The following is a 115,343-nucleotide window of genomic DNA, read 5'->3' as shown; positions in this document are numbered from 1 at the left end:
TCACTTGTATTTACATTTCCACCTATATTATCATTTAAATAATTAACGCTTAATTCTATTTTTTCATTCAACGGAATATTAGCAAAAACATTAGTTGTTTTTGGAGCCCCATCAATACCGACCCATTGTGTTCGATGCAAAGCACCAACTTCTACAAGGCTTGGCTCGTTTATCATATAAGCAGGATTCACCATGCTCATATTGTACATATATTGTGTGTACTGTGGTTCTTGTTGTGCAAAAACCGACAGATTACAAACTATAAATAGTATAAATAATTTTATCTTCATCAACTTATTTGCTTAAATAAAAATTCCCCTGAAAAGGTTTAGTCATCCCGTCTTTCGGATCGAAAACATAAAAATAAACTCCAGAAGACAATTGCTTCCCAAGTGTTCCTGAAACATTCGATTTACCAGAAAACAAAGGTGTACTTTTTGTACCTTTATATACGGTAACTCCATATCTATTGTGAATATTTAATTCGAAATTTGGATAGGTTTCTGGTAAATTACATAAATCGAAAACATCGTTTACATTGTCACCATTAACCGATATACCATCTTTAATACAACTTTCACAATTATCATCTCCAAAAGGTAGGATAGTAACCGTCATGACTATTTTGGGAGATTCGCAACCATTTTCATCTAAAGCAGCAACAAAATAGTCTTCGCCGTTTATCAAAACAGTTCCTAATGGCAACGGAGTTGTATCAATGGCTGTATCATACCAATTAAAATCATATCCATTATTCGCGACTAAGCTATTAACAGTTTCACCATCTACAGCACAAAAAGTTTGATTAGATGTTGTTGGCACCTCAACCTCAGAAATAGTAATTTCTATTAAGGCTGTATCTAAAAGACATGACGCATGCCCTTGAATTTCGTATCGAAAATTATAAACTCCTGCCACTAATTGAGAAACATCTAATAAACTCCCTATAGGTGAATTACCATTATCTACATCTATAAAAACACCTCCGCTATTCGCTGTATCATCTAGGTAATCTATTAAATCGATTTCCAAGTCAGATCGGCACACATCATAAGCAACATCCTCTCCTGCACTTGGGCTTTTATAAAGGGTTACCGTAATAGTTGCTTCACTACCAGAGCACATTGTTGTTCCTGCAGGTGTTACATTATCCGGAACGGTATAAGTATAAACTCCACCATCTGCCGTTGTTGGATCAAATTCAGCTTTATAATCGGTTGTAACAAATCCGTTTGGCCCTGTCCAAGTTCCTGTTCCGCTAGGGTTTCCTTCTAATTCATCAAACAAATCAAAAACACCATTGTTATCACAAACATCTAATAGTGTATCAACACCAGCAGTATATTCTTCATAAACTGTAAACGATAAATTTGCACTAGCCACACAACCTTTATCTGTTAAGGTTGAATATGTAAAATCGAACAACTGGCTACCCTTTACTTCTGGCAACTCGTAGGTTGTTGGATTTGTAATAGTTTCTCCAGAAATATTATCAACCCATGTTCCTAAAGGTCCTTGGTAAATTGGATCGTCAATACTATTAGTGTTCAAACGAGAAAATAGATTTAAAGGACTTGCTATTAACGGATCGTTTTCGCAAAACTCCATCCCCACAGTATCTTCACCTGCATAATTTTTCGGTAATAAAATAATAGTAACATTAGCGAATTGTGGATCGCATGGCGATGTACCACTAGTTCCACAAGCATTGCACAAACTAGAAACATAGTACCTAAAAACGTAGGTACCGGCATTAGCTTGAGTAAGTGTATTTAAATCGATATATCCAGAATCGGTATCTATTCTAATATCTGAAGGTCCCGAAACAAAACTCCAAGAACTACAGCTGGATGCTTCCGCATAATCATACAATATCCCGTTTTCGGTTGTAAAAATTAATTCATTGTATAAACTTATACCTGCCGGCTTATTATCATCTAAGCACACTTCTAGAGGCTCAACTTGATAAAAAGGTTTTATAGGTTCGTAAATTCTAAATACTACTTCCGATTCTTTACTTGGGCAATCGGTTAAAGAAGATCTTGCTTCTACCGAATACGTATACGTAAATTCTCTACAACCAAAATTAGAAGTACTACTTTTTAAATTATCATAAACCTCTCTAATATTGATATTAGAATCTGCTGGGTTTGAAATTTGGTTTGTAGGATCAAAAGCAGATTTCCATGTACCTTCTACATCTTCACCTACAAGGAATCTATCATCGGTTAAATCAATATCTGCATCCCATATTCCAGATAATATATCACTTTCACAAATATCATAAGTTGAAGGTTCCCCAGAAAGTACATCACGAATAACTTCTACTTTAAAATAAGATACTTTTTCAGAATCGCATGGCGACACACCATAAACGGTATATTTAAATTCGAAAACATCAAACTCTACTAGATCTCCGTAAGGCTCATAAGGAATTTCGGCATTAAACTTACCTTCAACACTTAAGCCTTTAAAATTACTTGGGTCTCCCATATTCCCTACAAACTCCCAAACACCATTTTTGTGAGGTGATGGTTGCGACTCGAAAACTTGAAATAAATCGAAACCAGCTAATACTGCTTGACATACCGTAACATTAGCATCGTTAACTCCTGCGGGCGGCAAAGGTTTACCTTCAAAAGGGCCGAGAACAATATTTAATCGTGTTTTTATTCCATCGGGACACGCACTAGACGTATCGATTAATTGAAACTGGTACGAATCGACATCAATCGAAGCATCTTTTAAATCCCATAAATATAAATCACCAGTAGATACATCTAGGGAGAAATTATAATTTGGATCGAACCAAGTACCCGAAGCCGATGTTATTGGCGTTGAAACTCCAGGAAGAGCATTATAAACGTCGTATAAATTAATTATTCCGTCGGGCGTTCCGTCAGCATCCTTATCAACGATTGTCATGTCACAAACATTATAAGTTACTACTTCATCGCATTGCGCATGTACTTTTGCAAAACAAGATATTAGAAGAGCAAAAGCCAAAAAGAGGACTTTTTTCAATTGAGTTAATTTAGGTTTTAAGCAAAGTATTATTTCCAATGCATGAGCAAAGGTGTAGAAAATAAAAACCTACAACTAAAAAATGAAGGAAAAAGTTAAAATTTAACGCATAATATCTATGATTTATGCATTTTAACGATTAAATTTTACAAAATCGTCTGAAAATTTAACATAAATATCTAAAAAAAATCACTTTTTAAACACAAAACAGATTATCGGATTTTCCATTTTCTTTCCTAAACCATCTTTAACCTATCTAAATTTACTCACTTAAACCTCCTAAACAGTTTAACGCATTGAATAGATTTATTAGAATTACACTACCTGAAAGACTTTCCTTCCACCAAAACATTTTAACATAATTCACAATTTAATAAAAACAAACTCTAAAGCGTATTTACATTACGGCGTAGAATTAGAAACCTGTAACATTTTACCGTTATAATACTTATTTCCGTTAAGTGAGAAATCGAAAATATATTGAGCCATTTCTAAAGCTGTAGTTGGTGCTTGATAACCAGGAAAAGCTTCTTCCAGCATTTCGGTTTGCACAGCTCCTAATGCCAATACATTAAAAGCAATACCAGATTCTTTATATTCTTCTGCTAAGAGCTCTGTAAGCGTAATTACGGCTGCTTTACTAGAACTATAAGCTGCTAAGCCAGGAAACTTCATACTACCTTGCACACCTCCCATAGAGCTAATAGTAACCACGTGGCTTGAAGCCTGCATAAACGGAAGTACTTTTCTAGTTATTTCAGCAACACCAAAAACATTTGTTTTATAAACCGCTTCAAAATCTGCCATTGTTATTTCTGAAAATGGTTTGTTTAGTAAAGCTCCAGCGTTATTAATTAACACATCAACTTGTTTCCAATTTTCAGAAATAAAAGTTTCAACTTTCACATAAGCCTTTTCGTCATTTAAATCGAAAGAAAAACAAGTAACGTTTTCTAAATTCAAATTACTAATAGTTTTTTCATTCCGCGAAAGCGCCAATACATTATGCCCTTCGTTTGCAAAAAGCTGTACCAACTCAAAACCAATACCTCTACTTGTTCCTGTAACAATTATATTTTTACTCATTGGTAAGTTTTATTTCTTTAGTTGAAGCATTTATCATCCCCTCTAGAGCAGGAATCATTTTATTTATAAAGTTCGTCATGTGTTTAAAATCCATGTTTTCAGTTTCGTCATCCACATGATGATAAAAATCAAAATTTGTAAAATCGAAGGTTGAAATGGCTTGCGCCGGAATTTGAAAAGATTTGTAGAATGGATAGTTATCTGAACGTTTAAACAAATTAAATTCTTTGGCCTTTGGCAGAAACCCTATAATTTCAGCATTAGCGTAACTGTTTAATTTTTCAGCCATATTCGATTCTTTAAAACCGGTAACATAAGCCATCATTTCTCCTTCCGCTCTAGGAACTCCAATCATCTCGAAATTAATCATGGTATATACATTTAAACTATCGCTTTTTAAACGCTCAGCTAAATGCCCAGAACCTTTTAAGCCCATTTCTTCTGCAGCATAAAGCGTAAACAAAACACTACGCTTATTAGTTTTAGTTTCAGAAAAATATTTTGCCCATTCCATAACAGCTACCGTACCCGAAGCATCATCGTTAGCTCCATTTGCAATAAAATCGCCATTAACTTCTTTTGCCGTACCAATATGATCGTAATGCGCACCTAAAATCACAAATTCATCTTTTAAAACAGGATCATTACCTTCAATATAACCTACCACATTATAACCTATGATATCTTTTACATTAAAGGTATCTCTATAAGTTTCAAAATAAGGTTTTATATTATTTTCACTAAAGAAGTTCTCTATAAAAACTGCCGCTTTTTCTATACCAATACTTCCTGTACTCCGGCCTTCCAAAACATCGGATGCTAAATACTCTAAACTTGTTTTAATAGATTTTTCTTCTATTTTATTTTGAGCAGCACAGCTAAAAACAAACATTACTAAACTAAGACTTAATATATTTTTCATATTTCGATTTAAAAATTAAAGATAAAAAAAACCTGCTTCAATAATATGAAACAGGTCTTTATATTTAGATTTTTAAAAATCTGGTTACACTAACATAGTTACCGGGTTTTCAATATATCCTTTTAATGTTTGAAGGAATAAAGCACCTGTAGCACCATCAACCGTTCTATGATCGCATGCTAATGATAACTTCATGGTATGTCCAACAACAATTTGTCCGTTTTTAACCACTGGCTTTTCAACAATATTTCCAACAGAAAGAATTGCAGAGTTTGGCTGATTGATAATCGATGTAAATGTATCGATACCAAACATACCCAAGTTAGATACAGTGAATGTACTACCTTGCATTTCATCTGGAGTTAATTTTTTGTTTTTAGCCTTACCTGCAAGCTCTCTAACCGCAGCACCAATTTGTGGTAACGACTGCTCGTTTGCAAACTTAACAACCGGTACAACTAAACCATCTGGAACTGCTACTGCAACACCAATATGTACGTGATTATTCAATCTCATTTTATCTGCAAACCATTGAGAGTTTACTTGAGGATGTTGTTTTAACGCTAAAGCACAAGCTTTAACGACAATATCGTTATAAGATATTTTAGTATCAGGAATTGAGTTAAACTGCGTTCGGAAAGACATAGCGTTTTCCATATCGAACTCCACACTTAAATAATAATGTGGTGCAGAAAACTTAGAGTTTGTTAACGCTTTAGCAATTGCTTTACGCATTTGAGAATTATCAACCTCATCAAAATCTTCTTGACCAGAAGGTACAAATTTACCCGCTGCCGCCGCAGAAGTTGCTGGCTCGTAATTTTCTATATCACGTTTTACAATGCGTCCGTTTTCTCCAGACCCTTGTATTTTTGTTAAGTTAATACCTTTATCTTCAGCTAACTTTTTTGCTAATGGAGATACATGTACACGCCCATCTGCCGTTACTGGCGTTGGAGCAGGTGCACTTGTTTTAGGTTTAGAAGGAGTAGCTGGTGCAGGAGCACTCTTTGGTGCTTCTTTTTTAGCTTCAGTTTTTGGAGCGTCTACTTTAGCAGCCGGTACAGCCGTACTAAAACTAGAAGCAACTCCAGAAACATCTGTTCCTGCAGGGCCAATAATAGCTAAAAGCTCATCTACTTTTGCAGAATCGCCTTCTTGTAGACCTACATATAATAAAGTACCAGATTGGAATGATTCAAATTCCATTGTTGCTTTATCCGTTTCAATTTCAGCTAAAATATCGCCTTCTTCAACGCTATCACCTACTTTTTTCAACCAAGTTGCAACAGTACCTTCTTCCATGGTATCACTTAAACGTGGCATGGTAACAACTATAACACCTTCTGGCAATTCTGCCGATGCTGGCGCTTCGTCTTTAGTTTCTTCTACTGCTGGAGCAGCTTCCTCTGTTTTTTCTTCAGTCGCTTCCGCTGAAGCATCACCACCGCTTAAAAGCGCCGAAATATCTTCACCTTCGTCACCAATAATAGCTAAAAGCTCATCTACTTTAGTAGTTTCACCTTCTTGAACACCAATATGAAGTAAAGTACCTTCATTGAAAGACTCAAACTCCATTGTGGCTTTATCAGTTTCAATTTCGGCTAAAATATCGCCTTCTTCAATTTTATCTCCTACTTTTTTCAACCAAGCTGCAACGGTACCTTCTTCCATGGTATCGCTTAAACGAGGCATATTTACTACTATTGCCATAGCTTATATTTTGTGTTGTATAAATGGATAATCTTCTTGTTCGTATACCATATCGTAAAGCTGTTGCTTTTCTGGATATGGAGATTCGTCTGCAAATTTTTCACATTCTGCAACACGATCTTTAACACGCTTATCGATTATTTTAATATCGTCTTCCGTAGCATATTTGTTTTCAAGAATAACATCTTTTACTTGCGTAATTGGATCTATTTTCTTGTACTCCTTTACTTCGTCTTTTGTTCTGTAATGTTGCGCATCACTCATTGAGTGCCCTCTGTAACGGTAAGTTTTCAACTCTAAGAAAGTTGGACCATCACCACGACGACCTCTTTGAATAGCTTCATCAAAAGCTTCAGCAACTTTAATTGGGTTCATACCATCTACAGGCCCGCAAGGCATGTCATAACCTAAACCTAATTTCCAGATATCAGTATGATTCGCTGTTCTTTCTACTGAAGTTCCCATAGCATAACCGTTGTTTTCACAAACAAATACCACTGGTAATTTCCAAAGCATTGCTAAGTTGAATGCTTCGTGAAGAGAACCTTGTCTTGCAGCACCATCACCAAAACAACATAAAGTTACAGCATCGCTACCATGATACTTATCGCCAAATGCAATACCTGCTCCTAAAGGAATTTGACCACCAACAATACCGTGACCACCATAAAAACGAAATTCTTTAGAAAAAATATGCATAGAACCTCCCATACCTTGAGACGTTCCCGTTACTTTTCCATATAATTCTGCCATAACACGTTTAGGATCTACTCCCATACCAATAGGTTGAACGTGATTACGATAAGCAGTTATCATTTTATCTTTAGTCAAATCCATAGCGTGCAAAGCACCTGCTAAAACAGCTTCTTGACCATTGTATAAGTGAAGAAATCCTCTTACTTTTTGTTGAATGTAAACGGCAGCTAGCTTGTCTTCAAACTTTCTCCAGAATAACATGTCTTCATACCATTTGAGGTAAACCTCTTTTGTGATTTTTTGCATCGACTAGTATTAATGTTTTTATTTCGCGAAAGACAAAAGTAACACATTGCAAGTAATTGTAAAAACCCATTGCCCTTAAAGTGAAAAAAATATTAAAAAAACTTAATTTGAGAACGCCTTTAAATTATCTTCAAATAATTTGAACGAATACTGATTTTTTAAAAATCTAAAGTGCTGATTTATCAAAACCTAAAGGCAATAAATTAGCCAATGAATTCGACTTAGCCACTTTACCTGTTTCGCCCATAAAATAAATCTCTATTGGGCTATCTTGTTTTACCTCATATTCGGCAATAGATTGACGACAAGCTCCACATGGCGGAATTGGTGATAACGTTGTTTTTACTTTTGAACCCGCCGTTATAGCCATACGTACAATTTTTGCTTCTGGATATTTTGCTCCTGCATAATATATTGCTGTACGCTCAGCACACAAACCTGACGGATATGATGCGTTTTCCTGATTACTACCTGTAATTATTTCATTATTATCCAAAAGTATGGCAGTGCCCACATGAAATTTAGAATATGGCGCATAAGCTTTATCTCGAGCTTCTATAGCTTTTGCCATTAATGCAACAACATCATCAGGTGTTTCATTTAAATCATCATAAACGTATAAGGTGGATTCTATCTTTACTTCTTTCATATGTTTTTTTATTAGTATAACTAGCTTTTCAATTTTAGAAGCTTTAAAAAGTTGTTTTAAATTTCATCTTAAATATTGAAAAATCTAAAGTTTTGAACGCAACAATGTAAGCTAAAAGTTGATATCTACAACTAAAGCCGTTATTTTTTTTCAATTTACACCGCTACTTTGTGACGTAAAAAGAAATTAAAAATTTCGAATATGCGTGAAAAACTATTTTTTAATCTCTAATTTCTCAGCAAAATAATCACAGAAATCCTTCATGGTTGCTGTCATTTTTTCATCTTGCGTAGCACGATTAAATGTGTTACTCATAGCCACAAGTGTTTGATGAAAAAAGACTTTCATCTCATCTACAGGCATATCTTTTGTCCAAAGGTCAATACGTAAACTTTCTTGGGTTTTAGAATCCCAAACCGATAGCATCATGGCTTTAGCTTCAGCATTTGAAATACCTCCATCTTGGGCTGTCCAATGTAATTTTTCTGGAACTCGATTTTCATCTAACTCCACATTTAATTCAATTTTAGATTTTATATTAGCCATTACTTTTTTTTTGGTTTAAATTTTGATTTATTAAAGAGTTCTTCGGCATTCATAATCAACATATCTTTAAAAGATGTGTCGTTGTTATCCATGTATGCTCTCACTATTTGCCAACCTATGTACTGCCCGATCTTCCCGGGAGATTCGCCATCTATGCCTTCTAAATAAAATTTAGAAAATGGAGCTGGGTTTATAAAACGGTTAGGTAATTTAGAATTTGTACTGTATAATAATTCACGTTCTACAAAATATTGCCAAACAGAACTTTCGTTATTTTTAACCCAAGTTAACTCGTCTTGAGTGTAGCTTATTCGTTCGTTTTCTAACTTAAAAGGAATAACCTGATCTTTAAAATATAGAATTTTACCAAAATAGATCATTTCATCTAAAAGTGTTTTTCTTTCCGGTTGAAAAACATGTTTCTTAGCATATTCTTCAGCAACATCTACAACAATCTGTTCTTTCCTTAAATCTTCCGAAATGTATTTTGGAATACTTTGATAAAAATAATGATCTTTCCCTAAGTAGGCATCTAGAGCCACCAAAACAATAGTATCGGTAACAATTACTCGGTTTCTATAATCTACATTACTAGTTGTAGTTATAACTCGTGGCGTATTAAATTCAGGAAAATAATAATGAATATAACTTAGCAATTCCTCTAGATCTTCTTCCGTGTTTTGATAATTGACAAACACCTTATCAACCTCACCACTTAACTCCTGTTGCAAAGTATCGTTCACTTTTTCTATCCAAATAGAATCTGGTATAGCTGCCGGAAACATGAACGGATAAGCCTTTTTTAATTTAGGCAATTCTTCGAGATTAGTTTGTGCAAAAAACTGATCGAAGCGTTCTACAGAAATATCTATCTTGTTGTTCTCCAATGCCAATTCTACATCACTTTTCTTTTTACAAGAAAAAACACAAATAGCAACAAGGATTATTAATGACAGTTGTTTCATACTAAAACTTAAACGTTTTAAATTTTTATTAATTGAGTGATTACAGTATTTTTGTTGGCAAAGGTAGTATTCTTATATCAAAACTCTTCTAAAATGCAAACAGAAAAAGTAGTAGATTATATTGTAAATTGGTTAAAAGATTATGCAACAAAAGCTGGAGTAAACGGTTTTGTAATAGGTGTTTCTGGCGGAATAGACTCGGCAGTTGCCTCGACATTATGCGCCAAAACTGGATTAAACGTTTTATGTATTGAAATGCCAATACACCAAGCCGAAAGCCACGTTACTCGTGCACAAGAACATATTGCACAACTTTCTAAACGCTTTGATAATGTTAGCGATACAAGAACCGATTTAACGCCAGTATTTGAGTCTTTTAAATCTGAATTGTTTTTCGACGGAGATAAAGCTACAGTCGATATGGCACTAGCCAATACGAGAGCACGTTTACGCATGACCACTTTATACTATTATGCCGGACTTTATAAACTATTAGTTGCAGGAACAGGTAATAAAGTTGAAGATTTTGGTGTTGGTTTTTACACAAAATACGGCGATGGAGGTGTAGATTTAAGTCCAATCGCAGATTTATTAAAATCTCAAGTTTACGAAATTGGTGAGTTTTTAGAAGTTCCAGAATCTATTATGAAAGCTGCTCCTAGCGACGGGCTTTTTGGAGATACAAGAAGTGATGAAGATCAAATTGGAGCCTCGTATCCCGAGTTAGAATGGGCAATGTCCATGGATGAAGCTGGCAAAACAGCTGCAGAATTTTCTGGACGCGAGCTTGAAGTTTTTAAAATTTACAAAAGATTTAATTCTAGTAATAAACACAAAATGATTGCCATCCCAATCTGTGATATTCCTGATAATTTGATGTAATTTTTGTAAAATACGTAAAAAACTCATACTTTAGCCCCCGAGCTTTTTTCTTTCAAGTAGTATATTCTCTCAACCCTTTACAATGAAAGCTCGGAAAATTATGATAAAATTATTAATAGCAGACAACCATCCTATTACTAGGAAGGGACTAGAGGTGCTTTTTTCTGCCTCACCAAACATCGAAATTGTTGGAAGTTTACAAGATGGAAATGACATCTTAGATTTCATTAGAAAAAACGAAGTGGACATTATTTTAACTGAAGCTGATTTCCCTAAGCTTAATGGTTTAACCCTTTTACGTTATTTAAAAAATGATTTCCCCGACATTAAAACCGTGATTTTTAGCGGTGAACCTGAAGAAGTTTATGCTATAAATGCTATTAAAGCAGGAGCTTCTGGATTTATCCATAAATCTGTAAATGTGATTACTATCAACGAAGCTATTTTAAAAGTTTACGATGGTGGTATTTATTTAAGTAATGACCTAACCCAACAACTAGCGTTTGGGAACAGAGTGAATAAAGGCTCTGGAACGTTTTACAAAAAGTTATCCACTAGAGAAGCTGAAGTTTTAAAGCTTTTAACTATCGGTAGAAAAAACAAAGAAATCTCTAAAGAATTAGACATTAACGAAAAAACAGTAAGTACTTACAAAGCGCGTTTAATGCGTAAGCTTAAAGTAACAAACCTTATTGATTTAGTTAACCAAGCGAAACTAGCAGAACACCTATAGTACGCGGTTTAATTTTCGAGATAACAACATTTTAAGACCCGAATAGTCTCTTACTTCTTCTAGTATGTTTCTATTCGAGTCTTTTTTATTTTGCAACGTTTCTTGTTGAAACTCTTTTACTTTTTGATCTATTAAAAAGCAACGCAAATTAAGTATGGTCTCGCTTACTAGTTGTGCTATACTCATTTTTTTCTCCTTCGGAAAAATATTCATTCTATTCCAATCGTCTAGCGCATAGCGATCATCATCCATTAAAATAGTAGTAATTTCGCTAGACATATCTGTACTTACGGTATTGATGAAGGTCTTTAACTCAAACTTCGTATCCTGATTTAATCTATCAATAATGGTGTAATAAAGCTCCTTAAATTGTGTATTTGTAAACTCCATTTCATCATCCTGCAAATCTAAAAACACCTTTTCGAATACTTTTGCCTCATGCACAACAGGTTCTAAAACCAAATCGCCTTTTTCATTTTCTTTCAAAACTAAATCTTCAAACTCCTCTACCTCATTACCATAAAGCAGAAGCACTTCAATAATCTTTCGTTCTAAAAGATACTGAACATCTACTTTTTTTACAGGCTCTTTATTTGTAATCACCTCAAACGGATAATTATCCGGAGGACCTTCTCTTGGGTCTTGATTTGGATCCATATTCGGATCCATGTTATAATTCTGTTTATTAGTTGCTGGCTTCGAGCTATTATCTTTGGCTGTTTTACTATTAATTTGCGCAAGTGTGCTGAATAATACAGATTCACTCATATCCATGATACGCGCACATTCTTGAATGTAAATTTCCTTCTTTATCTGGTCTGGAATTTTAGAAATACTATTTACAATATCTCTAACCGTATCTGCTTTTTTAATCGGATCGTTTTTAGATTCTTCGAATAAAATAGATGCTTTAAATTGAATAAAATCTTTAGCATTTTCAGTTAAATATGTAGAAACTTCCTCTAATGTATTTTGTTTTGCAAAACTATCAGGATCTTCACCTTCTGGGAAGGTACACACCTTAACGTTCATGCCTTGCTCTAAAATTAAATCGATACCACGTAGCGACGCTCGCATACCTGCTGCATCCCCATCAAAAAGGACCGTAATATTTTTGGTAAGCCTATTTATTAATCTAATTTGATCTGGTGTTAATGCCGTACCAGAAGATGCCACAACATTTGTTATACCTGTTTGATGAAACTGAATCACATCGGTATAACCCTCAACCAAATAACAGTTATCTTCTTTTGCAATACTTTGCTTAGCATGATAAATACCATACAACACCTTACTTTTATGGTAGATATCACTTTCTGGCGAATTCATATACTTCGCTGCTTTTTTATCAAGCACCAAAATACGACCACCAAAACCTAACACACGGCCACTCATACTTTTTATAGGAAACAACACACGACCTTTAAAACGATCGAAACGCTTATCTCCTTTAACAATGGTTAACCCTGTTTTTGCTAAATAATCGATATTATAGCCTTGTTTCAAAGCCTCATCGGTAAAACCTTGCCATTCGTTTAGCGAATATCCTAAATCGAATTTTTTAATAGTTTCTTCTGTAAAACCGCGCTCTTTAAAATAACTTAAACCAATAGATTTTCCTTGGTCTGTTTTATGAAGAATTTTCTGAAAGTAGGTGTTTGCGAATTCACTAACCAAATACAAACTTTCACGCTCATTAGCCTGCTCTTTTTGTTCATTAGATTGCTCGGTTTCTTCTATTTCGATATTATATTTTTTTGCTAAATATTTTATCGCTTCCGGATAAGTAAAATGCTCATGCTCCATTAAAAAAGACACAGATGTACCGCCTTTTCCTGTTGAAAAATCTTTCCAGATTTGCTTCACTGGCGATACCACAAAACTTGGCGAGCGCTCGTCACTAAAAGGGCTTAACCCTTTAAAATTACTTCCTGCTTTTTTTAAGTTTACAAAATCGCCAATAACCTCCTCTACTCGGGCGGTTTCAAATACTAAATCTATGGATGCTGGTGATATCAAATTTAATTTTTTAAAGTAAAAACAATTTATTATTTAAATAATCGCGATTCTTTTTAAACAAATTCAGCTTCAAAAAGAGCTTTAAAATGTTTTAGTAATTTCTCTTTTAACTCAACCTCATCAACTGTTTTTTGAGCCAACTCTACATTAAGTGATGTCACTGCTTTACCGCGAATACCGCATGGTATAATATTATCAAAATATCCCAAATTAGCATTTACATTTAATGCAAATCCATGCATAGTAACCCAACGACTTGCGCGCACACCCATAGCGCATATTTTTCGAGCAAAAGGTGTTCCAACATCAAGCCAAACTCCTGTTTCACCTGGGCTTCTTTCTGCCTTTAAACCATATTCTGCTAAAGTTAAAATAATCATTTCTTCTAAAAAGCGTAAATATTTATGAATATCGGTGAAAAAATTCTCCAAATCTAAAATAGGATAACCAACAATTTGCCCTGGACCATGATAAGTAATATCTCCTCCTCTATTTATTTTATAAAAGCTCGCGCCTTTTTCGGCTAACTGTGCTTCATTTAAAAGCAAGTTCGACAAATCGCCACTTTTACCCAAAGTATATACATGCGGATGCGTAACAAACAAAAAATAGTTTTTGGTTTTTAGAGCGGTTTCCTCTCTCCTATTCTTTATTTTTGCATCAACAATACCCTTAAACAAAGCCTCTTGGTAATCCCAAGTATCTTTATAATCTTTATAGCCTAAATCCTGCAGTTCAATTTGCTTATTCATAGGCTGCAAAATTACAATATTTTAAGGAGAAAGATTAACGTAAAACAGCAATAAGACAAAAGTAAAATTAAAGATATGTCTAAAAAAAAATATACCATTCAAGCCAATCCCTTTATTGTACCAACAACCGATGGCAAAATCATTAAAGAGCATTTTGGAAACACAACCGATGGCAATAAAGACATCAGCATTGCACACATGAAAGCCCCTGCAGGTTGGAGTGAGCCTTTTCAAACTCCAGAATTCGATGAATTTACCTTTATTATTAGTGGTAAAAAACAATTTATTATCGATAGCGAAACTATTGTTTTAGAAGCGGGACAATCTATAAAAATTGAACGCAATACTAGAGTACAATACTCTAATCCATTTACCGAAGTTTGCGAATATATTGCTATTTGCACCCCAGCTTTTTCAATAGATTTAGTAAACCGAGAAGCGTAAACAAAAATGAAAAAATATATCCCTAAAATTATTGGCAACGGCATAAATGCTATTGGTTTTTTAACTCCAAAATACGCTGCACACCTATCAATCGTTTTATTTTCTTCTCCTAAAAAAGGTAAAACTAACGAAAAGCAAGCCGCTTACTTAAAAAGTGCACAACAAGACGAACTTATTTGCAACGATATTAAAATAAAAACTTACCAGTGGCCCGGTAAAAAAGACACTATTTTGTTGGCACATGGATGGGAAAGCAACACCTACCGCTGGAAAGATTTAATTGAACTTCTAAAAGCTGAAGATTATAACGTGATTGCACTAGATGCTCCTGCACACGGAAGTTCTGGCGGAAAAATTTTTAACGCTTTAATTTATTCTGAATGTATACTCGCTGTGGCCAAAAAATTTAAAGCAACAACTATTATCGGGCATTCAGTTGGTGGTATGGCTACTGCTTTTGGTAATTATAATTTACCAATAGACCATGTAGAAAAACTTGTACTTCTAGGAGCTCCTGCAGATTTTACAGGTGTTTTCTCCAGATATATAGATATGATGGGCTACAACAAACGCGTTTCTAAAGCAATGAATACCTATGTTTTAAAACGCTTTAATAATTTACCTGAATATTTTAACGCAGCACAATTTACTCAAGAGTTTAAAGCCAAAGGACTTATTGTTCACGATAAAAAAGATAGAATTATTCCTTATAAAGATGGGTTGAAATTTAAACAGAACTACACAAATGGTGAGTTTGTTTCTACTAAAGGTTTTGGACATGGTTTAAAATCAGATTTAGTTTACAATCATATTTTAGACTTTTTAAACACTTAATTAACCTATTTTTGCAAGATGGAAGTACAATTAAAACGTATTAATAAATTTTTAAGTGAAGTTGGTTATTGCTCGCGCAGAGAAGCCGATAAGCTAATCGATGCCGGACGCGTAACAATTAATGGCAGCATACCAGAAATGGGGACTAAAATCGCGCCTAACGATGTAGTATGCGTTGATGGCAAAGAAATTACAAATACTAAAACATCGTTTGTTTATTTAGCATTCAATAAACCCGTAGGTATTGTTTGTACTACAGACACTTCCGTGGAAAAAGATAATATCATTGATTTTATAAATTACCCGAAACGTATTTTCCCTATTGGACGATTAGATAAGCCAAGTGAAGGCCTAATTCTTTTAACCGATGATGGAGATATTGTAAACAAGATTCTACGTGCTAGTAACAATCACGAAAAGGAATATATAGTTACGGTTGACAAACCAATTTCTCAAACATTTATTGAACGCATGGCAGGCGGTATTCCTCTAGAAGAACTAAACAAAACCACAAAGAAATGTGATGTTCAAAAAATAAACACTTATACCTTCAAAATTATTTTAACACAAGGTTTAAACCGTCAAATCCGTCGTATGTGCGATTACCTAAACTACGAGGTAGAGACTTTAAAACGTGTTAGAATTATGAATATTAAACTCGATATGCCTATTGGCGAATATCGCGAGTTAAGCAAAGAAGAATTTATTGATTTAAATAAGCTTTTGGAAGATTCCACAAAAACTTATGAAGACAATAAAAAACGCAAAGCATAAAAAAAAGCCTCAAATTTAAATTTGAGGCTTTTTTTTATTTCTTATTTCTATGTTTTAACTTTCAGTTTCCGCGGTATTCAAATCTTTAGTTTCCTTTGGCTTCTTCCAAAACAACAAGCATACACCTGCCCAAACTAAAGCGATAACAACCATTCCTATAAAAAATGGTGTTTCTCCCTGATCCATAGAGCTATCTTCTATTCCAAAAATATAAAACGCTAACAAACCAAAAAATATTATTTGTCCCGCGAAATAGGCTATTACACCTTTTTTTGTTAAATATCTTAATATTAATGCATCTAGCATATTCTATCTATTTTATTAATGTTTAAGCGTTTATTGCAAATTTCTTTCTCGAGCCAATAACGTATTTTTAAGCAACATTGCAATCGTCATTGGGCCAACACCTCCCGGTACTGGTGTAATATAACTTGCTTTTTTACTTACACTTTCGAACTCTACATCTCCAGCTAATCTATACCCAGTTTTTTTAGTAGCATCTGGCACACGTGTAATTCCAACATCGATAATTACAACATCTTCCTTAACCATATCTCCTGTTAAAAACTCCGAAATACCTATAGCAGCGACAACAATATCAGCTTCTAAAGTAATTTCTTTTAAGTTTTTAGAACGACTGTGCACTACAGTTACGGTAGCATCACCAGCTTTTCTTTTCTGACTCATTAAAATACTCATTGGGCGACCAACGATATGACTACGTCCTAAAACAACAACGTTCTTACCAGAGGTTTCAATTTGATAACGCTCTAACAACTCCATAATACCATAAGGTGTTGCAGGTAGAAAAGTTGGCAGATCTAAAGCCATTTTACCTACATTTGTTGGATGGAAACCATCAACATCTTTATCTGGGTTTACAGCCATTAAAACCTTTTGCTCATCGATGTGTTTTGGCAATGGTAATTGCACTATGAAACCATCAATATCGTTATCGGTATTTAATTGATCAATTTTTTGAAGTAATTCTTCTTCAGTAGTATAATCTGGTAAATCTATTAAAGTAGAATTAAAACCAATACGTTCACAAGCTTTTACTTTTGCATTTACATAAGTCATACTTGCACCGTCTGTACCAACTAAAATAGCAGCAAGATGTGGCACTTTTTCTCCTTTAGAAACCATAGCTTTTACATGCTCGGCGATTTCATCTTTAATGTCGTTACTTACTTTTTTTCCGTCTAAAATTGTCATATAAAATATAGTTTTCAGTGGCAGTCGCGGTCACAGTGCTCACTCTTATATGCATACTCAAAATTTCAAGCATGCGTTATTTTTATTTTAACCTTCTATTTTTACTCCGAATTTCCCCGGATTATTTATCATGTAATTTATTAGTCTACCAATCTCTTTTCCTTGTTCCGAAAAATGCATATAATCTTCCGATGATATATAATTACAAGCCAAAGCAAAATCTATCCACGTATTCGTTTCAGAATTCTCTCCGTCTGCATCTGTTAATTTACTAATGAAATGTTTAGGATATCGCCTTTTACGATATGCCTCTGCAATATTTGCGCAAACAGAGCGAGAACTTCTCCTAATTTGATCGGTTAAAGAATAAGTCTCCTCCTTTGGAAAACCTTTTGACACATTAAAAATATGCATTGACAAATCGAATGCTTTTTTATAGGCCAATAATTCTTTAAAATCCATACTTCAACTGTAAACTGAGACTGAGACTGAGACTGAGACTGAGACTGAGACTGAGACTGAGACTGTAAACTAAATAATTATTTCATATTCTGCATCATCTGCATCATCTTTTTGCCACCACCACCTTGCATCATCTTCATCATTTTGCTCATTTGGTTGAATTGCTTTAAAAGTTGATTTACTTGTTGTACAGAAGTACCAGAACCTTTACCTATTCTTATTTTTCTACTTGCGTTTATAATAGCTGGGTTTGTTCTTTCGCTTGGCGTCATAGAATGAATAATAGCTTCAATACCTTTAAAAGCGTCATCATCTATATCGACATCTTTAAGCATTTTACCAGCACCAGGAATCATACCCATAAGGTCTTTCATGTTTCCCATTTTCTTTATTTGCTGAATTTGCTTTAAGAAATCGTCGAAACCGAATTGATTTTTAGCAATTTTCTTTTGAAGTTTTCTTGCTTCAACCTCATCAAATTGCTCTTGTGCACGTTCTACTAAAGACACCACATCTCCCATACCTAAAATACGGTCGGCCATACGTGATGGATAAAACACATCGATAGCTTCCATTTTCTCACCAGTACCAATAAACTTAATTGGTTTATTCACTACCGATTTAATAGAAATTGCTGCTCCACCTCGCGTATCACCATCTAATTTAGTAAGGATAACACCATCGAAGTTTAAGACATCGTTAAAAGATTTTGCAGTATTTACAGCATCCTGCCCCGTCATAGAATCTACTACAAACAATGTTTCTTGTGGACTTATAGCTTTATGAATATTCGATATTTCGGTCATCATCGCCTCATCTACAGCTAAACGACCAGCGGTATCAATAATAACCACGTTATGTCCGTTTGCTTTTGCATGAGCAATACCTGCTTGCGAAATTGCAACAGGATCTGTATTACCTCTATCACTAAAAACCTCTACACCAATTTGATCACCAACAACGTGTAACTGATCGATTGCCGCCGGACGATAAACATCACAGGCTACCAATAAAGGCTTTTTTGTTTTCTTGTTTTTTAAATAATTTGCAAGTTTACCAGAAAAGGTTGTTTTACCAGACCCTTGTAAACCCGACATTAAAATAATACTTGGCGTACCAGATAAATTAATACCTTCTACATCGCCACCCATAAGTTCGGTAAGCTCATCTTTTACAATTTTAACCATTAATTGCCCTGGTTGCAGAGTGGTTAAAACGTCTTGCCCTAGCGCTTTTTCTTTTACTCGGTTAGTAAAATCTTTGGCTATTTTAAAGTTAACATCGGCATCTAAAAGTGCACGACGAACTTCTTTTAACGTTTCGGCTACGTTTACTTCGGTTATGCTTCCGTGACCTTTTAATACGTGTAAGGCTTTATCTAATTTATCGCTTAAATTATTGAACATGGTTTTTAAGTATTGAGTTGGCAATCCGCACTTGACAGTCCATGGTTGGCTATCCAAGAGTTAACGGCATGCTATCTTATTAAAAATGAAGTGCAAAAATAATGAAATATTTTGTTTTTTTCGATGAATTCACCCGTTTTTGTTCCGCAAGGATTCAGGCAAAAAAAAGAACAAACCATTCTCAAAACCAACCCATTAGCCCCACACTCCAAACCTACAGAATAGAATTTATAAGCTGAAATATTACAGACAAACAAGACTAACCATCAATTTAGGGTGATTAGAAAAACTGATTATTTAATAAATGAAAGAATTTTATTATATCAAATATTATCATTAACCTTGCTGTTCACAAAAAACAAAACCCATGAAAACCTACTTTAAAATTTCATTAACATTATTAATTTCTCTAATGATAAGTTGTTCGGACGACGACAATTCAGGAGATAACATTTCTAATCAAATATTACAAGGACAAGTATTTGGAAATGATTTTACAGCTTTAGGAGGTAAAGCATTCGATTCTGGTGAAGATATTTCTGTAAACATAACAAATATAGTAGCTGACTGCGAATCTTCTGTTCTTGATTATGACCTAGAAATATCTACTTACGTTACACCTGAAGTAGGTGTTTATGAAGGGATAAATGTTGTTTTCAATAAAGAAGGAGAAGCGCCATACAACTATTTAGATGCCACTGTTGAAGTAACATCACTTACTGAGACTGAAATTACTGTAAAAATTAAAGCCGATTCTAGTTCTGATAAAACTGTTGAAGGTACATTTACAGTGCCTTATTGTCAATAAGACATATCTAATCTTATTTTAAAGGGGCGTTGCAACTAATAGTTGCAACGACCCTTTTTTTATTCTAATAAACTAAAACTTAGTTTTTAGGGTTATTTAAAATAATTAACGCTGCAATGACGCCTGGTACCCAGCCACAAAGCCATAGCAAGAAAACGATTATTATAGATCCGCAGCCTTTATCTAAAACAGCTAATGGCGGACAAATGATTGAAAGTAAAACTCTCCAGAAACTCATAATGATTTGATTTTGATTGATGATTTTAATTATTTGACGTTTTATTAAACGTTTTGTTACAGCTTTTTTTTAAAGTTTAAGAGTTTCAGATATTGAATTTACCTAATTACAAAAACACATTGCTATTAAAAAAATAACTTAGCTAAATGGCCCGCGCTAGGGATAGCAGTGAAAAGCCCACAGCAGGGCCAATGGTAATTGGACCTACGAGGACTTGTAGCGTATAGCCCGACCCTTGTGGTAGCGCCCAAAAAAAAATGAGGAATTGTTAATGGAAAATGGACAACCAAATGTTTATCTTTGTGCCTTTAAAATTTTTAGAGCATTTTAGACTATGTCGCAATTATCAGAACAAGAACTTGTAAGAAGAGAGAAATTAGTAAAATTACGCGCTATGGGCATTAACCCATATCCGGCGGATTTATACCCTGTAACCCACACATCGAAATCGATAAAACAGGATTTTACAGAAGAAAAACAGGTGGTTGTTGCTGGTAGATTGATGGCAATAAACATACAAGGTAAAGCATCGTTCGCGCAGTTGCAAGACGGCGAAGGACGTATACAGCTATATTTTAACCGTGACGAAATTTGCGCTGGTGAAGATAAAACCAAATACAATGATGTTTTTAAGAAATTACTAGATTTAGGTGATTTTGTTGGTATTGAAGGCAATTTGTTTACAACTAAGGTTGGCGAAAAAACTATTCGTGTTAAAGATTTTACTTTATTAAGTAAGGCTTTAAAACCATTACCATTACCAAAAGAAAAAGACGGAAAAGTATTTGATGCTTTTACCGATCCTGAATTACGTTACCGCCAACGTTATGCCGATTTAGTGGTTAACCCCCACGTAAAAGAGGTATTTGTTAAGCGTACTAAATTATTTAATGCCATGCGTTCGTTTTTTAACGATGCTGGATATTTTGAGGTTGAAACTCCGGTTTTACAACCTATTCCTGGTGGTGCTGCGGCTCGCCCATTTATTACACACCATAACAGTTTGGATATTCCGTTGTATATGCGAATTGCCAACGAGTTGTATTTAAAACGACTTATTGTTGGTGGCTTTGATGGGGTTTACGAATTCTCGAAAAACTTTAGAAATGAAGGGATGGACAGAACACACAACCCTGAATTTACAGCTATGGAAATCTACGTATCATACAAAGATTATAACTGGATGATGGATTTCTGCGAGCAACTTTTAGAGCATTGTGCTATTGCCGTAAACGGAACTAGCGAAGCTACTTTTGGCGAACATAAAATTGATTTTAAAGCACCTTACGCTCGTGTTACCATGGCAGACTCTATTAAACACTTTACAGGGTTTGATATTACTGGTAAAACCGAAGATGAAATTAGAGCTGCTGCAAAAGGCATGCATATTGAGGTGAATGATACCATGGGTAAAGGAAAATTAATTGATGAAATTTTTGGGGAAAAGTGTGAAGGCAACTACATACAACCAACTTTTATTACAGATTACCCAAAGGAAATGAGCCCACTATGTAAAGAGCATAGAGATAACCCAGAACTTACTGAGCGTTTTGAGTTAATGGTTTGTGGTAAAGAAATTGCAAATGCATATTCTGAATTAAACGACCCTATTGACCAACGTGAGCGTTTTGAGCATCAATTAAAGCTTGCTAAAAAAGGGGATGATGAAGCTACGGAATTTATTGATGAAGATTTTTTACGAGCTCTAGAATACGGTATGCCTCCAACGTCTGGTATGGGTATTGGGATGGATCGTTTAATTATGTTTTTAACAAACAACCAGTCTATACAAGAGGTTTTATTCTTTCCGCAAATGCGACCTGAAAAGAAAGCGTCTTCGATTGAATTGAACGACGATGAGAAAGCTTTACTTGCATTAATTGAAAAGGTTGAAAAAATAGATTTAAATGCTTTAAAAACACAAAGTGGTTTATCTAATAAAAAATGGGATAAAACTATTAAAGGTTTAACAAAAAATAATTTGGCAAAGGTTACAAAAACCGATGATGGCTTATTTGTAGAAGCTGTATAATCACTAAAATATTTTACAACATAAAAAGGCCCGTAATTTAACTAAAATTACGGGCCTTTTAATAACTAACTAACTTATCAACTTTTATGAAATTGAGATTTAAGGTTAACTACTCCTTAAATTCTATACAAAGAAACAGCCTAAATTTGAAAACATAATACTTGTTTAGATTTGTTTAACACACTTTTGATGTATTTTATAATTTCTTTAAGACTAAACTCGACGAGTTGTTAATTTTTTAAGAAAAACAAGAAGCAAACATTGGTTTATAAGCACAAAAAAGCCCGTGATTCTTATTCAAATCACGGGCTTCTTTTAACTAACTAATTAACTAATCAACTTTTATGAAAATTAAATTTTAAGGTTAACTACTCCTTAAATTCTATACAAAGAAACAGCCTAAATTTGAAAACATAATACTTATTTAGATTTGTTTAACATGCTTAGCCAGAGTTTTATCTTTTCTTTAAGAGTAAAGGGCATCACTTGTTAATTTTTTAAGAAAAACATGCTTTTATTTTGAAGGTTTTAGAGTGTTTCTAAAAACTTGAAGCTCCTCTTATTTTTTATCAATCTATTTTAATTAGTTTATTTACATTTGTATAATGAATAAAGCTATTATACTAATAATCTGTTTCTTAGGATCTTCTATTCTTAAAGCTCAACAAAATGATAGTATCGTTTTTAAAAACGGCATAGATAGCCCAAATCAATTAGCGACACATCATTTTGGTATGTTTAGCTCAAGAATTTCTACTAACTTTAAATTTCACGCTCCTAAGCGTAATACTTTTAGTTTCAATATATCTAACGGAAATACCTTTCACCCATTTGTAGAGGCTTATTTACCTAAAGACCCGGAAACAAGAACACAACTTAACCAAGTAAAATGGCACGATCGCCCTTTTTATTTTATTGATCAAGAAACCACACCTGCCGATTACGTGAACATTGTTGTAGATGCAGTAATTAAAGAATTTCGAGCTAGTTTAAGCCTAGCATTATCTAAACATCATGAATTAAGTATATCGCTTCGCTCTCACCTTATAACAAAAGGCAAATATCCCTTTTCACCTTTCACAAGTGACGAAAGTATAGAGTGGTTCCATAGTAATATTGCTGGTGGTGAAGATCCCTACGGAAGGCGTTACTACGGCTTAAATAAAGTAGACTTTAAGTACACCGATAGAAACGGAAAAGTTTTAGAATTTGAGAATAACGATTTTTTTATTGGTGGTATTGAACTTAACCACTATTACTATCCAGAGTTTTTAATAAATAAAAGTCGCAACATCTTTATAAACTTCGGAAGTCATTTAGGTTTAAATACTTCAAAATATAATTCTGCTATAGACCTCGGAGTTTCAGCAAACGCAGTAAAACATATTAAATTAAAAAACCAATACGAACTTAATATTGCATTAGGTGCAAATTTATTACGCAAAAACATTATAGATTTTAAAGACAATGTAGATTTGGGTAATAACCCTTTTTTAGCAACTACAGAAAGCACTGTTGAAATTACAAAATACACTAAAAAAGGAAACTATAATGCCTTTAGCATTAATTACCAACTACAATCGCGTTACAACAAAAAAGATGAAGCTGGCTACTATAAACTTATTGGTAAATGGCAAGAAATAAATGGAGGTTGGCAACATGGTGTAAGCACGCTTTATAAAACATTAACCAATTGGAATTTCACCTATACTTACGGCATACCAGATATGCAATTGGCTTTTTACGTAAAAGAAGATTTTCTGGTTAATAATGCACCAGATTTCCAAACCGGATTCAACATAAAAATACCAGTACTTAATTAATAAAAAATCAGGTTTTTGTTAATTTTAATTAAAATTTCGTTAATTTTTACCACTATAGGTTATAATTTTATATAAAATAAATATTTTCACGTTATTAACTAACCCAATAATAATTTGAAAAAAACTACCAAACTATTATTGTTGTCTCTAACAACAATAATACTGTCTTGTAATTCTGCTAAAAAGACAGCAGAAGCCGATGCGGCTAGAAAAGTTATGCTCGCAAAAAAAGCGAAGGCTGACAAACTGAAAAAGCAACAAATTCAGCCGTACAGTAAAATCGTTACTAAAGATGCAAAAACGGATATAGGTTTATTTAAAATCCATACCATAGACGATAAATATTTGTATGAAATTCCAGATTCTCTTTTCGATAGAGAAATGCTTATGGTTACCCGAATTGCAAAAACAGCGAGCGGACTTGGCTTTGGCGGCGGAAAAGAAAACACACAAGTGCTACGCTGGCAAGTAAAGGATAAAAAAGTATTGCTACGCGTGGTATCAAACAACGTAGTAGCCGATAAATCTTTACCAATCCACGAGGCTGTTGTAAACTCTAATTTCGAACCTATTTTATATGCTTTTCCGATAAAAGCTTTTAGTAAAGACTCTACTGCAACAGTTATCGACGTTACCGATTTATACAAAAAAGATGTAAACTCGCTAGGCTTAAGCGTTCGAAACAAAAAGAACTATAAAGTATCTCGATTAGACGAGAGCAAATCTTACATAGAATCTGTAAAAAGTTACCCTTTAAACATTGAAGCGCGCCATGTAAAAACATACTACGCATCAAACCCTCCATCAAACTCTAGCACAGGGACTATTAGTATTGAAATCAATAACTCCATGATTTTACTACCTAAAACACCAATGAAGCGTCGTTATTTTGATAAACGTGTTGGTTGGTTTACAAGTAGCCAAACCGATTATGGTTTAGAAGCTCAAAAAAGTAAAAGACTAACGTATTTAGACCGCTGGAGATTAGAAGTAAAAGATGAAGATCTAGAAAAATTTAAAAATGGTGAACTGGTTGAGCCTAAAAAGCAAATTGTTTATTACATAGATAGAGCAACTCCTGTAAAATGGAGAAAATATATTAAACAAGGTATTGAAGATTGGCAAACTGCTTTTGAAGCCGCAGGTTTTAAAAACGCCATTATCGCTAAAGATCCGCCAAGTGTAGAAGAAGATCCAGAATGGACACCAGAAGACGCACGTTATTCTGTTGTGCGTTACTTAGCATCACCAATACCAAATGCAAATGGCCCGCACGTTAGCGACCCAAGATCTGGTGAAATACTAGAATCAGATATTAACTGGTACCACAACGTAATGAGCTTAGTAAACGGTTGGTTCTTTACTCAAACTGCCGCTGCAAACAAAGCCGCTCAAAACTCAGAATTTAGTGATGAGGTTATGGGAGAACTTATTCGTTTTGTATCATCTCACGAAGTTGGACACACTTTAGGTTTACCACATAACATGGGAAGTAGCTCTGCTTATAAAGTAGAAGATTTACGTGATCCTGAATTCACTAAAAAATACGGAACTGCTCCTTCTATTATGGATTATGCTCGTTTTAATTACATCGCGCAACCCGAAGATGTTGGCGTTTCTTTATTCCCAAATATTGGTATTTATGATAAATATTCAATTGCTTGGGGTTATAAACCTATTTTAGATAAAACTGCTGAAGAAGAAAAAGAAACTCTAGACAGTTGGATTATGGCACATGACGGAGATCCACTTTATAGATTTGGTAAACAACAAAGAGAAACTATAGATCCTAGCTCGCAAACTGAAGATTTAGGAGACGATGCTGTTTTAGCAAGTACTTATGGTATAAAAAACCTAAAACGCGTAGTGCCCAACTTAATTGAATGGACTACTAAAAACAACTCTGATTATGAAGATTTAAAAACCATGTATGGCCATGTGTTTTCACAATTTAACCGCTATATGGGGCATGTTGCCAACAACGTTGGTGGTGTTTACGAAAACTATAAAACAGCCGATCAAGAAGGTGCTGTTTACAGCCATGTAGATAAAAAACATCAAAAAGATTGTTTACTATTTATAAACGATCAATTATTTGAAACACCAGAATGGTTAATTTCTCCAGAGATTAATGATAAAATTAAGGCTTCAGGAATAATAGAACGTATTAATGCCGTGCAAACACGAACGTTAAACAACCTTTTAAGCACCTCTAGAATGCAACGAATGATAGAGAACGAATCGCTTAACGGAAACGACGCATACGCACTTACAAGCATGATGCGTGACTTAAGAAACGGCGTTTGGAAAGAATTAAACACCGGAAAGAATATAGACACCTACAAACGTAATTTACAACGTGCACACGTTAACAGGTTAGCTTATTTAATGACGAGCACAAGCAACTCAGATATTAAAGCTATTTCTCGTGCCGAACTTACTACTTTAAAAAACCTAGTACGCTCACGTATTGGATCTAGAAACGCTATTACAAACATTCACCTTAGAGATATGGCAGAACAAATTAATGCTATTTTAGACCCTAAATAAAAGCAAGTTACATAATTAGTACACCTAAAAAAGGCTTCCATAACGGGAGCCTTTTTTGTTAAAAGCTAGTTAAATTTCAAAACCTTTTTAAACCTTTTTGAAATGCGAAAGTCCTAATAGCAAATAAACATTAAAACTTAAATAAGATGAAAAAATTAATAATTATTGCATTAGCTTTTATTGGATTACAAGCAACTGCTCAAAGAAAAGAAGGCGGACCAAGAAATCATGACAGAGGAGAAAAAATGATGAATCTTACTGCAAATGAAATGGCAACACTTCAAACTAAAAAAATGACTTTAGCATTAGATTTAGATGAAGGACAACAAAATAAAATTTACACCATAAATTTAGACAACGCCACAAAACGTAAAGCAATGATGGAAGAACGCAAAGCTAAAAAAGAAGCTGGAACTGCGGAAAAACCAACTAAAGAAGAGCGTTTAAAAATGATGAATGATATGCTTGATCACAAAATTGCTGAAAAAGCTAAAATGAAAAAGATTTTAAACGATGAGCAATATACTAAATGGGTAGAATCTTTAGAAAAAAGAGACATGAATAAACGTGGTAACAAAGGCGATAATAAAAAAGGCAAGAACCACAAAAGAGACTAAGAATTTTGTTAGATTGATTGATAGTTAATGAGAAAGCGCATTTCAGATTATTGAAATGCGCTTTTGTTTTATATAAAAACTACTAGCCTAAAATCTTCCCGATAAACATATCGACCACTTCAATAACAATTAGAATGATAATAATCCATTCTAGCCTGCTACTCTCCTTATGGTCCATAATATCCTTAAACAGCTCTAGGTTATCTTTAATAATTTCAATTCGATCATGAATTAATCGGTATCGATCTTGTAAATCAAAAGTCCGTTTCAAGTCCTGATTAAGCCTATTAAGCTGTTCATTTTCCCAGGTAATTTCAGGAGAATCAAAAATATATAAGTTCTCCGAAATTTTATTTTTGATATTTAAAATCTTCCCAATAAATCGTTTTAATTTATTTCCCGAAATATCAAGCGTTCCCTTTTCTTCTAAAAACAAGGTATGCTTATTTGTTTCTATAAGAAGCTCCTCTGTTATTTCCGCATAACGATCTAAAGCCACAGATTGCGATGTATTAAGCATTACTAAACGTATCATTTCTTGATCCAGTTCAGGAAGCACAACATCATCGAAGGTAACTCGTAACGTCTCTGGTTTTACAATTACAGAAACAGATTCAGAAAGTTTTTCAGTAAAATAATTAGAACAAAAAGGATTTATTTGCTTTAATGCCTGTTCAATTTCATCGTGAGATAAATTGAAAAAAGACACCATCCCGTATTGAAAGATGTAAATAAATTTTTGATTTGAACTTTTATAATAAAGTTCATCGCTATCCTGAAACACCAATTGCCACGGCAACTCTTGTTTACTAGCTTTTATTTGGATAGCACTAGCTACTTGGTAAGCAACTACGCGGTACATTATATTCTATAAGTATTCTGTTATTTTTAGAGTAGGGAATTTTATACCCGACAGATTTTGAAAACCCATCAGGTCTAAAATATTTTATTAAATGAATTAATCTATCGGTTTTAAACTCTGAACGCGATAGATGGCATCGTCACCATCAGCATCTTCAACAAATGTGATTCTGAATTCTTTATCAACCAAAGACTCATCGTTTTTTAAATCGAATTGCTTTAAAACACGTGGATGCACTTCCTCAAAAGCAAGCTCCTCGCCGTTTTCAAACCAAAAATTAAAATAACCGTTTTCGAAAGATTTAAAAACAGCTGTTCTCATAATATTAAATTGTGTTAATCGTTATCGTCGTCTTCTAAGCTCGGGTCTTGTACAGCTTCCGGATCATTATCATCAAAATCTTCATAATCATCTTCATCATAATTCTCCATGGTTACTGCTAATTTAGAACTTACTTTTACTAAATATTTAGTATCCTCGGTGGTTACTTCTACCGCTTCTATAATTTCGTTATGCTGATTTTTAAATGAAATAATTTGATCATCATCATATCCATCAGGATAGCGTTCTACTAATAAGGCTAATATCTCAGGTGTCAATTTTTTAAAATCAACAATGACACGTTTTAAATTTTCATTTCTATTTTTCATGTGTTGGTTCTTATTTTATTATTAGGTTTCACATGTACTCTATTTAACGACATATTACTCTCATTAAACAGGGTTAATTGTTTTTTAGATTTGGGCATTATTTAGCCACAAGATAAATATAATTATTTATGATTACTTTACACGAATTACATCGTAAAAATCTTTTCGTCTATCCTTCAGGTTTTTAACAGCTCCAAAAGAATGTAGTTCTCGCAATAAGCTTAAATCTACATCGGCAACTAAAATCATTTCTGTATTTGTTGTCGCTTCAGCTTTTATTCCATTACTTGGAAACGAAAAATCGCATGGTGTAAACACAGCGGACTGCGCATATTGAATATCCATGTTATTTACGTTTGGTAAATTACCGACACTTCCAGCAATAGCAACATAACATTCGTTCTCTACAGCACGTGCTTGCGCACATAAACGCACTCGAGAATATCCGTTTTGCGTATCGGTTAAAAATGGTACAAATAGAATATCCATGCCTTCATCAGACAATAAACGTGATAATTCAGGAAACTCCGAATCGTAACAAATTAATATACCAATTTTACCACAATCCGTTTCAAAGGTTTTTAATTTATCACCACGTTGCATACCCCAAACCTTAGCTTCATCTGGTGTTACATGTATTTTTTCGTAACGCTCAAAACTACCATCTCTTCGGCATAAATACCCAACATTATACAGTTTATCACCAACCAATTCTGGCATACTTCCTGAAATAATATTAATATTATATGAAATAGATAACTGTTTCATTCTATTAACAATAGTTTCAGTAAATTTTGCCAATTCTCTAATAGCATCTGGTTCATGCATATGGTTAAACTCAGCCATTAAAGGCGCATTAAAAAACTCTGGAAATACTGCAAAGTCAGAGCGATATGCCGAAACACTATCAATAAAATACTCTACTTGCTGCATTAAATCGTCCAAGCCTTTATAGGGGCGCATTTGCCACTGTATTAAACCTAAACGCACCACCGTTTTTATGCTACTTGCTTTTTTATTAGGTTTGGTATAATTTATATTATCCCACTCCATTAAAACTGCGTATTCACTTGATGCTGTATCGCCTTCTAAATAATTTTTTAAAACCCTTACCGGATGAAAATCATTAGATATTTGAAAGTTTAAAACCGGATCATGAATTTCCTTACGCTTAACTTTTTCAATATATTCTTTAGGCGTTAAATCTCTATGTTTATGATAATTTGGCATACGCCCACCAAATACAATACTCTTTAAGTTTAACGTTTCGCAAACTTCTTTTCTGTAATCGTAGAGTCTTCTACCTAAACGCAACCCTCTATATTCTGGCTTTATAAACACATCGATACCATAAAGCACATCGCCTTCTGGATCATGATTTTTAAAAGATTCTCCAGAAATAATATCGCTATAAGTATGGTTATCATCTATTTTATCATAATCGACAATAAGAGACAACGCACAGCCCGCTAAATTTCCATCAATTTTAATAACCACCTGTCCTTCTGGAAACATGGTGGTTAATTTTTGAATGTGATTTTTTTTCCAATAAGAATCTAGCACACCGCCATAAGACTCTAACGTTGCTGCTTTTAACTCCTCAAAATCATCAACAGTTAGATACTTTAATTCTATATTTTCAATATTGTTTATGTCCATTGCTATTGACCTAGTAGGTATGCAAAAATTAATGGCGCAACAATAGTAGCATCACTTTCGATGATAAATTTAGGTGTATTAATATCTAATTTACCCCAAGTAATTTTCTCGTTTGGTACAGCTCCAGAATACGAACCATAACTGGTTGTAGAGTCGCTAATTTGACAAAAATAACTCCAGAATGGTGTATCTGTACGTTCCATATCTTGATACAACATTGGCACCACGCATATCGGAAAATCGCCAGCAATACCACCTCCTATTTGAAAAAAGCCAATACCTTTAGATGAATTATCAGTATACCAATCTGCTAAAAACGTCATGTATTCAATACCAGATTTTACAGTACTTGCTTTTAATTCTCCTTTTAAAACGTAGCTTGCAAATATATTCCCCATAGTACTATCTTCCCAACCTGGGCAAACAATAGGCAAGTTTTTTTCCGCTGCAGCGTACATCCAAGAATCTTTTAAATCAATTTCGTAATACTCTTCTAAAACTCCAGAAAGTAACATTTTGTACATATACTCATGAGGTAAAAAACGTTCACCATTAGCTTCGGCATCTTTCCAAATTTTAACGATATGTTCTTGTAATCGTCTAAAAGCTTCCTCTTCAGGAATACAAGTATCAGTTACACGGTTTAAGCCTTTTTCTAATAAATCCCACTCATCTTCAGGAGTTAAATCACGATAATTAGGCACACGTTTGTAATGCGAATGCGCTACTAAATTCATGATATCTTCTTCTAAATTCGCACCTGTACAAGAAATAATTTGCACCTTATCTTGACGAATCATTTCAGCAAAACTCTTGCCTAATTCAGCAGTACTCATAGCTCCTGCCAAAGACACTAACATTTTAGCCCCAGAGTTTAACTGTGCCTCGTACCCTTTTGCAGCGTCCACCAAAGCAGCAGCGTTAAAGTGTAAATAATGTTTTTCTATAAATTGCGAAATTGGTCCTTTAGTACTCATCGTTGTCACTGAATTTAGAAGCGTTAGTTTTTTGTTTTGTATTATCGTATGCGTTATCGTAATCGTCGTTTACCGACTCATCCATAAATTTATAGCTTAGCATTTTGTAATATAATTTTGCGGCTAAAAAATCGGATGATTTTTCTTTTTTATTTGGGCAAAGTTCCACAATATCGAAACCTACCACATTTTTCTCTTTAAAAACTTGTTTTAAAAAGTCTAAGGTTTCGTACCATAATAATCCACCCGGTTCTGGTGTACCTGTGCTTGGCATAATTGAAGGATCGAAAGCATCCAGATCAAAAGTAATAAACACATTGTCCGTCATTTGATCGATTGCCGAATCCATCCAAGTATCATCCACAGCCATATCGTGTGCAAAATAAGTTTTCTCTTCGTCCATAACGGTTTTCTCCATAACGTCCATAGAACGAATTCCTACTTGAATTAAATTGGTTGTTTGGCTTGCCTCGTAAACAGCACAAGCATGGTTACACGTAGAACCATCGTACTCTTTACGTAAATCTGCATGTGCATCAATATGCAAAACCGTTAAGCTTGGGTACATTTCGTTAAAAGCACGAATAGTACCTATAGAAATAGAATGTTCTCCACCAAAAATGGTTACAAACTTATTTCTCTTAATATATTTTTTAGTCGCTTTATGCACAGCTTCCACCATAGCTTCTGGCGATGCATTCTCGGTTACAGCATCGGCTAAATACACCCCTTGGCGGTACACTTCCGTTCCGGTTTCAATATCGTAAAGCTCCATGTTTTCCGAAGCATTTAAAAACGCCTTAGGCCCCTTATCTGCACCTTTTTGCCATGTACTTGTACCATCATAAGGCACAGGAATTAAAACAATCTTTGCAGTTTCCTTTTTTGCAAACTCTTCTGCAATTCCAGCGTAGGTATTATTGCTCATAACCTAAAATTTTAAGTAAGTCTTCACTTTTTTGTTGTTCACTAAATATTTTTTTTGTGATGTTTCCATCTTCATCTCTATCTATTAAAATATGCTTTGGCGATGGAATTAAACAGTGCTGTAAACCTCCAAAACCACCAATAGTTTCTTGGTAAGCACCTGTATTAAAGAAGCCAATATATAAAGGTTTATCTTTATCATACTTTGGTAAATAAATGGCATTCATGTGTTGCTCACTGTTGTAATAATCATCACTATCGCAAGTTAAGCCGCCAAGTAAAACACGCTCGTAACTATCGTTCCAACGGTTTAAAGGCAACATTACAAAACGTTTATTAATAGCCCAAGTATCTGGTAATGTTGTAATGAAAGATGAGTTAATCATGTTCCATTTTTCACGGTCGTTTTGTTGTTTTTGATACAAAACTTCGTAAACCGCACCACCACTTTCACCTACAGTAAAACTACCGAATTCCGTAAAAATATTTGGCACATCTACACCTTCCTCTTCGCAAACAATTTTAATTTGATTTACAATTTCTTCAACCATGTAAGCATAATCGTAATCAAAAACTAAAGAGTTCTTAATAGGGAAACCACCACCAATATTTAAACTATCTAAACTCGGACAAATCTTTTTCAAGTTTGTGTAAACCTTCAAACATTTAGTAAGCTCATTCCAATAGTACGCATTATCACGAATACCAGTATTAATAAAAAAGTGAAGCATTTTTAAATTCACCTTCTCGTTATTCTGAATTTGAGATTTATAAAACGGCACAATGTTTTTATAGCCAATACCTAAACGTGAGGTATAAAATTCAAATTTTGGTTCTTCTTCCGAAGCAATTCTAATACCAACATTAAAGTCGCCATCGATCTCGTTAGAAAGCAATTCAATTTCCTCGTAATTATCAATAATAGGAATAGCATTTCTATGTCCGTTATTAATTAATCGAGCAATATTAGTTACATATTGTGCACGCTTAAAACCATTGCTAATTACAAAGGTATCATCTGTAATTTTACCTTCTTTTTTAAGGTTTTCAACAATATCAATATCAAAAGCCGATGAGGTTTCAATATGTATATCATTCTTTAAAGCCTCGTTTAAAACATGTTTAAAATGCGAGCTCTTTGTACAATAGCAGTAATTATATTTACCCTTGTAATCGTTCTTTTCGATAGCATCGGCAAACCATTTTTTTGCACGATTAATATTGTTAGAAATTTGAGGTAAATATGTAAATTTTAATGGTGCACCATAAGTTTCTACCAACTCCATTAGGTCTACTCCGTGAAATTGTAATGTTTTGTTTTCTAATGCAAATTCCTCTTGCGGAAAATCATAAGTCTGATTGATTAAATCAATATATTTTGTATTCAATGTATTTATTTTAAGATATTTAAAGATATAAATTGTAGATTAACTACATGTTAATTCCGTAAAAAAATTAAAATCAAATTTGAATTTCAGGTTGAGTAGTAGGTACGAAGCCGTACTTATACTGGATAGCATATATGGCAGATACGGAAGTTAGCTTTAAAATTCGGTCGCTTAATCGGTAAGCTGCTTTTGAAAATGACTTCCTAATGTCCAAAAGCCCGAACACAGAAACAGAGTTCAATTCGTTCAGCTAATAATAGTGCAAATGAAATACAAAAAATTGAATTACAAACTTTTTTTGTATTTATTTTTAAAATATTTTTTAGGGTGCGTTACCACAAGGGTCAGGCTATCACTACTCGCTTTTTTGTGTTGCTTAGGTGCAACCACACAAAAAGAGCTCAAACAGGCCGTTCTATCCCTAACGCGGGTGTATTACCAAATTACATTCTAAACAATTAGCGACATTATTTACCCTCAAAATACAGATAAAAAACAATACTGCAAGAGCTTATTGTTCCGATGAAAAGGAAAATTTCATAATAAAAAAAGAAAATTTCTTTATAAAACAGTATGCGATGTCTCCTAGCGTCGACATAACACAAAAAAACGCATACAACACACTATAAACCAAATCGAGTGTTACACCTTCTCATGAAGACGTAACACTCGATTAAAATATTTGGCCAAACTTAAAAGTTTTATAACATCTTTAAAGTATTCAACTCTTGTTCAGTTAAATGTTTCCAGCTTCCGCGAGGAATATCTTTTTTAGTTAAGTGCCCAATAGCAACACAATCTAAACTAACAATCTCGTATTTTATGTAATCAAAAATACTACGGATAATTGTGTTTCCAGTATTTTTAATTTTAAGTCCAATTTCTTTTTTAGACGCATTATCGATATAGCTAATCTCTTCTACCTCAATAAGTTTTCCTTCAATTTTAAAACCAGCTTGTATCTTTTTAAGATCTTCTAATTTTAAATTCTTATCCAATTCAATATGAAATAAACGTGGCACACCATGTTTAGAATTGGTAAACTTAGCTGCTATAGCATCATCGTTTGTAAATAATATTAACCCCTTAGAATTTCTACCTAAACGCCCAATAGGCTTAATACGTGAACTTGTTGAATTTGCAACCAAATCCATTACTGTTCTCCCTTTACCTTCGCTAGTTGTTGTAGCAAAACCTTTAGGTTTATTTAATAAAACGTAAGCTTTTTTCTCTGGGTTTATACGGGCGCCATCATAACGAACTTCATCTGCAACCTTTACTTTATATCCCATTTCGGTAATTACTTTACCGTTAACGGTTACTAAACCAATAGCAATATGATCATCAGCCTCACGACGAGAGCAAATACCAGAATTTGCTATGTATTTGTTTAGTCTAATTTCATCAGGATTACTCGCTTTTTTAGGTGTAGGGTTACCCTTTTTAATAGGTGCATTACCTCTAGAAAAACTTTTACTTTTTCCACCTTCACCTCCTCTAGCAACGCCTTTTTTAGCTTCACCTTGATTACCTCTTCCTGAAGGTTTCCCTTTTCCGCTTGTTCCTTGATTTCTGTTCATGACTAATAATTTTCTGCAAAGATATATTTAAAATTATGATTGACGATTTAAGTTTTACTTTTTGTTTTCTTTAAATATCACGAACGCCCTTAATAGCAATGTTTTATTAAGAAATCTTGATACTTGCTTATATGCTGAAGAAAGCCTCCGTTACTAAATTCTATTTAAAACCACACTAATCTTTATAAGCGCGATACTAAAGGCACCAACAACAATTATAAATTTTAAAATATTATGAAGTATTAAGTAATGTGTTTTTGTTTTAGACATCCATAATATTAATAAAAAGGCCAATAATAACGGTATACATAAGTAAAAATACAGATCCATATAACCAACATCGTAACGAGAAAGTAACAAGCTCATAGGCACCCAGGTTAAAACTGCCAAAATAGTCAGCATTACTTTAGATGCTTTTTCGCCGTAAACTATCGGTATAGTTTTATAATTCTGAGCCAAATCGCCTTTAATATTTTCTAAGTCTTTAGTGAGTTCGCGCATAGACATCATTAAAAACAAGAAAATAGCATGTACAAAAACCACATGTTCAAAGTTTTTATAATACATAAAAATGGCAAAAAACGGTGTAATTGTTAATGTCGCTGAAGTTAAATTACCAATAAATGGCATTTTTTTAAGCTTATGCGAATAGAACCAAATACCAAAAATATAAATAGAAAAGAAAATCACACCTTTAAAAGACACATAACTAGCCATTACAACAGCTAAAAAATTAAGAACAAAATAGAAAGATAACTTGGTGTTTTGGCTTATCAATTTATCCAACTTAGACTTTATAGGTCTGTTAATTAAGTCTTTCTCAGAGTCGTAGAAATTATTAATAATATATCCACCAGCAATAGTTGCTGCCGAAGCTAAAACAAGCATGAGTAAGTTTAAATCCAGAACAACATCTTTCACAGGTAAATCGTGCCCTAAAATAAAAATAGCCGTTAGATATTGTGCGATAACTACAATAAGAATATTGTAACCTCGTACTACAGAGAACATGCTAAAAAACTTAAGTAAAATGTGCTTTTGTTTTCTGGATAGCATAAAATCTTGCTTTTGAAAAGAATTCTCAAATAATCCCGAAAAGTTTTCGAAATTTTATAATAAAACCTAAAATCTAGAAGTTGTAAACCACTTCTAATTTATAACCTGAAAGTGCTTTTTCTGCTTTACTTAAATCTTCGGTAAAACCTAAAATATAGCCACCTCCACCAGAGCCACAAAGTTTTAAATAGTATTCGTTAGTATCGATACCTTTTTTCCAAAGCTCGTGAAACTGTTGCGGAATCATAGGTTTAAAATGACTTAAAACCACCTTAGATAAACTCTTGGTGTTTTTAAATAAAGACTTAACATCTCCTTTTAGAAAATCGTCTACACAAGCATCGGTATGTTTAATAAATTGATTTTTTAACATACTACGAAACCCTTCTTGCTTCATGTTTTCCATAAATAAGCTTACCATTGGTGCGGTTTCCCCAATAATACCACTATCTAATAAAAACACAGCACCTTTACCATCATTTTGCTGAGCAGGAATACCTGTTGCCTCGATATTATCTTTTGAATTGATAAGAATTGGAATACTTAAATAACTATTTAAAGGGTCTAAACCAGAAGATTTTCCGTGGAAAAAAGATTCCATCTCTGAAAAAATTGTTTTTAACTTTAGTAATTTTTCACGAGTTAAATTCTCTAAAACTGTAATTTTATCTTGTGCATACTTATCGTAAATAGCCGCAACCAAAGCACCACTACTACCAACACCATAACCTTGCGGAATAGACGAGTCGAAATACATACCAGCCTCTACATGTTTTTTTAGTGAAGCCACATCAAAAACAACCAATTCTGGATTAATATTCTCTAAATACCCAACATACCGTTGTAAACTTGCATTAGAAGCTATTGCTGTTTCCGATGGGTTTTTATCCGTTTTTAAAGCCCCATTATAAAAGCTGTAAGGTATTGATAAACCTTTAGAATCTTTGATAATTCCGTACTCTCCGAAGAGTAATATTTTTGAGTAAAATAATGGTCCTTTCATAAGCTATAATAGACTTGGTAAATGCAAAATTACAACAGTTTTGCCCCAAATCCAATTTTATCGATAATATACTCACCTTTTTGACAAAAGGTAACTAACTCACTTTTAATGAATTTAAGTACAGATTCCGCCTCATTCTCAGGATACAAAACATGTACATTAGCACCCGCATCCAAAGTAAAACACACTTTAGAACCTGTAGATTCTCTAAATGCCCAAATTTTATTTATAATCTGCAACGTGTTCGGTTTCATTAAAATAAAATAAGGCATACTCGTCATCATCATAGCATGCAGTGTTAAAGCTTCACTTTCAACCAAACCAATAAAAGCATCTAAATCTCCCGATTTTAAAATATTTTTTATGTCTTTAAGGTTTTTATTAGCCTGCTCAAAACGTTGTTGCGCAAATGGGTGGCCATGCATTAAATTATGTCCAACCGTACTACTCACCTGCTTTTCTCCTTTATCCACCAATAAAATAGTATCCTGATAATTTTTGAAATTCTCATGAACTTCAAACGGATATTTTACACCAAACAAATCGGAACTTCCAACTACATCTTCATGCTCACCCCAAACTACCAAATCGCCTTCCAAACTTCTGCAAGCACTACCAGAACCTAAACGCGCTAAAAAAGATGCTTTTTGAATGAAATTTATTTTTAAATCATCATTAACCAATACCTTTTCAATACTCATCAAGCACAAAGCCAAAGCGCTCATGCCAGACGCCGATGATGCAATACCAGAACTATGAGGAAATGAATTTGATGTTTCTATTTTAAAATGATAGTTTTTTAAAAACGGTAAATAACGCTCCACTCGCTTAAAAAAGGTTTCTATTTTAGGTTTAAAATCGTCTTTTTTCTCATTATCCAAAAACACATCGAACGAAAAATTTTCTTTATTTTCTTTTTCAGAAAAACTTAATTTCGTGGTTGTTTTACAATAATCTAGCGTAAAACTTATAGATGGATTTTCTGGTATTTGATCTTGCTTTTTCCCCCAATATTTCACTAAAGCAATATTGCTTGGCGAACTCCATGTAAAATCTCCGCTTTCAATATGCTTCGAATATGGTTTTGGGATAAAATCGGTTTCAGTCATGTTTAAATTTTAAGCTTTAATACAGCTAGTTTTGGCAAAAATAAGAAATATCTCTGCTATTTTTATCGAATTCAGCAATTCACTATTATTGTCAACAAATTATTAATTCAACTAGCGTTTTCAGATAGTTCCAAAAGCTTTGCCATTGTTTTATAATTTCTAGCCGTGGCAGTAATCTTTAATTTACGTTCAAAGAAGTTATTATTGTATTTCGTTTTTCCGTAGCCAATAGACGAATAAAAGTAAACACAATTAGCTAAAATATTAATCTCCTCGTTCTCAAATTTCATACTTAAAACTTCATTTACCAAATCGATTTCTGGTGCTGTATATAACAATGAAAAGTAACTTTTCTGCTTTTTTTCTTCGGAAAAGGGACAAGTATTAAAAATAGTGTTTAACGCATCACTAGTTATTACAAGCACAGGAACACTTAATTCGAAACGTTTTTTTATAGCTTCCGTAATTTGAAATTCTAATTCCGAAGCGTTTCCTTCTTCAGAATTAAAAATAATATTGCCACTCTGTATATATGTTTGTACGTGTTTTAACCCCATATTTAATAATAAATCGCGAAGCTCTGCCATTAAAATTTTATTCTTTCCTCCAACATTAATACCTCTCAACAGAGCAATATAAGTTTCCATATCCGTTTATTTTAAATTTTTAGCGAAGCAAATACTATTTTTGGCTTTTACATAATCACCAAAATTAGGAATAGTATGATAATTATTTTTCTCGTAAAACCTGATAGCATAAGGTTTCTCTTTTAAAGTTTCAAGAATACATTTTTTAAAACCTAATTCTACACTCCAATCTTCTAAAGCTTCTAAAACCAATTTAGCAACACCTTTTCCTCTAAATTCAACAGGCACAAACATCCGCTTAACCTCAACTTCATCTTCCGAAAAAGCTTTAATTCCCCCGCATCCAGTAGGGGTATTATTTTCATCGTAAGCCACAACAGCATGCTTAATTTCATCAATATTATTAAGTTTTCCGTAAAACTGTTTTTCATCTTTATAGTAAGCACCTAAATCAATATCCAAAGCCTCAACAAGTTTTTGAAAATCTAAATCATTAGAATTTGTTCTTTTTATACTTATCATTCTTTTACGCTTTTTAACGATACAATTGTAGGGTTTGCAACCAAAACTAAGGCATTCATCGTTATATCATGGCTTTAAAAGACAATATTCCGTAACTTTGTTTAAATATTTTATTTCAATTGTGAAAAAGGTTGCCCCAAAACATACTAACTTTTACAAGCCTAAAACTGCATTTTTAATGCTATTCGCTTTGGTGTGCATATCTTGTGCCACAAAAACTAGTCTTGTTCAAAACGCAGAAGTTCCAGAAAGCGACCCAAAGCTTATATTCTTAAATTATCGAGTTTCTCAAAATTCAAAAGGCCAAAAATCTATTGAATTTATAGATAAAAAAATAGTAGACGGTAAACTACGAAACAGCGATTCTAAATATATAAAATCCGGAGTTCCAGGCGATTTAGTTTGTACACAACTTAGTAAAAATAAAACGCTAATTTCCGAACAAACCATATCTAATCCATTATTAAAAACTATTGAATTCACAACCGACTCTTTTAATTTCAAAAAGCGAAACGTATCTATAAAACAAGCACCGTTAAACCTACGTATTCAGTTAAATACTTCAACTAAATTTATTAGAATTAAAGAAGTAATAGACTCTCTACAAAATACAAAAACGCTTATTACCTCTAATATTGAATAATATGAAAAACGTCTTCTTTTTATTTTTTGTATTAGTAAACTTTCAGTTTACAGGGGCTCAAGTTTTTACTACGGAAATCATCAAAAATTCCGGTGACAACAGTAAGCGTCTCAATTTAGTAATTTTAAGCGAAGGCTACCAAGTTAGTGAGTTTGCCAAATTTAAAACCGATGCTGTTAATTATACAAACAACATGTTTAACGAATCGCCTTTTAAAGAATACTCCAATTACTTCAACGTTCATATCATTTACGTGCCATCAAACGAAAGTGGTGCCGATCATCCTGGAGAAAGTTTTGATCCGGAAGAAACTCCAGATGCATTATTGTCACCAATAACTAGTGCAGATACTTATTTTAATGCAACTTACGATTCTTACGGCGCACACAGAAGGCTTTTTTACGAAGCAGACGGTAATTACGCCAACCAAACTGAAGTAAAAATCAACAGCGTTTTAGCCGATAACTTCCCTACTTACGACCAAGCTTTAATACTAGTAAACTCTGATGAGTACGGAGCCAGCGGAGGTGAATTCCCTATGAGCTATACAGGGTATTGGGGTCCAAAAACTGTACTTCACGAGCTTGGCCACTCTATGTTTAACCTGAAAGACGAATATTATCCAGGTGAATTATTTACAGAAGAAGCCATAAACATGACTAGAGAAAGTGACGAAACTCTTGTGAAATGGAAAAACTGGGTAGGCACAAATAATGTTGGTGTTTATCAATACACTTGCGATACTGGTAATTGTGCCGAATGGTATAAACCGCACCAAAACTGCATTATGAAAAGCATAAACAAATCGTTTTGCCCGGTGTGCACAGAAGGCATTATTGAAAAAATTCATGATTTACTACCACCCATTAACTCATTTACACCAAATAACGACAACGCAATTAGTAATGCCGCTTTCCCTTTAGAATTTGAGCTAAATTTAATTGAACCTCTACCAAATACTCTAGAAAGTGAATGGACTTTAAACAGTGCATCTTTCGCAACTAATCAAGATTTGGTTAGCATACAAGAAGAAGATTTAACCATAGGTACAAATACCTTAACCGCGGTAATTATAGATAACACCGAACTTTTAAAGGTAGACAACCATGAAACAACGCACGTAAGCACCGTAACCTGGACGATAGAACATTCTACACTAGGCATTGAGTCTATTGAAAGTAGTAACACCACCTTTACCGTATCAATTTATCCTAACCCAGTTTTAGATGTTGTTAATTTGAAATTTGAAAGTGATAACACCGAAAATGTAACCGTAGAGATTATATCGATAGATGGTCGAAAAATTAAATCGGAAACGCTTACCAATTCTACAGTAAACTCTATTAATTTAAGCGCTTTGCCTTCAGGGATTTATTTAACTAATTTTTATGCTAACAAGGTACTTTTAGCAACTAAAAAGCTAATAAGAAAATAAGCTGTTTCTTAAAAATCAATACTATCATTTATCTTAACGCTTAGCTCATTATCATTAGGAACGATAAATTCATCAGAAAAACGTTTGGCAGCATCATAATCTTCAGCCTGAACGCCTACCCAATAATCATCACCAAGCAACTTAAAGAAAAAGCGCTCATCAACATGTTTCTCATAAAACGCTTGTATTTCTGTATGATTATCTTCTTTTAAAGTATTTGTTACCGAATCAGTATAGGCAGTTCGAATAACTTTTTCTTTTAAATAATAAATATATGTAGTGTCTCTATGGAAGAGTAACGCTTTTGGCTCACCACTACCACCATCCCAATTAATGTCTTCTGGTTGTATTCCTAGTTTATACGTAAATCGATGTGTAGTGCCGTAATTATGCCCAGAAAACAGACCTATAGCAGTTGAAAGCGTTGTTATTTTTTCAACTTCCAAACGCTTCCCGTTTGATAACACTTTATGAGTTTTATCAACAATCACTTTATCTTCATAATCACAGCTAACAAATAAGCTAATAATTATAACTAGAATCCCTAATTTGATTATTTCCTTCAATTTAAAAATCATATTTTATATTTGAAACAGGATCTAGACACCTAATTTTTAGACGGATACTTCTTTAATATTTTAGCAACAATAGCACTTAAACGTGCTTCACGTTTTTCTGGCGAGCTATTTGGATTAAAACTAGATTCGCTAACCGCTTGCCAGTAAAGTTGCTTGATGTTTTCGTCAACAAAATCGACTGTTATTTGCCGTGTAACCTGTGCTTGCCCAAGAGGTAAACCTATAGAAATACCTCCGCCAACATTACCGCCTCCGCCGCCAACTCCTACGCCAACGGTTTGCCTTTGTGCGCCTTGAAATTCGGTGCTTTTTATGTCTATAAAAAAATCTGGCGTATCAGACAATGCAAAACCTTTAGCTTGCAGTTGTTCATCTAGAGCATTTAAAAGTCGCTTAGTATCCAGCTCGCTTAAACCGGTTTTCATGTCGGCATAATAATTATAGCTTTTATACTTGGTGAAATCTGTACCTTTTTCGTAATCGTAGTTTACATAAATAGGAGCACAAGATGCTACTAAAAATAATATAGCGAGAGTTTTAACAAATTTCATAGTCTTATTTTTTATATAAATTTAAACAAAAATTGTTCCGAATATGCATTACTTATTGTTCTGAATTAAAAAACCGCCAAGTATTGTTAAAAAACAAGACTTAGCGGCTTAAATAATGTTATAAAAAAAGGACTTTCCATTTTACAGGTTCGTCTAGATTATTTTATTAATTCAACATTTTCCAAAGTACATCCTTTAACTCTGTGATACCTTTTTGGGCTACAGACGAAATAAATAGGTACGGAATTGGCAATTCGTTGTCTAGCTCTACTTTTAACTCAGCCTGAAGTTCATCATCCAACATATCGCTTTTTGATATAGCGATAATCCGATCTTTATCCAACATTTCTGGATTATAACGACGAAGCTCATCAAGTAAAATATCGTATTGTTTTCTAATATCTTCCGCATCCGCAGGAATCATAAACAACAAAATTGAGTTACGCTCAATATGGCGTAAAAAATAATGCCCTAATCCTTTACCTTCAGCAGCACCTTCAATAATACCAGGTATATCTGCCATTACAAAAGTTTGAAAATCACGATACTTTACAATACCTAAATTTGGTTTTAGGGTTGTAAACTCGTAATCGGCAATTTTTGGTTTTGCAGAAGTTACTACAGATAAAAGTGTTGATTTTCCAGCATTAGGAAAACCTACTAAACCAACATCGGCAAGTACTTTTAACTCTAATGTTATGTACTTCTCTTCCATTGGCAAACCAGGTTGCGCATAACGAGGCGTTTGGTTCGTTGACGACCTAAAGTGCCAGTTTCCTAAACCACCTTTTCCACCTTCGGCAATAATTCTTTCTTCACCATTTTCGGTAATTTCAAGAATGATTTCGTTAGTTTCAGTATCACGAATTACGGTTCCTAATGGTACATCTAAATAAAAATCTTCACCATCGGCACCAAAACTTCTACTCTTCCCACCATTTTCTCCGTGACCAGCACGTAAGTGTTTTTTATACTTTAAATGCAGAAGAGTCCATAAGTTAGCGTTACCACGTAAAATAATGTGACCACCACGGCCTCCATCTCCTCCATCGGGACCACCTTTTGTAATATATTTTTCACGATGTAAATGCGCCGATCCACGGCCACCCTTACCTGAGCTTACATACATTTTTACGTAATCTACAAAATTTCCTTCTGTCATTTTCCAATTTAATATTAATAAGCACAACGCTTAAAATAGCAGTTGTTCCTTTATTTTTTCCGCGTAAGCGAAAAGTTTATTTTGTTAAATATTATTATGTTTTAATTTGCCTTTAACAAAATATAAAAAGCAGCAAACCAAAGTAACAATAGCATAAGGAGTATCTTGATTTACTCTTTAGTATTTTTTTTTACAATTTATCAATTGCCGTACTTAAACGTACAGTAATATCTTCGATACTACCTACACCATCAACACCAAAATATTTCTCTTGTGCGTTGTAATAATCTTTCAAAACAGCTGTTTTATTATAATACTCGGTAATTCTATTTCTTATAATAGACTCATCGGCATCATCAGGTCTTCCGCTTGTTTTTCCTCTTTCTAATAAACGACCAACTAAAATCTCATCGTCAACCTCTAGCGCAATCATTGCATTAATTTGCGAATCTTTAGCTTCCATTAATTTATCTAGAGATTCTGCTTGTGCATTTGTTCTAGGAAAACCGTCGAAAATAAATCCTTTTGCATCGGCATTTTTTTCAACTTCAGCATTTAACATATCAATAGTTACTTGGTCTGGAACCAACTCTCCTTTATCTATAAACGATTTTGCTAACATACCGAGAGCTGTTTCGTTTTTAATATTGAATCGAAAAACATCACCGGTAGAAATGTGTACCAAGTTGTATTTTTCTTTTAAAAAGTTTGCTTGTGTTCCTTTGCCTGCTCCTGGAGGGCCAAATAGCACTAAATTTGTCATGTGTTGTGTTTCTTTTATTTGATATACTTCTGGTAAATTTCTTCCTAAACCATCATAATCTAAGCCGTAGCCTACAATAAATTTATTAGGAATTTCTATACCAACATAATGTAGTTTAAAGTCTTTTTTATAGGCCTCAGGCTTGTAAAATAAAGTAGCAATTTTTAAAGCCTTAACATTCTCGTTTTTAAAAATACGATGTACTTCGGCAAGCGTATTTCCGGTATCTATAATATCTTCTAAAATCACAACAGTGCGGCCAGACAAATCTTGGGTTAGCCCAATTAAACGTTGAATATCTTCAGTAGACTTCACACCTTCATACGATGCTAATTTGATAAAAGTAACCTCACAAGGTTTTGGGTATTTTTTAACAAAATCGCTTACCACCATAAACGAGCCGTTTAATATACCAACAAATACAGGAACTTCATCTCCAATATCGCTCGCAATCTCATCGGCCATTCTTGCTAGTGCATCATCAATTTGTGCAGCAGATATAAATGGTTTAAAATATTTGTCGTGTAACTTTATCACCGTTATTAATTTTTGAAGTTGCAAAGATAATCAATAGATTAACGTTTTAGGCTTTTTTGATTTATGAATTGAAGCCTATTTTAAGATTATAACGTATTTTTGCTTACAATTTAAGATACTTTAGTTAAAAACAAGCAAATGAATTACTTCTCTTCTCATTTTAAACTCGGCATTTTAGGTGGTGGGCAACTCGGTAAAATGCTACTTTACAACACCAGAAAATTCGATATTTACACCTGTGTTTTGGAAGCTAGTAACGAGGCGCCTTGCAAGACAGCCTGCGACGAATTTCACCTTGGTGATTTAATGAATTATGATGCCGTTTACAACTTCGGAAAACAAGTAGATGTTTTAACTATTGAAATTGAAAACGTAAACATCGATGCCCTGGAAGCGCTTGAAAAAGAAGGCGTAAAAGTATATCCATCGGCAAAAACATTACGTATTATCCAGAATAAAGCAACACAGAAATTATTTTATGTAGATCACAACATTCCTACATCACCTTTTACTCGTTTTGCTTTTACTTCAGAAATAAAAGAAGCTCTAAATCATGGTGGCTTAAGCTTGCCTTTTGTTTGGAAATGCGCTCAGTTTGGATACGATGGTACTGGCGTAAAAATTGTTAGAACCGTTGACGATTTAAAAGATTTACCTAACGTAGAATGTATTGCAGAAAAGTTAGTACCCTTTAAAAACGAATTGGCCGTAATTGTTGCAAGAAACGCATCGGGAGAAACAAAAACCTACCCTGTGGTAGAAATGGAATTTCACCCAGAAGCCAACCAAGTAGAGTATGTTATTTGCCCTGCGCGTATAGATGTTGCTGTTGCTAAAAAAGCAGAAGCTGTAGCCTTAAAAGTTTCAGAAGCTATTAACCATGTTGGTTTGTTGGCTGTTGAAATGTTTCAAACCGAAAACGATGATATTTTAATAAATGAAGTCGCTCCAAGACCTCATAATTCAGGACACCAAACGATAGAAGCGAGTTACACTTCTCAATTTGAACAGCATATTCGTGCCGTTTTAAATTTACCTTTAGGTCGCACAGACAATAAAGTAGTTGGTGTTATGGTTAACCTTGTTGGCGCCGAAGGTTTTAGCGGCAATGTAGTTTACGAAAACATAGAAAAAATAATGAATATGGATGGTGTTACACCGCATATTTATGGCAAAAAACAAACACGTCCGTTTAGAAAAATGGGACATGTCACTATTGTAAATGAAGATTTGAATGAAGCGAGACGGATTGCCGAAGAGGTTAAGAAATCCATCCGAGTAATTTCAGAATAAAACATAATTATAAATTTAATTCATATAAAAAATGAATAAAGTAGGAGTCATCATGGGAAGCAAAAGCGACCTGCCAGTAATGCAAGATGCGATAGATATTTTAAAAGGATTTGGTGTTGATGTTGAAGTTGATATTGTATCGGCTCACCGCACACCAGAAAAATTATTCGACTACGGTAAAAATGCACACACCAGAGGTTTTGCAGTAATAATTGCCGGAGCTGGTGGCGCTGCACATTTACCAGGCATGATTGCATCACTATCACCATTACCAGTAATTGGAGTTCCTGTAAAAAGCAGTAATTCTATAGATGGTTGGGATTCTGTATTATCAATATTACAAATGCCAGGTGGTGTTCCTGTTGCAACAGTTGCTTTAAATGGCGCAAAAAATGCAGGAATATTAGCAGCACAAATTTTAGGAGCTAGCGATTTATATGTTCGCGAAAAAATAATAGCTTACAAAGAAGACTTGAAAGTAAAGGTTAACGAATCGGCTAAAGATTTAAGCTAATACTATAAAATGAAAAACCTCGAAATATAAATTTCAAGGTTTTTCTAGCTATTAACAATAATCCTATAAGAGTTAGTCACTCTAAAATTGTTGCAGCAAATTTACAATAATTTACTATGCATACATACTAAATTATAATTTTAACTTATATTTAATTAAAATGATAAAAGCATCTTTAATTACCCCGTTCCAAACCCCATACAACGCAGCTCCTTTTTTAGCTATTGAAAACGACGACTATCTTCCTACTTTTAAGGAAGCCATAAAGCAAGCCAAAGCTGAAATTGATGCGATAGTAAACAACACCGAAGCACCTAGCTTTGAAAACACCATTGTAGCATTAGATTTTTCCGGAGAACAATTAGATAGAATTTCGAGTATATTTTTCAATTTAAATTCTGCTGAAACCAATGAAACTATCCAAAAAATAGCTCAAGAAGTTTCTCCTTTATTATCAGAATTTGGTAATGACATTACATTAAACGAAGACTTATTTAAGCGTGTAAAAGCCGTTTACGATAATAAAAATGAGTTAAATTTAACTACGGAAGAACAAACCTTATTAGATAAAAGATATAAAGGATTTTCTAGAAACGGAGCTAATTTACCCGAAGACAAAAAGGAAAAATTACGCGAAATAGACAAAAAACTGAGTCAATTAAGTTTAAAATTCGGAGAAAATGTTTTAGCTGAAACCAATAAGTTTGAAATGCTTATTGTAGACGAAAAAGATTTAGCCGGTTTACCAGAAGGCACAATAGAAGCTGCAAAACAATTGGCAGAATCTAAAGAAAAAGAAGGTTGGTTATTCACTCTAGATTACCCAAGTTACATTCCTTTTGTAACCTATGCAGACAATAGAGAGTTACGTAAAAAACTAACTTTAGCGGCAGGCAGCAAAGCCTTTAAGGGTGACGATTTAGACAATCAAGGCATTGTATTACAAATTGTAAACCTACGTCACCAACGCGCTAATTTATTAGGTTACAAAACGCATGCGCATTTTGTTCTAGAAGAACGTATGGCGCAAACCCCTGAAAAAGTTTTAGATTTTTCTAATGAGTTGTTAGAAAAAGCAAAACCAGCTGCAAAAAAGGAGTTTGAAAACTTAGAGAAATTTGCAAAAGAATTAGATAACATAGACCAATTAGAAAAATGGGATGGATCTTATTATTCTGAAAAACTGAAACAAAAATTATTCAGTTTAGATGATGAACAGCTAAAACCGTATTTTAAATTAGAAAATGTAATTGATGGCGCTTTTACGGTCGCTAACAAATTATTCGATTTAAGTTTTGAAGAAATTGATACTATTGATAAATATCACGAAGATGTTTTAACGTATAAAGTTACCGATAAAAACGGTGATTTAGTTTCTATATTTTACGCCGATTTCTTCCCAAGATCAGGAAAAAGAAACGGTGCTTGGATGACATCTTACAAACCACAATATGTAATAGATGGCGAAAATAGCCGCCCGCACATTTCTATAGTTTGCAACTTTACAAAACCAACAAAAAGCAAACCATCTTTATTAACCTTTAACGAAGTGACTACCCTATTTCACGAATTTGGACACGCATTGCATGGTATGCTAGCAAACACTACTTACCCAAGTTTATCTGGAACCAGTGTGTTTTGGGATTTTGTAGAATTACCAAGTCAGGTTATGGAAAACTGGTGCTACGAAAAAGAAGCTTTAGAATTGTTTGCCAAACATTATGAAACTGGAGAAGTTATCCCAATGGATTTAGTTGAAAAAATAAAAGATTCGGCTAGTTTTCACCAAGGAATGCAAACATTACGTCAGTTAAGTTTTGGTCTTTTAGATATGAAATGGCACGGACAAGATCCATCAAGCATCTCAAATGTTAAAGATTTTGAAACTGAAGCTTTTAAAGACACCAACTTATATCCTAAAACAGAAGAGACTTGCATGAGTACCGCATTTTCTCATATTTTTCAAGGTGGATATTCATCTGGGTATTACAGTTACAAATGGGCTGAAGTTTTAGATGCCGATGCTTTCGAATATTTTCAAGAAGCTGGTATTTTCAATAAAGAAGTTGCTACCAAATTTAAAGACAACGTACTGTCGCAAGGTGGAACAGAAAACCCAATGGTACTTTACAAACGTTTTAGAGGTCAAGAACCAAAACCTGAAGCTTTATTAAAACGTGCTGGGTTAATAAAATAAATAATACAGATTAAAATAACTTAAGGTGTTTATGAGGTTTTCGAACTAAATAAGCACCTTTTTTTGTGTTTAAAATTGAAATACTCCATGTGTTCCTAGAGAAATAAACGAGCCTGTACTGCTTCAGAATAAAATCTACTTTAAATCTTTGGTAAGTTTGTAATAATAAAAAGCAGGCAGTAACAATATTAAAATTACAGGCTGAATTAAAAAGCGTCTCAAATTAAAAAAGAAGTAGTAATCGGTTTGTTTCGGGTTGATAACAAAATACAAATAGCCACAAATTAAAATAATAAAAGCCATAGCGTAAACCAAAACTGAAAACTTAATAATGCTTCTATCTTTAAAAACCACATAAAGAATCCCTAAGGAAACTAAACCGTTTAGAACATAGCGTAAAACTGTAAAAGCTACTAATTTTAATACTTCTCTACGCGGACTATCAATATACAAATAATCATTATGAAAGAAGGTTAAATATGGATCGTAAAACAATTCATTCTCAAACCATCGAATTAACACCAATACGGTTATCAATATAAAAAGCAGAATATATTTAACCGATTTAGACATTTTTTTGGTTTAATTTAGAAAAACGATTCACCCAAAAAATCCAAAGTAAAAATACAGCACCATAAATAATAGCTGGAAATACTACGGCATGTAAAAACTCCGATTGTTCTGGGTATTTATAAAGCCAAATCGATAATATTACAATGCGCAAAACATTAACCACATAGATGATTACACTCCCTGAAAGCAGATACAAAAGTGTAGCTTTCAATCTTCCTGAAAATGCAACAATAAAAGAGATAAATAGAATTAACACGCTTAATCCGTTACACCCTTCAATAACTCTAGCTACATAGGTATTACCTATCATTACCTTTAAAGAAGGCTCTTCTAGATGTGGCACCATTTCGGTAGCATAGCCAAATGTGTTTAGCAAATCTTTACTTTGCTCACCAACCAAATGCGTGAAATAATCTGGATAAAATTCAGAACCATCAGAAAATTGTAAATAAAATTTATAAATTACAGAAAGTGATAAGTACACCAACAAAAATGTAAGTATAAACTTTATTACCGACCTGTATTTTATAAAGAGTGTTTTCAAATTAAAATGCTATAAACAAAGTACCGAAATTACATCTTTTTAAATACTTTTGCCAAAACTTTTCAAATTATGATTTTAGAAACTCTAAAACCCCAAGTATCAGCAATTATTTCTAACCAAGACCTAGATAAAAACGAGCGTCTATTAAAAATATGCGAACTACTCGATAAAAACATAACATATTATAACTGGGTCGGTTTCTATTTTAGAAACGGCGAAAAAGAAGAGCTACTTTTGGGTCCTTATGTTGGTGCGCCAACAGACCATACTGTAATTCCTTTTGGAAAAGGTATTTGCGGACAAGTAGCCGTTAGCAACGAAAACTTTGTTGTGCCAGACGTCGCTGCTCAAGATAATTATATTGCTTGTAGCATTACTGTTAAAGCCGAAATAGTAGTTCCTATTTTTGTTAATGGCGAAAACATTGGCCAAATAGATATCGACTCTAATACGCCAGATCCTTTTACAGAATTAGACGAACGTTTTCTGGAGTTTGTTTGCGCGCAAGTTGCAACTATACTTTAGTAAAATTCTCTATTAAAAAATTAAAATATAGCAAGTTTATTTAAGTTGTTAGCACGTGGTGTTTGCGTTTTGCATTCCACTTGTTAACAACTTCTGTTTTTAGTTAAAAACTGAAGCGTCTTTTTTATTATTTCACAACCCATTTTTTAAACTAAATAAGTACTTTTGCAAATATTTTAAATTTTCAGCGTAAAAGACTGAAAAACAACAAAATTTCACATAAAAAAGCACTCTTAAACACAACACAACACCAATGAGCAACGAAAAAACCATTAAATCGGCACTAATTTCAGTATTTAGTAAAGACGGATTAGAACCAATTGTAAGAAAGTTAAACGAACAAGGCGTAACCATTTATTCTACCGGTGGTACTGAAAAATTTATTAACGATTTAGGTATAGACGTTGTTCCTGTAGAAGATGTTACATCTTACCCTTCTATTCTTGGTGGTCGTGTAAAAACATTACACCCAAAAGTTTTTGGTGGTATTTTAAACAGACAAAACCATGATGGTGATGTTGCTGAATTAGCCGAATATAATATCCCACAACTTGATGTTGTAATTGTTGATTTATATCCTTTTGAAAAAACAGTAGCTTCTGGAGCAAGTACTCAAGATATTATTGAAAAAATTGATATCGGAGGAATTTCTTTAATTCGTGCTGCTGCTAAAAATTATTCAGATGTTATCTGTGTATCTTCAGTTGATGATTATGCTGAATTTTTAGAACTTATTTCAGAAAATAACGGAAGCATTTCAGAAGAAAACAGAAAACGTTTTGCGGGAAAAGCATTCAACGTATCTTCTCATTACGATACTGCTATTTTTAACTACTTCAACCAAAACAATGAAGAAACAGTTTTAAAAATAAGCGAGACTAACGGTAAAACGTTACGTTACGGTGAAAACCCACACCAAAAAGGATTTTTCTTCGGAAACTTCGATGAGTTATTCACTAAACTTCATGGAAAAGAATTAAGTTACAATAACCTTTTAGATGTTGATGCCGCTGTTAATTTAATGAACGAATTTAAAAATGACGCACCAACATTTGCTGTATTAAAACACAATAATGCTTGTGGTTTAGCACAGCGTGATACGCTTCACCAAGCTTATATAGATGCTTTAGCTGGAGACCCTGTTTCTGCCTTTGGTGGTGTTTTAATTAGTAATAAAGAAATTGATTTAGCTACAGCTGAAGAAATACACAAATTATTCTGTGAAGTTGTTATCGCACCTTCTTTTTCTGCGGAAGCGCTAGAAACTCTTAAAGGTAAAAAGAACAGAATTTTATTAGAAATACATGATATTGAAATGCCACAAACAAACGTTAGAAGTTGTTTAAACGGCGTTTTAGTTCAAGATAGAAATAACATTACAGATCAGGCTGAAGATTTAAAAACAGTAACAACTTTAGCACCAACAAGCGAACAAGTGGACGATTTAATTTTTGCTTCTAAAATTTGTAAGCATACCAAATCTAACACTATTGTTTTAACAAAAAACAAAACGTTATTAGCCAGTGGAACAGGACAAACTAGTCGTGTTGATGCTTTAGAGCAAGCCATACACAAAGCACAAACTTTTAAATTCGATTTAAACGGTTCTGCTATGGCTAGTGATGCCTTTTTCCCTTTCCCTGATTGTGTAGAAATAGCAAAAAACGCAGGTATTACTTCGGTAATTCAGCCAGGTGGTTCTATAAAAGATCAATTAAGTATTGATTATTGTAATAGCAACAATGTAGCCATGGTTATGACAGGAACACGCCATTTTAAACACTAAATTCTATAGACGGTTTAAACTTCGTTTCTTCAGGAAACGCAAGTTTTAAACCGTCCATAAACTAATAAATTACGTATAACCTAAGAATACATTTGGTAAACAGAATTTTGAGCCCTATAAAACTCAGAATATTTAGTAACTTTTAGTACTTTTACGGGATTCGTATTTTAAACCATAATTAATTATTAATAGCACATGGGATTTTTTGACTTCCTTACCGAAGATATAGCCATAGATTTAGGTACCGCAAACACGCTTATTATTCATAATGATAAGGTTGTTGTAGATGCACCATCTATCGTGGCAAGAGATAGAATTTCTGGTAAAATTATTGCCGTAGGGCAAGAAGCCAGTTTAATGCAAGGTAAAACCCATGAAAATATTAAAACCATCCGTCCGTTAAAAGATGGTGTTATTGCAGATTTTGATGCTTCGGAACAAATGATTAGTATGTTTATTAAAAATATACCAGCATTAAAAAAGAAGTTCTTCACACCTGCTTTACGTATGGTAATTTGTATTCCTTCTGGAATTACAGAAGTAGAAATGCGAGCAGTAAAAGAAAGTGCAGAACGTGTTAATGGTAAAGAAGTTTACTTAATTCACGAGCCTATGGCTGCTGCAATTGGTATTGGCGTAGATATTATGCAACCTAAAGGAAACATGGTTGTAGATATAGGTGGTGGTACAACAGAAATTGCTGTTATTGCTCTTGGAGGTATTGTTTGCGACAAATCGGTTAAAATTGCAGGTGATGTATTTACAAACGATATTGTTTATTACATGCGTACGCAACACAATTTATATGTGGGTGAACGTACTGCTGAAAAAATAAAAATTCAAATTGGTGCTGCTACCGAAGATTTAGAATTACCTCCAGAGGATATGAGCGTTCAAGGACGTGATTTATTAACAGGAAAACCTAAGCAAGTATCAATTTCATATAGAGAAATAGCTAAGGCTTTAGATAAATCTATTTTACGTATTGAAGATGCCGTTATGGAAACCTTATCTCAAACGCCTCCAGAATTAGCTGCAGATATTTACAACACCGGTATTTATTTAGCTGGTGGTGGCTCTATGTTACGTGGTTTGGATAAGCGTTTATCTTTAAAAACAGATTTACCGGTTTACATTGCCGAAGATCCGTTGCGTGCTGTAGTACGTGGTACAGGTATCACTCTTAAAAACTTACCTAAATACAAAAGTGTATTGATAAAATAAAAGCATAAAATAGGTCTATAACCCATGCAACAGATTATTAATTTTCTAATAAGAAACAAAAACTTTTTGTTGTTCTTGTTGCTGTTTAGCATTTCTATTGTTTTTACAATTCAGTCACACTCCTACCATAAAAGTAAGTTTATTAACTCGGCTAACTTTTTAACTGGTGGTGTTTATAATTCTGTAAATAATATTTCAGATTATTTTAATTTAAGATCTCAAAACAATCTGTTATCAGAAGAAAACAGACATCTAAAATCTCTTTTGTACAACCAAGCTACAAAAGATTCAGTTTATATAGATAGCTTATCTTTTAATGATAAATACAGATTTACTTCGGCCAACATTATCAAAAACAGTTATGCTTTACCTGATAATGTTTTACTTTTAAACAAAGGTAAAAACGATAGTGTTTTTGAAGATTTTGGCGTTATTACAAGTAAGGGCATTTTAGGTATTGTAAATAAAACGAGTAAAAATTTCGCAACCGTTATTTCAATATTAAATACAACTAGTAACATTAGTGCCAAGTTAAAAAAGACCAACCATTATGGGTCTTTAAAATGGAACGGGAAAAACCCAAGAATTACCCAATTAGTAGATATCCCTAAAATTGCAAACTTTAAAACAGGAGATACCATTGTAACCTCTGGCCTATCTTCTATTTTTCCTAAAGGCGTTCCTATTGGTACCGTTAACGATTTCAAACTAGACAACACAGAGAATTACTACGAAATAAATGTATTGTTGTTTAACGACATGACGAATATTGAGCATGTTTACATTATAAAAAACATCAATCTTCCTGAAATTAAAAACCTTTTAAACGGCATAAGCAATGAATAGTGTTTTTTTCGCCCAAGCTAGCCGATTTATTATCCTTGTCCTTTTTCAAGTATTAATATTCAACCACATTAATTTCTTAGGATATATAAATCCGTATATCTACATTTTATTAATTGCATTTTTCCCGGTTAGAAATAATCGTATTGTTATCATTTTTATTAGTTTCTTCTTAGGATTGTCGATTGATTTATTTCTAGACACAGGAGGCGTTCATGCGGCAGCATGCGTATTTATCGCTTACATTCGCCCTATTCTTTTAAAATCGTCTTTCGGTATGATTTACGAACACCAAACCATCCGTTTCAATACAGTAGACTTTGGTGCTAAACTTACCTATATCTCATTATTAACCATAGTGCATCACTTTGTTTTGTTTAGTTTAGAAATATTTAACTTTTCAAAAATAATTTTAATCCTTCAAAAGGCGTTATTCTCAAGTATATTCAGTATTATATTGATTATTCTAATTACAGTTATTTTTAGTAGGAAAACGAAATGAGACAATTTTTACTTTTTATCTCCATCATTCTTGTTGGTGTTTTATTTATTTCTAGGCTTTTTTATCTTCAAGTGTACAGCTCGAATTCAGATAGTTTATACGATGATAATGCCATTAGAAAAGTATGGGATTACCCAAAAAGAGGCTTTGTATATGACAGAAACGGTGAACTTTTAGTTTCCAACCAACCATCATACGATGTTATGGTAATTCCTCGAGAAGTAGAACCACTAGATACTTTAGAGTTTTGTAATCTTTTAAAAATTGATAAAGAAAAATTTATCACAACATACAACAAAGCACGTCGCTATTCCCCTAGATTATCATCTGTTTTTGTTTCACATTTATCAAAATCTGACTACGCAGTACTACAAGAAAAAATGCGTAAGTTTAAAGGTTTTTATATTCAAAAACGTTCACTTAGACATTACGAAACCACTATTGGCGCCAACGTTTTAGGTGATATTGGAGAGGTAAACAATGCCATTATAAATCGTGACGATTACTACAAAATGGGTGACCTTATCGGAAAACAAGGTATTGAAGCCTCTTATGAAGAAACGTTGCGTGGTGTTAAAGGTTTAAAATTTATTCAAAAAGATAGATTCAATCGAGATATCGGCCCTTATAAAGATGGCGAATTCGATATTACCCCAGAACAAGGTAAAGACATCAAAATCACAATTGATGCCGATTTACAGGCCTACGGTGAATTGCTTATGCAAAATAAACGCGGTGGTGTTATTGCCATAGAACCATCGTCTGGAGAAATATTAGCCATGGTTGCGGCTCCAACTTACGATCCTAATATTTTAGTGGGAAGAAATCGTTCTAAAAATTTCACAAAACTCTATAACGATTCTATTGCGAAACCGCTTTTCAATAGAAGTTTACAAGGCGTTTATGAGCCAGGATCACCATTTAAATTAATGAATGCCTTAATCGCTTTACAAGAAGGCGTTGTAACCCCAGATGAAACTGTTACCTGTTACGCAGGTTATAAATATGGAAATAGATTTATGAAATGCCACTGCCATAGCGGTACTAGAAATGATATGATTTCTGGTATACAACGCTCATGCAATGCATACTTTGCTACTACATACCGAAAAATTTTAGATAAAAATGGTAATGCTTCAGCAGGTATTGATACCTGGAGCAATCATGCTAAAAGTTTTGGATTAGGCGAGTTTTTAAATAACGATTTGTATGTAGGCCAAAAAGGACGTATACCAGACCGTGCATATTACAAGCATATTTACCCAAACACTTTCTACTCTACCTATACCATTTCTAATGCTATTGGGCAAGGGGAAGTTGCCACAACACCAATTCAATTAGCTAATATGGCTGCAGCTATTGCCAATCGCGGGCATTATTTTACGCCACACATTATAAAAAGTATTGAAAACGAAACTTTACCAGAACAGTTTACAAAACCTAAAATAACTACTATAGACAAGCAAAACTTCGAACCTGTTATCAAGGGTATGCTACAAGTTTACAAACAAGGTACAGCAGCATCTTTACAAGTAAAAGATATTGACATCTGCGGAAAAACTGGAACTGTAGAAAATTTTGTAAAAATTGATAGCGTAAGAACACAGCTTACCGACCATTCTATATTTTTAGCCTTTGCTCCAAAAGATAATCCAAAAATAGCCATTGCTGTTTTTGTTGAAAACGGATATTGGGGAAGTCGTTTTGCTGGACGAATTGCTAGTTTAATGATTGAAAAACATATTAAAAAAGAAATTACCCGAAAAGATTTAGAAGAGTGGCTTTTAAAGCATAGTTTAGAGAACGAATATGCTAAACCTTATTCTGGTGAGTCTTTTAGAATTAACGGACAAACAAGCTTGCAAATTGTTGACGATCAAGAATACAATCGACTAAAAACAGAGCTGAATAAAATAAATAAAACAGCAAATTAATGGTTAGAGACACTAACAGACATTTTAAATTCGATTGGATTACTATCTTTCTATTTTTTCTTTTAGTAGGTTTTGGTTGGCTTAATATTTTATCGGCATCACACACCGGAGTAACTTTAGATTATTTCGATCTTTCTCAACCCTTCGGGAAACAACTTATTTTTATTTTTTTAACCTTCGGTTTAATTATACTACTCTTAGCCATAGATGCTAAGTTCTACGAGCGTTTCTCTAGCCTTATCTATATTATATCCATGTTGTCCTTAGTTGGGCTCTTTATATTCGGTAAAAACGTAAACGGAGCAACATCTTGGTATGCCATTGGAGGCATGACGTTGCAACCTAGTGAATTTGCAAAAACAGCCACAGCCTTGGCCGTTGCCAAATATATTAGTGATTTAAACACCAACATTAAAAACTTTAGTGATCAAATTAAAACGTTTGCTATAATCATAACACCTGCCTTTCTTGTATTACTACAAAATGATACCGGAAGTACCATTGTTTATGGCGCCTTCTTTTTTGTTTTATATCGCGAAGGCTTACCCAAATACTATTTAACACTAGCAGTTTCGGTTATACTCCTCTCCATTTTATCTTTAAAATTTGGAGCTATAATAACATCAATAATTTCTATCATAGTAGTAATTTCTTATCATTTTCTAAACAAAAGAAAACTTAGACTTTATCAATTAACACTAATTTTAATAGCGGCTTTAGCTGTTTCATTTGGGGTGAAATTCTTCTATCAAAGCATTTTACAACCACACCAACAAGACCGTATAAGCCTATGGTTACGCTTAGAGAAAGACCCTGTTAAGCTTCAGAAAATGAAGCAAACTTTTGCATATAACCTCAACGAATCAGAAAAAGCCATAAGCTCAGGCGGGCTTTCTGGTAAAGGCTTTATGGAAGGCACACGTACCACTGGTAAATTTGTACCAGAACAGCATACCGATTATATTTTCAGCACCGTTGGCGAAGAGTGGGGTTTTATTGGCAGCTCCTTTGTAGTAATCGTTTTTGTACTATTACTACTGCGTATATTACACTTAGCTGAACTTCAAAAATCGCAATTCAGTCGTGTTTATGGCTATGGAGTTGCGGCCATTGTATTTATCCACTTTTTAATTAATATAGGCATGGTTATGGGTTTAATTCCAACCATCGGTATTCCATTACCGCTTTTTAGTTATGGTGGCTCTGGACTTTGGGCATTTACTATTTTAATCTTTATTTTTATTAAATTAGACTCCAACAAAATAAACGAATGGTAGTTTAACCGTTCTTATTTTATTATGTTTACTCTAATGAAAAATAAAATATACACTCTTTTATTACTAATCATTTTAGCTAGCTGTTCTAGCAGTAAATCTCTTACAAATCAAAGTTTTTCTAAAGAACAAACGCAATTAATTTCAAGTGCCGATAGTTTAGTACCCATGCGTGTTTTTAAAATAACTAACAAAAAAGATTCACTTTTATTACGTTCAAAAAGTGCATACGTAAAACCATCGCCAAACAATGTTGTTTTAAAAACCTTTGTTAACAGACTCTATGCTACAGTTAGAGACAGTATATCTATGGGTGTTGGTATTGCCGCGCCGCAAGTAGGCATTTTAAAAAACATTATTTGGGTACAGCGTTTTGATAAAGAGAACCACCCGTTTGAGGTCTATTTAAATCCACGAATCACCAAATATTCAACAGAGAAACAATCGGTAAAAGAAGGCTGTTTATCCATCCCGAACCGCAGCGATATGCTTAATAGTCGTTCCTTTTTAATAGAAATTGAATACGATACCATGAATGCCGAACATAAAAATGAAACCATAAGCGATTTTACTGCCGTAATATTTCAACACGAAATCGATCATTTAAGTGGTATTTTATATTTAGACCATCTCGAAAAAGAAATACGCGACGCCCAAAAAAACAAGCTTTAAAATGAATAAAAACTCTATAGGTATTTTCGATTCTGGAGTTGGCGGAACTTCCATCTGGAAAGAAATTAACGCGCTTTTACCAAACGAGAACACGCTTTATTTAGCCGATAGCAAACACGCTCCTTACGGTTCTAAAGGTAAAGATGCCATTATAAATTTAAGCATAAAAAACACCGAATATTTACTCAATCAAAACTGTAAAATAATAGTAGTAGCCTGCAATACAGCAACCACAAATGCTATAGATTACCTACGCGCTCAATACAAAATTCCGTTTATAGGTATTGAACCTGCCATAAAACCAGCAGCCCTACAAACTAAAACAAACGCCATTGGTATTTTGGCAACCAAAGGCACATTAAGTAGTGCACTATTCTCAAAAACAGCTGGGATATTTTCCAAAAGCGTACATATTATCGAACAGGTTGGAGAAGGTATTGTAGACCTCATTGAAACCGGAAAATTAGATTCACCAGAAATGAGATCACTATTAAAAATCTACCTCAACCCCATGATAACTGCCAACATAGACCATCTGGTTTTAGGCTGTACGCACTATCCTTATTTAATGCCATTACTGCTAGACATTCTTCCAAATCACGTTAAAATTATAGATTCTGGTGAAGCCGTGGCGCGCCAAACCAAAGCTATATTGCAACAAAACAACTTATTAAACACATCAACAAGTCTTGCAAAAAACCGCTTTTTAACCAACGGAAATCCAGAAACCATGAATACCCTTTTAAACCAAAAATTCAATATTGAAATTGCCGATTTCTAATTTGTAAGTACACTTAAAGATGTAATTTCCAAACTTTCATCCTAATGCCGATTGATAGTTAGTCGAACCGCGGCAAATTAAACCTTTCCTAAAAATTCAGGTCTAAGTGTTAATTAAATACAAACCATGAAAATTCTAACTGTACTTTTAGTAGCACTAACCTTTATATCTTGTTCTAATAATGAAAACTCAAATGATTCTGAAGAAGTCATCCCTGAAAACATATTACAATATCAACCTGAAGGCTCTGTTACTATCACAGAAGGTTCTGGAGGCTTAGTCGCTAGTTTAGAAAGTGGAGATCGCTTTGGGCGCGACCATGATAAAATTGGTGATGTTGATGGAGATGGGGTTATAGACTTTGTAGTTGGGGCTCGATCTGATGATGATGGAGAAACCGATGCGGGAGCCGTTTACATTTTATTTATGAATAATGATGGTACAGTAAAAGCAAATCAAAAAATATCGATGCTTTCCGGAGGCTTTTCAGAAGTTTTAAATGAAGGCAATTTTTTCGGGTATGGCGTTGCAGGCATTGGAGATTATGATGCCGATGGCATTCCTGATATTGCCGTTGCTGCCCCCGTTGCACCAAACAATGCATTATATATTATTCACCTCAAAACCGATGGTACTGTTAAAGACTTTGTAAAAAACGAAAACATTAATGCCAATGGCCTATCTGCTATAGGCGATTTAAATAACGATGGCAGAATCGATTTAGTAGCATGCGCTCCCAGCTCTAGCGACGGCGGCAGTAATAGAGGCGCTATAGATATTTTATTTTTAAATGCCAATTCTCAAGTAATTTATGCCAATAAAGTAACCATTAGTTCAACACAAGGTGGCTTTGGCGAAGGTTTAGAAGATAACGATCAGTTTGGTGGTCGAGAAGTTGCAATGCTCGGAGATCTCGACAATGATGGCAATAAAGAATTAGCTGTAGGCGCTTTTATGTCCGATGATGGAAAAGGTGCCATCTGGATTCTATCTTTAGATTCTACAACTTACAACGTTGTATCTAAAACAAAAATAACAGAAGGGTTAAATGGCTTTACAGACGAATTAGTTACAGACATTAATCCTAACGGAACTTTTGGAGCCAACTTAGGTCATGCTATGTGTGCGCCTGGCGATATAGATGGCGATGGTATAGCCGATTTAGTTACGGGTGCAAACCAACAATACGAAGGTTGGGGTTATGTGCTGTATTTAAACGCCGATAAAACTGTAAAATCGTTCGATAGAATAAATAATACCGAAGGCGGTTTTAATCTCTCACTAGAAGCCGAAGGCCGTTTTTCTCGTTCAATTTCTTATGGAGGTGATTTAAAAGGAGATGGTTCTATGGCTATAAATGTTGGCGGTGGTGCAGGAACAACTGGCACCATATACACCTTGTTTTTCAGACCACAATAAACTCATTTTAAGAGACTATTCTTTAAACCAACTCGAATATTTAATGTAATTATCGGCTATACGATTTATTTCTCCCGAGATCAATTCTTCGCTAATATCTTTAACTTTTTTAGCAGGCACACCAGCATAAATACTACCCGATTCTACACGTGTGTTTTTGGTAACCACAGCTCCGGCGGCAATAATACTATTACTTTCAATTACGCAATCGTCCATAATAATACTGCCCATTCCAACCAAAACATTATCGTGAATGGTGCAACCATGGACAATGGCATTATGCCCAATAGATACATTATTACCTATAGTTGTTGGCGATTTTTGATACGTAGCATGTATTACCGCACCATCTTGAACGTTTACCTTGTTACCCATTTTTATGTAATGCACATCGCCACGAATTACGGCACTAAACCAAATACTACATTGTGTTCCAACAGTAACATCGCCAACTATTACAGCATTTTCTGCTATGTAACAATCACTTGGTAATTGAGGTGTTTTTCCGTTTATAGTTTTTATAATAGGCATAATAAATTGAATTTTTAAGGTTACGCTTTCGCGGAAATAATATTGTAAAACTATTTAAAATAAGATAATAACTGAGCTTTTTTAGATGCTGAAACCATAATTTCTTTTCCGTTGCTAAGTAAAACACTTCCGCCCTTTCCTTTTAAGTATTTTACAACTTCGTTTACATTTACCAAATACGATTTATGCACCCGAGCAAAACTAGAATCCGTTAACGCTTCCTCAAAATACTTAAGTGTTTTACTAACTAGTTTCTTTTTATTATTGTTCAAATAAATTTCAGTATAATTATCATCGGCTTTGCAATATAAAATATCTGCTGTATTCAGAATTTCGAACCCATCTAGTTGCGGAATCGTTATTTTACCACTAATACTATTGGTTTTCGGTACCAACACTTCATCCTGCAATGCATTTTCCTTAGTTCTTATTTCAGTAACATAATCTACTGCCTTTATAAGTTCATCAATAGAAATTGGTTTCATTAAATAATAACTCGCGTGAGCATTTAGAGCCTCGATAGCATAATGATTATAAGCTGTTACAAATACGGTTTCAAAATTAACATCGCCTACCTTATCCAATAAATCGAAAGCATTACCATAAGGCATTTCCACATCTAGAAATACCAAATCTAAATCGTTATTTCGAATTAAAACCAAAGCCTCTTCCACGTTTGATGCTTCACCTAAAACAACAACATTTGGACAGTATTTTTTGATATAATTTTTTAGAATTTCTCTACTGGTTTCTTCGTCTTCAACAATTATGGAAGTTAATTTCATATCTATGAATTTTAAGTTGAATATTTTCAGCAGAACTATTTAATTTCTGCTATAATCTTCAAGCTTATTTTAATCTTTTTTGAGCGTTACAATAACTTTTGTTCCAGTATCGACTTCCTCTTGAAAATCACTAATAGACACATCAACTTTATCTTTATACATCTCATTTAGAATAGAAACACGTTTTTTAATATTCCCCATCCCTTTTGAATTTTGTTTTTGCTGATGCTCGGTTTTTAAAGCCTTAGATTGTGCGCGTCCAATACCATCATCTATAATACTTATCGTAATTTCATTTGGGTTAGATTGATTAATGGCTATTTCTAAATTTCCCTTTGTTTTTTTATAACGCAATCCGTGCCAAACCGCATTTTCTATATAAGGTTGAAGTAACATAGGCGGAATTACAAAATCGTTTACATTGATGTTTTTATCCACTTTAATGGTATAATCAAACTTATCTTTAAATCGAAAATGTTCTAGTTTAGTATACAACTCTAACAGCTTAATTTCTTTTTCCAAAGGAATAAAATCTTGCTCACTATTTTCTAAAACAGCACGCATTAACAATGAAAAATCGGTTAGATATTTATTAGCCGTACGTTCGTCGTTAGAAGCTATAAAACTATTTACAGAATTTAGCGCATTAAAAATAAAGTGCGGATTCATTTGGCTTCGTAAACTTTTTAAAGCCAACAAATTATTCGCTAATCGTTGTTGTTTAATATACTTAAACATTAAAAAAGCGGCAAGTAATAACAAAGCTAAACCACCAATTAATGAATAAATAATAAGTTTTTGACGTTTGGTTTGCTCTGTAGAAAGTTGGTATTTGCTTTCCGATAATTCGCGATCGCTCTCTAAGCTAGTAATTCTATTTTGTTTATTCGACAACTCCTTACTAAAACGTGCAGCCTGTGAAATTTGTTGTTCTTTTTTAGCATAAACCTGATCTACTAAATCTACATAATCTTGGAATGCTTTTAAAGATTTCTCGTAATCTTCGGCTGTTTGATAAACCTCAGATAATCTTCGAGTGGCATCTTTTTTTACAATTAAATCCGATTTACTTTCGGCTTCAACAATACTTTTTTCTAGGTAGCTTATGGCATTACCAACATCACCTTGTGAAGCGTAAGCATTTCCTATTTTATAATTTTGCTTTTGTGGTGTCAATGGACTTTCATTTTCGAAAACAGAATCGGCTTCAATTTCACTAATAGTATTTAAGGCTTCTTTTCTAAGTTGAATTTCTTCAGAGTAATCGCTTATATCATTTTGAAAATCGGCTACCTTTAATTTTTCTGAAACGGCTCTTTTTTTATTTTCACTATTCGCAAGATTTAATGACTTATAGAAAAAGCCTTTTGCCTTATCCGCATCTCCTTTTGCACTGTAAGCCTGCGCTATTTTGGAGTTTAAATCCGTTTCTTTAGGTTTTATTAAATGGTTTTGAGCCACGGTTAAACCTTGCTTATAATTATCTATAGATGTATTGAAGTCTTTAGTTAACAAGTACACATCGCCCAAACCTTCGTAAAGCGATACTAACTGCCAATTGGTAAGTTCTCTTTTATTGAGTGCTTTATAGGTTTGTATACTTTCTTGATAGTTTTTATTGAGTTTATAAGCATTTGCAAGCTTTAAAGACACCTCGTTACTGTTGGCGCTTTGGAGGCTTATTCTATAATTAGAAACCGCTAAATCGTACTGTTTCCAATAAAAATAAATATCGCCTAAAGACTCGTAAGCAATACCATTTTCTTTGGCAGAATTGGTTTCAACTAAAGCTTCAGAAATAAATTGAATACTTTTTCGAGCATCTTTTTTTAAATAGACATCTGCAGAATCAATAAGCGATTTAAAAGATTCAGGATTACTTCGTAATCGCTTACTATACTTAGATAAAGTCCGCTTCTCTTTATTAGTCTCTACCTGAACTTCGATACGCTCGTTACTTTTTATGGTGTAATAAACGGTTTCAAAATCTTTGTATCGAATGGTAAGCTCATCACCAATACGTACCTCGATTCTAAAATCGCCCATTATATCGGTAGTTGCATATCCGCCACCGTTAACTTCAATGTTTACATCTGGAATTGGATTTCGAGTATCACTTTCAATCACTGAACCACGCACAGTAAATCTTTCACCCTGAATATTTAATCCACCGTTATTCTGTGCCAACACGAACGTACTGAACAGAACAAAACTTAAAAGCGCTATATATTTTAAATAAGTATTCATTATAATTTTCACAACGATAAACTTACGCACTTTACTTGGTATAATAAAATGATGGTTTTAGAAATAATAGCCTTTTAACAGCCTAAAAGTAGCGTTTACTAATTAAAAGGTTAATGTCACGCATTGAAATGCCCGTGCTACGCATTACTGTTTTATTATGAACTGGTTTGAATTTAGTTTTACAGTATTGAAATCTTTCTCATTTAAAAAACAAAAACTATGAAAACACACTTAAAAACATTCGCCTTTTGCGCTGCATTAATTGGTTTCACCTCTTGTAACGCTAATAATAAAAAACAACCTAAACTTTATACTGAACATACCGTTGAGCACGAAATTGAAAAGGAAAAGAACGACAAAGAACCTAATAAACAATTCATTAAAGTGGCGCTTTTATTAGACACCAGTAATAGCATGGACGGTTTAATAGATCAGGCTAAAGCTCAACTTTGGGATATTGTAAACGAGCTATCTTATGCTAAATGCGGAACAAACAAGCCAAATTTACAAATTGCTCTATATGAATATGGCAATGATAATTTAAACGGAGATGAAGGTTACATAAAACAAGTATTAGCTTTTAGTGATGATTTAGATGATATCTCTAAAGAGTTATTTTCCTTAACTACAAATGGCGGTGAAGAATATTGCGGACAGGTTATCCAAACCTCATTAAACCAATTAAATTGGGGTAAAAACCCAGACGACTTAAAGCTTATTTTTATTGCTGGAAACGAAGCTTTCACACAAGGAAAGGTGAATTACCAAGATGCAACCACAAATGCAAACGAAAAAGATGTTACTGTAAACACCATTTTTTGCGGTAATTACAGACAAGGTATTTCTAGTAAATGGCAAGCTGGTGCCCAGTTAACAAAAGGCGACTATATGGCTATTGAACAAAACACCAAAACGGTACATATTGCATCGCCTTATGATGATACTATTTTAATTTTGAACAAAAAACTAAATAATACTTACGTGACTTACGGTTCTAAAGGGCAACGCAAAATGGAAATGCAAGCCGAACAAGATAAAAATGCTGCCGGTTACAGTAAAGCAAATGCCGTGAGTAGATCGGTTAGTAAAAGTTCGCATTTGTACAAAAACAAATCTTGGGATTTAGTAGATGCTGAAGAAATGGACGAAGTTGTTATATCGGATTTAAAAGATGATGCTTTACCAGCAGAATTAAAAGGAAAATCTACTGAGGAAATTAAAGTTTATATTGACACAAAACGTAAGGAACGTGAAGATATTCAGAATGAAATACAAGAACTTAATGCGAAACGTAAAGTTTATATTTCGAAACAAAAAACAGAGGGAAATAATGGTTTAGAAAATGCTATGACTAACGCTATTAAAGCACAAGCCCAAAAGAAAAATTATACTTGGAAGTAAACCGTATTAATAGTTTAGTAAACTACCGATGCGGATAATGCGTGAGGGATTGAACGGCCTGTTTGAGCTCCCCGACCAAAGGAAGGGAGCGAGTAGTAAAAGCCCGGCACCGACCTTAGGAGTTGACACGCCCAATCTAAGAAGTTATTAAACAACAAATCCCACTAATTACTTAGTGGGATTTGTTGTTATGTATTGAATTGTAATGTCTTTATTTTAATTAACTGCCGGACAGTTACAATGGTAAGCTTCTTTTCTACAATTAAAGTTGTAACCTAACGTAAATTGGTGAAAACCACCATTTGTAAACACTAAAGAGTTTGATTGATAGGTGTATGTGTAAGCAAACATAAACTCATTAAAATTAACACCTAAAATTGGTGTAATTTGCTGTAGTTTTTGGCTTTTAACCGAATTGGTAGAGGTTAAATATTCCGCGCCATCACTACTTTGACGGTATGAAATTCCTCCCCAAATTTTACCAAAATCCATTTGTTTGTATGCCTTAGCATTAATATCTATACCACCCTCTTTTGTAGCATCGCGATATTGAAACATTATTGATGGCTCGTAACTCCAAGTACTTCCATAACTACCAAAAACAGCTCCTAGAGAAAACAGGTAGCGTCTTAAATTACTTGTAATATTTTGGTCGCTATTTACTCCTGAGTTTTTAATTAAATTCTTAACCGTACCGTGTGCATAATAATCTAAAAACTGGTAAGAAAAACCAAAATCTAAATTAAAGTTAGTTTCACTTTGTACTGTACCATCGATTATTGGATCTGGACCATCGAAAAGAAAAGAAGTTTCATCTAATTTATACTGAATAATTCCGGCACTTAAACCGAAAGAAAGCATATTTAAATCTACCGGAGAACGCGAAAACATAAGGTGATGCGCATAAGTTGCATAAGCACCCGTTTGCGAGTGATATCCGTTTTTATCCGTGTACAAAATTCCCCCAACTGCCGATGGTGTATCGCCAATACGACTATTAACACTCATGGTCATTAATTTTGGAGCATCTTCTTGCCCAAACCATTGTTGGCGAGCTGTAAGGCGTAGCTTTGCACAATTTGCGGCTCCTGCCATAGATGGATGAATTAAATAATAATTATCGGTTAGATAATCTGTATAAATTGGTAATCCTTCTTGAGAAGTTGCCATGTTGGAAAACAACATTGTTGCAATTACCATAAAACTAAATTTTAATCTCATAACTTGTACACGAGGTATGTTTGCTATTATAAACGCCTTGATTATTAAAAAATTATAGCCTTAAACTTACTAGTAATTACATACTTGGTTCAGTTCTACAATTGGGCAACAAAACTCAAATATATGGATATCTAAAGTTTTCTTTTAGTATTTTTGTAAAAAAATAGCTAAAATGAGTAATTTCAAGGTTTCTATTAAAGAAACATCTAACGATAGCATAGTAAAATTTGAGTTAAATCAATTTATTACACAGCACCAAAGTTTTGAATTTAATAATATTGACGAGGCAAAAGGTTCGCCTTTAGCACAACAATTATTTTATTTACCCTTTGTAAAAAAGGTTTACATTTCTGGTAATTTTATTGCTGTAGAACGTTACAGTATTGTAGAATGGACCGATGTGCAAGATGAAATGGCTGAACAAATTGAAGCCTATTTAAATGATAACGGTATTGTAATGGAAGAATCGGCAGCTCCTAAAAAAGTTCCGGTTACTGTTTACGCAGAAAGTACACCAAACCCTGCTGTTATTAAGTTTGTTGCTAACAAAAAAATAGTTACAGCTCTTTTTGAATTCACTTCTATTGATGAGGCTAAACTTTCGCCATTGGCTACCGAGTTGTTTCATTTTCCTTTTGTAAAAAGCGTTTTTCTTGATGAAAATTACGTTTCTATTACAAAATATGATATTGCCGAATGGGATGGTATTACTTTAGAACTTCGTGAATTTATTAGAAGTTATATTGAAGATGGAAAAGAAGTTGTTTTACCAGAAGCAGTGGAAACTCTAAAAAAATCTACAGAACACGTTGATACACATTTTGAAACGCTTGATGATACATCTAAAGAAATTATAAATATTCTTGAAGAATACGTAAAACCTGCTGTAGCCAGTGATGGTGGTAATATTCAGTTTATATCTTATGATGAAGAAACAAAAAATGTAAGCGTACTTTTACAAGGCGCTTGTAGTGGTTGTCCATCGTCTACATACACTTTAAAGAGTGGTATTGAGAACATGTTAAAAGAAATGTTACCAGGCAAAGTCGCTATGGTAGAAGCTATTAATGGCTAAAAAAGTGACGGTTTAATTTATTTAGGGTCTTAATTTTAGTTATCTTTAGAGGTAACTATTATTTTAACTAAATAAATTTTATATCATGGCAGTATTAAAAGTAATTGAAGTATTAGCAAACTCAGAAAAAAGCTGGGAAGATGCAACTAGAAAAGCAGTAAAACACGCATCAAAAAGCGTTAAAAATATTCGTTCGGTATACGTGCAAGATCAGAGTGCAAGTGTAAAAGATGGCGAAGTGGCAGACTTTAGGGTAAACTTAAAAATTACTTTTGAAGTGAACTAATTTCATTTTAAAATAAAAAAAAGCGTTCTATAAATTTTATAGAACGCTTTTTTTATGTTTAAATTTTGAGAAAAATAACCCTGATATGATTTAACAATATTTCCCTAACTTTGATAAATGAAACACCTTATACTACTCGCATTCTTTACTTTAATCATAGGTTGCAAAGGTCAAAACGCCTCACCAATGGAACATGAACACACCAATGCTTTAATCCATGAAACGAGTCCTTATTTATTGCAACACGCCCACAATCCCGTAAACTGGAATCCTTGGAACGATAAAACTTTAGCACAAGCCAAAACCGAAAACAAATTAATTTTGTTAAGTGTAGGTTATGCCGCCTGCCATTGGTGCCATGTTATGGAACAAGAAAGCTTTGAAGATAGTTTGGTGGCACAAGTAATGAATAAAAACTTTGTAAACATAAAAGTAGATCGCGAAGAGCGACCAGATGTGGATCAGGTTTACATGAGTGCCGTACAACTCATGACAGGAAGTGGCGGCTGGCCCATGAATGTTATTGCACTACCCGATGGCCGACCTGTTTGGGGTGGCACCTATTTTAAAAAAGAACAATGGTTAGATGCTTTAGATCAAATTTCAAAATTATACATTGAAAAACCAGAAAAACTAAAAGAATATGCTGATAAATTAGAACATGGCATAAAATCAATGGATGTTATAGAAGTGAATACCAATGCGCCTGTTTTTGAAGCGGAATTTATTGCTGAGGCCGTTTCTAAATGGTCTAAACAATTTGATTATAAATTTGGAGGCCTAGACCACGCGCCTAAATTTATGATGCCAAACAACTATCATTTTCTGCTACGCTATGCTTACCAAACTAACGATAAAAAACTACAAGACTACATAAACCTAACGCTTCAAAAAATGGCTCATGGAGGTATATTTGATCAAATTGGTGGTGGTTTTTCTCGATATTCTGTAGATAATAAATGGCATGTACCTCATTTTGAAAAAATGCTTTACGATAACGGGCAGTTAGTCAGTTTATACGCCGATGCTTATTTAAATTCTAATAATACACTGTATAAAAATGTAGTTGAAGAAACCTTAGCGTATGTAAAACAAAACATGACTGCCGAAAATGGTGCTTTTTATTCTTCATTAGATGCCGATAGTCACAATGCCGAAGGCGAACTTGAAGAAGGCGCCTTTTATGTTTGGACACAAGATGAACTCAAAACCTTAATAACAACAGATTTTGAATTGTTCGCCGATTATTACAATATAAATAGCTTTGGCCATTGGGAACACAACAACTATGTGTTAATTAGAAAAGACGATGATGCCACTATTATTAAAAAACATAAAATAACGCTAGAGGTTTTAAATGAAAAGAAAAGCACTTGGAAACAAACCCTATTAGAAGCTAGAAACAAAAGGGACAAACCACGATTAGACGATAAAACACTTACATCTTGGAATGCTATAATGCTTAAAGGATACATTGATGCGTATCGTGTTTTTGGAAATCCAGAATATCTCGCTTCCGCGGAAAAAAACGGTAACTTCATTTTAAAAACGCAATTAAAAGAGGATGGCGGCTTATTTCACAATTATAAAAACGGACAAAGCAACATTAATGGTTATCTAGAAGATTACGCCACAACTATCGATGCTTTTTTAGCGCTTTATGAAAACACTCTAGATGAAAAATGGCTTAATGCCTCAAAAAAATTAACTAAATATACTTTCGATTATTTTTATGATGCTCAAAGCAGCATGTTTTATTTCACCTCTAATAGTGATGCTTCTTTAGTAACCAGAAGTATTGAATATCAAGACAATGTAATTCCGGCAAGTAACTCAATCATGGCTAAAAACCTGTTTAAATTATCTCATTATTTTGACGATGCACATTATCAAACTACAGCACAAAACATGTTAAATAACGTAAAACCGGAAATACAAGAGTATGCTTCTGGCTACTCCAACTGGCTCGATTTAATGCTCAATTATTCCAATCCGTTTTACGAAGTTGCTGTAGTTGGTCCGAAAGCAAAAGAAAAAATAAAGAAACTCAACCAAAGTTATATACCTAACAAACTTATAGCAGGTAGCCTTACAGAAAACAATATGCCTTTACTACAAAATAGATTTAACCCCAATAAAACTCTTATTTACGTATGTGTTAATCAAGCTTGTAAACTCCCAGTTTCGGAGATAGGTGAAGCCAAAACATTACTAACCAAATAAAAGGATAAAACATACAAGAAAACTCTGACATTCATTCTTAAAATAATTTTTGCAGTAGAGTACATTTAGTTTTTATAATTTTATTTCTAATTTATGTGACTATTTAAGGTGTTTATGTGTCTTAATTTCACAAAGCAGGTTAAACTTATTTAGGCGTAATTTATTCCTTTTAATTATTGCACCAATATTAAGTTTAGTTTCATTTATTTAATAATTTTTTATCATAAAAAAGTAAACAAAGCAGCATATTAGTTTTTAATTTTGCGAAAAACAAATCAAAAGAATTTATGGATTTAGAAAACATTGACACAGAAAAATGGATTGCTCTAGCAGCAGAGTATGGTATTAAAATTATTGGTGCCATTGCCATATGGATTATTGGCTCTTGGGTTATTAAAAAAATATTGAAGGCAGCCGAAAAGGTTATGTCTAAAGGAAATTACGATATAAGTCTTCAAAAATTCTTATTAAATCTTTCGGGTTGGGCATTAAAAATTATTTTAATTATTGTTGTTCTTGGTACCGTTGGTGTAGAAACTACATCTTTCGCTGCTATTATAGCTGCCGCTGGTTTAGCTGTTGGTTTAGCTTTACAAGGTTCTCTAGGGAATTTTGCTGGAGGTGTTTTACTTATGATTTTTAAACCTATAAAAATTGGTGATTTAATTGAAGCTCAAGGTGAAATTGGAGTTGTTAAAGAAATTGAAATTTTTACTACAAAATTAACAGGTTTATCTAATAGAGAAATTATTATTCCAAACGGTTCTTTATCTAACGGAAATATAATTAACTATTCTACGGAAGGTACGCGTCGTGTAGATTTAACTTTCGGTGTTGGTTACGACTCTGATATTAAGAAAACAAAACAAGTACTTATGGATGTATTAACATCGCACCCTAAAGTATTACAAAACCCTGCTCCTACAGTAAACGTATCAGAATTGGCTGATAGTTCAATAAACTTTGCCGTTAGACCATGGTGTACAACTGCAGATTACTGGGATGTTTATTTTGGTATTACTGAAAATGTAAAAGAAGCTCTTGATGCGGCTGGAATTGAAATTCCTTACCCACACCAAGTTGAAATACATAAAGAAGCTTAAGCCTTTAAGCTTACTAATTGAAAAAGACCTGATAGTTTAAGCTATCAGGTCTTTTTTTATAAAAAATAAACTCTATTAGTATTACTTTGTTTTCGCCTTAGGCTTCAAAGCCACAAAATCTTTTAAATAATAAGGTTCGAAATAAGCCACATCTTCAAAATTATTGCTTTGATATTTTTTATAAGCCAATGCACTCATTTCATTAGCTGATGGTAATTTATTTTCAATAAAAATGGCATTAGGGTTTGTAATAAGTGTTTTTGTTTTTTCAACACCATTTCCTATAAAATATACTTTTCCGTTCTGTAAATTTTCCGCGAAAGCGTTTTCATCTAAAATCTGAGCTTCAGTAGCTCTAATCTCATTATAATTAGAATCATAAATAGCAGAATACACCTCCATACGACGCGCATCTAGCATAGCTACAACCACTCCATGATCCATAGCTGCTTGTTTTGCCAAAGCAGCTAAGGTTGGTACAGCAATTAATGGCTTATCTAAAGCGAAACAAAGCCCTTTAGCGGTAGAAACCCCAATACGTAAACCAGTATAAGACCCAGGACCTTTGCTAATCGCTATCGCGCTTAAATCGGCTCCTGTAATTCCTACCTCTTTTAAAGCGGAGTCTATATAAACGTGAAGTCTCTCGGCATGCGAATAACTTTTATCGTTATCTTCTTTTAAAACAATAGTTTCACCATCTTTAGCAATGGATACCGAACAATTTGTAGTTGCTGTTTCTATATTTAATATGAATGTACTCATGTTTTCATTTTCATTGGAATTGCAAAAATATTGTTTTTATTATTAGAAAAATATTACTGTTCTATAAAAAGTAAAAAGGCCATCATTTATTTAAAATGACAGCCTTAATTTATTATTTAAAATTGAACTAAACCGAAAACTAGTTTATTAACGATTTACCCATGTAAAAATCTAACACTTTGGTTTTAAAAACGAAATCGTATTTGGCATTAATTAGCGACGATTCTGCATTTATAAGCTGTACACGAGCTTGCTCTAAATCAAAATTGGTTAGTACACCAATATCAAAACGCTCTTTAGAGTTATTAAACGCCAAAGTTTGAGATTCTAAAGATTTTTTCGCTGCTAAATACGCTTTTAAACCTGCTTGTGCGTCGGTATAAGCACGTTGAATATTAGACTCTAAATCTATTTTAGCTTGTTGTAAACGCAATTTAGAATTATCTTCTTGAATTTTAGATTTTGCAACATTCGTTTTATTTTGAAATCTTGAAAAGATAGGAATACTAATACCTAAATTAAAACTGTGTCCTTTATTATTATTTAACTGGTCTAAAAAAGCTTCTTCATTAGCACTTAAATTCGAATAAAAAGCATTGGTACCAAAGCCGTAACTTAAAGATGCCGATGGCAAGTAACCTCCTTTAGAAATTTCGGTATTTAACTCTGCACTTTCAATATTCTTTTCCGCAATTTTAATTTCATTTCTATTTTCTAAAGCATAATTTAAAACAGGATCTACACTGTCGTACATTACCGCTTCAGAAGGTGAATCAATATCAATTATTTCAACATTAAAACCATTGTAAGGCACTTGCAAAAGTTGTGATAATGATAATAATGCTAAGTTGAAATTATTTTCGGCTAAAGTTACTTGTTGTTCGTCGCGACTTAAAGTAGCTTCGGCATCGTAAATATTAGCTTTAGGTTGCACTCCAGCATCAACTAAGCTTTTTACTTGATTTAGTTGTTTTTCACTAAACAGTATTTGCGCTTGAGCAGTTTCTAAATTTTCTTTATTAAAAAGCACATTTAAATATGCATTTACAACATTAAGTGAAATATCATCTTTAATTCTGTTAAGCTCTAACCCATTGGTTTCACGATTTAACAACGCCGATTTTTTGTTATTTAAATTTCTAAAACCATTAAAAACCGTTTGAGAAACACTTAATCCAACATTGGTAGAATGACTGGTTCTATTGGCAAATATACCTTCTGCTACTAAAGACGTTCCTAAACTTAAACCCTGAGATGTACTCGCGCTTAGCGATGGCAAAAATTGTCCTTTTGCTGCAATTATATCTTGATCGCTTGTTAATAGCGAATTTTCAGCCTGCTTTATAGTAATATTATGTTCTAGTGCATGATTAACACATTCCTGTAACGTCCATATTTTTTCTTGCGAAAAGGAAGATACCGAAATACATAAAATAGCTAAAACGATTAGGCTTTTAAAACCTTGTAACTTGGTGTTTTTAATTTTCATCTTCGTCCTCATCTTCGTTATCTTTTGATGCTTTATTCCATACTTTAATCTTGTCGCCTTCTTTAACGCCTTCTAGTATTTCTACGTTTATACCATCAGATAAGCCTAACTCTACGTTTTCTTTACGGTATTTATTATCACCTTCAAATATTTCAACAAAAGGTTTTTCGGTAATTCTGTTATACTGTAGTAAAGCTTCTCTAATTGCTAACACACTATCTTTAGCTTCAATATCTATTTCCGCATTAGCGCTATACCCTGCTCTAATATTTGTTGTAGAATCTATTTCAACATCGGCCTTAATAGTAAACTGTACCGCTCCGTTTTCTTCAATACCTTTTGGTGCAACAAAGGTTAATTTTGCAGGAAATTCTTTGTTAGCAATAGCCCCCAAAACGACTTTAATTATTTTCCCTTCTTTTAATTTTCCAACTTCAGCTTCATCAACTTTACCTTCAAAAATCATTAAACTCATATCGGCAATAGTTGCGATAGTTGTTCCTGCATTAAAGTTATTACTTTGAATTACTTGATCGCCTTCTCTTACAGGTATTTCTAAAATAGTACCAGGGATTTGAGCAACAATATTAGTATTTGCAGAACTTCCTCCAGAAATAGAACCACGCTTAATAATTTGATAATCGTTTTGCGCTTGTCCGTAAGTTTCCTTGGCTTGATTGTAACTTAACTCACTGTTCTCAAAATCTTGCTTAGAAATAACACCTTTTTCAAAAAGGGCTTTGTTTCTATTGTACAATACTTTTGCGTTCTCAAAAGACAATTTGGTAGATGATATACGGCTACTTGCACTTACCAAACTTTGCTCGTTTGGTACTACTCTAATAGTAGCAATTAAATCTCCTTTTTTAACCTTGTCTCCTTCTTCAACTAAAATCTTATCTACAATACCAGGAATTTGAGGTTTCAATTCAATTTCTTCCTCAGGATTTAATTTCCCTGTGGCAACGGCTTTTGTATTAATTGATGTGTAAAAAGGTGACTCAACCTTAAACTCTTCAATACCTTTAGAATTTGCATCCTTAAAATACTTTAATACAAAGGCTAATAGTAAGATGATTACTATTACTGCAATAATTTTTACTGTTTTTTTCATTTTTTTGATTGTTTATTCTTCTCTTAAAGCTTCTATTGGTTTAATACTTGTTGCTTTTGTTGCTGGAATTAGGCCTATTAAAGTCCCTAGAACTACTAATATCAATAAGGCTGTAAATACCACACCTATAGATACAGATGCGTTTACCAAGGCAGCATCTGCTCCTTGCCCAAAAAGATAATCGAGTAGTATTAAAATTAAGCCTCCCGAAATAATACCAAATAGCCCTGCTACTAGTGTTAAAAACACAGCCTCAACAACTATTTGTCTTTTAATTTCGAATGGTGTTGCACCTAATGCGCGACGTACTCCAATTTCTTTAGTACGCTCTTTTACGGTTATTAATAAAATATTACCAATAGCAAAAACACCGGCTATTAATGTAGCAATACCCACAAACCATGTTAAAAATTGCATCCCAGTTAAAAAACCTGTCATTTTAGAAAACTCTTTTCCTAAATTAAAACTTCCGAATGCACGTTTATCTTCTGGGTGAATATTGTTTAAGTTTTTAAGTAATAGTTTAGAATCTTCTTCTATTTGCTTAATATCATATTCTGGCTTTCCGGTAATCATCATCCAACCTATACGATCGCCTTGATTGTAAATTTGCTGATAGGTAGTAAACGGAATATGCATATCTGTAGATGGCCCCATATTAACATTACCAGAATCGAACATTCCAACAACTTTAAAATTGATATCATTAATAATTAAATACGTCCCAATTGCTTCAGCATCTTTTTCATAAAGCTGTTTATATGCATCTTCTGAAATGACTACAATTTTTTTATTGTCATCAATATCATTCTGATTGATAAAACGGCCGTGTATTAATTTTTTCTTCTGAAGTTTATCTAAAAGCGGATAATCGCCTGCCATTTGAAAACTACCAGATAAAAAGTTTTTTGTAACCGTTGCGCTTCTTTGATTTCTAGGAAGTACAAACTCGATACCTTCAACATTTTCTTCTATTTTTTTAGCATCGGATAAAGATAACTTCACCTCTCGACCTTCTTGAAAACCTTTAAAAGGTTTTCCTGTACTTTGCCCCCAAACAAAAACACTGTTTGTTGCAAAATCTCCAAACAACACGTTAAAAGAATTCTCTAAACCACGTGCCGAACCTAGTAAACCAATAAGTAATAAAATACCCCACCAAACACCAACCATGGTTAAAATAGACCGTAGTTTGTTTTTGCTTAAGCTATCGAAAACTTCTTGCCAGGTATCTTTCTCTAGTAAAAATTTAAACATAGTTAATCGTTTCTTAAAGCTACAATAGGCTTAATTTGTGATGCTTTTTTTGCTGGTAAATACCCTGCAATGGCTCCCGCAACTATTAATGTTATGGTTGCTCCTGCTACTAAGCTGTTACTTACTCCTGGATCTTTTATAAAATAGTCTTTTAAAACTGGTGTGGCGAGTTCTAAAACACCAACACCCACCAATAAACCAACATATCCAGCAATGGCTGTGATAATTATAGATTCTAATAAAATGATGGAGACAATTGATCTTGGTGATGCACCTAAAGCTTTTCGAATACCAATTTCTTTAGTACGTTCTTTAACAATAAAAATCATGATATTACTAATACCAACAATACCCGCAATTAAAGTTCCGAAACCAATAACAAGGATTATAATTGATAAACTAGTTGTCATCATATCTACTTGTTGTGTGCCTTGCGCCATGTTCCTAATTCGGATTGCGCGTTGATCACTTCTGGCAACATCAAACTTTTCTTTTAAACTTTTTTCAATAGAAACTCCAAAAGCAAGGGCCTCGGTAGAATTCATTTCTGGGTTATACGTTAAATGCAATAAATCTACCAAATCGTTATTACCATAAACACGCTGTATGGTGGTTATTGGCATATAAATGATACTTTCTTCACTATCGCCTTCATCATCAGTAAAAACACCAACTACTTTGTATTGAATTCCGCTAAGGTTAATATATTTTCCAATAGCGGTTTCTTTAAAAAACAATTCATCTTCAACCTTTTTACCAATAACAACAACTTTAGTTTTATGCTTTAAATCGTTTTGATTAATGTATCGGCCTTCTTTAATTTCATTGTTTTCAATAAACATGTATTCTGGATAAATACCTCGAAGTTGATAATTGTTTTTTTCACCTTTAAAAGAAGCGTTAACACTTTTATTCACTTTAGATGTTATAAACTGAACTTTATCGCCGTATTTTTCTTTTAAGAATTCGCGATCTTCATTTTTAAACTGAATTCTTCTACCAACCTGCAAACCTTTGTGTGCTTTGGTTGTTCTTCCTGGATAAACAATAATAGAATTGTTGGCATCGGTTCCAAAAGCCTCCTGAAACGTGTTTTGTAAACCATTTGCTATACCAAATAAAATAGCAAATAACAAAATAGCGAAAGCCACCGTAAACCCAGAGAGTAAACTCCGAGTTCTATTCATATTAATACTTTGGAATATTTCTCGCCAGAGATCTAAATCAAACATATAACTTGGCTCTAACTTGTTCTACTTTTACATCTTCAATAATAACACCATCACGAAGTCTAACATTACGTTTACACATGGCCGCGATATCTTCTTCGTGAGTAACCATTAAAATAGTTTTTCCTTCATCATTAAGATGTTGGATAAAATCCATTATTTCGTGCGATGTTTTAGTATCCAATGCTCCTGTTGGCTCATCGGCTAATAACAATTTAGGATCTGCCGCTAAAGCTCTCGCAATAGCAACACGTTGTTTTTGCCCTCCAGAAAGTTCTTTAGGCAAGTGTTTTGCCCAATCGGCCAAACCAACTTTTTCCAAGTGAAACATAGCCAACTCTAAACGTTCTTTACGCTTCATACCTTGATAGTACAAAGGAAGTGCCACATTTTCAAGTGCCGACTTATAATTTATTAAGTTGAAAGATTGAAAAATAAAGCCTAAGAATTTATTTCTGTAAACAGCTGCTTTTTTTTCGGTAAGATTTTTAATAGGTAATTCGTCTAAAATGTATTCGCCTTCATCAGCCTCATCCAACATACCAATAATATTCAGTAATGTAGATTTCCCAGATCCAGAAGAGCCCATAATAGCGACCATTTCTCCCTTTTCTACCGATAAATCGATACCTTTTAAAACATGTAAACTTGAATCTCCTATGGGATAGGATTTGTGCAATTGACGGATTTCTAACATATGTTTTGATTGATTGATAAAATCGTTTCTCTTTTGGTTAAAAAGAACGACTTTATAGTAAGACTACTCAAACAAAGAAATGTTACAATATTCGATAAAAAAAATTATTATTAATTTTTTAACAGCATCAAAAACAAAATAGAAATCTAAAAATCAAATAATTACACTTCTTTTTTACTATATTTTTTATAAATAGCAAAAGCAATTCCTGCTACTAATACATATGGTACAGCCATTAAATAAACAATACCATCGTTTATACCTTTGGCTGCTGCTCCACTTTCTTCACTTTCTAAAACCGCTCTACACATAGCGCATTGCGCATTAGTTTCTAAAAAGAAAAACAGTGTAAATAGAAAAAATATTATTTTAGTTTTCATATTATTTATTAATGGGCTAGCCGAACCAACCGATTACAACATAAGCTTACTAAGACAAACGATTTAATAATAAGGTGAAATCATCATAAAAACAACCACACCTGATACTGCCACGTATAACCAAAGCGGAAATGTAATTTTCGCAATTTTGCGGTGCTTTTCTATATTATTTGTAATAGCACGTACATAAGTGATTAACACAAAAGGAATAACTACTATAGACATTAAAATATGCGTAATTAATATAAAATAGTAAAGCACGCGAATAAAGCCTTCACCACCGTATTTAGTAGAATCGCTCGTCATGTGGTAAGCCACATACATCACTAAGAACAAAACAGAAAGCCCGATAGCAAACTTCATTAATTTTTCATGCAGTTTAACTTTTTTATTCTGAATTGCAATAAACGCTAATACTAAAACAAAAGCTGTTAACGCATTAACCGACGCATAAATAGGTGGTAAAAACACAGGTAATTCTGCATCAATTTTAACCCCAAATAAAATAGCCACAACCACTGGAATAGCCACAGAAAGCACAACAATAAGTTTGTTGTATTTTTTATCGTCTAGAGTATTATTTTCCTTATTCATTCAGTAATTTTTTAATATCTGTCTTTAATGCACTAATTTCTTCTTTTACGCCATCCTCATCCACCTTTTCAGATTCCGATACAATACCTCTATAATAGATAATTGGGTTTCCGTAATCGTCTGTTCTAGATCTAATAAAACCATTTTTATCAATTAACGCGAAGTTTCCAGAATGCTCAAAGCCTCCTGCCACATCTTCTGCTTCCGCAGCGTACAAGTTAAAACCTTTATTAGCCAAATCATAAATAGCCTTTTTTTCACCAGTCATTAAATGCCAGTTCGGGTTAGTAACACCGTATTTTTCGGCGTAAGTTTTTAGAACCTCTTGCGTATCATGACTTGGATTAATGGTGAATGATGCCACTCCAAAATCTTCAAATCCTTCAAAAGTATTTTGAATTTGAACCAAGTTCTGGCTCATTCTCGGGCATATTGTTGGGCAAGTTGTAAAAAAGAACTCGATAACATACACTTTACCTTCGTAATCTTTGTTGGTAATAGTTTTACCGTTTTGATTAGTAAATGCAAAAGCGGGTACTTTTTTAGCTTCACCATTTATTTCAATAAAAGCTAAATCGGACATTTTAGAAGTCGCTGATTTTTGATCACTTCTTCCTGATTGCCTAGACACATCATTATTAGAAATTCGATCTACAATTTCAGGAATAAAAATAATTCCAAAAACTAAAATCACAAAAGCAATACCGATGTATGAATAGTTATTCTTTTTCTTCATTTTAAAAAATTATTTTGTGCTCCCTTTTAAATCGCCTGCACGTCTAATATCCGAATTAAATTCTCCTTTACGTTTTTGTCTATACTCTGTAAATACAATACGTAAATCGTCGCTCATTTTGTTTTTAACTTCCGCAACTTCAATACAATTATACCCGTTAAGTCCGTAAACCGGACTATTTTTTTCTAGTTCTTTATCCGTTCTATCGTCTAAGCGACCACGTTGATTTAAGTCTTTATCAATAATAAAAACATCGGCAGTAGATAAATCTGGTTTTAAATCTGTTTTACTTTTCAAACTAAAATAAACACGTTTTATATCTGCAGGGTTACCATAAACAAAATGCCAGAACCTTATATCATCATAAGAGTTTATTTCAGCTATAAGTTCCTTTACAGCTTCTTCGGTTCCTTTAGGCATCAATATTACTAACTGAAACTTTTTAAAGCCTTTAAACTTATCGTAAATTAATTCTTTAAGGTTAGATGCCTCAATAGCATTTTTCATTGGGTCTGTACCTAAAAAACCTAAAACAGTAATATGGTCTTTTAAAACCACAGGCTCATCGGTATCCGATGTAAAGGCTTCCAAATCTAAAACCTGCTCTTGTACTATATCTAATGGTTGGTAATTGTGCGTAGAAGGATATAAAATCAATAAAAACGCAACAGGAAGAAAAAACAATATTCCCAATACAGCATAGCGGCCCACTTTTTTTCTATCCATAATTCACTCCGTTTTTGGCTTTATTTAGCACGCTGCAAAAATAAAAAAAGACGGTCTAAAAACCGTCTTTACTTTGTTAATTTATCTTAATAAGATCACTTTAAAAAAAAGATCCCGCCTTTCAGCGGGATTAATTTAAATCTATTATTTAAAAGGCCTAAAAAGCACTGTTTAAATTCTCTGTGTCTTATTAAAAATCTCTTTTAATATATCCGTTATCGTATACTCTAAAAACGTAACCACCTTCTTGTAATAAAATAAATACTAGGTATAATATCAAGAAAATAGCCGTCCATACTACAGCACGACGTAAACCAGGAGTTTCATCACGCATGTGCATAAAATCCCAAGTAATGTAATAAGCTTTTACAATTGTTAAGATAATGAATATCCAGTTTAAGGCTTTCATACCAAAAACATATCCCATTAAACTTTCTGGTTTAATAATACCTAATACAACCTCAACAATAGTTATAAAACTAAGTAGCGCTAATACGCCCCAAATTTTTTGAGTATTAGATTTAAACTTAACTAAACCTTTAAATATTTCTAATTTATGTTCGTGTGCCATTTTAAATGCTTTTTATATCTCCTAATTAAAGGAACTGAAAAATATATTTTTTATTAAACTAGGTAGAAGAATGTAAATACAAATACCCAAACTAAATCTACAAAGTGCCAGTATAAACCAACTTTCTCTACCATTTCGTAACTTCTACGTTTTTCGTAAGTACCTAATAACACATTAAAGAAAATAATGATGTTAATAATAATACCCGATAATACGTGGAAACCGTGGAAACCTGTAATAAAGAAAAAGAAATCGGCAAACAACGGAGAACCATATTCGTTAACTTGTAAGTTAGCACCCTCAACATATAACTTACCATTATCTTTTAAAGATTTTAAAGATTCAGCTCTAGTTAACACTGTTTTTTCACCTTCCTCATTTAAAATTTGAGTTCTAATTAAAACATTATCATGAGCTTCTAAACCGCTTACAACCTCATCAATAGTATAAGCTGGTAATGTAGATTCATTAACAAACCACAAACCATTCTTTTTTTCGTGTATCGTTCTATCTTTATGGTTGTTGATAACAGCAAAATCTTTAACAGAAACACGCTTAAACACCTGTTCACCATCTTGTTCTACATATTCACCAAACTGTAAAATATTACCACCTTTAGTTTGTATTGCCCCATATTCTCCTTTAATAAACGTATTCCATTCCCAAGCTTGAGAACCAACGAATATTATACCACCAATAATGGTTAAAAACATGTAAATAGTAACTTTACCTTTGTTTAAATGGTGTCCTGCATCTACCGCTAATACCATCGTTACCGACGACATAATAAGTACAAACGTCATAAACGCTACATAATACATTGGTGCATTTACACCATGTAAAAATGGAAAGTGAGTAAACACTTCATCGGCAATTGGCCAAGCATCAATAAATTTAAATCTAGAAAATCCGTAAGCTGCTAAAAACCCCGAAAATGTTAAAGCATCCGAAACGATGAAAAACCACATCATCATTTTACCGTAACTTGCCTTTAACGGTTCATTCCCGCCATTCCAAGTTTTACCTTCTGCTACTGCTGTACTCATATATAATTGGTTGTTATTTAAAAGTTGGACAAAAATAATCAATTTATTTATCTAATAAAATATGAAACAATAAAAATTAATATTATCCCATATTCCTGCCTCGAAAACCTTTGGGCGTTCCCCAAGGGTCGGGCTTTCACTACTCAATCTTTTTATTTTTAATGAAAATAAAAAGGATTTCAAACAGGCCGTTCAATCCCTAACGCAACCCTACTTGTAAAATTTCAACTTAACATTCAAGGTTTATTTACATCGACGAACTTACCGCTAAACGCCTTTAAAAATAAGCGATCACGATTAATGAGTAAACAAAAACCTATCTTACAAAGTATAAAAACAAAAATAAATAAACCCAAAGAATATCTATAAAATGCCAGAAGGTTGCGGCCAACTCAAAACCTAACATATTTGTTGCACTATACTTTTGTTTAAAATGATTATAAATTACAACCAACAGACAAATTAACCCAGCCACAACATGTAAAATGTGAACTAAAGCAATTAAATAAATGTACGACATGGTAACATTACTCGTTGGTCCGGTAAAATTATACCCCAAATCTATAATTTGTCTAAAACCAGCAAACTGGTTATAAATAAATACAACACCTAAAACCAAGGTTACCAACAACCACAAACTTGTTACTTTATGTTGGCCGTTTTTAAGCGATTTTTTTGCTAATAAAAAAGTAATACTACTAACCACAATAACTACTGTGCTAATAATAAAAGCGTTTGGCAATCTAAAATCGCTCAACCAATCTGGGCGTGAGCTACTTACAATAAAAGCACTCGTCCACCCCATAAAAGACATGATTAACGAAATAATACCAAACCAAAGCATCATTTTTTTTGCTCTGCCTGTTTTCTCTTCTCTAGTTCCTTGAGTTAAATCCATGATTAACTTATAAATTTATCGATTACATAAACAATTTGCACCAACGTAATATAAGCTACACTAGATAGCATAAGTTGTTTTGCAGATTGCTCTGTCATTTTTTTAAATAATTGAATTGCATAATACAACATGCCCAACCCAAGAATAAATACAATAATTGCCGCAACAATAGAAAGCTGCAAACGCCCAGTAAATCCAAACACCGGAATTATTGAAATTAAAATGGTCCAAATGGTGTACATAATAACTTGTACAGCGGTACCTCTATCTTGTTTCCCTGTAGGTAACATAAAAAAGCCACCACGTTTATAATCTTCAAACAAAAACCAGCCAATAGCCCAAAAATGTGGAAATTGCCAGAAAAACTGCAAAGCAAATAACGTTCCTGGCTCAATACCAAAATCATTAGTAGCTGCTACCCAACCTAACATAAACGGAATAGCTCCCGGAATAGCTCCAACAAAAACAGAAATAGGCGTTTTTGTTTTTAAAGGCGTATAAACACAAGTGTATAGAAATATGGAAATAGCACCAAACATAGCGGTTTGCTTGTTTATGCTATACAAAATAGCAATACCCAAAACAGTAAATATAGTTGCTATAGCAAATGCGGTATTTACAGACATACGCCCTGCAGGAATTGGTCTATTTTTAGTCCTATCCATTAAAGCATCTAAATCTTTTTCTATAATTTGGTTAAAGGCATTAGAAGCGCCTACCATAAAATAACCTCCAAAAGCAAGTAAGGTTAAGGTTTTAAAATCGACTGTATCGACACCAAGCAAATAACCAGCAAGTGAAGAAAACACAACACTTAATGCTAATCGCATTTTTGTAATTTCCTTAAAATCTGAAATTAAACCAGGATTTTCTATAGTTGTTTTCGATCTGCTCAAACTTGTCTGTAATAGTGCATTTTGTATTGCGAGTGCAAAGATACTCTATATTAATAATTTGAGCAATGTTGATTGCATTTTTAATACCTTTATAAATTAAGTAAAACCGTTTATCATGAAATTTTTAAAATTATCCCTCATTATTTTTTTCCTTTTTTTCAATGTTTCTCTCAATGCCCAATCGAAATTCGATAAAGTTAACATAAAAACAACAAAATTATCCAATCACATCTACATGCTCGAAGGCAGTGGTGGCAACATAGGTGTTTCAGTTGGGAATGATGGCGTGTTTATAATCGACACACAATTTGCACCCTTAACACCAAAAATTTTATCAGCAATAAAGAAACTAAGCGACCAACCCGTTAAAATTGTAGCAAACACCCATCATCATGGCGATCATACAGGTGGAAACGAAAACCTCGGAGACTCAGGAGCAACTATTATTGCACACGAAAATGTTAGAAAGCGTCTTTTAGAAAAAAGCACAAAATCGGCAATACCCGTAATTACATTTAACGACAAGTTAAACATACAAATGAACAACGAACAGGTTGCTATTTTTCATGTTGAAAATGCACATACCGATGGTGATGCTATGCTATATTTTACAGAAAGTAATGTTTTACATACTGGTGACACTTATTTTAACGCGCGTTATCCATATATAGATATTAATTCTGGCGGAAGCATAAACGGCTATATAAATGCAGTTAAATCTGGATTAATGGTTATTGATAATGATACTAAAATTATTCCCGGACACGGAAACCTATCAAACAAAGCGGAATACTTAACGTTTTTGAACATGCTAGAAACAGTTAAAGCCGCTGTTTTAAAAGAAATTGAAAACGGGAAAACCGAAGATGAAGTTTCCGAAAATACATCGCTAACTAAAACATATGACGATTTAGGCTATGGCGACCATTTTATTAACAGCAAAAAAATGAGACGTACCGTTTACCAAAGTTTAAAAAACTAAAGTAAAACTGAATCCAAATTAAAAAGCCTTTTGAAACATTTGTTTCAAAAGGCTTTTTAATTATATTAATTCTTTAAGAATCTATTTACCTCTTACTTTGCACTCCCATTTCCATGCAGAACGCATAGCATCATCTAGAGACAATCCTGTTTTCCAACCTAATTCATTATTTGCTTTATCGGTATCCGCATAAGCTGAAATAATATCACCTTCTCTTCTACCTACAACTTTATAATTCAGTTTTTTACCAGAAACTTTCTCGAAAGATTTTATAACTTCTAATACAGAACTCCCTGTTCCTGTACCTAAGTTAAATGTTTCATAACTCGATTTGTTTTTACCTTCCAGTAAACGTTTTAAAGCAATTACATGTGCTTTTGCTAAATCTACAACGTGAATATAATCACGAATACACGTTCCATCTGGTGTTGGATAATCTTCACCAAAAACAGAAAGTTCGTCACGTAAACCAATAGCAGTTTGCGTAATAAACGGCACTAAGTTTTGCGGCACTCCTATTGGCAACTCTCCAATCTCAACAGATTCGTGAGCTCCAACCGGATTAAAGTAACGTAAAGCAATCGCTTTTAAGTTAGGTGATACTTTGCACGTGTCTTTTATAATTTCTTCACCAATTTGCTTCGTGTTCCCATAAGGAGACTCTGCTTGTTTTACCGGTGCGTTTTCTGTTATAGGTAATTCATCTGCTTGTCCGTAAACCGTACAAGATGAACTAAAAATAAATCCTGCAGATGGCAGTTTTCTTAATTCTTTTAAAATGTAAACTAACGTTCCAATATTATTTTCATAATACTTCAATGGTTCATTTACACTTTCTCCAACCGCTTTACTTGCTGCAAAATGTATTACACCTTTTACATCGCTGTGCTTTGCAAAAAAGGCTTCAACTTTATCTTTTTCTTTTAAATCTAATTTTTCAAACACGGGTTTCTTCCCAGTAATGGCAACAATACCATCTAATACTTTTTCTGAAGAGTTTGATAAATCGTCAATAATTACAACTTCGTAACCTTCGTTTTGTAATTCTACAACCGTATGAGACCCGATAAAACCGAGACCTCCTGTTACTAATATCTTATCCATTTATAAATTTTATTATAGTTGATGTTATAAATTCTATTTGGTCATCTTCTAACTCAGTATGCATAGGCAACGAAATAACATCTTTAACCAATTGGTTGGTTACACCAAAATCAGCTTCGTTATAACGAGCGTCTGAATATGCTTTTTGTTTATGCAACGGAATAGGATAATACACACCACAAGGAATATCATTCGCTTGTAAATGTTTCACCAAAGCATCACGATCGATACCTTTTACTCGCAAAGTATATTGATGAAAAACATGACAATCACATGTGTCACAAATTTCAGAACAATTATTTGAAACTTTAGGTGTCACAATACTCGCGATACCTTTAAAAGCTTTATTATATTTTCTAGCAGATGCCTGTCTCGATTTATTGTAGTTATCCAAATGTGGCAATTTAGCATTTAAAACTGCTGCCTGAATACTATCTAAACGTGAATTTACACCAACAACATCGTGGTGGTAACGCTCGTACATACCATGGTTTACAATACCACGAATGGTATGCGCCAAAGCATCATCGTTTGTAAAAATAGCACCACCATCTCCATAGCACCCTAAGTTTTTAGAAGGAAAGAAAGACGTTGCTCCAACATTACCAATAGTTCCTGCTTTTACTTTTTTACCATTACTATAAGTATAATTGGCTCCAATAGCTTGCGCATTATCTTCAATTACAAATAAATTATGTGCTTCTGCTATTTCCATTACCGCTTCCATATTGGCACATTGTCCAAATAAATGCACAGGCACAATAGCTCTAGTTTTTGGTGTAATAGCATTTTTTAAAGCTTCAATATTAATATTAAAGTCATCTTCGTTTACATCAACCAAAACAGGTGTTAATTGCAGTAAAGCAATTACCTCAACGGTAGCTGCAAAGGTAAAATCTACAGTAATAACCTCATCACCTGGCTTTAAGCCTAACCCCATCATGGCTATTTGTAAAGCATCGGTACCATTGGCACACGGAATTACGTGTTTTACTCCTAAATATTGCTCTAAATTACTCTGAAATTTGTGAACTTGTGGTCCGTTTACAAATGCGGTGGTTTCAATAACTTCTTGTATAGAAGGATTAACGACATCTTTAATATCGTTGTACTGACCTTTAAGGTCAACCATTTGAATTTTCTTCATCTAAAATAAATTAAAGTCTTTTTTTCTGAATGAAAGACTCATTTTAATGAACTCCTTTAGTTTGTTTATTTTGATTTAAACAGCTACGAAATTACAAAATTCATAAACGTTAAGCAATGAATTCCTTTTAAAGAATGTATTTTAGCGCCAAAGAAAAAAATTGGCTTTTATTTACAACATACTCATAAAACTTGCAGACGGTGCGCTTAGAGCCATTTCGCCATTTAACTCAAAAATTAAAAGCGGCGTTATTGGAAGACAAAACACGTTTCAAACTTTAAAAACCACACTCCAAAAAACCGACAAAACCCTTTGGTTTCACTGCGCTTCTTTAGGGGAGTATGAGCAAGGCTTGCCTGTTTTTACAAAATTAAGAACGCACTACCCTAAGCATAAAATTGTACTTTCGTTTTTTTCGCCATCGGGCTACGAAATCAGGAAAAACTCTCCAATTGCTGACGTGGTAATTTATTTACCAATAGACACAAAAAAAAACGCCAAGACCTTTTTGGATCTTGTAAACCCGGAACTTACCATTTTTGTGAAATATGATATTTGGCCAAACTTTTTAAATGAAGTTAAAAAAAGAAAACTGCGTGCTATTCTTATTTCGGCTGCATTCCGAAAAAATCAATCGTATTTTAAATTCTATGGTAGAAATTTACGAAATGCCTTATTTGCATTCGAGCACATTTTTACACAAAACGAAAGCTCAAAAACCTTATTAGAGTCTATACAATACAATTCGGTTTCAGTATCTGGAGACACGCGTTTTGATAGAGTTACTAGCCAGTTAGAATTAGATAACAACTTAGATTTTATTGAAACTTTTAAAGACTATAAACTTTGTGTTGTTGCGGGAAGTACTTGGCCAGAAGGAGAAAAACTTTTAACCAATTACATTAATTCTCGACCACTAGATTATGTAAAATTTATTATTGCGCCTCACAATATAAAGGCCCCACAAATAAATCAGTTACAGCAAAACTTAAAGGTTAATTCGGTTCTATTTTCAGAAAAAGAAAACAAAAACCTTAAAGCCGCACAGGTATTTATTGTAAATACCATTGGGATCCTTACAAAAATTTACAGTTATGCCGATATTGCTTATGTAGGAGGCGCATTAGGAACTACAGGTTTACATAATACTTTAGAACCTGCTGTGTTTGGAATTCCAATTATAATTGGAAATAATCATGAAAAATTTCCAGAAGCTCAAGCCATGATAAACGCAAAAGGCTTATTTTCAATAGAAAAACAACAGGAATTTAACACTATTCTAGACAAATTGATTGAAGATTCTGATTTTCGCGAACAATCTGGACAAAATAATTCTTCTTTTATCAAAAAAAATAAGGGTGCCGTCATCCAAATCCTCGATTATCTGCGTATATAACGTGAATCTAGTATGAAAATTGCAAATATTAACAGATTTTAACAAATCTGATTTAAAAGATATTAGATTTGTAGAATTAAAATAAAACACTAAAACACAAACAAATGAAAAAATTATTATTAAGTACAGCTTTATTAGTAGCTTTAAGTGCATCTTTCACATCTTGTAGAGATGAGAAAAAAGGAGATTCTATTCAAGACGCAATGGAAAACGCTGCTGATGCAACTGGAAACGCTATTGAGAATACTGCTGAAGCTACAGGTGAGGCTGTTGATAACGCTGCATCTGCAACTGGAGAGGCTGTTGATAGTGCTGTTGAAGCTACAGGTGATGCTGTAGAAGGTGCTGCAAAAGCAACTGGTGATGCTGTTGACGGAGCTGTTGAGGCTGCTGGAAATGCTGCAAACGCAACTGGTGAAGCGGTAAATGATGCTGCAAAAGCAACTGGTGAAGCTGTTGACAAAACTGTTGATGCTGCTGGTAAAAAATTAGACAAAGCTGCTGACGCTGTAAAAGCTGAAGCTGATAAATTAAAGCACTAATATTTATTATTACTTTAAAATTTCAAAAGCCACTTTTTTAAGGTGGCTTTTTTTATACCCTATTTTTAGGATATTCTTAAATAAAACTCTGCGAATGTTAAAAAGACTTAATATTCCTTACCAAATGTTAATTTTTATATAAACTATTAAGATCAAGAAGCTTTTAATAAAATTTTCCTTTGGTAATATTATTCAATTGATATAGTTTTACAGCCTAGATGAAAAACGCATTTAAGAAATATTTGTTTTTAATAAACATCATTCTGTTAACTGGATTTGCTAATCTATACGCAAACTCAGATATACAGAATACAGCTATTCTTAAAGTTAGTAATACTTCGGTGTACGCCAGCAAATCTTCTAGCGCACACAGTTTTAATCAACTTCAATTTAATAGCTCTAATTCTAACAACGAACGCAAAACGTATTCGGAATATGTAGATGAAGAAAATTTTGAAGAAGATGATGAAGAGAAACTAAACGTAGATTTTAAACCATTTAATTTTAGTTGCCCAATAGCATCTATTTTTTATGCGCAACTACTTGATGGTTTAACCTGCGAACTAAAAGAAAACACCCAACGCTATATTTACAACTATAGCAAATCTTCAATACCGCTTCACGCTAAATTTCAGGTTTTTATAATTTGATTTTGTTTTAAAACAATCCAAAACTTAATGGATTGTCAATTACTTACACATTAGTATTTCAATTAAAACACTGAGATAATGCATCTACAAATGATGCTTTTGTCTTAACAAATCATTTTATCTAACCACTTATTTAAAGACGTATAACCATGAAGAAAACCTTCATTTACATTGGTGCGCTTGTATTTCTATTTAATACAAGCTGTGAAAAAAAACACGAAAAGAAAGCCGAAGAAGTTAAATTTCTAGTAACAAACCCTATAAAAAAAGACACCTCAATCACAAAAGATTATATAAGTCAAATACACGCCTATCAACATATTGAAGTAAGAGCGCTCGAAAAAGGCTATTTAAAACAAATTTTTGTAGATGAAGGTCAACACGTAAAGAAAGGACAGCACATGTTCCAAATTTCACCAAACGTGTACAAAGCAGAGTTACAAAAAGCAACTGCAGAAGAACACACTGCAGAAATAGAATTAAGCAACACACAACTGTTAGCAGATAGCAACGTGGTTTCTAGCAAAGAATTAGCCTTAGCAAAAGCCAATGTTGAAAAAGCTAAAGCTGAAGTTTCTCTTGCTAGAACCCATTTAGGTTTTACAGACATTAGGGCGCCTTTCGATGGTATTATGGATCATCTCGAAGCACGACAAGGAAGTTTATTAGACGAAGGCGAACTACTAACAACCTTATCAGACAACAGTAAAATGTGGGTTTATTTTAACGTACCCGAAGCCGAATACCTAGACTATATTATTAGTAAAGATAAAGATGTAAAAAAAGAAGTTGGTTTATTACTCGCAAACAACAAACCTTTTAACCAGACCGGAATAGTAGAAACTATAGAAGGTGAATTCAATAGCGAAACTGGTAACATTGCTTTTAGAGCAACCTTCCCGAACCCTGATGGCATTTTACGTCATGGCGAAACCGGAAGTGTTTTAATGAAAGTTCCTTTTAAAGACGCTATCATTATTCCGCAAAAAGCAACTTTTGAGATTTTAGATAAAAAATATGTTTTTGTAATCGACAAAAACAATGTGGTTAAACAGCGAGAGATTACAGTAGAAGCCGAGCTACCTCACTTATTTGTGGTACAAACAGGATTATCCGTTAACGATAAAATTTTACTAGAAGGCATTAGAATCGTTAAAGACCAAGAAAAAATTGCCACGACGTTTATTCAACCTAACGAGGTATTAGCAAACTTAGAAATGTATGCAGAGTAATCACTTCTACTAAATCTCAAAAAAATCATGTTTAAAAAATTTATACAAAGACCCGTTTTGGCCATCGTCATTTCGGTCATTATCGTATTTACTGGCTTGCTTGCTATTAAGCAATTACCCATTTCGCAATTTCCGCAAATTGCACCAACCACTGTTAATATTTTTATCGCCTATCCTGGTTCTAGTGCCGATGTATTGGTAAATTCAACATTAATACCACTAGAAACCGCTATTAATGGCGTGCAAGATATGCGCTACATAGCATCTGATGCTACCAGTGCAGGAGAAGGTACTTTACGTGTTATTTTCGAACCCGGAACCGACCCCAACGAGGCTGTAGTTCGCGTAAAAACAAGAGTCGATCAGGTTATGCCGTTGTTACCAGAATTGGTACAGCGAGAAGGCGTAGTTATTACGCCTGTGCAACCAAGTATGCTGATGTATGTAAATCTTTTTAGTAAGAAGAAAGACAACGACGAAAAATTCTTATTCAACTACGCTTACACTAAAGTAATACCAGAAATTCAACGTATTGATGGCATAGCAAGTGCTAAAATTTTAGGAAGTAGAAAATACGCTATGCGTGTTTGGTTAAAACCCGACCGTATGCGTGCCTATAATATTTCGGCCGAAGAAGTTCTAGAAGCCATGGAAGACCAAAGTATTTTGGCTAGACCGGGTAGAATTGGTAGAAGCTCAGGCAAAACAGCACAATCTTTAGAATATGTACTAACCTACGAAAACCGCTATAACGAGCCGGATCAATACAAAGAGATCATAATTCGAGCGAATGAAGAAGGTGAAATCATTAAACTATCAGATATTGCCGATGTTAATCTTGGTAGTGAATTTTTCGATATTTATTCAAATTTAGACGGACAACCATCGGCCTCCATTGTATTAAAACAAACTTTTGGAAGTAATGGTAGCGACGTTATTACTTCTGTTAAAGAAAAATTAGACGAGTTAAAAAAAGACTTACCACCGGGTATGGATTTTCAAATTAGTTATGATGTCTCTAACTTCTTAAACGCTTCCATCGAGCAAGTTATCCACACACTACGCGATGCCTTTATTCTTGTAGCTATTGTGGTTTTCTTATTCTTAGGAGATTGGCGTTCTACCTTAATTCCTATTATCGCCGTTCCCGTATCATTAATTGGTGCCTTTTTCGTTATGCAACTTTTCGGGCTATCCATTAACTTAATTACACTTTTCGCTTTAGTACTCGCCATTGGTATTGTGGTCGATAATGCTATTGTAGTCGTCGAGGCCGTACACGTTAAAATGGAAGAAGAACATCTTTCACCTTACAAAGCATCATCTGCTGTACTAAGTGAAATTGGAGGCGCTATTATCGCAATTACATTAGTTATGGTTTCGGTATTTATACCAACATCATTTATGTCAGGTCCTGTTGGGGTTTTCTATCGTCAATTCTCTATTACCATGGCAGGATCAATTGTTATTTCAGCTATTGTAGCCTTAACACTTACACCCGTACTTTGTGCCATGCTATTAAAAAATAATCACGGTAAAGCAAAAAAGAAATCCATAATAGATAAGTTTATTGCTTGGTTCAATAAAGGCTTCGAACGTCTTACCGGTCGCTATGTTAATTTATTAAATAAAATTGCGGCACGACGCATTATTACTTTTGGAATGCTAATCGCTTTTTGCGCGGGTATCTATTTTACAAATGAAGTGTTACCGGCTGGATTTATCCCAAATGAAGATCAAGGGATGATTTACGCCATCATTCAAACACCTCCAGGAGCGACTTTAGAACGTACGAATGAAGTTGCAAAAAAACTTCAGAAAATTTGTGAAGAAACCGAAGGTGTAGAATCTGTTTCCTCTTTAGCAGGTTACGAAATTATGACGGAAGGTCGTGGCTCTAATGCAGGAACATGTTTAATTAACTTAAAACCATGGTCCAATCGTGAACACACCGTACACGAAATCATGGAAGAATTAGAAGAAGAAACTCGCGACTTAGGAGCCGTAATTGAATACTTCGAGCCACCAGCCGTGCCAGGCTTTGGATCTTCGGGAGGTTTTGCTATGCGTTTATTAGATAAAACAAACTCTACAGATTATCATCATTTCGAAAAAATCAACAATGAGTTTATGGCAGCCCTATCCAAGCGACCAGAATTAACGGGTTTATTTACCTTTTTCTCTGCAAACTATCCGCAGTACAAATTAAAAATTGACAATAAAAAAGCGATGCAAAAAGGCGTTACTATTGGTAAAGCTATGGAAAACCTCAATATTCTAATAGGTAGTACTTACGAGCAAGGTTTTATCCGTTTTGGTCGTTTCTTTAAAGTTTATACACAAGCCGCTCCGGAATATAGAGGATTACCTTCCGATCTTCAAAAACTTTACGTGAAGAACGAATCTGGCGAAATGGTTCCATATTCTGCATTTATGACTATGGAAAAAGCTTTAGGCCCCAATGAAATTACCCGTTACAACCTCTATAATTCTGCAGCTATTCGCGGCTTGCCTGCACCAGGTTACACCAGTGGAGACGCAATTAAAGCAATTAAAGAAGTAGCTAAAGAACAATTACCAAGAGGTTACGATATTGGCTGGGAAGGCTTAACTTTCGATGAAGCAAGCCGTGGTAACGAATCCATCTATATTTTCGCAATTGTTTTAATTTTTGTGTACTTCGTGCTTGCCGCTCAATACGAAAGTTTCTTACTTCCGTTTGCGGTAATCTTATCGCTTCCTGTTGGGGTTTTTGGTTCGTTTATTCTACTAAAAGGTATGGGCTTAGCAAATGATGTGTATGCTCAAATTGGCGTTATTATGCTTGTTGGGTTACTCGGTAAAAATGCCGTATTAATCGTAGAATTTGCAGTACAAAAACGCAAACAAGGGGCTAGCATACTAGAAGCCGCTATCGAAGGATCGAGAGCAAGATTCCGCCCCATTTTAATGACCTCTTTCGCTTTTATCGCAGGTTTAGTGCCCTTAGTCATGGCTTCTGGAGCAGGCGCTATCGGAAACAGAACCATTGGCGGATCTGCCATGGGAGGTATGTTTATAGGTACCGTGTTTGGAGTACTCATTATTCCTGGTTTATATTATGTATTCGCAAAATTTGCCGATGGCAGAAGCCTTATTAAAGATGAAGCTTTAACCTCTGTAACAGACGAATTAATGCATTTAAGCGAAAATAAAAACCAAAGTGAAGTAAACGCTACCAAAATTAACAAGCTTACCAAGTTATTGAAAAAACTCACTAAAAAAAATAATGATGAAGCATAACATAAAAAACAGATTAAAACATCTGCCAACTATGTTGGTTGGTGTTTTTATTGTGGTTTCGGTGTTTTCTTGTGTGCCAACAAAAAACATAAGAGAAGCAAACACATCTACACCCAAGGGATTTAAAAACCAATCGCTAGACACCACAAATACAGCAAGCATAAATTGGAAAAACTATTTTACAGATCCCAATTTAACGGCTTTAATAGATACAGCATTAGCCAATAACCAAGAGCTTAACATGATGTTGCAGCAAATAAACTTGGCTAAAAACGAAATTAAAGCTCGTAAAGGCGAGTACCTACCATTTGTAAATGCTTACGCTGGAGCGGAAGTAGAAAAAGTTGGTGAATTCACTCGAAATGGCGCTGTTGAAAAAAACTTAAAAGTGCATGAAGAAGATGCTTTTCCTGAACCTTTACAAGATTATTCTATTGGACTTTCCGCGTCATGGGAACTCGATATTTGGAAAAAACTTAGAAACAGCAAAAAGGCCGCTGTTTTAGAGTATTTATCATCTGTGGAAGGAAAAAACTTTATGATAACAAATCTTGTTGCAGAAATTGCCAATTCATATTACGAACTTATGGCTTTAGACAATCAACTAGATATTATTAACCAAAATTTAGAGCTACAACAAAACGCTTTAAGTATGGTGAAAATTCAAAAAGAGGCAGCTAGAGCAACTGAGTTGGCTGTACGCCGATTTGAAGCTGAAGTTTTAAAAAACCAAAGTAGCAAATTCGATATTCAGCAAAACATTGTAGAAGTTGAAAATGGAATCAACTTTTTAGTTGGGCGCTATCCACAACATGTTGATCGTAGTTCTAAAAACTTCATTAATAAAAATATCGGAATTATAAACGCGGGTATTCCATCGCAGTTATTACAAAACAGAACAGATATCCGAAAAGCCGAATTAGAACTTTCTGCATTAAAGCTAAACACAAAAGTTGCTAAAGCCAATTTCTATCCTTCTGTTGGTATTTCTGCTGGTGTAGGCTTACAAGCTTTTAAACCAAAGTTTTTAACAAACACACCAGAATCTTTAGTTTATTCTTTAGTTGGTGATGTGGTTGGACCGTTAATTAATAGAAATGCTATTAAAGCTGAATATGCCAATGCCAATGCAAAACAACTGCAAGCTGTTTACGAATATGAAAAAACGATTCTGAATGCTTATGTTGAAGTATCTAATGCCCTTTCGAACATAGATAATCTAAATAAAAGTTATGCTTTGAGAGACCAACAAGTAAAGGCTTTAAATGAATCTATTGATATCGCGATGAAACTTTTTAAATCTGCTAGAGCAGAATACACCGAAGTACTATTAACACAACGAGAGGCTCTAGATTCTCAAATAGAAATAATAGAAACAAAAAAAGAACAACTATTGGCCCATGTAAATATCTATAAAGCATTAGGTGGAGGTTGGAAATAATACTTAAATAGATTAATAGCAGATCTTTTTAGTTAAAAAAAGCCGTTTTACAGATGTAAAACGGCTTTTAATTTTTAAATATTATTCTGAAGGTTATGTCCTAAATAAAAAAGCATTCCGATTTTCTTAAAAGAAAAAAGGAAAGCTTTTCATTGGATTACCAAATTAAATCTGGCAAACTACTTCCCCGAATAAATTCGGGAACAACACAACTTCTTATTGCACAAAAAAAGCCCTAATTTCTCAGAGCTTCTTTGTTTGCAATTTTAGCGGTCTGGACGGGACTCGAACCCGCGACCTTCGCCGTGACAGGGCGACATTCTAACCAGCTGAACTACCAGACCGTTGCATTATTGCGAGTGCGAATATACACTATTATTATAATCTAACCAATTTTAATTTTACAATTAAAACAAAAAAGCATCCCAATCTTCTTCACAGAAAAAAGGAAAGCTTCTCATTGGATTACCAAATTGAATTTGGCAAACTACTTCCCCGAATAAATTCGGGAACAACACAACTTCTTATTGCCAAAAAAAGCCCTAATTTCTCAGAGCTTCTTTGTTTGCAATTTTAGCGGTCTGGACGGGACTCGAACCCGCGACCTTCGCCGTGACAGGGCGACATTCTAACCAGCTGAACTACCAGACCGTTGCGTTATTGCGAGTGCAAAGATACACGCTTTTTTAAATCACACAAACTTTTTTTATTATTTTTTTGAAAAAATTTCTATCAAACAAACCGCTGTCGCTCTACCATGTACGTTGTCAGGATGTTACTAAAATTTTTATTTATATCCGCTTCAACGTATTTTATTTTGTATTGTGCGCATTTCAACTTCAAATTAGAAAAATAGTTATTTACCGTTTTACTATAGTTTTCTTTTATGGAATCGGCATACAGGTTAATATGCTCGCCAGTTTCAACATCAATAAAACGTTTTGGTCTATTATCGAAATCAAAATTCAATTCTTTTTCCTTATCGAAAACATGAAACAAAACTACCTCATGTTTATTGTATTTTAAATGACGTAATGCTTCAAAAAGCTTTACCTCATCTTCCGAAGTTTGAAACATATCAGTAAACAAGAATATTAAGGAGCGTCTATGGATGTTTTCAGCTATTTCGTGCAAGTACTTGTAAGTTTCCGTTTGCTTCATTAGCGGCTTCGAGAGTACCGCATTACTTAACTCATGTAAAAGCATTTGATGGTGGCGCTCACTTCCTTTTTCCGAAGCATAAAAATCGTAAGCATCGCTGTATATACTTAAGCCTACAGCATCACGTTGTTTTTTTAGCATATACATTAGAGCTGCAGATGCTAAGGCAGAGAATCCAACTTTATTTAATTCAGTAATAGAAAAATTATTTAACTCCGGATAATGCATAGAACTACTGTTATCCAAAATAATGTGGCAGCGTAAATTAGTTTCATCATCATATCGCTTGGTGTACAGCTTTTCCGTTTTGGCAAATAACTTCCAATCAATATGCCTTGTGCTTTCTCCTGGATTATAAATTTTATGCTCTGCAAACTCTGCCGAAAATCCATGAAACGGACTTTTATGCATACCAGCAATAAACCCCTCGACTACCTGCTTTGCAAGTAATCCAAGATTTTTAAAACCCTCAGCTTTATTTAGTTCGTTTTGCAAATTCATATCACAACAGTTAATTACACTTTACTTGTTAAACAAAAAAAACAGACCTAATTGTGAAGTTTAACTCAACAAGCCAGTCTGTTTAATAGTTCTAAAAAATTGTTTTTTTATTTAGCAACCTGATCTACAATACCGTAAGCCACAGACTCATCTGCACCCATCCAATGGTCACGATTAAAATCTTTCATTACTTTTTCAAATGTTTGCCCACAATTGTCTGCTAAAATTTGAGCACTTAATTCTTTAGTAATTACAATTTCTTTAGCCGTAATTTCGATATCACTAGCTTGTCCACGAGCACCACCACTTGGTTGGTGTATCATAACACGAGCGTGAGGTTGGATAAAACGTTTTCCTTTTTGCCCTGCCGACAAAATTAACGACCCCATAGATGCTGCAAAACCAGTACAAACTGTAGAAACTTCACTTTTTAAAGACTTAATACAATCGTAAATAGCAAAACCAGAAGTTACATAACCACCTGGACTATTAATATAAAGTGTAATATCTTCAGTACCTAAAGCATCTAAATACATCAATCTATCTACAACATGCTTAGCAGAATCATCGTCAACCTGGCCCCATAAAAACACTTTACGTTGCTCTATAAAATTACTATCTATTGCGTCTTGAATTTTTTTATGTCCACTCATCTTTTTAATATCTTTTAATTTTCATCTAAAATAAAAAAAGGTTCACCATTACGGCAAACCTTTTCAATTTTTCTTTTAGTATATGTTATAAAAGCGCATCAATCGCTTCTGCGTAAGTCGCTTTAGGCGCTACACCTACTTGACGACCAACAACCTCACCGTTTTGAAAAACCAAAACTGTAGGAATGTTACGCACTCCGTATTTTGCAGCAAATTCTTGATTTGCATCTACGTCTACTTTACCAACAACGGCTTTTCCTTCGTACTCACTGCTAATTTCTTCAATAACTGGTCCAACCATTCTACATGGTCCACACCAAGCTGCCCAAAAATCAACTAATACCGGTTTATCACTTTTTAAAACCGTTTCCTCAAACGTTGCATCCGTAATTTCTAATGCCATAATATTTATATTTTTAATGTTCTTAATTCATTTTAATAACACAAATTTAGTCAAAAAATTCTCGAATCCTTACAAAGCCATCATTTGTTTTACCTATAACGGCATTGAGCAGAGCTATTTAATGATATATTTTGGCACTACCGCAAGGGTCGCGCTTTCACTACTCGCTCCTTCTTATCGTCGGAGAACTTAAACACGCCGTTCAATCCCTAGCGCTATTTAGAATGGGTTTTAGGGTTTTGGATTTTGATTAAATCCTCTAAACTAATTCAACTTATACTTAACCTGTTGTACCTCTAATTCTGTTATAAGCTCTTGGCAAACTTTCACCTTTTGCTTTCTACTAATCATAGGTAACTTAATTTTTTCTTTCATATCATAAACTAAAAAATTAAGCGCTTGACTTCCTGGATGCTCATTCAGCAACTCCTTTAAAGCTATAATTTTTTGCTCTGTTAAATCTCTAACATCTAATTGAATAGATAATTTTTTGGCATAATTTTCCATAACATCGTGTAATAGCTGAAAACTATTAAACTGTAATCGTGGATCACTTTTCTTACCTGTATCTTTATTAGTCCAACCTTCTCGAACAAAGGTTTTCACAAACACGAAACTATTAATCATAAAAAAGTGTCGAAACTTTAAGTACTCTTCACCAAAAACTCTAAATTCAAAACTATCGGTATAATCTTCAATGGTAAACATTGCCCAACCTTTACCTTGCTTGCTTACACGATGTTGCACATCGGTAACCACACCACCAAAAACAATTTCTCGGTTTACGTAAAGATTTAAATCATTAAACATACTAATAGTTCCATTACAGAATGTTTTCATCTCTGTTTTAAAGTCGTCCAACGGATGTCCTGAAATATAAACCCCAACCACTTCGCGCTCCTTACTCAGCTTTTCCATAGTTCCCCACTCTTCACAAGGTGGAACTTCGGGTTCTGGTATTTGCACATCACTAGCTTCACCAAATAAACTTACTTGTGCAGAATTCTCATTTTCTTTATGTTTTTGTGCGTATTTAATTGCCTTTTCTAAAAAAGTAATACCATCGCCATCATCATGAAAATATTGAGCTCGATGTGTATCGGCTAAACCATCAAAACCACCAGCTAAAGCTAAATTCTCGAAAGCTCTTTTATTTGCAGCCCGTAAATCTATTCGTTTTGCTAAATCGAAAATAGACTTATATGGACCATCTTTTTCTCTATGCTCCACAATAGTCATTACAGCACCATGCCCCACTCCTTTTATAGCTCCCATTCCAAAACGAACGGCGTAATCTTTATTAACAGAAAACTTATAAAACGACTCATTAACATCAGGACCAAGAACATCTAGCTTCATACGCTTACATTCTTCCATAAAAAATGTAACCTGTTTGATATCGTTCATGTTGTTCGATAAAACAGCCGCCATATATTCAGCAGGGTAATGCGCTTTTAAGTAAGCTGTTTGGTAAGCGATCCATGCATAACATGTCGAGTGCGATTTATTAAAGGCATAACTCGCAAAGGCTTCCCAATCTTTCCAAACTTTCTCTAGAATTTTAGCATCGTGTCCATTGGCACTGGCTTGCTCAATAAACTTAGGTTTCATTTTATCAAGAACGGCAATTTGCTTTTTACCCATTGCCTTACGCAAGACATCGGCTTCACCTTTGGTAAACCCAGCCAAACTTTGTGAGAGTAGCATTACTTGCTCTTGGTAAACGGTAATACCATAAGTTTCCTTTAAATACTCTTCCATTGCTGGTAAATCGTACTCAATATCTTCATCACCATGCTTTCTACGAACGAAACTAGGAATATATTCCATTGGCCCCGGACGATACAAGGCATTCATGGCAATTAAATCTTCAAAAACAGTAGGCTTTAAATCACGTAAGTGTTTCTGCATACCAGGCGATTCATACTGAAACACCCCAACCGTTTCTCCACGTTGGAATAACGCATAAGTTTCTTCATCATCTAAAGGAAACGTTTCGGGATCCAAAAGAATGTCATGTTTCGCTTTTACAATTTTAACCGTATCTTTAATCAGGGTTAATGTTTTTAACCCCAAGAAATCCATTTTTAGTAATCCAGCATCTTCCACCACCGAGTTATCAAACTGGGTAACATATAAATCGGAATCTTTCGCCAATGAAACCGGCACGAATTTGGTAATATCATCGGGTGTAATAATAACACCACAGGCATGAATACCCGTATTTCTTACCGAACCTTCTAGCGTTCGAGCTAGATTTAAAGTTTCGGCTTGCAAATCACTACCGTCTGCAATATTTAAAAGCTCATTAACTTTCTCTAAATCTTCTGCTCTAAATTTTTGTCCGAGTTCCTTTTCCGAAAGACCAAAAATCTTTCCGAGTTTAGACATATTCGGGATTAACTTCGCAATTCTATCGGCATCAAATAATGGCAAATCTAATACACGTGCGGTATCTCTAATAGATGATTTCGCCGCCATGGTACCGTATGTAATAATTTGTGCCACTTGGTTGGAGCCATATTTCTCGATTACATAATCCATAACACGACTTCGACCTTCATCATCAAAATCGATATCAATATCGGGCATACTTACACGATCGGGATTTAGGAAACGCTCAAAAAGTAAATCATACTTCAGCGGGTCAATATTTGTAATCCATAAACAATATGCAGCAACCGATCCTGCTGCAGAACCACGACCAGGACCAACTGAAACATCCATGTTCCGCGCTTCTCGAATAAAATCTTCTACAATAAGGAAATACCCAGGGTATCCTGTTTTTTCAATTACACCTAACTCGAAATCGAGGCGTTCTATAACAACCTCCGAAAGCTCTTCTCCGTAACGTTTTTTAGCACCTTCATAAACTAAATGACGTAAAAATGCATTTTCACCACGCTTGCCTCCATCCACTTGATCCTCCTCATGAACAAATTGCTCAGGAATATCGAAGGCAGGCAATAATACATCTCGAGCTAATTGATAAGCCTCAACTTTATCAACAACTTCCTGCACGTTAGAAATGGCCTCAGGAACATCTTTAAAAAGCTCCTTCATTTGGTCGGGAGATTTAAAATAATACTCCTTGTTTGGCATACCATAACGGTATCCACGACCACGACCTATTGGTGTTGCTTGTTTTTCGCCATCTTTTACACACAATAAAATATCGTGAGCATTAGAATCTTCTTTCTTTCTGTAATACGTATTATTAGAAGCTATTAATTTAACATCATGCTTTCTTGCTAAAGAAATTAATGTTGGATTTACACGATCTTCATCTTCCTGATTGTGACGCATAATTTCCACATATAGATCGTCTCCAAACTGTTCTTTCCACCAAAGCAATGCTTCTTCGGCTTGATTTTCACCAATATTCAGAATTTTACTTGGCACTTCACCATATAAATTTCCTGTTAAAACAATTAAATCTTCTTTATATTCTTCAATTAACTTCTTATCAATTCTTGGTATATAATAGAACCCATTTACAAAGGCATGCGATGATAATTTTGCTAGATTATGATACCCATTTTTATTTTTGGCGATTATCACAATTTGATAACCGTTATCTTTCCTCGACTTATCTAAATGGTTTTCACACACAAAAAACTCGCACCCAATAATAGGCTTCATTTCTTTTGCAGTAACTGTCGCTCCAGTAATTTCGGCCTCCTTCTTTTTAGACTTTACACCCGCGTTATGTTTATTTACCGCATTCACAAAGTGAAAAGCCCCCATCATGTTAGCATGATCGGTAAGTGCTACAGCCTCCATATTATATTCCGCTGCTGCGGAAACAATATCGGCAACACCCATTGTAGATTGCAATACCGAAAACTGCGAGTGATTATGTAGATGAACAAAATCGACATCGGCTAAAGCTGAAACGTTTTGCTTAATATCTTCGGAAGATAAACCACTACTTTCACTTTTCTTTATACGCGCAAGAATCTTGGCACTTTCACGCTTTAGGTTTATGTGTTTTAAACCAATAAGATCAATGGTAGCCGGATTTGCCTCATTAAAACTCTGAAAATACTCAGGATCAACATCCAATTGCTCTTTGGTATACTGTCCCAAACGAACCAACTCGAAAAAACAACGTGTAGTTGCTTCCACATCGGCCGTGGCATTATGCGCTTCAGAAAAACCTACACCAAATAAATGCTCGTGTAATTCTGATAATGTTGGCAATTTAAACTTACCATAACGCCCACCAGGAATCTCGCACAACTTAGCTGTATGTTCGGTACAAGTATCTAAAACAGGAAGTTCTTGCAACGGGTTTTCCACATCACCCCGTACAAACTCCGCACCCATAATATTTAAATCGAACTTTACATTTTGCCCAACAACAAATTTAGTTTTACCTAATGCTTCATTAAATTTCTCTAAAACTTCGGCTAACGGAATACCTTGCTCTTCTGCTAATTCCGTAGAAATACCGTGAATTTTTTCAGCATCATAAGGAATATTAAAGCCTTCGGGCTTCACCAAATAATCTTGATGCTCAATACAGTTTCCCATATCATCATGTAGTTGCCAAGCAATTTGAATACACCTTGGCCAGTTGTCTGTATCTGTTATCGGTGCGTCCCAACGCTTTGGTAATCCGGTAGTTTCTGTATCGAAAATTAAGTACATGCCGTATTTTAGTCTTTTGAAATTAAGCTATTTAACCTTTAAAACCTTCTTTGTTTTTACAACGAAAATTTGAGTAGAAAAAGTTTATAAAAATACAGAGAATTTTTTCTTTTTTGGCTTGATACCCTAAAGAGTTTTAAACAAATTGGTATCTCGCCATAAATTGCACTTATAGAATACAATACCTATTAGCTTACAAGTTTCATTTCAAATTTGCGCGAAGCTATAGCAATTTCGATGGCGTTTTTTTGATTTACCAACAACGTTATAATGCGTGTTGGTAAAATTCTATCCTTAAGCACATCGTTATATTTAGCTAAATTAGCAACATCTCTTTTTACCGCTTCTTGCAAAATCAAATCCACATTATTTGATGCAAACATAGCTTTTAAACTCATAGAAATTTTATGCAAATCGCCCATTAAGCTTCCTGAAGTTTTTGGCTCTTTACCATAACGTAGAATTTCTTTTTTTATATCTTGAGCAAACAACCTACGCTCTACCGATTTTCTAACAAAAAACTCTATTAACGTTCTATTTTCTACATTTTCAGCAGCACTAAGATAGCTTTTCTCGGCATCGTAATTTTTAACTAATAATTTATTTAACTGTTTCGATATTTTTTCTGAATAATCCATAATCATGTTTCATTTAAAAATTCAACAACTAATTTAAAGATGCTTATTATATAGCATCACATACACGAATATAATCTCGTAAACACCTTTTGTAAAACCATTTAACAGTATTTTAAATTACTTTATGATTGATTAACAAAACACAAGTTATTTTATCATAAATTAGCATAATTAAGTTCAGAAAAACAGATCAACTGCACATGAAAAAAATATTTTTATTACTCACATCCTTATCCTTTTTTAGCTTCTACGCGCAAAATACGCCACTTTATGTGGGCACCTTTACCGACATGGAAAGTGAAGGTATTTATCAACTTCAATTTAACACCCAAACAGGAGAACTTACAAATAAAACCTTAGTCGTTAAGGCATCTAGCCCTGCGTTTTTATCATATTCTGCAGATAGAAAATATATTTACAGCGTAAACAGAGCTGCTATTAAGACTGAAGACGATTATGTTTCGGCTTATAAAATTCTAGACAACGGCACGCTCTCTATCATAAACACCGCCAAAGCTCATGGTGCTGCCGCTTGCCACATTTCTATCGATAAAAAAGGAGAAAAAGCTGTGGTTTCAAATTACACAGGCGGCACGGTTTCTTTATTCGACATCAATAAAGATGGAAGTTTAAATGAAGCCTCACAAGTTTTCGACCAAAATTCTCCTTCTGAAAAATCGCATGCCCATTCTGCGCAATTCTATAAAAAAGATTTGTTTGTTGCCGATTTAGGTCGCAACGCCGTATACCAATACCAATTAAAGAAAGGCGAGTATCAATTAAAATCTCCTGCCATTATAAAAATGGAAGGTAATCCTGGACCTCGACACTTTTCTATTAGTAAAAACGGAAAGTATATCTATATAATAAATGAATACGGAAGTTCCATAACGACAGTGAAACGAACAAAAAATGAGTTCAAACAAATAGATTACGATTCTACTGTAGACGAAAACTATAACGGAAAAAATTCTTGCGCAGACATTCATTTATCTAAAGACGAGCGTTTTTTATACGGGTCTAACCGTGGCGAAAACTCCATTGCCGTTTTTAAAAGGAATACAAAAACAGGAACCATTGATAAAATTCAAAATATTAGCGTGCATGGCGATTGGCCAAGAAACTTCACCTTAGACCCTACTGGCAAGTTTGTACTTGTAGCCAATAGAAGAAGTAATAATATCGCTATTTTTAGCATAGACTCAAACAACGGAAAGCTCACATTCTTAAAAGATTACGCAGTACCAACACCGGTTTGTTTACTATTCTAGTAAAAGAATATATTTTGAGAATTATTTCAAAAGAAATAATAAGCTGATAATTAAATTTTTATAGTATCTTTGCGCCCTTATTAATAACCGAGGTCGCGAACCTCAAATAATTAATTATTATGGCAGTAAAAATTAGATTACAAAGACACGGTAAAAAAGGAAAACCTTTTTACTGGATCGTTGCAGCCGATGCAAGATCAAAAAGAGATGGTAAATACTTAGAGAAATTAGGTATCTACAATCCAAACACAAACCCAGCAACTGTTGAATTAAACGTTGATGGTGCTGTAACATGGTTACAAAACGGTGCACAACCAACCGATACGGCTAAAACTTTATTGTCTTACAAAGGCGCTTTACTTAAAAATCACCTTGCAGGTGGTGTTAGAAAAGGTGCTTTAACTGAAGAGCAAGCAGAAGCAAAATTTGCAGCTTGGTTAGAAGAAAAAACAGGAAAAGTTCAAGCGAAAGCTGATGGTTTATCTGAAATTGAAGCAAAAGCGAAAGCTGATGCATTAGCAGCAGAAAAAGCGGTTAACGAAGCTAGAATTGCTGCGGCAACTCCTGCTGTTGAAGAGGTAGCTGAAGAAGCTGCTCCTGAAGTTGAAGCAGAAGCATCAAACGAAGAAGAATAAAAAACAAAATTTTTTATACTTTTAAACTCCGATAGCAATATCGGAGTTTTTTATTTTCTAAAATTTAAATTTCAGAAAACAACCCTGTTAGATTACGGGTACTTTTAATTGTAAAATTTAATTACTTTTGACACTCATTTGTTAAATGAGATTTTCGCCTATGCGGAAATAGAAAAAAGCCAACCATCCCATGAAAAAAGAAGATTGTTTTTACTTAGGTAAAATTGTAAAAAAATACAGTTTTAAAGGAGAAGTTTTAGCTAAACTAGATACTGACGAACCTGATATTTACGAAAACTTAGATGCTATATTTTTAGAGCTTCGCAATAACTTGGTACCTTTTTTTATTGAAAGCTCTCAGTTACACAAATCTGAACTACTTCGTATAAAGTTTGAAGATGTAGATGAAGAAGCCGATGCCGATGCTATAATGAAAAGTGGCCTTTACTTACCTCTAGATTTATTACCAAAACTAGAAGGTGATAAGTTTTATTTTCATGAAGTTATAGGTTTTACTGTTGAAGATGTGAATTTTGGAACCGTTGGAATTATTAAAGCTATTAACGATTCTACGGCACAATCACTTTTTGAAATAGACAGAGATGGTATTGAAATTTTAATACCCATGAACGATGAGTTCATCAATAAAGTAGATCGCAAAAACAAAACAATTATAGTAGACACTCCAGAAGGTTTAATTGATTTATACCTAGAAGAATAACTCTTTTTAAATAAGAAACGTTTTTATGAGCAAGCCATTCAAATTCAAAGAATTTAGCGTTAATCAAGATCAATGTGCTATGAAAATTGGTACAGATGCTGTTTTACTTGGCGCATGGGCTAGCTTAGATGCAAATCCGTTTGCTATTTTGGATATTGGTGCCGGCACAGGTGTTTTGGGCTTAATGCTAGCACAACGTAGCCATGCTGAAGTTATTGATGCTATAGAAATTGATGATGATGCTTACGAGCAGTGTGTTGATAATTTCGAGCTATCTCCATGGGGCGATCGTTTATTTTGCTACCATGCCTCTTTAGAAGAATTTGCCGAAGAAATCGATGATGAATACGATTTAATAATCTGCAATCCGCCATTTTATGCCGAAGATTATAAAACCGAAAATGAATCGCGCGATTTAGCACGCTTTCAAGATGCTATGCCTTTTCATCATTTATTAGAAAGCGTATCTATTTTACTGGCTCCAGAAGGTAGTTTCAATGTTATTATTCCCTTTAATGAGGAAGAAAAATTTATCAAACTAGCAAATAATTTCCTTTTATTCCCTAATAGAATCTGTCGTATTAAAGGTAATCCTGAAACTGAAGTTAAACGAAGTATGCTAGCGTTTTCCTTCCACGAAAGCGAAACTACTACCACAGAACTTATTATTGAAACCGAAAGACATCAATACACCCAAGATTACATTAATTTAACTAAAGATTTCTACTTAAAGATGTAATCGATTTACTAATTATTCTTTAAATTTGATAGCATAATTTGTTTTATTCTTAAAAAAATAAGTTTTTTAGTAAAGAACCTATAATCACGCTTGCTTTTTATATGTACACCGTGGTTATTAGAATTCTATTTCTACTAGGCTTTATGTTTTGAATAAAACTTAAATCTTAGCTATGAAACCAGATTTATTTGAAGCTCCCGATTATTATAATTTAGACGATTTACTATCCGACGAACACAAATTAGTTCGAGATACAGCTCGTGCTTGGGTAAAACGCGATGTCTCTCCTATTATAGAAGAATATGCTCAAAAAGCAGAGTTTCCTAAACAAATAATTGGTGGCTTAGCAGAAATTGGAGCCTTTGGGCCATACATTCCTTTGGAGTATGGTGGCGCCGGTTTAGACCAAATAAGCTACGGTTTAATTATGCAAGAAATTGAACGCGGCGATTCTGGTGTGCGCTCAACAGCTTCCGTACAATCCTCTTTAGTGATGTACCCAATATGGAAGTATGGTAATGAAGCACAACGTCAAAAATATTTACCGAAACTAGCTAGTGGCGAATGGATTGGTTGTTTTGGTTTAACCGAGCCCGACCATGGCAGTAATCCTTCAGGCATGGTGACTAACTTTAAAGATAAAGGCGATCACTATTTATTAAATGGTGCTAAAATGTGGATTTCGAATGCGCCTTTTGCACAGATTGCAGTTGTTTGGGCTAAGGATGAAAGTGGACGTATTCATGGTTTAATTGTAGAGCGTGGTATGGAAGGTTTTTCTACTCCCGAAACCCATAATAAATGGTCGTTAAGAGCTTCGGCTACTGGTGAATTAATTTTTGATAATGTTAAAATTCCGAAGGAAAACTTATTACCAAACAAATCTGGTTTAGGTGCTCCGCTTGGTTGTTTAGATTCTGCACGTTATGGTATTGCCTGGGGAGCTATTGGAGCCGCTATGGATTGTTATGATACAGCGCTGCGCTATAGTAAGGAACGTATACAGTTTGGAAAACCTATTGGACAATTTCAACTTCAGCAAAAAAAACTAGCCGAAATGATTACAGAAATCACCAAAGCTCAACTTTTAACTTGGCGTTTAGGTGTTTTACGTAATGAAGATAAAGCCACATCTGCACAAATATCTATGGCAAAACGCAACAATGTTGATATGGCTATTACTATTGCTCGCGAGGCTAGACAAATGCTCGGCGGTATGGGAATTACTGGCGAATATTCTATTATGCGGCACTCCATGAATTTGGAAAGTGTTATTACTTATGAAGGTACTCACGATATACATTTATTGATTACCGGTTTCGATATCACAGGTCTAAATGCATTTAAATAACTAATTTTTAAGTGACTACACTTTTTATTTATTTTCAATAAAAAAACGAAATATTTCGAATTACTGACTTTTAGCATGTTTTGTAAATTAATCTAATTGTAAATTTGGATTGAATAATAATCCTATTTTATAAAATTAGGACTAATAACAAGACAAGCATGGAAGAATCTAGAAAAGACGTTGTTCAATTTATCAATCTACAATTATCATCATTAGGACTGCCAACTTACCATGATGAAACTCAGAATTCCGAAAAATTTTGCGATCCTAAATTTGAAGAACTAACAAGTGGTTTAATAAAAACATTACGCGAGCAATCGAGACTTTTAGCCTCGCATCATTCTCCTGTCGATTCTAGAATTCAAAATTTTATAAACAATTATTTTAAAGACATAGCTATTGATAAAACTTATGTATTGCCTAACAATACTTTAATTTTATCAAAAAAAGGACACGCCAGAGAAGTGAGTTTACCTCCTAATGGTAACTCTTTCAAAAGTGATAATGTAACGTCGCATAGAATAAAACAAGGGATTTTAAACAATCCGTTGCATGATAAACGAACAACTAAAGGCACCTTCCATATTGTTGAAGGCCCTCTTCCTGTTCCTTTAGATAAACAAGAAGTTCCGAAGGTTGTTTTTCCTCATTTTTTACATGCGGCATTTAATCCTTCAGATGAATTAAACACCTTGCCCTTTACATCTAATCAAGAAGATAAAGCAAAAACAATGGTCTCCATGTTATTAAGACCCATGGTTTGCCCAGAAGTAAAAGGAATTATTTCTAAAAAATCTTTAGAAGTACGCTTTTTTGCGCCCGGAAGCTTAGTAAGTAATCTAGACTTTGTAGAGTCTATTTTTGGAAATGCCGGCAACCCGAACTTAGCACAAAACGATGCTGGATTAGATACGGAACATTGGACAGGCCACACAGGTTGTATAATTTTAGCCCCTCAATTAAGAACTTTAAAAAAGAAAGATGTAGGGTTACCAAATGTTGATGATGCTACAGACCGTCAAAAAAGAGATGGTATGTGCTGGAAAAATGAAGACGAACTTTACAACGATGGTGGTGCCTTCAAAATTACTTGTAGAGATGATCGTGGGGTTGTTGTTACCATTATAGCAGATAACTATTACGGCTATTCTAAAAAAGAAATAAAAACACAAATAAGCTATTCTGCTAATTTATTTGGTTTAGTAGAAGAAGAACATTCTGGTGGAGCCATTGCCTATCCTCGTGGTGTTATGGGAGATATTGTAGACGGTGTGTCGTTCTCTAAAAAACACGGGGATAAGTTTTCTTTTGAAGATGTTAAAACCCTTTTAGGAGACAGAATTGAAGTGATGCCAGAGTACTATGCTGTAGATAAAAAATATCCGAATATTATTTACATTCCAGAGTCGGCTTACATCAACACAAACACCAATAGCATCACTTGGAAACATAATGGGAAGGAACAAAAACTAAAATTAAATCCAAAGAAAAAATACGTTCACCCAACGGGAAACAAATTCACATTAGAGAAACATCCGGCCATACCACTATGGCGTATAGTTAATACCATGGCAGAAGGGATTTTTTGTCATAAACCATGTACTGTTTCTGGAGGTGGTAAATCTGAAATATCTAAATCTATGCTAAATGCCATTACTTACAGTGCATTCAACATAAGAGATATTGATGAAGATTTTAAAAAAGCAGACGAAATAATAGAATACAATTACGCTAAACGATGGGCAAATTACGATCCTACTTTACCACAATCTCGCTCTTTCTTGAGTAAAGGAAGAACGTTAGGCTCTGCCGTTAAATTATTAACACCATCGGACAAAAACACAGATGAGTACAACGCGTTTGTATCTAATATACCTGTACATATTCGGTCCCTGGTACTATTTGTAAAAAGACTATATCGTCAAGATCATGCTGAACTAAACTGGAAAGATTGTATGTCGGTAGAATTTATTAATGGCAAAAAAGGCACGGGTTTATTATATCACAATACACGTGTAGTTGGTAGTTATGTACGAATTGGTTTTAATGAAAACGGTAACTGGTTATTAAATAAATTAAGGTCCGATTTTTCTGCAAGCATAAAAGTTCAAACTGAAGATGATATATCAGCATCTATCACCTTGCCTCGCGAAAGGTTCAATAATATGAGTCCTAAATTCCAAAACAAGAGTTTAAAAGTTGTGGCAAATTGTGAATCTTATTTATTTCAACGTCCAGACGAAGCCATTGTAAGAGGATATGATAAAAATGCAGAACGTGATATTGTTTCAGACAACACATATTTAACCAATTACGAATTACTCAAAAAGAAAGATGCCATTGAGATATTCGAAGACACTATTAATTTTGATAAATACACACAACCTGTAAAAGATTTAATCACAAGTATTATTGAAAGCCCCAATGACGAAGAATATTTTGCACTACCATCACATACCAGAATTGTAGATGGTGAGCCTACCAAAAACCCAAGATATTTAGAACGAAATATTAATATTGAAGAAACAAGAGAAAGTTATTTAGGTGAAATTGGTGTTCGTTTATTCAGAAAAATAAAATCTACCGATCCTGTAGTTCAAGTTGTAAATGCTGTGTTACCAGGCAGAAGAAACAACCCTGCCGATAAAGCATCAGGTATACGTCCGTTGGCTGTTTATAACCCAATACACTACCAAGAAACTCCAGAATTATTCATGGATTTTATTTGTAGTTTAACAGGTAAATCGCCATCAACAACAGGAGCTGGCTCAGAAGGTGCTTTAACTAAAGGCCCTTTCAATATGTTAACACCAACAACCGATTTAAACAACGCTTTACTATCTCACATATTAACAGGTTATGATGCCTTCAGCACGGCCGCAGGTTATGTAGGTGGCGAGAATAAAGTAGACCACGACATCAGCTTATTAATTCCAGAAATCTGGTCGCGTTTAACTCCGGAAGATAGAGATCCTAAAAAATTAATTGAGCATGGCGCTCTTGAAAAAATTGAAGATTTCGAGCATGATGGTAAAACTATTTTAGCCAGCCGTTTAGGATATCGAATTACTAAAATATTTTCTTTAAGATGTTTAAACCGCCTATTTGATGAGCCTACCGCTGTTTTTAACGAAAAGATGCTAAAACCAGAACTTCAAGGTTTAGAAGATTATGTCGATGGTATTAATAATATAGTTGAAGCTCAAGAAAAAGTAGCACTTCGTTATTTTGAAGACGGAAGTATTAATTCTGCCATACCACCATTAAAAATTCTTTTAAATATTATGGCTTATGGTTCTTATGAAGGTAAACAAATTAATGATCTAGAATTACGAAAATACTTCGATAGAGATTATGTTTTAAGTAGCGATTGGTACAAAGAACGATTGTCTATAAAACAACAAAAGGATATTAACTTCTATAGTTCTCAAATTAAATACCTAGAAGACTTTATTGCAAAACCAAGTAATAAAATTTTAGTTGATGACATGAAAATTGAAGATCGATTAACCCGAGTAAAAGCTTTGTATAGTGAGTCTAAATCTGAAAATTACTTGAATAGCTTAATCGGTACTATAGGAGCAGATCCGTTGTGCAGAAAATAATTTTAAGAGTAGAATAAAATTATTTTTGTTCTACTCTTATCTTTTAAAAATAGAAATATTTCAAAATCCGCGTTTGCATAAATAAACTGCCATCGTTTTTTGTTTATATTTACTCCTATGTTTTCAGCTAAAAAAAGATTAGATAACGCTTATAACAACGCTAAGGTTGTTGAGTTCGACGACGATAGTAAGTTTATACTTTTTAGTGATTGTCACCGTGGTGACAATAGTTTTGCGGACGATTTCTCGAACAACAGAAACATCTATTATCATGCTTTAAAGCATTATTTTGATGAAGGTTTTCAATACTGTGAAATTGGAGATGGTGATGAACTATGGGAAAACCTATCATTTAAATCTATTTTAGACGCTCACAAAAACGTTTATATGCTTTTGAAAAATTTTCATAAAGGAAATAGGTTACATATGATTTGGGGCAACCATGATATGGTATACAGAAACCCTGATTATGTTAAAAAGCACTTATCAACGTATTTCGATGCTAAAACAGGTAAAGATGAAGAGTTATTTAAAGACATTACTTATCATGAAGGCATAATTTTAAAACACTGTTCTACAAATCAAGAAGTTTTTTTAACGCATGGTCACCAAGCCGATTGGTGGAATTATTTATTCTGGAAATGGAGTAGATTTATGGTTCGTGTGCTATGGAAACCCTTAAATGTTATGGGTATTGCAGATCCTACAAGTCCTGCTAAAAACTATACCGAACTTATAAAAGTAGAACGAAAAACAAAAAATTGGATTACGGATAATAATAATTTAGTAACCGTAGTTGGGCATACCCACAGACCTCGTTTTCCTGAACCTGGCGATATTGCCTTTTTCAACGACGGAAGCTGTGTACACCCACGAAGTATTACAGGTATAGAAATTGAAAACGGGGAAATATCGCTTATCAAATGGAGCATAGCTACGAAAGATGATGGCACACTACAAATTATAAAAGATGTTTTAGAGGGGCCGAGAGCCTTGATTTCTTATAAAACTTCTAGCTAATTAGAAGCTAAATCGAAAGCTGCACTTGCATGAATACTTGTGGTGTCGAAAACAGGTACGCTTACATCCTCTTGCTTAATGAGCAAAGGTATTTCAGTACACCCCAAAATAACACCTTGTGCTCCTTGAGCTATTAAACGCTTAATGACTTCCTGGTAAATAAGCTTAGATTCTGGGTTTAAAACCCCTTTGGATAACTCGTTATAAATGATACCATGTACGTCGTCTCGATCTTCCAAACCAGGAATTATAGCCTCTATCCCGAAGGTTTTTAAAACATCAATAAAAAATGTTTTTTCCATAGTGTACTTCGTTCCAAGAAGCGCTACTTTTTTCAAACCTTTAGTTATTATTTGTTTTGAAGTTGCTTCTGCAATATGAATTACAGGGATATTTACAACTGCTTTAACGGCTTCAATAGACAAATGCATGGTATTGGCGCAAATTAAAATACAAGATGCTCCTGCGTGTTCTAAACTCAATGCCGCTTTACTCATTATTTCGTTTAATAGATCCCAACGGTTTTCGGACTGTAACTGGGCTATTTCACCAAAATCTACCGAGTTAACAATAACTTTTGCGGAGTGTGATTCACCATATTTAGATGCTGCCAATTTATTTAGAATGCGATAATACAATATTGTAGATTCGGGAGTAATGCCTCCAATTAAGCCAATTGTTTTCATAGTAATAAAAGTAGCGCTATTACTTCAATCTACAAAACAAAAAAAAGCCAGAACTTACGTTCTGGCTTTTTTAATAATTTATAAAGTTAATATTGAATTACTTCAATTTTTTCTTAACCTCTACTTCATGGAATGCTTCTATTACATCGCCTTCCTTAATATCGTTGTAGTTTTTAATTTGCATACCACAGTCGTAACCTTTAGTAACTTCTTTAGCATCATCTTTAAATCGTTTTAACGATGTTAACTCACCAGTGTAAACAACTACACCATCACGTATTAAACGGATACCTGCATTACGTGTTATTTTACCATTAGTTACCATACAACCTGCAATAGTACCAATTTTAGATACTTTGAACATTTCTCTAATTTCTGCTGTACCTAAAATCTCTTCTTTCAACTCTGGAGATAACATACCTTCCATTGCATCTTTAAGATCATTAATAGCATCGTAGATAATAGAATATGTACGGATATCGATTTCTTCTTTATCTGCAATCATTCTTGCATTTCCAACAGGTCTAACGTTAAAGCCGACAATAATAGCATCGGAAGCCGAAGCTAACAATACATCACTTTCTGTAATGGCTCCAACACCTTTATGAAGGATATTAACTTGAATTTCTTCAGTAGATAATTTCTGGAACGAATCGGTTAATGCTTCCACAGAACCATCCACATCACCTTTAAG

Annotated in this window: 105 protein-coding genes, 2 tRNA genes and 1 pseudogene (2 of these 108 cut by a window edge); 44 read left to right on the top strand and 64 right to left on the bottom strand. The window is 33.9% G+C overall.

Annotated elements, in window-relative coordinates; all coding sequences use genetic code 11:
• From BM246_RS14500 to gldB, 9 genes and pseudogenes are all read right to left on the bottom strand, one after another.
• Positions 1 to 290 carry the beginning of a PorP/SprF family type IX secretion system membrane protein gene (locus BM246_RS14500; protein WP_042504268.1) on the bottom strand. The gene continues 622 nt to the left of window position 1, outside the view, so only the first 290 of its 912 coding nucleotides appear in the window; its start codon is at positions 288 to 290; its stop codon lies off the left edge, out of view.
• Between the two features lie 4 nt (positions 291 to 294).
• The gene (locus BM246_RS14495; protein ID WP_139221901.1) at positions 295 to 3,024 is read right to left on the bottom strand and encodes a T9SS type B sorting domain-containing protein; all 2,730 of its coding nucleotides are present in this window, start codon (positions 3,022 to 3,024) and stop codon (positions 295 to 297) included.
• 402 nt (positions 3,025 to 3,426) lie between these two features.
• Entirely contained in the window at positions 3,427 to 4,110 is a 684-nt protein-coding gene (locus BM246_RS14490) for an SDR family NAD(P)-dependent oxidoreductase (protein WP_074938866.1), read from the bottom strand.
• Entirely contained in the window at positions 4,103 to 5,032 is a 930-nt protein-coding gene (locus BM246_RS14485) for a M28 family metallopeptidase (RefSeq protein ID WP_074938864.1), read from the bottom strand. Before BM246_RS14485 ends, BM246_RS14490 begins: the two co-directional genes overlap by 8 nt.
• An 84-nt stretch (positions 5,033 to 5,116) precedes the next feature.
• Positions 5,117 to 6,745: a pyruvate dehydrogenase complex dihydrolipoamide acetyltransferase gene (locus BM246_RS14480; protein WP_074938862.1), complete on the bottom strand. Its 1,629-nt coding sequence runs from the start codon at positions 6,743 to 6,745 to the stop codon at positions 5,117 to 5,119.
• 3 nt (positions 6,746 to 6,748) lie between these two features.
• Positions 6,749 to 7,747, bottom strand: a complete 999-nt coding sequence (pdhA, locus tag BM246_RS14475) for a pyruvate dehydrogenase (acetyl-transferring) E1 component subunit alpha (protein WP_042504276.1) — start codon at positions 7,745 to 7,747, stop codon at positions 6,749 to 6,751.
• Positions 7,748 to 7,913: 166 nt separating this feature from the next.
• Positions 7,914 to 8,438 (bottom strand): annotated as a pseudogene (cdd, locus tag BM246_RS14470) (cytidine deaminase); the annotation flags it as partial.
• 171 nt (positions 8,439 to 8,609) lie between these two features.
• Entirely contained in the window at positions 8,610 to 8,942 is a 333-nt protein-coding gene (gene gldC, locus BM246_RS14465) for a gliding motility protein GldC (RefSeq protein WP_042504278.1), read from the bottom strand.
• Entirely contained in the window at positions 8,942 to 9,907 is a 966-nt protein-coding gene (gldB, locus tag BM246_RS14460) for a gliding motility lipoprotein GldB (protein WP_074938859.1), read from the bottom strand. Before gldB ends, gldC begins: the two co-directional genes overlap by 1 nt.
• A 93-nt stretch (positions 9,908 to 10,000) precedes the next feature.
• On the opposite strand from gldB, the gene nadE reads away from it, so the two are divergent.
• Together nadE and BM246_RS14450 are read left to right on the top strand one after the other, a co-directional pair.
• On the top strand, positions 10,001 to 10,789 hold the full coding sequence (nadE, locus tag BM246_RS14455) for an NAD(+) synthase (protein ID WP_042497148.1): 789 nt from the start codon (positions 10,001 to 10,003) through the stop codon (positions 10,787 to 10,789).
• A gap of 100 nt (positions 10,790 to 10,889) precedes the next feature.
• Positions 10,890 to 11,522 carry a response regulator gene (locus tag BM246_RS14450; protein ID WP_042504465.1) on the top strand — a complete coding sequence of 211 codons (633 nt, stop codon included), beginning with the start codon at positions 10,890 to 10,892 and terminating at the stop codon, positions 11,520 to 11,522.
• On the opposite strand, the gene dnaG is transcribed toward BM246_RS14450, so the two are convergent.
• Together dnaG and lipB are read right to left on the bottom strand one after the other, a co-directional pair.
• The gene (gene dnaG / locus BM246_RS14445) at positions 11,517 to 13,541 is read right to left on the bottom strand and encodes a DNA primase (protein WP_074938857.1); all 2,025 of its coding nucleotides are present in this window, start codon (positions 13,539 to 13,541) and stop codon (positions 11,517 to 11,519) included. The two genes, BM246_RS14450 and dnaG, sit on opposite strands and share 6 nt — an antisense overlap.
• 53 nt (positions 13,542 to 13,594) lie before the next feature.
• Complete coding sequence (gene lipB / locus BM246_RS14440) at positions 13,595 to 14,293, bottom strand: lipoyl(octanoyl) transferase LipB (RefSeq protein ID WP_042497046.1); 699 nt, start codon at positions 14,291 to 14,293, stop codon at positions 13,595 to 13,597.
• A 75-nt stretch (positions 14,294 to 14,368) separates the two neighbouring features.
• On the opposite strand from lipB, the gene BM246_RS14435 reads away from it, so the two are divergent.
• The 3 genes from BM246_RS14435 to rluF are packed head-to-tail and all read left to right on the top strand — an operon-like array spanning position 14,369 to position 16,345.
• Positions 14,369 to 14,737: a cupin domain-containing protein gene (locus BM246_RS14435; protein WP_042504284.1), complete on the top strand. Its 369-nt coding sequence runs from the start codon at positions 14,369 to 14,371 to the stop codon at positions 14,735 to 14,737.
• Between the two features lie 6 nt (positions 14,738 to 14,743).
• Positions 14,744 to 15,571, top strand: coding sequence for an alpha/beta fold hydrolase (locus BM246_RS14430; protein ID WP_074938855.1), 828 nt, complete (start codon positions 14,744 to 14,746; stop codon positions 15,569 to 15,571).
• A gap of 18 nt (positions 15,572 to 15,589) precedes the next feature.
• Entirely contained in the window at positions 15,590 to 16,345 is a 756-nt protein-coding gene (gene rluF / locus BM246_RS14425; RefSeq protein ID WP_074938853.1) for a 23S rRNA pseudouridine(2604) synthase RluF, read from the top strand.
• 54 nt (positions 16,346 to 16,399) lie between these two features.
• On the opposite strand, the gene BM246_RS14420 is transcribed toward rluF, so the two are convergent.
• From BM246_RS14420 to ffh, 4 genes are all read right to left on the bottom strand, one after another.
• A complete protein-coding gene (locus BM246_RS14420) occupies positions 16,400 to 16,651 on the bottom strand; it encodes a hypothetical protein (protein WP_042504288.1) in 252 nt (83 codons plus the stop codon).
• Positions 16,652 to 16,681: 30 nt separating this feature from the next.
• Positions 16,682 to 17,560, bottom strand: a complete 879-nt coding sequence (gene folD / locus BM246_RS14415; protein WP_074938851.1) for a bifunctional methylenetetrahydrofolate dehydrogenase/methenyltetrahydrofolate cyclohydrolase FolD — start codon at positions 17,558 to 17,560, stop codon at positions 16,682 to 16,684.
• Positions 17,561 to 17,647: 87 nt separating this feature from the next.
• Complete coding sequence (locus BM246_RS14410) at positions 17,648 to 18,022, bottom strand: four helix bundle protein (protein ID WP_042504292.1); 375 nt, start codon at positions 18,020 to 18,022, stop codon at positions 17,648 to 17,650.
• A 77-nt stretch (positions 18,023 to 18,099) separates the two neighbouring features.
• On the bottom strand, positions 18,100 to 19,428 hold the full coding sequence (gene ffh / locus BM246_RS14405) for a signal recognition particle protein (RefSeq protein WP_042504466.1): 1,329 nt from the start codon (positions 19,426 to 19,428) through the stop codon (positions 18,100 to 18,102).
• A 367-nt stretch (positions 19,429 to 19,795) separates the two neighbouring features.
• On the opposite strand from ffh, the gene BM246_RS14400 reads away from it, so the two are divergent.
• Positions 19,796 to 20,236, top strand: a complete 441-nt coding sequence (locus tag BM246_RS14400) for a hypothetical protein (RefSeq protein WP_042497032.1) — start codon at positions 19,796 to 19,798, stop codon at positions 20,234 to 20,236.
• A gap of 79 nt (positions 20,237 to 20,315) precedes the next feature.
• Here BM246_RS14400 and BM246_RS14395 read toward each other — a convergent pair whose 3' ends face one another.
• Positions 20,316 to 20,474: a YqaE/Pmp3 family membrane protein gene (locus tag BM246_RS14395; protein WP_074938849.1), complete on the bottom strand. Its 159-nt coding sequence runs from the start codon at positions 20,472 to 20,474 to the stop codon at positions 20,316 to 20,318.
• A 334-nt stretch (positions 20,475 to 20,808) separates the two neighbouring features.
• On the opposite strand from BM246_RS14395, the gene lysS reads away from it, so the two are divergent.
• From lysS to BM246_RS14375, 4 genes are all read left to right on the top strand, one after another.
• Complete coding sequence (gene lysS / locus BM246_RS14390; RefSeq protein WP_074938847.1) at positions 20,809 to 22,506, top strand: lysine--tRNA ligase; 1,698 nt, start codon at positions 20,809 to 20,811, stop codon at positions 22,504 to 22,506.
• A 605-nt stretch (positions 22,507 to 23,111) separates the two neighbouring features.
• Positions 23,112 to 24,329, top strand: a complete 1,218-nt coding sequence (locus tag BM246_RS14385; RefSeq protein WP_074938845.1) for a hypothetical protein — start codon at positions 23,112 to 23,114, stop codon at positions 24,327 to 24,329.
• Between the two features lie 114 nt (positions 24,330 to 24,443).
• Complete coding sequence (locus BM246_RS14380) at positions 24,444 to 26,879, top strand: zinc-dependent metalloprotease (RefSeq protein ID WP_074938843.1); 2,436 nt, start codon at positions 24,444 to 24,446, stop codon at positions 26,877 to 26,879.
• Between the two features lie 146 nt (positions 26,880 to 27,025).
• On the top strand, positions 27,026 to 27,496 hold the full coding sequence (locus BM246_RS14375; protein ID WP_074938841.1) for a hypothetical protein: 471 nt from the start codon (positions 27,026 to 27,028) through the stop codon (positions 27,494 to 27,496).
• Between the two features lie 82 nt (positions 27,497 to 27,578).
• Here BM246_RS14375 and BM246_RS14370 read toward each other — a convergent pair whose 3' ends face one another.
• The 13 genes from BM246_RS14370 to BM246_RS14310 all read right to left on the bottom strand — a co-directional run bounded on the left by BM246_RS14370 (position 27,579) and on the right by BM246_RS14310 (position 39,816).
• Positions 27,579 to 28,358 carry an RMD1 family protein gene (locus tag BM246_RS14370; protein ID WP_042504298.1) on the bottom strand — a complete coding sequence of 260 codons (780 nt, stop codon included), beginning with the start codon at positions 28,356 to 28,358 and terminating at the stop codon, positions 27,579 to 27,581.
• A 96-nt stretch (positions 28,359 to 28,454) separates the two neighbouring features.
• The gene (locus tag BM246_RS14365; protein ID WP_042497024.1) at positions 28,455 to 28,679 is read right to left on the bottom strand and encodes a hypothetical protein; all 225 of its coding nucleotides are present in this window, start codon (positions 28,677 to 28,679) and stop codon (positions 28,455 to 28,457) included.
• Between the two features lie 14 nt (positions 28,680 to 28,693).
• Positions 28,694 to 29,008, bottom strand: a complete 315-nt coding sequence (locus BM246_RS14360; RefSeq protein ID WP_042497143.1) for a hypothetical protein — start codon at positions 29,006 to 29,008, stop codon at positions 28,694 to 28,696.
• 132 nt (positions 29,009 to 29,140) lie between these two features.
• Entirely contained in the window at positions 29,141 to 30,667 is a 1,527-nt protein-coding gene (locus BM246_RS14355) for a bifunctional GNAT family N-acetyltransferase/carbon-nitrogen hydrolase family protein (RefSeq protein WP_074938839.1), read from the bottom strand.
• Positions 30,668 to 30,669: 2 nt separating this feature from the next.
• Positions 30,670 to 31,644 carry a deoxyhypusine synthase family protein gene (locus BM246_RS14350; protein ID WP_074938836.1) on the bottom strand — a complete coding sequence of 325 codons (975 nt, stop codon included), beginning with the start codon at positions 31,642 to 31,644 and terminating at the stop codon, positions 30,670 to 30,672.
• Positions 31,634 to 32,572, bottom strand: a complete 939-nt coding sequence (speB, locus tag BM246_RS14345; RefSeq protein WP_042497020.1) for an agmatinase — start codon at positions 32,570 to 32,572, stop codon at positions 31,634 to 31,636. Before speB ends, BM246_RS14350 begins: the two co-directional genes overlap by 11 nt.
• Positions 32,562 to 33,959: an arginine decarboxylase gene (locus tag BM246_RS14340; protein WP_042504301.1), complete on the bottom strand. Its 1,398-nt coding sequence runs from the start codon at positions 33,957 to 33,959 to the stop codon at positions 32,562 to 32,564. Before BM246_RS14340 ends, speB begins: the two co-directional genes overlap by 11 nt.
• A gap of 701 nt (positions 33,960 to 34,660) precedes the next feature.
• Positions 34,661 to 35,539, bottom strand: coding sequence for a pseudouridine synthase (locus BM246_RS14335; RefSeq protein WP_042504303.1), 879 nt, complete (start codon positions 35,537 to 35,539; stop codon positions 34,661 to 34,663).
• A 153-nt stretch (positions 35,540 to 35,692) separates the two neighbouring features.
• The gene (locus BM246_RS14330; RefSeq protein WP_074938834.1) at positions 35,693 to 36,595 is read right to left on the bottom strand and encodes a geranylgeranylglycerol-phosphate geranylgeranyltransferase; all 903 of its coding nucleotides are present in this window, start codon (positions 36,593 to 36,595) and stop codon (positions 35,693 to 35,695) included.
• A 73-nt stretch (positions 36,596 to 36,668) separates the two neighbouring features.
• Positions 36,669 to 37,598 (bottom strand): mevalonate kinase family protein, encoded by a 930-nt coding sequence (locus BM246_RS14325; RefSeq protein ID WP_042504308.1) that lies wholly within the window; start codon positions 37,596 to 37,598, stop codon positions 36,669 to 36,671.
• A 29-nt stretch (positions 37,599 to 37,627) separates the two neighbouring features.
• A complete protein-coding gene (gene mvaD / locus BM246_RS14320) occupies positions 37,628 to 38,707 on the bottom strand; it encodes a diphosphomevalonate decarboxylase (protein ID WP_074938832.1) in 1,080 nt (359 codons plus the stop codon).
• Positions 38,708 to 38,814: 107 nt separating this feature from the next.
• Positions 38,815 to 39,354 carry a DUF1697 domain-containing protein gene (locus tag BM246_RS14315; RefSeq protein WP_074938830.1) on the bottom strand — a complete coding sequence of 180 codons (540 nt, stop codon included), beginning with the start codon at positions 39,352 to 39,354 and terminating at the stop codon, positions 38,815 to 38,817.
• 6 nt (positions 39,355 to 39,360) lie between these two features.
• A complete protein-coding gene (locus BM246_RS14310) occupies positions 39,361 to 39,816 on the bottom strand; it encodes a GNAT family N-acetyltransferase (protein WP_074938828.1) in 456 nt (151 codons plus the stop codon).
• 178 nt (positions 39,817 to 39,994) lie between these two features.
• Between BM246_RS14310 and BM246_RS14305 the strand changes: the two genes are divergently transcribed.
• Positions 39,995 to 40,459 (top strand): hypothetical protein, encoded by a 465-nt coding sequence (locus BM246_RS14305; protein ID WP_139221900.1) that lies wholly within the window; start codon positions 39,995 to 39,997, stop codon positions 40,457 to 40,459.
• A 1-nt stretch (position 40,460) separates the two neighbouring features.
• Positions 40,461 to 41,894 (top strand): T9SS type A sorting domain-containing protein, encoded by a 1,434-nt coding sequence (locus BM246_RS14300; RefSeq protein ID WP_074938823.1) that lies wholly within the window; start codon positions 40,461 to 40,463, stop codon positions 41,892 to 41,894.
• An 8-nt stretch (positions 41,895 to 41,902) separates the two neighbouring features.
• Here the strand turns inward: BM246_RS14300 and BM246_RS14295 are convergent, their stop codons facing one another.
• The 4 genes from BM246_RS14295 to BM246_RS14280 form a co-directional block, all read right to left on the bottom strand.
• On the bottom strand, positions 41,903 to 42,460 hold the full coding sequence (locus tag BM246_RS14295; protein ID WP_139221899.1) for a hypothetical protein: 558 nt from the start codon (positions 42,458 to 42,460) through the stop codon (positions 41,903 to 41,905).
• 41 nt (positions 42,461 to 42,501) lie between these two features.
• Entirely contained in the window at positions 42,502 to 43,023 is a 522-nt protein-coding gene (locus BM246_RS14290) for a DUF4136 domain-containing protein (RefSeq protein ID WP_074938819.1), read from the bottom strand.
• A gap of 166 nt (positions 43,024 to 43,189) precedes the next feature.
• Positions 43,190 to 44,185, bottom strand: a complete 996-nt coding sequence (gene obgE, locus BM246_RS14285; RefSeq protein ID WP_042497003.1) for a GTPase ObgE — start codon at positions 44,183 to 44,185, stop codon at positions 43,190 to 43,192.
• Between the two features lie 190 nt (positions 44,186 to 44,375).
• On the bottom strand, positions 44,376 to 45,485 hold the full coding sequence (locus BM246_RS14280) for an adenylate kinase (protein WP_074938817.1): 1,110 nt from the start codon (positions 45,483 to 45,485) through the stop codon (positions 44,376 to 44,378).
• 138 nt (positions 45,486 to 45,623) lie between these two features.
• On the opposite strand from BM246_RS14280, the gene BM246_RS14275 reads away from it, so the two are divergent.
• From BM246_RS14275 to BM246_RS14265, 3 genes are all read left to right on the top strand, one after another.
• The gene (locus tag BM246_RS14275) at positions 45,624 to 46,778 is read left to right on the top strand and encodes a 5-(carboxyamino)imidazole ribonucleotide synthase (RefSeq protein ID WP_074938814.1); all 1,155 of its coding nucleotides are present in this window, start codon (positions 45,624 to 45,626) and stop codon (positions 46,776 to 46,778) included.
• A 31-nt stretch (positions 46,779 to 46,809) separates the two neighbouring features.
• The gene (gene purE / locus BM246_RS14270) at positions 46,810 to 47,292 is read left to right on the top strand and encodes a 5-(carboxyamino)imidazole ribonucleotide mutase (RefSeq protein WP_042497002.1); all 483 of its coding nucleotides are present in this window, start codon (positions 46,810 to 46,812) and stop codon (positions 47,290 to 47,292) included.
• 160 nt (positions 47,293 to 47,452) lie between these two features.
• Entirely contained in the window at positions 47,453 to 49,489 is a 2,037-nt protein-coding gene (locus BM246_RS14265) for a M3 family metallopeptidase (protein WP_074938811.1), read from the top strand.
• A 135-nt stretch (positions 49,490 to 49,624) separates the two neighbouring features.
• Here BM246_RS14265 and BM246_RS14260 read toward each other — a convergent pair whose 3' ends face one another.
• The gene (locus tag BM246_RS14260; protein ID WP_074938807.1) at positions 49,625 to 50,062 is read right to left on the bottom strand and encodes an exosortase F system-associated membrane protein; all 438 of its coding nucleotides are present in this window, start codon (positions 50,060 to 50,062) and stop codon (positions 49,625 to 49,627) included.
• Entirely contained in the window at positions 50,055 to 50,606 is a 552-nt protein-coding gene (gene xrtF, locus BM246_RS14255; protein ID WP_074938804.1) for an exosortase family protein XrtF, read from the bottom strand. Before xrtF ends, BM246_RS14260 begins: the two co-directional genes overlap by 8 nt.
• A gap of 69 nt (positions 50,607 to 50,675) precedes the next feature.
• Here xrtF and BM246_RS14250 point away from each other — a divergent pair, with 69 nt between their 5' ends.
• The 10 genes from BM246_RS14250 (at position 50,676) to BM246_RS14205 (ending at position 61,566) form a co-directional block, all read left to right on the top strand.
• On the top strand, positions 50,676 to 51,131 hold the full coding sequence (locus BM246_RS14250; RefSeq protein ID WP_074938802.1) for a GAF domain-containing protein: 456 nt from the start codon (positions 50,676 to 50,678) through the stop codon (positions 51,129 to 51,131).
• 253 nt (positions 51,132 to 51,384) lie between these two features.
• On the top strand, positions 51,385 to 52,917 hold the full coding sequence (gene purH / locus BM246_RS14245; RefSeq protein WP_042496998.1) for a bifunctional phosphoribosylaminoimidazolecarboxamide formyltransferase/IMP cyclohydrolase: 1,533 nt from the start codon (positions 51,385 to 51,387) through the stop codon (positions 52,915 to 52,917).
• A gap of 195 nt (positions 52,918 to 53,112) precedes the next feature.
• Complete coding sequence (locus BM246_RS14240; protein ID WP_042496995.1) at positions 53,113 to 54,141, top strand: rod shape-determining protein; 1,029 nt, start codon at positions 53,113 to 53,115, stop codon at positions 54,139 to 54,141.
• A 24-nt stretch (positions 54,142 to 54,165) separates the two neighbouring features.
• Positions 54,166 to 54,987 (top strand): rod shape-determining protein MreC, encoded by an 822-nt coding sequence (gene mreC, locus BM246_RS14235; protein ID WP_042496993.1) that lies wholly within the window; start codon positions 54,166 to 54,168, stop codon positions 54,985 to 54,987.
• Positions 54,980 to 55,486 (top strand): hypothetical protein, encoded by a 507-nt coding sequence (locus BM246_RS14230; protein ID WP_042504329.1) that lies wholly within the window; start codon positions 54,980 to 54,982, stop codon positions 55,484 to 55,486. Before mreC ends, BM246_RS14230 begins: the two co-directional genes overlap by 8 nt.
• The gene (gene mrdA / locus BM246_RS14225) at positions 55,483 to 57,420 is read left to right on the top strand and encodes a penicillin-binding protein 2 (protein ID WP_074938800.1); all 1,938 of its coding nucleotides are present in this window, start codon (positions 55,483 to 55,485) and stop codon (positions 57,418 to 57,420) included. Before BM246_RS14230 ends, mrdA begins: the two co-directional genes overlap by 4 nt.
• A complete protein-coding gene (gene rodA, locus BM246_RS14220; RefSeq protein WP_042504334.1) occupies positions 57,420 to 58,697 on the top strand; it encodes a rod shape-determining protein RodA in 1,278 nt (425 codons plus the stop codon). The genes mrdA and rodA overlap by 1 nt, the downstream gene beginning before the upstream one ends.
• A gap of 33 nt (positions 58,698 to 58,730) precedes the next feature.
• Positions 58,731 to 59,366, top strand: a complete 636-nt coding sequence (gene def / locus BM246_RS14215) for a peptide deformylase (protein ID WP_074938797.1) — start codon at positions 58,731 to 58,733, stop codon at positions 59,364 to 59,366.
• A 1-nt stretch (position 59,367) separates the two neighbouring features.
• Entirely contained in the window at positions 59,368 to 60,147 is a 780-nt protein-coding gene (gene murI / locus BM246_RS14210; protein WP_074938795.1) for a glutamate racemase, read from the top strand.
• 126 nt (positions 60,148 to 60,273) lie between these two features.
• Complete coding sequence (locus tag BM246_RS14205) at positions 60,274 to 61,566, top strand: integrin alpha (protein ID WP_083415819.1); 1,293 nt, start codon at positions 60,274 to 60,276, stop codon at positions 61,564 to 61,566.
• 15 nt (positions 61,567 to 61,581) lie between these two features.
• Here the strand turns inward: BM246_RS14205 and BM246_RS14200 are convergent, their stop codons facing one another.
• From BM246_RS14200 to BM246_RS14190, 3 genes are all read right to left on the bottom strand, one after another.
• Positions 61,582 to 62,097: a gamma carbonic anhydrase family protein gene (locus tag BM246_RS14200; protein ID WP_042496982.1), complete on the bottom strand. Its 516-nt coding sequence runs from the start codon at positions 62,095 to 62,097 to the stop codon at positions 61,582 to 61,584.
• A 50-nt stretch (positions 62,098 to 62,147) separates the two neighbouring features.
• Positions 62,148 to 62,882 carry a LytR/AlgR family response regulator transcription factor gene (locus tag BM246_RS14195; protein ID WP_042496980.1) on the bottom strand — a complete coding sequence of 245 codons (735 nt, stop codon included), beginning with the start codon at positions 62,880 to 62,882 and terminating at the stop codon, positions 62,148 to 62,150.
• Between the two features lie 69 nt (positions 62,883 to 62,951).
• Complete coding sequence (locus BM246_RS14190; RefSeq protein ID WP_074938794.1) at positions 62,952 to 65,129, bottom strand: tetratricopeptide repeat-containing sensor histidine kinase; 2,178 nt, start codon at positions 65,127 to 65,129, stop codon at positions 62,952 to 62,954.
• A 219-nt stretch (positions 65,130 to 65,348) separates the two neighbouring features.
• On the opposite strand from BM246_RS14190, the gene BM246_RS14185 reads away from it, so the two are divergent.
• Positions 65,349 to 66,530: a VWA domain-containing protein gene (locus BM246_RS14185; RefSeq protein ID WP_074938792.1), complete on the top strand. Its 1,182-nt coding sequence runs from the start codon at positions 65,349 to 65,351 to the stop codon at positions 66,528 to 66,530.
• A gap of 216 nt (positions 66,531 to 66,746) precedes the next feature.
• On the opposite strand, the gene BM246_RS14180 is transcribed toward BM246_RS14185, so the two are convergent.
• Positions 66,747 to 67,751 carry a PorP/SprF family type IX secretion system membrane protein gene (locus tag BM246_RS14180; RefSeq protein ID WP_042496974.1) on the bottom strand — a complete coding sequence of 335 codons (1,005 nt, stop codon included), beginning with the start codon at positions 67,749 to 67,751 and terminating at the stop codon, positions 66,747 to 66,749.
• A 172-nt stretch (positions 67,752 to 67,923) separates the two neighbouring features.
• Here BM246_RS14180 and BM246_RS14175 point away from each other — a divergent pair, with 172 nt between their 5' ends.
• The 4 genes from BM246_RS14175 to BM246_RS14160 all read left to right on the top strand — a co-directional run bounded on the left by BM246_RS14175 (position 67,924) and on the right by BM246_RS14160 (position 72,438).
• Positions 67,924 to 68,826, top strand: a complete 903-nt coding sequence (locus BM246_RS14175; protein ID WP_074938790.1) for a NifU family protein — start codon at positions 67,924 to 67,926, stop codon at positions 68,824 to 68,826.
• 85 nt (positions 68,827 to 68,911) lie between these two features.
• On the top strand, positions 68,912 to 69,112 hold the full coding sequence (locus tag BM246_RS14170) for a dodecin family protein (RefSeq protein WP_042496972.1): 201 nt from the start codon (positions 68,912 to 68,914) through the stop codon (positions 69,110 to 69,112).
• A gap of 117 nt (positions 69,113 to 69,229) precedes the next feature.
• Positions 69,230 to 71,335, top strand: coding sequence for a thioredoxin domain-containing protein (locus tag BM246_RS14165; RefSeq protein ID WP_317042985.1), 2,106 nt, complete (start codon positions 69,230 to 69,232; stop codon positions 71,333 to 71,335).
• A gap of 287 nt (positions 71,336 to 71,622) precedes the next feature.
• Positions 71,623 to 72,438 (top strand): mechanosensitive ion channel family protein, encoded by an 816-nt coding sequence (locus BM246_RS14160; protein WP_074938786.1) that lies wholly within the window; start codon positions 71,623 to 71,625, stop codon positions 72,436 to 72,438.
• Between the two features lie 81 nt (positions 72,439 to 72,519).
• Here BM246_RS14160 and tsaB read toward each other — a convergent pair whose 3' ends face one another.
• From tsaB to cyoE, 14 genes are all read right to left on the bottom strand, one after another.
• Positions 72,520 to 73,203: a tRNA (adenosine(37)-N6)-threonylcarbamoyltransferase complex dimerization subunit type 1 TsaB gene (gene tsaB / locus BM246_RS14155; protein WP_074938784.1), complete on the bottom strand. Its 684-nt coding sequence runs from the start codon at positions 73,201 to 73,203 to the stop codon at positions 72,520 to 72,522.
• Between the two features lie 139 nt (positions 73,204 to 73,342).
• Positions 73,343 to 74,692, bottom strand: coding sequence for a TolC family protein (locus tag BM246_RS14150; RefSeq protein WP_042504348.1), 1,350 nt, complete (start codon positions 74,690 to 74,692; stop codon positions 73,343 to 73,345).
• A complete protein-coding gene (locus BM246_RS14145) occupies positions 74,682 to 75,806 on the bottom strand; it encodes an efflux RND transporter periplasmic adaptor subunit (RefSeq protein ID WP_042504350.1) in 1,125 nt (374 codons plus the stop codon). Before BM246_RS14145 ends, BM246_RS14150 begins: the two co-directional genes overlap by 11 nt.
• Positions 75,807 to 75,818: 12 nt before the next feature.
• On the bottom strand, positions 75,819 to 77,063 hold the full coding sequence (locus tag BM246_RS14140; protein WP_042504355.1) for an ABC transporter permease: 1,245 nt from the start codon (positions 77,061 to 77,063) through the stop codon (positions 75,819 to 75,821).
• Positions 77,064 to 77,065: 2 nt separating this feature from the next.
• Positions 77,066 to 78,250 carry an ABC transporter permease gene (locus tag BM246_RS14135; RefSeq protein WP_231961864.1) on the bottom strand — a complete coding sequence of 395 codons (1,185 nt, stop codon included), beginning with the start codon at positions 78,248 to 78,250 and terminating at the stop codon, positions 77,066 to 77,068.
• A 37-nt stretch (positions 78,251 to 78,287) separates the two neighbouring features.
• Positions 78,288 to 78,989 carry an ABC transporter ATP-binding protein gene (locus BM246_RS14130; RefSeq protein WP_042496961.1) on the bottom strand — a complete coding sequence of 234 codons (702 nt, stop codon included), beginning with the start codon at positions 78,987 to 78,989 and terminating at the stop codon, positions 78,288 to 78,290.
• Positions 78,990 to 79,150: 161 nt separating this feature from the next.
• Positions 79,151 to 79,369 (bottom strand): hypothetical protein, encoded by a 219-nt coding sequence (locus BM246_RS14125; RefSeq protein ID WP_042496959.1) that lies wholly within the window; start codon positions 79,367 to 79,369, stop codon positions 79,151 to 79,153.
• 63 nt (positions 79,370 to 79,432) lie between these two features.
• Positions 79,433 to 79,963, bottom strand: a complete 531-nt coding sequence (locus tag BM246_RS14120) for a DUF420 domain-containing protein (RefSeq protein WP_042504358.1) — start codon at positions 79,961 to 79,963, stop codon at positions 79,433 to 79,435.
• Positions 79,956 to 80,699, bottom strand: coding sequence for an SCO family protein (locus BM246_RS14115; protein ID WP_074938782.1), 744 nt, complete (start codon positions 80,697 to 80,699; stop codon positions 79,956 to 79,958). Before BM246_RS14115 ends, BM246_RS14120 begins: the two co-directional genes overlap by 8 nt.
• Before the next feature lie 9 nt (positions 80,700 to 80,708).
• Positions 80,709 to 81,425 carry a hypothetical protein gene (locus BM246_RS14110; RefSeq protein WP_074938780.1) on the bottom strand — a complete coding sequence of 239 codons (717 nt, stop codon included), beginning with the start codon at positions 81,423 to 81,425 and terminating at the stop codon, positions 80,709 to 80,711.
• Between the two features lie 190 nt (positions 81,426 to 81,615).
• Positions 81,616 to 81,996: a cytochrome C oxidase subunit IV family protein gene (locus BM246_RS14105; RefSeq protein WP_042504364.1), complete on the bottom strand. Its 381-nt coding sequence runs from the start codon at positions 81,994 to 81,996 to the stop codon at positions 81,616 to 81,618.
• A gap of 53 nt (positions 81,997 to 82,049) precedes the next feature.
• Positions 82,050 to 83,042 carry a cytochrome c oxidase subunit 3 gene (locus tag BM246_RS14100; protein WP_074938778.1) on the bottom strand — a complete coding sequence of 331 codons (993 nt, stop codon included), beginning with the start codon at positions 83,040 to 83,042 and terminating at the stop codon, positions 82,050 to 82,052.
• A 316-nt stretch (positions 83,043 to 83,358) separates the two neighbouring features.
• Positions 83,359 to 83,940, bottom strand: coding sequence for a cytochrome c oxidase subunit 3 (locus BM246_RS14095; RefSeq protein WP_042504368.1), 582 nt, complete (start codon positions 83,938 to 83,940; stop codon positions 83,359 to 83,361).
• Between the two features lie 2 nt (positions 83,941 to 83,942).
• Positions 83,943 to 84,836, bottom strand: a complete 894-nt coding sequence (cyoE, locus tag BM246_RS14090) for a heme o synthase (RefSeq protein WP_074938776.1) — start codon at positions 84,834 to 84,836, stop codon at positions 83,943 to 83,945.
• 115 nt (positions 84,837 to 84,951) lie between these two features.
• Between cyoE and BM246_RS14085 the strand changes: the two genes are divergently transcribed.
• On the top strand, positions 84,952 to 85,818 hold the full coding sequence (locus BM246_RS14085; RefSeq protein ID WP_074938773.1) for an MBL fold metallo-hydrolase: 867 nt from the start codon (positions 84,952 to 84,954) through the stop codon (positions 85,816 to 85,818).
• Positions 85,819 to 85,899: 81 nt separating this feature from the next.
• Here the strand turns inward: BM246_RS14085 and galE are convergent, their stop codons facing one another.
• The gene (galE, locus tag BM246_RS14080) at positions 85,900 to 86,922 is read right to left on the bottom strand and encodes a UDP-glucose 4-epimerase GalE (RefSeq protein WP_074938770.1); all 1,023 of its coding nucleotides are present in this window, start codon (positions 86,920 to 86,922) and stop codon (positions 85,900 to 85,902) included.
• The gene (locus BM246_RS14075; protein WP_074938768.1) at positions 86,915 to 88,069 is read right to left on the bottom strand and encodes a DegT/DnrJ/EryC1/StrS family aminotransferase; all 1,155 of its coding nucleotides are present in this window, start codon (positions 88,067 to 88,069) and stop codon (positions 86,915 to 86,917) included. The genes galE and BM246_RS14075 overlap by 8 nt, the downstream gene beginning before the upstream one ends.
• A gap of 160 nt (positions 88,070 to 88,229) precedes the next feature.
• Here BM246_RS14075 and BM246_RS14070 point away from each other — a divergent pair, with 160 nt between their 5' ends.
• The 6 genes from BM246_RS14070 to BM246_RS14045 all read left to right on the top strand — a co-directional run bounded on the left by BM246_RS14070 (position 88,230) and on the right by BM246_RS14045 (position 96,612).
• A complete protein-coding gene (locus BM246_RS14070; RefSeq protein WP_042504375.1) occupies positions 88,230 to 89,465 on the top strand; it encodes a 3-deoxy-D-manno-octulosonic acid transferase in 1,236 nt (411 codons plus the stop codon).
• A 104-nt stretch (positions 89,466 to 89,569) separates the two neighbouring features.
• Positions 89,570 to 90,007 (top strand): hypothetical protein, encoded by a 438-nt coding sequence (locus BM246_RS14065; protein WP_074938766.1) that lies wholly within the window; start codon positions 89,570 to 89,572, stop codon positions 90,005 to 90,007.
• A 218-nt stretch (positions 90,008 to 90,225) separates the two neighbouring features.
• The gene (locus BM246_RS14060; protein ID WP_042496942.1) at positions 90,226 to 90,657 is read left to right on the top strand and encodes a hypothetical protein; all 432 of its coding nucleotides are present in this window, start codon (positions 90,226 to 90,228) and stop codon (positions 90,655 to 90,657) included.
• Positions 90,658 to 90,806: 149 nt separating this feature from the next.
• A complete protein-coding gene (locus BM246_RS14055) occupies positions 90,807 to 91,889 on the top strand; it encodes an efflux RND transporter periplasmic adaptor subunit (protein ID WP_042496940.1) in 1,083 nt (360 codons plus the stop codon).
• A gap of 27 nt (positions 91,890 to 91,916) precedes the next feature.
• Positions 91,917 to 95,171, top strand: coding sequence for an efflux RND transporter permease subunit (locus BM246_RS14050; RefSeq protein WP_074938765.1), 3,255 nt, complete (start codon positions 91,917 to 91,919; stop codon positions 95,169 to 95,171).
• A complete protein-coding gene (locus tag BM246_RS14045) occupies positions 95,161 to 96,612 on the top strand; it encodes a TolC family protein (RefSeq protein WP_074938763.1) in 1,452 nt (483 codons plus the stop codon). The genes BM246_RS14050 and BM246_RS14045 overlap by 11 nt, the downstream gene beginning before the upstream one ends.
• Before the next feature lie 270 nt (positions 96,613 to 96,882).
• On the opposite strand, the gene BM246_RS14040 is transcribed toward BM246_RS14045, so the two are convergent.
• From BM246_RS14040 to BM246_RS14010, 7 genes are all read right to left on the bottom strand, one after another.
• Positions 96,883 to 96,956 (bottom strand) — tRNA-Asp (locus BM246_RS14040).
• A 233-nt stretch (positions 96,957 to 97,189) separates the two neighbouring features.
• A tRNA-Asp gene (locus BM246_RS14035) sits at positions 97,190 to 97,263 on the bottom strand.
• Between the two features lie 81 nt (positions 97,264 to 97,344).
• Entirely contained in the window at positions 97,345 to 98,274 is a 930-nt protein-coding gene (locus BM246_RS14030) for a DUF58 domain-containing protein (protein ID WP_074938761.1), read from the bottom strand.
• 107 nt (positions 98,275 to 98,381) lie between these two features.
• Entirely contained in the window at positions 98,382 to 98,927 is a 546-nt protein-coding gene (locus BM246_RS14025) for a ClpP family protease (protein WP_042496933.1), read from the bottom strand.
• 85 nt (positions 98,928 to 99,012) lie between these two features.
• Positions 99,013 to 99,330, bottom strand: coding sequence for a thioredoxin (trxA, locus tag BM246_RS14020; protein ID WP_042496930.1), 318 nt, complete (start codon positions 99,328 to 99,330; stop codon positions 99,013 to 99,015).
• A 264-nt stretch (positions 99,331 to 99,594) separates the two neighbouring features.
• Complete coding sequence (gene dnaE / locus BM246_RS14015; RefSeq protein WP_042504382.1) at positions 99,595 to 103,983, bottom strand: DNA polymerase III subunit alpha; 4,389 nt, start codon at positions 103,981 to 103,983, stop codon at positions 99,595 to 99,597.
• 188 nt (positions 103,984 to 104,171) lie between these two features.
• Entirely contained in the window at positions 104,172 to 104,621 is a 450-nt protein-coding gene (locus BM246_RS14010) for a ferritin-like domain-containing protein (RefSeq protein ID WP_042496928.1), read from the bottom strand.
• Positions 104,622 to 104,821: 200 nt separating this feature from the next.
• Here BM246_RS14010 and BM246_RS14005 point away from each other — a divergent pair, with 200 nt between their 5' ends.
• From BM246_RS14005 to BM246_RS13975, 7 genes are all read left to right on the top strand, one after another.
• Positions 104,822 to 105,892: a lactonase family protein gene (locus tag BM246_RS14005; RefSeq protein ID WP_074938759.1), complete on the top strand. Its 1,071-nt coding sequence runs from the start codon at positions 104,822 to 104,824 to the stop codon at positions 105,890 to 105,892.
• A 119-nt stretch (positions 105,893 to 106,011) separates the two neighbouring features.
• On the top strand, positions 106,012 to 106,527 hold the full coding sequence (locus BM246_RS14000) for a 30S ribosomal protein S16 (protein ID WP_042504385.1): 516 nt from the start codon (positions 106,012 to 106,014) through the stop codon (positions 106,525 to 106,527).
• A gap of 190 nt (positions 106,528 to 106,717) precedes the next feature.
• The gene (gene rimM / locus BM246_RS13995; RefSeq protein ID WP_042504388.1) at positions 106,718 to 107,248 is read left to right on the top strand and encodes a ribosome maturation factor RimM; all 531 of its coding nucleotides are present in this window, start codon (positions 106,718 to 106,720) and stop codon (positions 107,246 to 107,248) included.
• Positions 107,249 to 107,273: 25 nt separating this feature from the next.
• On the top strand, positions 107,274 to 107,987 hold the full coding sequence (locus BM246_RS13990) for a tRNA1(Val) (adenine(37)-N6)-methyltransferase (RefSeq protein ID WP_074938757.1): 714 nt from the start codon (positions 107,274 to 107,276) through the stop codon (positions 107,985 to 107,987).
• 172 nt (positions 107,988 to 108,159) lie between these two features.
• Positions 108,160 to 109,338 (top strand): acyl-CoA dehydrogenase family protein, encoded by a 1,179-nt coding sequence (locus BM246_RS13985; RefSeq protein ID WP_042496922.1) that lies wholly within the window; start codon positions 108,160 to 108,162, stop codon positions 109,336 to 109,338.
• Between the two features lie 158 nt (positions 109,339 to 109,496).
• The gene (locus tag BM246_RS13980) at positions 109,497 to 112,943 is read left to right on the top strand and encodes a PPi-type phosphoenolpyruvate carboxykinase family protein (protein ID WP_074938755.1); all 3,447 of its coding nucleotides are present in this window, start codon (positions 109,497 to 109,499) and stop codon (positions 112,941 to 112,943) included.
• A 117-nt stretch (positions 112,944 to 113,060) separates the two neighbouring features.
• Positions 113,061 to 113,963, top strand: a complete 903-nt coding sequence (locus BM246_RS13975; RefSeq protein WP_074938753.1) for a metallophosphoesterase family protein — start codon at positions 113,061 to 113,063, stop codon at positions 113,961 to 113,963.
• Here BM246_RS13975 and BM246_RS13970 read toward each other — a convergent pair.
• Together BM246_RS13970 and infB are read right to left on the bottom strand one after the other, a co-directional pair.
• Positions 113,960 to 114,649: an aspartate/glutamate racemase family protein gene (locus BM246_RS13970; RefSeq protein ID WP_074938751.1), complete on the bottom strand. Its 690-nt coding sequence runs from the start codon at positions 114,647 to 114,649 to the stop codon at positions 113,960 to 113,962. The genes BM246_RS13975 and BM246_RS13970 overlap by 4 nt on opposite strands.
• 97 nt (positions 114,650 to 114,746) lie before the next feature.
• A protein-coding gene (gene infB / locus BM246_RS13965; RefSeq protein WP_074938749.1) for a translation initiation factor IF-2 crosses the window boundary here: on the bottom strand, positions 114,747 to 115,343 show its end. The gene runs 2,259 nt beyond the window's last position; 597 of the gene's 2,856 nt are visible here — the last part of the coding sequence; its start codon lies beyond the right edge, outside the window; it ends in the stop codon at positions 114,747 to 114,749.

Origin of the sequence: Algibacter lectus (assembly GCF_900112395.1) — a bacterium.
Classification (GTDB): Bacteria; Bacteroidota; Bacteroidia; order Flavobacteriales; family Flavobacteriaceae; genus Algibacter; species Algibacter lectus.
Note: the sequence above shows the minus strand (reverse complement) of the source record. Positions and strands in the feature narration are given on the sequence as shown.

Bases quoted from the DNA above. Each gene is read 5' to 3' on its own strand.
- BM246_RS14330 (WP_074938834.1), bottom strand. From the start codon at position 36,595: ATGCTATCCAGAAAACAAAAGCACATTTTACTTAAGTTTTTTAGCATG.
- rimM (WP_042504388.1), top strand. From the start codon at position 106,718: ATGAAAAAAGAAGATTGTTTTTACTTAGGTAAAATTGTAAAAAAATAC.
- BM246_RS14050 (WP_074938765.1), top strand. From the start codon at position 91,917: ATGTTTAAAAAATTTATACAAAGACCCGTTTTGGCCATCGTCATTTCG.
- BM246_RS14315 (WP_074938830.1), bottom strand. From the start codon at position 39,354: ATGGAAACTTATATTGCTCTGTTGAGAGGTATTAATGTTGGAGGAAAG.
- trxA (WP_042496930.1), bottom strand. From the start codon at position 99,330: ATGGCATTAGAAATTACGGATGCAACGTTTGAGGAAACGGTTTTAAAA.
- nadE (WP_042497148.1), top strand. From the start codon at position 10,001: ATGCAAACAGAAAAAGTAGTAGATTATATTGTAAATTGGTTAAAAGAT.
- folD (WP_074938851.1), bottom strand. From the start codon at position 17,560: ATGACAATTTTAGACGGAAAAAAAGTAAGTAACGACATTAAAGATGAA.
- def (WP_074938797.1), top strand. From the start codon at position 58,731: ATGAAAAATAAAATATACACTCTTTTATTACTAATCATTTTAGCTAGC.
- BM246_RS14025 (WP_042496933.1), bottom strand. From the start codon at position 98,927: ATGAGTGGACATAAAAAAATTCAAGACGCAATAGATAGTAATTTTATA.
- BM246_RS14085 (WP_074938773.1), top strand. From the start codon at position 84,952: ATGAAATTTTTAAAATTATCCCTCATTATTTTTTTCCTTTTTTTCAAT.
- BM246_RS13970 (WP_074938751.1), bottom strand. From the start codon at position 114,649: ATGAAAACAATTGGCTTAATTGGAGGCATTACTCCCGAATCTACAATA.
- gldB (WP_074938859.1), bottom strand. From the start codon at position 9,907: ATGAAACAACTGTCATTAATAATCCTTGTTGCTATTTGTGTTTTTTCT.
- BM246_RS14170 (WP_042496972.1), top strand. From the start codon at position 68,912: ATGGCAGTATTAAAAGTAATTGAAGTATTAGCAAACTCAGAAAAAAGC.
- BM246_RS14145 (WP_042504350.1), bottom strand. From the start codon at position 75,806: ATGAAAAAAACAGTAAAAATTATTGCAGTAATAGTAATCATCTTACTA.
- BM246_RS14300 (WP_074938823.1), top strand. From the start codon at position 40,461: ATGAAAAACGTCTTCTTTTTATTTTTTGTATTAGTAAACTTTCAGTTT.
- galE (WP_074938770.1), bottom strand. From the start codon at position 86,922: ATGGATAAGATATTAGTAACAGGAGGTCTCGGTTTTATCGGGTCTCAT.
- BM246_RS14485 (WP_074938864.1), bottom strand. From the start codon at position 5,032: ATGAAAAATATATTAAGTCTTAGTTTAGTAATGTTTGTTTTTAGCTGT.
- mvaD (WP_074938832.1), bottom strand. From the start codon at position 38,707: ATGACTGAAACCGATTTTATCCCAAAACCATATTCGAAGCATATTGAA.
- BM246_RS14175 (WP_074938790.1), top strand. From the start codon at position 67,924: ATGAGTAATTTCAAGGTTTCTATTAAAGAAACATCTAACGATAGCATA.
- mrdA (WP_074938800.1), top strand. From the start codon at position 55,483: ATGAGACAATTTTTACTTTTTATCTCCATCATTCTTGTTGGTGTTTTA.
- BM246_RS14420 (WP_042504288.1), bottom strand. From the start codon at position 16,651: ATGCTAGATGCATTAATATTAAGATATTTAACAAAAAAAGGTGTAATA.
- BM246_RS14190 (WP_074938794.1), bottom strand. From the start codon at position 65,129: ATGAATACTTATTTAAAATATATAGCGCTTTTAAGTTTTGTTCTGTTC.
- BM246_RS14375 (WP_074938841.1), top strand. From the start codon at position 27,026: ATGAAAAAATTAATAATTATTGCATTAGCTTTTATTGGATTACAAGCA.
- BM246_RS14195 (WP_042496980.1), bottom strand. From the start codon at position 62,882: ATGAAATTAACTTCCATAATTGTTGAAGACGAAGAAACCAGTAGAGAA.
- BM246_RS14055 (WP_042496940.1), top strand. From the start codon at position 90,807: ATGAAGAAAACCTTCATTTACATTGGTGCGCTTGTATTTCTATTTAAT.
- BM246_RS14135 (WP_231961864.1), bottom strand. From the start codon at position 78,250: ATGAATAGAACTCGGAGTTTACTCTCTGGGTTTACGGTGGCTTTCGCT.
- BM246_RS14160 (WP_074938786.1), top strand. From the start codon at position 71,623: ATGGATTTAGAAAACATTGACACAGAAAAATGGATTGCTCTAGCAGCA.
- BM246_RS14370 (WP_042504298.1), bottom strand. From the start codon at position 28,358: ATGTACCGCGTAGTTGCTTACCAAGTAGCTAGTGCTATCCAAATAAAA.
- BM246_RS14350 (WP_074938836.1), bottom strand. From the start codon at position 31,644: ATGAGTACTAAAGGACCAATTTCGCAATTTATAGAAAAACATTATTTA.
- speB (WP_042497020.1), bottom strand. From the start codon at position 32,572: ATGAGCAATAATACCTACGCTGGAATTGCAGAAGAGTTTGCAAAAAAG.
- BM246_RS14360 (WP_042497143.1), bottom strand. From the start codon at position 29,008: ATGAAAAATAGAAATGAAAATTTAAAACGTGTCATTGTTGATTTTAAA.
- BM246_RS14110 (WP_074938780.1), bottom strand. From the start codon at position 81,425: ATGGATAGAAAAAAAGTGGGCCGCTATGCTGTATTGGGAATATTGTTT.
- BM246_RS14180 (WP_042496974.1), bottom strand. From the start codon at position 67,751: ATGAGATTAAAATTTAGTTTTATGGTAATTGCAACAATGTTGTTTTCC.
- BM246_RS14305 (WP_139221900.1), top strand. From the start codon at position 39,995: ATGCTATTCGCTTTGGTGTGCATATCTTGTGCCACAAAAACTAGTCTT.
- BM246_RS14325 (WP_042504308.1), bottom strand. From the start codon at position 37,598: ATGAAAGGACCATTATTTTACTCAAAAATATTACTCTTCGGAGAGTAC.
- BM246_RS14490 (WP_074938866.1), bottom strand. From the start codon at position 4,110: ATGAGTAAAAATATAATTGTTACAGGAACAAGTAGAGGTATTGGTTTT.
- BM246_RS14450 (WP_042504465.1), top strand. From the start codon at position 10,890: ATGATAAAATTATTAATAGCAGACAACCATCCTATTACTAGGAAGGGA.
- tsaB (WP_074938784.1), bottom strand. From the start codon at position 73,203: ATGAGTACATTCATATTAAATATAGAAACAGCAACTACAAATTGTTCG.
- purE (WP_042497002.1), top strand. From the start codon at position 46,810: ATGAATAAAGTAGGAGTCATCATGGGAAGCAAAAGCGACCTGCCAGTA.
- BM246_RS14400 (WP_042497032.1), top strand. From the start codon at position 19,796: ATGAAAACCTACTTTAAAATTTCATTAACATTATTAATTTCTCTAATG.
- BM246_RS14205 (WP_083415819.1), top strand. From the start codon at position 60,274: ATGAAAATTCTAACTGTACTTTTAGTAGCACTAACCTTTATATCTTGT.
- BM246_RS13990 (WP_074938757.1), top strand. From the start codon at position 107,274: ATGAGCAAGCCATTCAAATTCAAAGAATTTAGCGTTAATCAAGATCAA.
- BM246_RS14290 (WP_074938819.1), bottom strand. From the start codon at position 43,023: ATGAAATTTGTTAAAACTCTCGCTATATTATTTTTAGTAGCATCTTGT.
- BM246_RS14435 (WP_042504284.1), top strand. From the start codon at position 14,369: ATGTCTAAAAAAAAATATACCATTCAAGCCAATCCCTTTATTGTACCA.
- BM246_RS14410 (WP_042504292.1), bottom strand. From the start codon at position 18,022: ATGGATTTTAAAGAATTATTGGCCTATAAAAAAGCATTCGATTTGTCA.
- rodA (WP_042504334.1), top strand. From the start codon at position 57,420: ATGGTTAGAGACACTAACAGACATTTTAAATTCGATTGGATTACTATC.
- BM246_RS14275 (WP_074938814.1), top strand. From the start codon at position 45,624: ATGAATTACTTCTCTTCTCATTTTAAACTCGGCATTTTAGGTGGTGGG.
- BM246_RS13985 (WP_042496922.1), top strand. From the start codon at position 108,160: ATGAAACCAGATTTATTTGAAGCTCCCGATTATTATAATTTAGACGAT.
- BM246_RS14355 (WP_074938839.1), bottom strand. From the start codon at position 30,667: ATGGACATAAACAATATTGAAAATATAGAATTAAAGTATCTAACTGTT.
- BM246_RS14165 (WP_317042985.1), top strand. From the start codon at position 69,230: ATGAAACACCTTATACTACTCGCATTCTTTACTTTAATCATAGGTTGC.
- BM246_RS14000 (WP_042504385.1), top strand. From the start codon at position 106,012: ATGGCAGTAAAAATTAGATTACAAAGACACGGTAAAAAAGGAAAACCT.
- obgE (WP_042497003.1), bottom strand. From the start codon at position 44,185: ATGACAGAAGGAAATTTTGTAGATTACGTAAAAATGTATGTAAGCTCA.
- mreC (WP_042496993.1), top strand. From the start codon at position 54,166: ATGCAACAGATTATTAATTTTCTAATAAGAAACAAAAACTTTTTGTTG.
- BM246_RS13980 (WP_074938755.1), top strand. From the start codon at position 109,497: ATGGAAGAATCTAGAAAAGACGTTGTTCAATTTATCAATCTACAATTA.
- lysS (WP_074938847.1), top strand. From the start codon at position 20,809: ATGTCGCAATTATCAGAACAAGAACTTGTAAGAAGAGAGAAATTAGTA.
- BM246_RS14335 (WP_042504303.1), bottom strand. From the start codon at position 35,539: ATGAACAGAAATCAAGGAACAAGCGGAAAAGGGAAACCTTCAGGAAGA.
- BM246_RS14200 (WP_042496982.1), bottom strand. From the start codon at position 62,097: ATGCCTATTATAAAAACTATAAACGGAAAAACACCTCAATTACCAAGT.
- BM246_RS14060 (WP_042496942.1), top strand. From the start codon at position 90,226: ATGAAAAACGCATTTAAGAAATATTTGTTTTTAATAAACATCATTCTG.
- BM246_RS14030 (WP_074938761.1), bottom strand. From the start codon at position 98,274: ATGAATTTGCAAAACGAACTAAATAAAGCTGAGGGTTTTAAAAATCTT.
- BM246_RS14005 (WP_074938759.1), top strand. From the start codon at position 104,822: ATGAAAAAAATATTTTTATTACTCACATCCTTATCCTTTTTTAGCTTC.
- BM246_RS13975 (WP_074938753.1), top strand. From the start codon at position 113,061: ATGTTTTCAGCTAAAAAAAGATTAGATAACGCTTATAACAACGCTAAG.
- BM246_RS14260 (WP_074938807.1), bottom strand. From the start codon at position 50,062: ATGTCTAAATCGGTTAAATATATTCTGCTTTTTATATTGATAACCGTA.
- BM246_RS14105 (WP_042504364.1), bottom strand. From the start codon at position 81,996: ATGGCACACGAACATAAATTAGAAATATTTAAAGGTTTAGTTAAGTTT.
- BM246_RS14115 (WP_074938782.1), bottom strand. From the start codon at position 80,699: ATGAAGAAAAAGAATAACTATTCATACATCGGTATTGCTTTTGTGATT.
- BM246_RS14250 (WP_074938802.1), top strand. From the start codon at position 50,676: ATGATTTTAGAAACTCTAAAACCCCAAGTATCAGCAATTATTTCTAAC.
- BM246_RS14075 (WP_074938768.1), bottom strand. From the start codon at position 88,069: ATGAAGAAAATTCAAATGGTTGACCTTAAAGGTCAGTACAACGATATT.
- rluF (WP_074938853.1), top strand. From the start codon at position 15,590: ATGGAAGTACAATTAAAACGTATTAATAAATTTTTAAGTGAAGTTGGT.
- gldC (WP_042504278.1), bottom strand. From the start codon at position 8,942: ATGGCTAATATAAAATCTAAAATTGAATTAAATGTGGAGTTAGATGAA.
- BM246_RS14240 (WP_042496995.1), top strand. From the start codon at position 53,113: ATGGGATTTTTTGACTTCCTTACCGAAGATATAGCCATAGATTTAGGT.
- BM246_RS14265 (WP_074938811.1), top strand. From the start codon at position 47,453: ATGATAAAAGCATCTTTAATTACCCCGTTCCAAACCCCATACAACGCA.
- murI (WP_074938795.1), top strand. From the start codon at position 59,368: ATGAATAAAAACTCTATAGGTATTTTCGATTCTGGAGTTGGCGGAACT.
- purH (WP_042496998.1), top strand. From the start codon at position 51,385: ATGAGCAACGAAAAAACCATTAAATCGGCACTAATTTCAGTATTTAGT.
- BM246_RS14100 (WP_074938778.1), bottom strand. From the start codon at position 83,042: ATGAGTACAGCAGTAGCAGAAGGTAAAACTTGGAATGGCGGGAATGAA.
- BM246_RS14310 (WP_074938828.1), bottom strand. From the start codon at position 39,816: ATGATAAGTATAAAAAGAACAAATTCTAATGATTTAGATTTTCAAAAA.
- ffh (WP_042504466.1), bottom strand. From the start codon at position 19,428: ATGTTCAATAATTTAAGCGATAAATTAGATAAAGCCTTACACGTATTA.
- BM246_RS14140 (WP_042504355.1), bottom strand. From the start codon at position 77,063: ATGTTTAAATTTTTACTAGAGAAAGATACCTGGCAAGAAGTTTTCGAT.
- BM246_RS14395 (WP_074938849.1), bottom strand. From the start codon at position 20,474: ATGAGTTTCTGGAGAGTTTTACTTTCAATCATTTGTCCGCCATTAGCT.
- pdhA (WP_042504276.1), bottom strand. From the start codon at position 7,747: ATGCAAAAAATCACAAAAGAGGTTTACCTCAAATGGTATGAAGACATG.
- lipB (WP_042497046.1), bottom strand. From the start codon at position 14,293: ATGAATAAGCAAATTGAACTGCAGGATTTAGGCTATAAAGATTATAAA.
- BM246_RS14120 (WP_042504358.1), bottom strand. From the start codon at position 79,963: ATGAATAAGGAAAATAATACTCTAGACGATAAAAAATACAACAAACTT.
- BM246_RS14365 (WP_042497024.1), bottom strand. From the start codon at position 28,679: ATGAGAACAGCTGTTTTTAAATCTTTCGAAAACGGTTATTTTAATTTT.
- BM246_RS14125 (WP_042496959.1), bottom strand. From the start codon at position 79,369: ATGAAAACTAAAATAATATTTTTTCTATTTACACTGTTTTTCTTTTTA.
- dnaE (WP_042504382.1), bottom strand. From the start codon at position 103,983: ATGTACTTAATTTTCGATACAGAAACTACCGGATTACCAAAGCGTTGG.
- BM246_RS14010 (WP_042496928.1), bottom strand. From the start codon at position 104,621: ATGGATTATTCAGAAAAAATATCGAAACAGTTAAATAAATTATTAGTT.
- BM246_RS14480 (WP_074938862.1), bottom strand. From the start codon at position 6,745: ATGGCAATAGTAGTAAATATGCCTCGTTTAAGCGATACCATGGAAGAA.
- BM246_RS14065 (WP_074938766.1), top strand. From the start codon at position 89,570: ATGAAAAAATTATTATTAAGTACAGCTTTATTAGTAGCTTTAAGTGCA.
- BM246_RS14230 (WP_042504329.1), top strand. From the start codon at position 54,980: ATGAATAGTGTTTTTTTCGCCCAAGCTAGCCGATTTATTATCCTTGTC.
- BM246_RS14045 (WP_074938763.1), top strand. From the start codon at position 95,161: ATGAAGCATAACATAAAAAACAGATTAAAACATCTGCCAACTATGTTG.
- BM246_RS14185 (WP_074938792.1), top strand. From the start codon at position 65,349: ATGAAAACACACTTAAAAACATTCGCCTTTTGCGCTGCATTAATTGGT.
- BM246_RS14095 (WP_042504368.1), bottom strand. From the start codon at position 83,940: ATGGATTTAACTCAAGGAACTAGAGAAGAGAAAACAGGCAGAGCAAAA.
- BM246_RS14385 (WP_074938845.1), top strand. From the start codon at position 23,112: ATGAATAAAGCTATTATACTAATAATCTGTTTCTTAGGATCTTCTATT.
- BM246_RS14130 (WP_042496961.1), bottom strand. From the start codon at position 78,989: ATGTTAGAAATCCGTCAATTGCACAAATCCTATCCCATAGGAGATTCA.
- BM246_RS14430 (WP_074938855.1), top strand. From the start codon at position 14,744: ATGAAAAAATATATCCCTAAAATTATTGGCAACGGCATAAATGCTATT.
- BM246_RS14150 (WP_042504348.1), bottom strand. From the start codon at position 74,692: ATGAAAATTAAAAACACCAAGTTACAAGGTTTTAAAAGCCTAATCGTT.